This window comes from Streptococcus cuniculi (assembly GCF_001921845.1).
Lineage (GTDB): Bacteria > Bacillota > Bacilli > Lactobacillales > Streptococcaceae > Streptococcus > Streptococcus cuniculi.
The window spans coordinates 1-115,343 of sequence record NZ_MSJM01000004.1 but is presented as its reverse complement, the minus strand read 5'-3'; the positions used below and the strand labels follow the sequence as shown (position 1 = coordinate 115,343).

Below are 115,343 nucleotides of genomic sequence, written 5' to 3'. Positions count from 1 at the left end.
AAGAACTACTTAGACTGTCTAAGCGTAGGCAAGCTGTTCTGGACGAAATGGTGACATTCGCTCAGCCATTACCAGAATATGAGATTCTGCTCTCTATTCCTGGAATAGCGGAAACCACTGCGACAAGTATCATTGGCGAACTCGGTGATATTCGCCGCTTTCAGTCTGCCAATCAAATCAACGCCTTTATTGGGATTGATCTCAGACACTATGAATCTGGGAACTTTTTAGCCAAGGAGCACATTACTAAGCGTGGCAATCCTTACGCTAGAAAGATTCTTTTCAAGTGTATTCACAACATTGCTTCTGCTAGTCACACTAAGCCGTGTCATATCGCTGACTTCTATGAGAAACGAAAAAGACAATCGCAAGGGACTTCAACTAAGCCACATACGATTGCCTCCATGCATCGTCTCATCAGAACGATACATTACATTACCTCATTACGCATAATAAACTTTACGATTATACTTCAACCAAAAATCAGTAAAGTCGTTTATGCCTTATTATTGTAACACCTTATCAGAAATTTTCAAAATGAGGTGTTGTTTTAGTGTACACTTTTTTCATTCTAAACGATCTAAAAATAGTCAGTAGACACCATAAATCTACTAACTATTTAAAAAATATTTCCAAAAACCATTGATAGACTTGACAAATGGTAGAAAAAGAATTTTTTTGAAACTGAAAAAAGGCTTAGAGCCTTTTTTATTTTTATCAAACATTCAACACCTTATCAAGGAAATCCTTGAGGCGTGGGTGTTGTGGGTTGTCAAAGATTTGCTCTGGTGTGCCGTCCTCTAAGAACTCACCGCCATCTGTAAAGATAACGCGATTGGCTACCTTGCGGGCAAATCCCATTTCGTGGGTGACAATCAGCATGGTCATCCCTTGCTCGGCCAAGTCTTTCATAACATTCAGTACATCGCCGACCATTTCAGGGTCAAGAGCCGAAGTTGGCTCGTCAAAGAGCATGATATCAGGATTCATGGCAAGAGCGCGGGCGATGGCCACACGTTGTTTCTGACCACCAGACAAGCTATCTGGCATGGCATCGCGTTTGTCTGCCAAACCGACTTTTTCCAGCAATTCCATACCAACTGTTTCAGCCTCTGCCTTATCCATCAATTTATGCTGAATTGGAGCAAAGGTGATATTGTCTAGCACGCTCATGTGCGGAAAGAGATTGAAGTGCTGAAACACCATTCCGACATTGGAGCGGAAGGTATCAAGGTCGGTCTTTGGATCGGTTAAATCAAAGCCATCCACCGTTACCTGACCGCTTGTAATCGTCTCAAGCAGGTTCATAGTGCGCAAGAAGGTGGACTTACCAGAACCAGATGGGCCGATGATACAGACCACATCCCCTTCGTAAAATTTAGCTGTAATGCCTTTTAAGACTTCGTTATCGCCGTAAGACTTGTGTAAGTCATGGACGTTGATTTTTAATTGAGCCATTAGTTGCCTCCTTTTTCAAGTTTCCGTGCAAGACGTGTCAAGAGTGTAATGACAATCAAATAGATAATCGCAAGGATTGCATACATTCGGAAAGATTGATAGTTCCGTGCGATGATGATTTTACCAGCTTGGAACAATTCCACCAAACCGATCGCAGAGATAATCGTTGTGTCTTTCAAAGTGATGACAAATTGGTTGATGAAGTTTGGTAACATCAATTTTGCGGCCTGTGGCAAGATAATCTTGCGCATGGTCGTACCGTAGGAAATTCCCAAACTACGAGACGCCTCCATTTGTCCGACAGGAACAGCCTGAATACCTCCACGCACAATCTCGGCGATATAAGCACCTGAGTTGAGGGAGAGGGCAATGGTACCTGCGACAAAGTCGTTGATTGGGGATTGCTGACCTGTCATCGATTCAATCAAGTTTGGAATGCCCCAGAAGATGAAGGCTGCGACAATCATCAATGGAATACCGCGAACCACATCGACAAAGACAGAAGCAATGACGCGAAGTGTCTTGAATGGGCTAACCGCAAACATTCCAAAGATAATACCGATGACGATAGCGATAGCAAAAGAAAGTAGAGCTAAACCGATGGTAATCCCAAGACCAGATAGCAGCTGGCCGTAGTTGTTTTGAAGCAAGCCCCAGATGGTGGACTCATCTACTGTTGAAGCAGCAGAAGCGTCGGTGTTTTCACTATCATTGAAATACTTGTTCATAATCTCATCGTATTTGCCAGATTTGACCAATTCAGCAAGACCATTGTTGAACATCTCGATTAATTCTGGGTTGCTACCTTTTTTCACAGCAAATCCAAGAGTACCTGTTGCAATTCCTTCGATTGGTGTTTCAAAATCGCGTCCTTGTTGAATGGCATAAAGAAGCACGGCTTCGTCATCCATAAGCGCATCGATAGAACCAGAATTTAAGCTATCATACATAGTAGATGCTTCGTCAAAGGCTTTCAGCGTATAGCCATACTTGGCTGCATTTTCTTCTAAGTAAGTGTAAGAAGAAGTACCATTTTTAGCGCCGACTGTTTTACCAGAAAGATCTTCGTAGCGCGCGATGTTGCTACCTTTTTTGATTGCAAGGCGAATGCTTGATGTATAGTAAGCATCAGAGAAATCAAAGATTTTTTTACGAGCATCTGTGATGGTCATTCCGGCAATAACCCCGTCAGCTTGCCCAGCTTGAACTGCGTTGAGGGCGGCATCAAAACCAGGATTTTGAATGGTTACGGTAAATCCTTGTTGCTCGGCAATTGCCTTGATTAATTCGATGTCAATTCCTGTGTATTTTCCATCTTTTCCTTGGTATTCAAATGGAGCAAAAGAGGAGTCAGATACGATGGTATAAGAAGATTTTACAGGGGTTGCAAGTGCACCGGCTGTTCCAGTAAGGCTAAGAAGCGATCCGTAATCAGATGTGTCTTCTTTGCTAGCAGCTGATTGGCCACCGAGCCATTTTTTCACGATACGATCGTAGCTACCATCTTTTTTCATCGCAGCAAGCGCCTTGTTGAAATCGTCCACGAGGTATTCATAGTGACTGCCTTTTTTGACCGAAAATCCAAATGAACCAATCGCTTCACCCTTCATATTGATGGTCAAGTCTTGGCCTTTTTGAATCGCGTATTGAATGACCGCTTCATCGTCCATGACGGCATCAACAGCACCAGCAGACAAGCTATTGTACATGGTATCGCCCGTATCAAAGGTTTTAATGCTATAGCCATATTCGCTCTTATGTTCGTTAAGGAAGTTCTGTGCAGCCGTTCCGTTTTTGACCCCGACTGTTTTTCCTTTTAACTGAGCGTAGTCAGATACAGGATTTTTTTTGGTTGTTGCGATGACGATTTTGGTATCGAAATAAGGGTCTGAGAAAGTAAAGACTTTTTTGCGAGCCTCGGTAATAGTAGTACCTGCCATGAGGGCATCGGCTTGACCTGATTGAACCGCATTGACCGCTGCATCAAATCCAGGGAAACTTTGGCTGACAGTCCAGTTGGAACGTTTGGCCACTTCGTTGATAATATCTACATCAAGTCCTTTATAGACTTGGTCTGAGTCTTTAAACTCAAAAGGTGCATAGGTCGAATCAAAGACAATATCGACTGTATCGTCGGCTTTGACTGGTGAAAATAGGAAGAATAGTGGCAGAAGAGCTGCCAATGTAAACCATTTTTTCTTCATTTCAATTCTCCTTCATTAAAAATAACGATGAGGAAATCCATGAAAAGTCATTTTCATTATGTTTTCCCTCTTCGTTTCTAAAACATAATGGATAGTATACCATAAATAGGTTAGATTTGCAAAGGTGTATGTCAGAAGATGTAACATCTGTATGTTTTATATGGTTTTTGATTGAATATTCGAGCAAAAATCGGTACAATAAAATGACTAATCCATGAAAGGGAGAAATAAGATGGAACAAAACAGGATGTTTGCAGCTATAAGGATACATTCGGATAAAAAGTTAAATTGGCTATACGCTTTTCTTTTACCGTTTATCGTGCAATTGGTCTTAGATATTGGCTTTATAGTCGCAGGATATGTTGGCTATATCGCACAGGATTTTTCGATAGCAGATTTCGTTTACAGCCTTTTCTATGTGCTGGATCCCGTGTTCTTGAAGTTGTTACCTTTTTCAGGTGCCTTTATCCTCATTTTGCTCTGGGTGCGAGTTGTGGAAAAAAGGCCGATTTCGGGTCTGGGTTTCTACAAGAAACATGCGCTTAAAGAGCTGTTGAAAGGTCTGGGAGTTGGCATACTGCTGATTAGTGCAGTTGTGGCAGCGCAATGCTTGACAGGGGCTATCGAGCTGACAGCGACCTATTTCTCAGGTTTGAATTTCCTAAACTTTCTCTTGATTTTTCCTCTCTGGTTTCTCCAAAGTGCAACCGAAGAATTGTCCACTCGTGGCTGGCTCTTTCCAGGTGTGGCACGCAGGACCTCTCTCCCTATCGGAATTTTAGTGTCCAGCGTACTGTTTTCCCTGCTTCATTTGGGCAATAATGCCATTAGTTGGATTTCCTTGTTAAATATCGCCCTCTTTGGGCTCTTTGCCTGTCTGTATGTCTTAAAAACAGACAATATCTGGGGAGTATCAGCCGTACATGCTGCTTGGAATTGCTTCCAGGGAACAGTTTTTGGAATCAATGTTAGTGGAATCAGCGTTTCCTACTCCTTGATGGGCTTTTCTCCAACGTCAGCTCCAGATTATCTATCTGGTGGTGAATTCGGATCAGAAGGCAGTATCTTCGCTTCTATTGTACTAGCAATCGGTTGTGCTTATCTAGCTTGGGCATTGCATCAAAAAAGAGCCTCATAGGCTCTTTTTTCAGAACGTAGATAAACCCGATTTCCGATTTAAACAAGTTTAAAAGCCCTGCTAATTGAAATTCGATTTCCGATTTTCGTAAGCAGAGCGAGCATTAGATACTTTTCTTAGGTGGCGCGGACGAATTTTTTCTTCAATCGAACACGAGCCTCATAGGCTTTTTCAGATGCACATTTTCCAAACCAGTCATTCAGTGCCATTTATGATAAAATAGAAAAGCGAGGTATAGTATGATTGATAGAAGAACCGATAATCAGTTTAAATTAGTATCAAAGTATCAGCCGTCTGGTGACCAGCCCGATGCGATTGAAACATTGGTGGACAATATCGAAGGGGGCGAAAAAGCCCAGATTTTGCTTGGGGCAACAGGAACAGGTAAGACCTACACCATGAGCCAAGTCATTGCTCGGGTCAATAAGCCTACCCTTGTCATCGCCCACAACAAGACGCTAGCAGGTCAGCTCTACGGAGAGTTCAAGGAATTTTTCCCTGAAAATGCGGTGGAATATTTTGTGTCCTACTACGATTACTACCAGCCAGAGGCCTATGTGCCGTCGAGCGATACCTACATTGAAAAGGATAGCTCGGTCAATGATGAGATTGATAAGCTCCGCCACTCTGCGACATCGGCTCTCCTAGAGCGCAATGATGTGATTGTGGTAGCATCTGTCTCTTGTATCTACGGTCTGGGTTCGCCCAAAGAATACGCTGATAGCGTGGTCAGCTTGCGGCCGGGACTTGAGATTTCACGCGACAAACTGCTCAATGATCTCGTCGATATTCAGTTTGAGCGCAATGACATCGATTTCCAGCGGGGGCGTTTTCGTGTTCGCGGTGATGTGGTGGAAATTTTCCCAGCCAGCCGTGATGAGCATGCCTTTCGAGTGGAGTTTTTTGGAGATGAAATTGATCGGATTCGAGAAATCGAAGCTCTGACAGGGCAGGTCTTGGGAGAAGTAGATCATTTAGCGATTTTCCCAGCCACGCACTTTGTGACCAGCGATGATTACATGGAAACAGCCATCAGCAAGATTCAGGCAGAATTGGCAGACCAGCTGACCCTATTTGAACAAGAAGGCAAGCTCCTCGAAGCCCAACGCCTCAAACAACGGACCGAGTACGATATTGAAATGCTGCGGGAAATGGGCTACACCAACGGGGTCGAAAATTACTCCCGTCACATGGACGGTCGTAGCGAGGGTGAGCCACCTTATACCCTGCTGGACTTTTTCCCGGATGATTTCCTGATCATGATTGATGAAAGTCACATGACCATGGGGCAGATTAAGGGCATGTACAATGGCGACCGTTCGCGCAAGGAAATGCTGGTTAATTACGGCTTCCGCTTGCCGAGCGCCTTGGATAATCGTCCCCTGCGCCGTGAGGAATTTGAAAGCCACGTGCACCAGATTGTCTATGTTTCTGCAACACCAGGGGATTATGAAATGGAGCAGACCGATACCATTGTCGAGCAAATCATTCGTCCGACAGGCCTCCTAGACCCTGAAGTCGAAGTCCGCCCCACTATGGGACAAATGGACGATTTGCTAGGTGAGATTAACGCGCGGGTGGAAAAGGGCGAGCGGACTTTTATCACCACGCTGACCAAGAAAATGGCGGAAGATTTGACCGACTACCTCAAAGAAATGGGGGTCAAGGTCAAGTACATGCACAGCGATATTAAGACCTTGGAGCGGACCGAGATTATTCGTGACCTCCGCTTGGGCGTCTTTGATGTCCTCATCGGAATCAACCTCCTGCGGGAGGGGATTGACGTGCCAGAGGTCAGTCTGGTCGCTATTCTTGACGCTGATAAGGAAGGTTTTCTCCGCAATGAGAGAGGCTTGATTCAGACCATTGGACGGGCAGCCCGCAACAGCGAGGGGCATGTGATTATGTATGCGGATAAAATCACCGATTCTATGCAGCGGGCCATGGATGAAACTGCCCGCCGTCGCCAGATTCAGATGGAATACAATGAAAAACACGGCATTATTCCACAGACCATCAAGAAAGAAATCCGCGACTTGATTAGTGTGACGAAGAGCGTTATGCCTGATAAGGAAGAAACCGTGGACATCGAAAGCCTCAACAAGCAAGAGCGCCGCGACATGGTGAAGAAGCTGGAAGGTCAAATGCAAGAAGCCGCAGGCCTCCTAGACTTCGAACTCGCAGCCCAAATCCGCGACATGATTTTGGAAATCAAGGCCTTGGATTAGACAAGTGGTGGAAGAGCCAAACAGCGATTCTAACCATGGCTCTCTGCTAGTGCTCCCACCCCTTTTTAAAAATAGATTGGGAGTGGAAAAAACAATCTGTTCAAATCCGTCTGCTATCGATAGATAGGGCGGATTTTTTGATAACAAAGACTGTCTTTCAGACATAAAAAAAGTGAGCTTGTCAAGTGATGCGAAGGCTGCATCCATTGAACAGGCTCAACTTTAATGATTCATTTAAAAGCTGAAAGGCACAGTTTTTATGGCAGTTCTAAAGAGGATATTATTGCAGGAGGCTCCTATTGATACCATACGATGTCTTGTCCATCTTGCGAAACGATCTCTATTTTTGGATGTTCAGGAAGACTTTCAGTAGGAAGTGTAGCGACATATCCATCATCGGTTTTTTCCATATCGTATACCTCCTCATCGAGCGTTAGCCACACATATTGGTGAGAGGCATCAGTTTTCCAGCTTATCTTAGTGAGGGCTTCTCCTTTGTCAATACTCAATTGATTGGCCGGTAAAGTTTGTTTCGTTGTAGAGGACCCAGTATGATGGATAGAGGAAAGTACAGGATTGAAATCCAATTGCTTCATCTTATCATACTGAAAGTAGGTGTTTGAAAAGGTATATTCAGCCACTTCAAAGATGACCATATCAGGCTTGAAAATATTGTAATAATAAGGGAAATTTAAAATATTTTGATAGTCATGAACAGAGATATATTCACCCAAAGCGTTGGCTAAATATTTATGCCCGAAGTTATTCATATAGCTTCCTTGGAACATGAGCACCTTCGGTGTTTCTTTGTTCATTTTAGAGCGATTTTGATAGTAACCAAAGGTATGGTAGGTTGGGTCTAATTGTAATTCATCTTTGAATAGATCGGTTTTAGCGCTTGTAATATCTCCAGTAGGGACTTGGATAACAGGAACCTCTTCGTGGATTGGAAACTGAGATACGGGTAAAGAGACTTCTAACCGACTAGACACATCAAGTTGTTCGAGTTGATTTAATTGCACGTTAGGGAAGTCATGTTTCACCTCTGATAAAATAGCATTCGTTCCATAAAAAGCGCCTAAATCGTTCCAGTGGTTGGCGTCATATTTTTGGTTAAAAACAACCTTACCTTCTTGTGTCTCTGCGCGAAGAGTGACGGTATTATCCAGATAGCGAACCTTGCGCTTATCAAGAGCGGCAAGGAATTTTTCTACCCAATCCCGATCGTAGTGAATACCAGCAGGGATATGTTCTGTTAATACAGCAGGTTTTGCTGGATTTAAGACAAACAAGAAAGGAATGTCTCGCTCATTGCAGTAGTCCTGTACGGCCTTAATCATGTCTGCAAATGTCTCATGATAATCAGAATACTGGTAGGTAGGTGTTGTAAGACCAGAACCAAAGACATACCCATCTTTTCCATATAGGTAACTAGGGTGGACCATCTTCTGAAACAAACGATCGTTTAAGAGAGTATAGCCCAGAATCATTTCATCGCGAAAGCCAATTCGGTCATTCACATAGTTTTCAATATTATCTGTTAAATCTGCCTCGCTATCTCCCGATACTTCTTTTGAAAATGGATTTTCCATTAACATGCGATTGTCAATTTCAGAGGAAATATGAGGTGCAAAACGAAAAGTGGCAACGGGAATGAGTATCATCATTGAAAATGCAGCTATTGTAAGAACTTTAATAATTTTCATCAATCTCTCCGTTTCTATTAATATTGGAAATAGATAAATGGACTATAGGTCGAATTAACCATAAACAAGATTGCTACGATAAAAATGACCAATAAGATGATCTCTTGCATCAAGTAACCAATAGTGGTAGAAGTTACATTGTAGTACCACTGTTTCATTCTCTGAGATCCTAGTAAGGTCGCTCCGATGATGCCAATCAAAGAGAGTGAGATGATTTTTACATCATAATAGTATTGCCAGTTGTAGGCTATCGGCTGGTTAGTCCCTTTGCCCAGAACTGCATGTAATACGATGGAAATATCAGAAAGTTTTTGGAATCGGAATAATTGCCAAGATAGCAAGACAACTCCCATTGTAATGATGTATTTGACAATCGTCGGCGTTTTTTTGTAGAAATCTTTATCGTGAATAATGCGCTCAGTCACAACAAATAGTGCATTGATGCCACCCCAAAGAATATAGTTGAACCCTGCACCATGCCAAATCCCGGTTAAAGCAAAGACAACGATTAAATTACGTAAAGTTTGTCGCTGCCCTTTACGACTTCCACCTAGGGAAATATAGATGTATTCTCTAAACCAAGTCCCTAAGGAAATGTGCCAACGTCTCCAAAATTCAGAAATAGAGGTAGAACGATATGGGAAATTGAAATTTTCTTTGAATTCAAATCCCAAAATTTTGGCAAGACCAATGGCAATATCTGAATAGCCTGAAAAATCATAATAAATTTGTAACATATAGAGTACAAGTGTTCCAAGTGCCGTCACTTGATCCATGGCGGAGATTGAAATTTGAGCCAAACAAGCACCAAAGGTATCTGCTAGAATCACTTTTTTGGCAAAACCAACCATTATACGATTGATACCGTCTGTAGCCAAGGTTAGAGATACCGTGTTTTTTCCAATCTGTCTCTGAAAATCTTTCCATAAAATAATGGGACCTGAAATCACTTTTGGAAAAAAGGAAAGATAAAGAAGGCAATCAAGGAAATTACCTGCTGTCGCCTGTCCTCGATAAATATCTGTCAAATAGGAAATGCTAGAAAAGGTGATGAAAGATATTCCGAGAGGAGTGAGTAAGGATTTAGGAGGAATATGGTCTCCAAACAACAGATTCCAACACTGAATCAAAAAATTGGAATAATTATAGTAAATTAAAGCAAAAGTCGTAAGGAATATCCCAATCCATAGCGGTAAGAGTGCCAAATAGAAGCGCTTTTGACTAATGGAAGATTGATAAATGTTTAGATAGTATCCTTTCGCTCTTGCCTTCTCAATCCATAAAGCAATGAGATAGACAACAGCGATATAAAATAAAAATCGAAACACATTATCAAATGAAGACCACATATAAAAGAAGAGACTACATCCTATTAGAAATAGATTTCGTATGTATATATGCTTCTTTCCAAACAGATTACGAACACTTCTGAGAGAGGTTAGCCCATTGATGATGGTATAGCCCAACACAGAAAGCGGGAAAAAGATAAATAAAAATATTTGCGTTGTAAACAACATAGATAAGCCTCGATCATTCGGATAATTGATGTTAAATACACTCTTGTCAAAAACAAGAATGTACCCATACTCTGTTTATTATGACAGTTCTACCCCTAGATGTCAAGTATACTAAGGAGTAGATAACAGGCTTGCTACATAGGAAAATAGGAAGGGAATAGCTACATCACCCCACCCCTTTCGAAAAATAGGTTGGGAGTGGAAAAAAATCTTAAAATATGATAAAATACCAATGGTTTCAATATCTAGTCAGGGGAATGCCCTGCTTTAGCATATGAACGGAAGCAAGATTATGGTATACTCATACTAGTGAGATACTATTTTGGAGGTTTAAAAATGGAACGACGTTCGAGAAGAACAACAAAACAAAAAGAAAAACAACAGGGCGGGAAACTGAGCATTCTCAATCGCGTTTTAGCGGTTATTTTTACGATAATGGCAGGCCTCATCATCTTTGCGATTTATCGCTATAACATGCTGGCGTTCCGCAATCTCAATATTATCGCAACCGCTGTTTTAGCCCTTGTGGTGTTGTTGTTTGGATTCTTAGTCTTCAAAAAGAAAGCACCGCGCTTTACGCTGACCTTCCTCATCTTGTCTATTTTAGTGAGTGGGGCGACCCTGTTTGCCATCCGAGAAGTGACGAGTTTTTCAGATAAGCTCAATTCAACAGCTTCATATTCAGAATATGAAATGAGTGTCATTGTCTTAGCAGATAGCGACATCAAAGATATCAGTCAAGTGACAAATGTCTTGGCGCCGACTGGAACTGATGCTGAAAACATTACCAGATTGACAGAAAGTCTTCAGAAAGAACGGCAAATTTCTCTGACAGTAGATGCTGCTCCATCCTATTTATCAGCCTATCAATCCTTGATGAATGGCGAAGCAACGGCCATCATTTTAAACAGTGTGTTTGAAAATATCATCGCCGATTATGATGCATCAAAAATCAAAAAGCTCTATACCTTTAAAATTAGCAAAAAGGTTGAAAGCGTCCAAGGTACTGAGATTAGTGGAGATGCTTTCAATATCTACGTCAGCGGTATCGACACCTACGGACCAATTTCTTCTGTGTCTCGTTCAGATGTCAATATTATCATGACGGTCAATCGCAAAACGAAGAAAGTATTATTGACCACCACTCCGCGTGACGCCTATGTTCCAATCGCTGATGGCGGAAATGACCAAAACGACAAATTGACCCACGCAGGTATCTATGGCGTCGAAGCATCGATTCACACACTTGAAAATCTCTATGATATTAAGACCAACTATTATGTTCGTCTCAACTTTACCTCGTTCTTAAAACTCATTGATGTGGTGGGAGGAGTCAATGTTACGAATGATCAAGAATTTACAGGATACGATGGAACATTCTTCCCAGTAGGAGAGGTTCATCTTAATTCTAATCAAGCCTTGGAATTTGTCCGTGAGCGTTACTCTCTCCAAGGTGGGGATAATGACCGCGGTAAGAACCAAGAAAAAGTCATTGCAGGCTTGATTAACAAATTAAGTTCACCAGCTGTCTTGAAAAACTACAATGAGATTCTTAGTGGATTAGAAGATTCGATTCAAACAAACATGAGTCTTGAAACAATGATGACCTTAATCAACGGTCAATTAGAATCTGGTGGTAGCTATAGTGTTACATCACAAGCCTTAACTGGAACAGGTGTGATGGGCTTACCATCTTATGCCATGCCTGACGCAACCCTCTATATGATGGAAGTGAATCAAGAGAGTTTGAATGCTGCAAAAGCAGCGATCCAAGATGTGATGGCTGGAAAATAAGACAGAATCAGCTAGTGACTGGCTAAACGAAGTCGTTTGACCAGATAAAGGAGACTATCTAGTTCAACTTTCCTTACTATAGGGAAAGTTGAACTCATATAGTTACGAATAAATATAAAGAGAAGTGAATGGCGTTTTGAAAATGATTTTAGAACAATTCACGAAGTAATTACAGGAGGCTTGTCAGGAAGTGGGCCTCAGAGGCTACAAAAGGAGCCTCAAACTGTAAAGGGGGAATACAAATTGACACGTGGGCAAAAACGCTTTATTTTAATAATGGTAGATGCCCTAATTATCTATATGAGTGGCTTTGTTACTCAGTTTTTCTTAGATAATTACATCGATCTATCTTTACAGCGAATGTTGATTTTCTTGACTGCGATTTGGTTGGTTTATTTGGTGTGTGGCTATGCGACACATGTCTATTCCATCTTAAATCGATTCACAGATTACGTCGCACTTTGGCAAATGGCAAAAAACCTCTTGTTGAGTTATGCTATTTCAGTTGTCGTTATCTTCAGTCAGAAAATTGTCTTTAGTTATCGCTTTATTTTACTGAGCTACATTTTCTCCCTATTACTCATTGGGGCATCACGACTCATTTGGCGAATGACCTATGAATTTAAGGATGTTGATTTGCTAGGTCGGAAATCTGCAAAGGCGAAGAGGACACTAGTCGTGGGAGCAGGACAGGGGGCTGATTTATTCTTAAAAACAGCCATACGTTCTTTCAAAGATATTGATGTTATCGGAATTGTTGACAAGGATCCTGTCAAGTGGCAAACCCTCTTACACGGTGTGCGAGTGCTAGGATCAGAGGAACAAATTCCAGAGGTTGTCAAAAACTATGAAATTGACCAAATTGTAATTGCTATCCCATCTCTGAATCCAGAAGAATACGCACGAGTGTATGATATTTGTAAAAAAACAAGGGCAAAGGTCTATTCGATTCCTAGACAGGAAGATATTCTTTCCGGTCAGGTGAGTGTCAGTAAGTTACGCGAAATTGATATTGTTGACTTACTGGGACGTCAAGAAGTCGAATTGGATCAGTCCAGCCTTTATTCCAACATTCAGGGCAAAACCATTCTAGTAACCGGAGCAGGAGGATCAATTGGATCAGAACTATGTCGCCAGTTGATTCGCTTTTCACCTGCCAAAATGTTGCTGCTAGGACACGGAGAAAATTCGATTTACCTCATTCACAAAGAATTGTCGATGAGCTATCGCAATAATATTGAAATTATTCCAATCATTGCAGACATTCAAGATAGAGAGCGGATTTTTCAAATCATGGCTCAATACCATCCAGACAGGGTCTATCATGCAGCAGCCCATAAGCACGTACCGCTGATGGAATATAATCCAACAGAAGCAGTGAAAAACAATATCTACGGAACCAAGAATGTGGCAGAAGCAGCCAAAGAATATGGTGTCGAAAAATTTGTCATGATTTCAACGGACAAGGCTGTAAATCCTCCGAATATCATGGGGGCAACCAAGCGTGTGGCAGAAATGATTGTCACGAGCCTAAACGAAGCTGGCAAAACCCGCTTTGCGGCGGTTCGATTTGGAAATGTATTGGGAAGTCGTGGTAGTGTCGTTCCCCTCTTTAAGGAGCAAATTGCCAAAGGCGGTCCAGTTACAGTGACCGATTTTCGCATGACCCGCTTTTTCATGACTATTCCAGAGGCTAGCCGCTTGGTGATCCAGGCAGGAGCCCTGATGAATGGCGGAGAAATTTTCATTTTAGACATGGGAGAACCGGTTAAAATTCTCGACTTGGCTAAAAAGATTATTTCTCTTAGCGGGTATTCAGAAGAAGAAATTGGAATTGTGGAGAGCGGTATTCGACCAGGGGAGAAGCTATATGAAGAGCTTCTTGCAACGAAAGAACGCACGACAGACCAAATCTATGATAAGATTTTTGTAGGACGTGTAACCTATAAAAAACCAGAAGAAATCGAAGAATTTATTAGCACTTTGTTGGACTACGATCCTGAGACACTCAAAGACAAATTGCTAGAGTTCGCGAAACAGGAGTAAGAATGATCAATGAAATGTTGATGGGCAGTGAAGAGAATGAAGTACTGACGCCTTATCGCACGATTCTTGCGAGTAAAAAAGTTGATTTAGCTTGTAAATACGTATTTGATAAGGTCATGGCTCTTCTCCTAGTGATTCTATTTTCCCCCCTATTATTATTTTTTGCTATCTGGATTAAAATCGATAGTGCAGGCCCTGTTTTCTATCGTCAGGAACGAATCACCCAGTATGGAAGAAAATTTAGAATCTATAAATTTCGAACCATGGTGGCAGACGCTGATAAAAAAGGGAGTTTAGTGACAGTAGGAAATGACAGCCGTATCACACGAGTAGGCGCATTGATCCGCAAGTATCGCTTAGATGAAATTCCACAGCTCTTTAATGTCTTGGCTGGTGATATGAGTTTTGTAGGCGTAAGACCTGAAGTAGAAAAATATACAAAAGAATATACAGATGAGATGAAAGCAACGCTACTGTTACCAGCAGGGATTACCTCGCCAGCTAGCATTGCCTATAAAGATGAAGATGTGCTGATGGAAACATACATCGGACGTGGGATGACCGCAGATGAAGCCTACGTGCAGAAAGTATTACCCGATAAGATGACCTATAACCTCGACTACATCCGCTCCTTTTCCTTTTGGAATGATATTCGGATTATGTTTCAAACAGTCATCAAAGTAGTAAAGTGAGAGAAACAATGAAAAAGAGAAATATACCCTTTTCTCCTCCAGATATTACAGAGGAAGAAATTGCAGAGGTTGTCGATGCCTTAAAATCAGGCTGGATTACGACAGGCCCTAAAACCAAACAATTTGAACAAGAATTGTCAGACTATACTGGAACAAACAGAACAGTCTGCCTCAATTCAGCGACGGCAGGATTGGAGCTTGTCCTCCGCGTATTGGGAGTTGGCCCTGGAGACGAGGTCATCGTTCCAGCCATGACCTATACGGCATCTTGTAGTGTGATTGAGCATGTTGGTGCAAGACCTGTCATTGTAGACATTCAGGCGAATCATTTTGAAATGGATTATGATGCGGTAGAACGCGCCATCACGAGCCGAACCAAGGTCATCATTCCTGTTGAGTTAGCAGGAATACCATGTGACCACAATCGGATTCTCGAGATAGTAGAGAAACATCGCTCAACCTTTGTAGCAGCATCGCCCCTCCAAGAAGTATTTGGCCGAATTGTGGTCTTATCAGACAGCGCCCATGCCTTTGGAGCTTCCTATAAGGGACAAAAGATTGGAAATGTCGCAGATTTTACGGCCTTTTCTTTCCATGCGGTTAAAAATTTGACAACAGCAGAAGGGGGAGCCGTTACTTGGAAAGCTCATCCAAACCTAGATGATGAAGACTTGTATCGTCAATTTCAAATCTTCTCACTTCATGGACAAACCAAAGATGCTTTGGCAAAAACCAAGTTGGGAGCATGGGAATATGATATTGTGATTCCAGGATTTAAATGCAATATGACAGATATCATGGCTTCCATTGGACTAGCTCAACTGAAGCGCTATGAAGGATTGCTAGAGCGCCGGGCAGAAATTGTTGCAGCCTACAATCAATCATTTGAGGGAACAAGAATTCAGCCCTTACAGCATTTCCATGCTGATTACGTATCCTCTATGCACTTGTATATTACGCATATTGAGGGAGTTACGCTAGCAGAACGGAATCAAATCATTGAGAAAATGGCAGAAGCTGGCATTGCCTGCAATGTTCACTATAAACCTCTGCCCCTCTTAACCGCCTATGCCAATATGGGGTTTGACATCCAAGATTATCCAAATGCTTACCGTTATTTTGAACACACGCTCACCCTACCACTCCATACACAGCTTAGTGACGAGGATGTGGTGTATATCATTGAAAATGTAAAAGAAATTGTAGCGAGTGTGAAAGGAACAATATGATAGGGGAGAAGCAGATACCGATTGTCAGTGTCATTGTACCTATTTTAAATGAAGAAAAGTATATTAGTTCGTTTCTAGAATCACTTGAACAACAAGACTATGCCGCTGAAAATATGGAAATATTTTTAGTAGATGGTCAGTCTACAGATCGTACTCGTTCGCTGATAGAAGACTTTCAAGCGTCGAGCATTCTAAATATTACGCTGATAGATAACCCTGATAAAATTCAATCTAGTGCGATGAACTTGGGGATTAAGCATAGTGTCGGAAAATATATTATTCGATTGGATGCTCATACCATCTATGAGAGTAATTATATTCGTTCATGTGTTGAACTATTAGATACGAGAGATGTTGCTAATGTTGGTTTTTATCTGGTGACACGTGGGAAAGGAAAAGTTGGCGGTAGCATTGCTAAAGCCCTATCTTCTCCCTTTGGCGTTGGCAGTTCACAATTTCGCATTAGTAGAGAGGAAATAGATACGGACACAGTACCATTTGGAGCTTTCCGCCGTGACATTTTTCAAGAAGTTGGCCTGTTTAACGAATATCTAGCCTGTAATGAAGATAACGATATCAATAGTAGAATTCGTAGTAAGGGCTATAAAATTCTCTTGTCTAATAAAAGCTTTGCTTCTTACTTTTGTAGAGACACCCTCACCTCTTTAGGAAAAATGGCGATAAGAAATGGGAAGTGGAATGTTTATTCTCTCTACTATTCTCATCAAAGTATGAGTATTAAATACTTTATCCCTTTTTTCTTTGTAGCAGCATTAGTGGGAAGTGCTTTGCTTAGCACGGTATTTCCATTTATGGGAATGATGTTTGCCCTAGTGTTGTTATCGTATATGAGTGTGAATAGTTATTTTTCAAGTAAATTAGCAGATAATGGTGCTGAATTTTTCCGTTTACTCATGATATTTTTTACATTTCACTTTTGTTATGGAGTTGGTAGTATGATTGGAATTGTTGGATATATAGAAAAAGTGATCCGAAAACAACCTAAATTTAAGGCCCTCGAAATAATCGGGGGGGGGGTCAAATACCTAGATAGATTCTATTCTATTTTGCCTATCTCAGGGCTAGTAATACGCAATGAGGTGGTCATATAATGGTAGAATCACTTTCGGTATTACTCTCTCTCTACATAAAAGAAAACCCTCGCTATTTGCAGGACTGTTTTGAGAGTTTATTGAATCAAACAGTCCCTGCAGCAGAATGGGTGATTGTGGAAGATGGCCCACTGTCACAAGAACTGTATCAGGTATTGGATACCTATCAGGAGCGATACCCAGGGCTCATCAAGCGAGTGCCTTTGGAGAAAAATGTCGGTCTAGGACTAGCACTCCGGGAAGGAATGTTGCATTGTAGCCATGAATTGGTTGCTCGAATGGATACAGATGATATTGCACGTCCAGAACGATTTGAGAAGCAATTGGCATGTTTTGAGAAAGACCCAGCATTAGATATCTGTGGCAGTCATATTTTGGAATTTGATACAGATCCGCAACATCCAAATGCGGTTCGGAAAGTTCCGCTAGTGCATGAGGATATTGTGCGCTATCAGAAAAGTCGGAGTGCCTTTAATCATGTAACAGTTATGTTTAAAAAAAGCAGTGTCTTGAGAGCAGGAAACTATGAAGATGCACCCTTGATGGAAGATGATATGCTTTGGGTCAGAATGTTACTGTCAGGCGCTAAAGGGATGAATATTGATGAGTATTTAGTGGATGTCCGCACAGGTGCCGGCATGATTGAAAGACGCGGTGGGATTGCCTATTTGAAAAAATACTGCGACGGCCGTAGAAAGATTTTAGAAACAGGATTTATTAGTCGATTTGAATATTATAAAACTGTTGTTATTCAAGCAGTTGTAGCACTAGTGCCCAATAGCATTCGTTTTCTGATTTTTACAAAGTTATTGCGTAATAAACAGGAATTATCAGAGCTACAAAGCAGGTAAAGCATGTAACACTAGAATAATATAATTAATATTATATATAAAAAATGAAATCATAAAAATAGTAGAGAATGTAAGAAGGTATCAGTAAATAATGGTAGAACTAAAGCTAAAGGAAGTACAGAGAGTTGCTCTTGACTTACTAATTGAATTTGATAAGATTTGTAAAGAAAATTCTTTTCGTTATTCATTAGGGGGAGGGACGCTTTTAGGAGCTATCCGCCATGGTGGTTTTATTCCGTGGGATGATGATATTGATATTATGATGCCTCGCGTTGATTATGAAAAATTTTTAGAATATTGCCATCATGATAATTGTGGGTTTGATTGTTTATCATTGAATTATACAGAAAATTATTTTGATTTATTTACTAGAATTAGTGATAGAAGAACATATCTTGTCGATGACTCACGTGAGATAGATTATAAGATGGGAGTCAGCATTGATATTTTTCCAATTGATGGTTTAGGTAATAATGATTCTATCGCTTTAAGAAACTTTAATAAGGGACGCTTTAAAAGAGAATTATTAGTTGCTTCAAAATGGAAAAAGTATTTTAGAAGTGAAACAAGATCGATTCTATTTGAGCCAGTGCGTATGTTGCTCTTTTTAATGAGTAGATTTGTGAATAAGCAGAAGTTATGCCAGTCAGTAGATGCAACTTGTCAACTAAATGACTTTGAGACATCTCACTTTGCAGGCTGTATTAGTGGGGTCTATCGTGAGAAGGAGATTATGTTAGCTTCTACGTTTAAGAACTACCAAACTATTCAATTTGAAGGATATGATTTCGACATCATTTTGGACTATGATGCCTACTTGACTAAACATTATGGGAACTATATGCAGCTACCCCCTATAGAACAGCAAGTTTCGCACCATAGGGCACAATACTACTGGAGATAATACATGAATAAACCCAAAGTTGCCATTATCATGAGTACCTATAATGGCGAAAACTATTTAAGAGAACAAATAGATAGTTTATTGCAACAAGAAGGAGTTGAGGTAAGCATTTTTGTTAGAGATGATTGTTCTCAAGATACAACGTTAGAGATATTAGAGTCTTATGCGGATAGTCTTATTTTTGTAAAGAATGATGGGCTTAATCTTGGAGTTGGCAATAGTTTTATGGAAGCGTTATATCAGGCTGGAATAGATTATGATTATTATGCTTTTTGTGATCAAGATGATATATGGTTACCAGAAAAATTATTTGAGGCTATAAAAACTATAGATAATATAGAAACACAAAAACCAATGTTATATTGCTCAAATCAAACTTTAGTTGATCAAGAGGCACGTGTTATTGGACTGAGACATCAACAGTTGATAAATGTAAGTAGCCTTCAAATTTTAACGAATAATCTAGTAACAGGCTGTACTATGGTGTGGAATAAACCACTTCAGACTGCTTTAATTGCTAAGGAACGTAGACCGTCGAGCGATTTATTAAACGTTAGGATTCATGATGTTTGGGTTGCCATGGTTGCTAGTCTTATCGGCGAAATAATATATGACACGGATGCCTTTATTTATTATCGACAACATGAAAATAATGTAGTAGGGGTCAAAAAAGAAAATATCTATATTAATTGGTGTAAAAAGTTACGCAATAAGTCAAAAAGAAATGGCAGAAGTCTATTAGCGACGGAATTAATTGAGAAATTTGAAGATATGATGGAGAGCACGATTCTATCAGATTTAAAAATATTAAGTGGCTACCAACGGGACTTCTCATCTAAAGTGGCTTTGATAAGAAATAGTCGTTTATTTTCCTTATCTAATGAGTCTAAATGGGCAATCAGATTAAAAATTATCTTCAATCTGATTTAGAACGCATATATTTGAATAAAATTTTAGGTTGTAAGGAGAATTATGATTTATCTATTATTATTAGTATCCTTTGTTTTGCTAGGAATCGATTTTTATAAGTGGAGAAGCTTGATAAGGCCGAACATTATTTTTTTGTTATCGTTTATTTTAGCCTCGAGCATTATGATGGTTAATCAGAAAAACTGGGATGTAGTTTTGAGTAATCGTTTCATGATTTATACTTTGACAGCTATCTTGTCTTTTTATATAGGAACTCTCGTCATAGATTATTTTAATGTAAGAAAGAAGTCTCTTGTTATATCGGAAAGTTCTAAGGATGGTAGCTTATTTATCATGGCTAGTCCTAGTAAGTTGTTATTTTGGATAGCTATAATTGCTATGATATTCTATGTCCTTCTTATTTTTAGAGGAATTCAGTTATCAACGGATTTTAGCTTTATGCTACGTCAAATTTATGATAGAAACGTTGAGCATAGCGGTTCAAATACTTTCATTGTTAATCAGTTAGTGAAAATTTTAACAGCTATTGCAAATATTAGTTTTTTTCAATTTTTATTGGATAAATATGTAGTAAAAACAGGTAAAAGTCAGTTGACTCATTTTGTTGTTATTATTATATTTTTATTAATGGCTGCTATCTCAACTGATCGCAACATACTATTACGTTTCTTTATTTATTGTGTTGTGCTTTGGATACTGTTTTTTACAGCTACTAATAAGGGAAAAATAACTCGAGCTCATTTCAGACTACTGGCAAAATTGGCATTTTATGTAGTATTGGCTGTAGGTATTTTTTATATCTTTGGTAAATTAAAAGGCTATAAATCAGATTTTAGCCGTGCTATCAGTCTCTATGGTGGATCAGGTCTGTATAATTTCAATCTTTATCTTAATGAGTCACCGCCAATAGATTATAAATTTGGATTGGTAACTTTTCGTTCATTTTTGGGTGTCTTAGGAAGATTGGGAATAGAAAGTTTAGTGCATAAAGGTTCTGTTTTTTCTGAATTTATTATCTATACATCTAAAACAGGCTTTGTTTATGAATCAAATATCTACTCAGCAATGCGTCCTTTTGTAGAGGACTTTGGTTATTTTGGAATGGTAATCTTTCCATTTATTATGGGCTTGTTCTTTGAGACACTGTATTCATGGACTCGAAAAAGTCAGTATATGTTTTCATGGATTTTCTATGCTCTAACTATTTATCCATTAGCCTACTTCACTATTTTAGAGCAATTTTTTAATAGATTTCATTTAGGGTCGCTTTATGAAATTGGATGGGTAGCTATTTTTTATTGGTACATTCGAAGAATAAGAGTATATTTGAAGGAGGAGATAAATGAAGGGAAGTAATTCAGTAGTCATTTTTGCTGGTGGAACCGGTACAAGAATGAAGATAACAACGAAACCGAAACAATTTCTCGAGTTGCACGGAAAACCTATTATTATTCATACGATTGAGCATTTTGAAAATCATCCGAAGATTGATAATATTATTGTTGTCTGTGTAGAGGGGTGGCATGATTATTTACGAAGTTTATTAGTTAAATATCAAATATCAAAAGTTAGAGAAATTGTATCAGGTGGTAGAACCGGGCAATTGTCAATCTTTAATGGTTTAGAGGCTGTTCAAAAATTAGTAAAAAGTGATGATGATGTTGTGTTAATCCATGATGGAGTTCGTCCTCTTATAGATGCGGACATTATTAGTAAAAACATCGAAAGTGTCCGAAAGTATGGTGCAACTGTTACTGTTAAGCCTGTTATTGAAACCGTAATACAAGTTGATGAAAATAGTTCGATTACGAATGTTGTTGATCGAGATAGTTGCCAAACAGCAGTAGCTCCTCAAACTTTTTATTTTAAAGACATTTTTCGATTGCATTTAAAAGCCCAGCAAGATAATCTATTTAATATGACGGATTCAGCGACATTGGTGCGACATTATGGTATGAAATTACATACAGTAATGGGAGGAGCAGAGAATATTAAAATTACAACACCTTCCGATTTCTATATTTTTAAGGCTATTTATGATTCTAGAGAAAATGAACAGGTATTTGGATAAAAATGTTTGATAAATATGTAGTTACAGAGATAGAGGCACTAGTGTCTGAAAATAAAGAGCTTTTTGAGCATTTGCATACGAAGAAAATATTTATAACAGGTGCTACAGGGTTGATTGGTTCACAGATCGTCCTTGCGTTATTAACTGCAAATAAGAAGTATAATTTGAATATAGGTATTACTATATTAGTTCGGTCATTATTGAAAGCTAAATCTATTTTTGGTGATGATATCGCTGAGCTTCAGGTAGTAGAAGGAGATGTTAGAGATAGAATTGAAGTTGCAGACTCTATTGATTACATTATTCATGGAGCAAGCATAACTAATTCCTTGGATTTTGTCCAAAAGCCAGTGGATACTATTTTTACAGTGGTCGATGGCACTCGTAATATGTTAGAGTTGGCTAAAGTAAAAAGTATTACGGGTTTTGTATTACTATCTTCACTGGAAGTCTATGGTTCCTTTAATGGTCAAAAAGATGTTTCAGAGGATGATTTTGGATATTTAAATCCTGCCAATGCTCGTAGTAGCTATTCGGAGGGAAAGCGTTTAGCTGAAAGTTTGAGTATATCCTATGCGACGCAATATCATTTGCCTGTGAAAGTTGCTAGACTGTGCCAGACTTTTGGACCTGGGGTGAACTATGAAGATAACCGAGTATTTGCACAGTTTGCACGTTCAGTAATTGAAAAAAAAGATATTGTATTGCACACAGCTGGAAGCACAGAGAGAAACTATTGTTCTATTAAGGACGCAATTACTGGTATACTATACGTATTGATTTTAGGTCAAAGTGAAGAAGCGTATAATGTGGCAAACGAAGATACTCTTATTTCAATTAAAGATATGGCAGAATTAGTAACCTCCTTGGATGAGTCATCAGCTACAAAAGTAGTATTTGATTTCCAAGATATTAATAAGTTTGGTTATAATCCTGAGGTAAAATTGAAATTGCTGACTAAAAAGTTAGAAAATCTGGGTTGGAAACCCACTGTTGATTTACCTACTATTTTTACTGGGTTGATTCAATCTATGAGACACGGTCGAGTGACGCAAAATGAATAATAAAATAAAAAAAATATTAGTCAATTCTGGCTATGCAATATTTTCCAATTTGCTAAGTATGCTAGTCTCAACTTTGGTTATTTTAGTGTTGCCAAAGTTGATAGGAGTAGAAAGCTATGGCTACTGGCAGCTATACTTGTTTTATGTGAGTTATGTCGGATTCTTTCATCTTGGCTGGATTGATGGCATATATTTAAAGTATGGTGGATCACATTTTGAAGAGTTAGATAAAAAGAAATTTTATTCTCAGTTTGTAATGTATGTTCTTTTTCAATCTACTATAGCTATTTTAATTTTTATTTATGGTTTCATTGTTACCAATAACGAGAAAAAATTCATTTTCGGACAACTAGGGATTACATTACTATTAACTAATTTACGCTTTTTCATAATTTATATCTTACAAACAACTAACCGAATCAAGGAAAGTTCGGCAATCATAATTTTAGATAGGGTTTTATATGCAATTCTATTGATAAGCATTATCTTAGTAGATATAAAAGATTATCGAGTTATGATCTATGTAGATGTCAGTGCGAGATTTATTTCATTATTATATGGTCTCTATTTATGCCGTTCTATTTTATTAAAAAAATTATCTTATTTTAAACTAGACTGTGTTGAGATTTTTGATAATATTAGGGTAGGAAGTAATCTAATGCTATCTAATGTAGCTAGTCTTCTTATTATTGGAACAGTACGCTTAGGGATTGAGAGGCAGTGGGATATTGCAACTTTTGGTAAAGTATCGTTAACATTAAGTATTTCTAATCTTATGATGATCTTTATTAATGCGGTCGGTATTGTAATTTTTCCCATGTTAAAACGTTTGGATCGTCGAAAGTTGCCATTATTATATGAAAGTTTACGAAATATACTAATGCCCATTATTTTAGGAATTTTAATTCTTTACTATCCATTAAGGTTAGTATTAGGGTATTGGATTCCTCAGTATATTGATAGTGTAAAGTACATGGTTCTTATTTTTCCGATGGCTATTTATGAAAGTAAAATGTCCTTACTTATCAATACATATTTAAAAGCACTACGGATGGAAAGATACATTCTTAAAATTAATGTTCAAACAGTTATCTTAAGCTTGTGTTTAACACTTTTTACTGCTTTTGTATTAAAGAATTTAGATTTAGCCATAGTCAGTATAGTGATTTTATTGGCTTTTAGATGTGTTTTGGCAGAAGGTGCAGTTGCAAGAGAGTTGGAGATAGATGTCAAAAAAGACATGTATTTTGAAGTGATATTAACCATGATATTTATTTTGTCAGGTTGGTTCTTATCACCTATGATGGCAATTATGTCATATATCGTTTTTTATGGAGTATACTTACTTATAAAAAGAGATGCATTTTATAATACAATTAAGAATTTTAAACAGATTCTATCATAGTATCTTTTCTTAAGATTGTTGCATCTGATCTTTCAACCTCCTTTAAAACTGTCTTTAAATGGGAGATTTAATCCACAAAAAAATCGTGCTTCTAACAAAGAAACACGATTTTTTACTTGTTCATCCATGCAAAGGTATGGTATAATAATCTAGTAGAAAAGTGAGACGGTGGCTCCTTATTCTGAAAGGTAGGTGATGTCTATGGACAGTTCATCAAAATCTAACGGAAAGGAGGGGCTAATTTTTGACAGCATTTGAAGTGGTGGAAGTTCTATTCATGTTCGGTAGTTTTACTATCAGCTTGATAGGCTTGTGCTATAAAATCTTCAAAGACAAATCAAAAAAATAACCGTCAATACTTTGGCCAGTAGCGGTTATTTTTAATAGCTAAAACGAGCCACCGTCTTAAACGGTTCTACGTGGGAGTTGGATTGCCGTCCAACTCCTTTTCTATTATCATTATACCATTTTACATGGATAATGCAAGTAGGTACTTTCTTAAAAAATGATGTATCTTTTACTTGTTCATCCATGCAAAGGTATGATATAATAGTCCAGTAGAAAAGTGAGACGGTGGCTCCTTGTTCTGAAAGGTAGGTGAGGCCTATGGGCAAATCATCAAAATCTAACGGAAAGGAGGGGCTAATTTTTGACAGCATTTGAAGTGGTGGAAGTTCTATTCATGTTCGGTAGTTTTACTATCAGCTTGATAGGCTTGTGCTATAAAATCTTCAAAGACAAATCAAAAAAATAACCGTCCCAACTTTGGCAAGTTAACGGTTATTTTTTAACTAAAACGAGCCACCGTCTTAAACGGTTCTACATGGGAGTTGAGTTGCTGCTCAACTCCTTTTCTATTATCATTATACCATTTTACATGGAGAATGCAAGTAGGTACTTTCTTAAAAAATGATGTATCTTTTACTTGTTCATCCATGCAAAGGTATGATATAATAATCCAGTAGAAAAGTGAGACGGTGGCTACAAATTTTGAAAGGGGTGGTGCTTATGAATGTAAGTACAGAAATCCACTTAGAAAGGAGTAGCATCTTGTCAGTTGCAGAGGCATTGCAAGTTATGTTAGGATTTGGTGGATTTACCATCAGTTTATTAACACTTGTAGTTGCTTTAATCCTGCTTCGAGATAAAAAATAATCCCGTCTTGAAACTTTTGGTGAAGTAGGACGAGATTAAATCGTTAAACTGAGCCACCGTCTTAAACGGTTCTACGTGGGAGTTGGATTGCAGTCCAGCTCCTTTTCTGTTGTCATTATACCATGTTTTTTGATGGTTGGCAAGGGAGATGGTAGAAAAAGGTTACGGTATGCTTTTGCATTAGGGAGAATAGCACTGTGTAGGGTGCGGGAAGCGCGCTTTAGTTGTCTGCGGTGAGGTCTTTGGCGCGCTGTTCGATGAAGGTTGCGAGTTCTTTCTTGAGGGTGTCTTGTGCGTCGGGAGTGAGTTGGTAGGTGTCGATGGCGGTGCGGAAGGCTTGTTCGGCTTCGGTGAGGAGGGTGCTAGAGTGTTGCTTGAGTTCGGACTTGCCGAGGAGGTAGTCGGTTGAAACGTCAAAATAATGGGCGAGTTTTTCTAAACTGTCGCTTGTGGGCTTGCGGAGACCTTTTTCCCACTGGGCATAACTTTGCGGGCTTGTCTTGAAATAATCCGCGATTTCACGCTGGGTGAGACCAGCTTTGAGGCGTAAATCTTTTAGTCGTTTTGTAAACATCGGTTTTCTTTCTAAAAAATATAAAATATTGAGGCAAATGTATTGACAAGGTAATCAAATGATTATATAATAGGCGTATAATCAGTTGATTACACAAAAAATAGATGTCTATGTTTTTGCTTACCTGATAACGGTTCCATGGGGATAGGAAGTTGGCAATAGATATAATAAAGAAATCAACCTCTTGATTTTTTTGTTATACCTATTGAAGAGTAGGTATAAAATGTACATCTCTTTCTGCGGATAGCTCCCATTTACTACCAAACTTTTTCGCATATACTTGCAGAGTGATCATCCAAATCCCTAAATCAGTTGCAAATATGTAAGGAATACAGTTCACAATCCTTCCCTTTCAAAAAAACACAGTATTGGGAGGTATCCGAGAAGAGAAGTAGCATTTCCGGAATCTGGCAACAAGCAAAAAGTGCGTCAGACAACCGGGGGTGATTGGCTGACCAACACACAATAATTAGTGGTATTCTTATTGTATCGTGTTACTGCCTAAAAGTCAAGGTAGACGAGAGTTTCGGTACTCTTGCCTATCTATCTTTGAAATGGGGGTTTGTATCAGGCCTCTATTTTTTATCACGAAAAGAAAGGTGGAATGTAGTTGTTTGGAAAATAAGGACCTAGGAGATGGGTCCGAGGATGGTTTATCATTCGTTCAAAATCAAGAAAAAAGGAGAAAAGAATGTTTTTTAAACGACAGGAACGATTTTCAATAAGAAAGTTTAAAGTCGGGGTATTTTCAGTCTTTTTGGGTGCCCTGATTGTTGGTACGCCAACGGCTTTAGCTGAAGAACCTGAAACAGTAGCTTCAAGCGTTGCAGAGACGGTGGTCAGTGAACCAGCAGGAACAGATGGTCTTGCAGCTCCTGAAACCGCAATTTCAACTGTTACAGAGACCGCTGCAAGTGTAGAAGCGAGCGCTCCAGAAAATCTTGTGGCTCCTGAAACCGTAGCTTCAGCAGTTACAGAGACAGCTACTAGTGAACAGGCTAGCAGCCAAGAGAGCCCTGCAAGTTCAGAAACACCAGTGGCAGATGCGTCAGAAACAAAGCCAGAAGCGACATCAGCAGATGTGGCAGTTCAGCCCGCTGACAAAACAGCCCTACAAGCAGAAGTGGAGCGCCTAGCGCATGTCGCAGAAGAAGACCGCTATGTCTATGCGACGACCAAGGCAGACTATGATAAAGCCCTTGAAGCAGCTAAGGCCTTACTAAAAAATGACCGTGCCACTCAAGAGGAAGTGGATCAGGCTTTGAAAGCCTTGCAGGCAGCAGATAAGGCCTTAAACGGTGTGAAGCCAGTAGCACCAAGTGAAGTAAGAGCAGAAAAGCCAGCTGAAGCGAAAGCTGAAACAGCAAGTGAAGAACAGGTAGCGCCAGAAGCTACGGTTGCTGTAGCACAACCAGAAGAAAAACCAGCTGAAAAAGTAGCAACTGCACCAGTATTTGTGCCAGTAATGCCACAACAAGTTGTGGTAGCAGACATTACCATGCTGACAGACTATGACCGTGAGCGCATTGCGAGACGTGTCTTGAAAGCCAACCCTCAACTGACCGCAGATGTCGTCTTTGTCGGTCCTGATGGTACTGTGACCATTCGTTATCAAGGAGCGACTTACGAGATTGAAGCCAGCAAGACCGTGCGGGCGGCACAAAAATTCCCTGAAGGGACAGGGTTCCGACTTGTTGAGCGGCAGTCAGATGGCTCTTTTAAGGCTCTTAACAGTAGTGGGCTTATCCTAAGAAATGAGAAAATTGAAAATGTGGACAAGTCAGTCGTCTACACCCAACAGATTCTGACCGATGCTAGAACTGGTAAGAAAACGGTTGTGTGGGATATCCAGTATAACCTTGCAAATGAGCCATGGACTGCTAGACCCTTTATCTACTTTGCGATACCGTCAGGGGTAACGGTCAACTCGATTGAAAAATATGATGCTGGTGTTGAAGTGAATCATCAGTGGAAGCCAGAATGGAGTGTTGATTCGACTGGTTTTCATACTGGGATTTCTCGTTTTGTAGGTTCAAGAGCAAACGGGGGATTTGATAATTTATGGGATACTCGTGTAGCGCGTGGTGACGATACTGGATTTAAAGACTTTCTAAATACCAACCTAAGAAATCAGATGAATGAAGTGTATGCTTCTTGGGAAAATCCTGGAAGGGCTGCGTATCGTATGGTTGTGACTGGAGAAATTGCTCCCAATGTTAGGGGAGACCTACCATTCTTGGCAGGGATGACATTATCTGGTGAACGGAATCCATATAACCGGATTGCAGGAAGTACAAGAGCAATTAAGGTAGAGGACAAAGATAAGTACCAACCAACCGTAACTAAGGTTACCAAGCCAGAAACAAGCCCAGTGACCGCTGATGACGTGAAAAACGCAGTCGGCACACCAAGGGGCGCTCGTATTACCAACAAGCGTGTTACAGGCAACCTTCCAACCACAGTCGGCACTGGCACTGTTCCAGTCGAAGTGACCTATGGTGATGGCAGTAAGGAAACCGTCAACGTTCCAGTTGAGATTACTCGTGTCGCAGATAAAGACAAGTACCAACCAACCGTAACTAAGGTTACCAAACCAGAAACTACACCAATCACCGCGACCGATGTAACCAACGCCGTTGCAGCTCCAAATGGTGCAACGATTACCAACAAGCGTGTTACAGGTAACATTCCAACGGCAGTCGGTTCAGGAACAGTTCCAGTTGAAGTGACCTACGCAGACGGCAGTAAGGAAACGGTTAATGTACCAGTCGAAGTCACCCGTGTAGCGGATAAGGACAAGTATCAGCCAACCGTGACTAAGGTTACCAAACCAGAAACAAGCCCTGTGACAGCTGACGATGTGACCAACGCCGTTACAGCTCCAGATGGTGCTACTATCACTGATAAAGTGGTTAAAGGTGATATTCCAACAACTGTCGGTACTCACCCTGTTCCAGTTGAAGTGACCTACGCAGACGGCAGTAAGGAAACGGTTAATGTACCAGTCGAAGTCACTCGTGTAGCGGACAAGGACAAGTACAATCCAACCGCTCCAACCACTCCAATAGAGAAGAAAGAGGGCGAGTTGACCGAAGCTGACGTCACAGGTGCAGTAGAGAACAAGGGTGACGGAACTGTTACGTTGAAAGATGGTGCAGAACTTCCAACCACACCGGGTACGTATACTGTCCCAGTAGTGGTGACCTACCCAGACCATTCAACAGATGAGCTTGAGGTTCCTGTTACAATCATTCATGACGCAGACAAAGATACTGACGGCGATGGCGTGTCAGATGACCAAGAAATCGCAGACGGTACTGATCCAAATAACGTAGATAGCGATAATGATGGTGTAAATGACGGCGATGAAAAAGCAGATGGTACTGATCCATTGAATCCAGATTCAGATAACGATGGTGTGTCTGATGGTGATGAAAAAGCAGACGGTACCAACCCATTGAATGGCGATTCAGATAACGACGGTGTTTCTGATAGTGATGAAAAAGCTGACGGTACTGATCCAAATAGCGCAGATAGCGACAATGATGGTGTGTCTGACGGTGATGAAAAAACTGATGGCACAGACCCATTGAACCCAGATTCAGACAATGATGGCGTATCAGACAGCGATGAAAAAGCAGATGGTACTAACCCATTGAGCCCAGATTCAGACAATGATGGTGTATCAGACAGCGATGAAAAAGCAGATGGTACTAACCCATTGAATCCAGATTCAGATAATGACGGTGTATCAGATGGCGTTGAGAAAACCGATGGTACCAACCCATTGAGCCCAGATTCAGACAATGATGGCGTATCAGACAGCGATGAAAAAGCAGATGGTACTAACCCATTGAATCCAGATTCAGATAATGACGGTGTATCAGATGGCGTTGAGAAAACCGATGGTACCAACCCATTGAATGGCGATTCAGATAATGACGGTGTATCAGACAGCGATGAAAAAGCAGATGGTACCAACCCATTGAACCCAGATTCAGATAATGATGGTGTATCAGATGGCGTTGAGAAAACCGATGGTACCAACCCATTGAACCCAGATTCAGATAATGACGGTGTATCAGATGGCGTTGAGAAAACCGATGGTACTAACCCATTGAATCCAGATTCAGATAATGATGGTTTGTCAGATGGCAAGGAAAAAGAACTTGGTACCAATCCAAATAGCGCCGATACTGATGAAGATGGCGTGAACGATGGCGAAGAAGTGTCTAAGGGAACTGATCCAAAAGATCCAGCTTCTAAACCAGTTGAAACACCTAAGGATACAGACGGCGATGGCGTGTCAGATGACCAAGAAATCGCAGACGGTACTGATCCAAATAACGCAGACAGCGATAATGATGGTGTAAATGACGGCGATGAAAAAGCAGATGGAACCGACCCATTGAATCCAGATTCAGATAATGATGGTTTGTCAGATGGCAAGGAAAAAGAACTTGGTACCAATCCAAATAGCGCCGATACTGATGAAGATGGTGTGAACGATGGTGAGGAAGTATCTAAGGGTACCGATCCAAAAGATCCAGCTTCTAAACCAGTTGAAACACCTAAGGATACTGACGGCGATGGTGTGTCTGATGACCAAGAAATCGCAGACGGTACTGATCCAAATAACGCAGACAGCGATAATGATGGTGTAAATGACGGCGATGAAAAAGCAGATGGAACCGACCCATTGAACCCAGATTCAGACAATGATGGTTTGTCAGATGGCAAAGAAAAAGAACTTGGTACCAATCCAAATAGCGCCGATACTGATGAAGACGGCGTGAACGATGGTGAAGAAGTCAAGAAAGGCACAGATCCAACTGTTGCGACTAGCAAGCCAAACCACGAAATTGGAACTGGCATTGAAACCCCAGACAAGCCAGTCTTGAACCTTGATGAGGACGCAGACAATGATGGTCTCACAAATGGTGAAGAGCTTGAAAAAGGTACTGACCTCAACACCCCAGATACAGACGGCGACGGTGTAACTGATGGTGAGGAAGTATCTAAGGGTACTGATCCAACTGTTTCTACAAGCACTCCACACCACGAAATTGGAACTGGCATTGAAACGCCAGACAAACCAGTCTTGAACCTTGATGAGGACGCAGACGGTGACGGTCTCACAAACGGTGAAGAGCTTGAAAAAGGTACTGACCTCAATAACCCAGACACAGACGGCGACGGTGTAACTGACGGCGAAGAAGTATCTAAGGGAAGTGATCCAACTGTTGCGACTAGCAAGCCGAACCATGAAATTGGTACAGGCATTGAAACGCCAGACAAACCAGTCTTGAACCTCGATGAAGATTCAGATAATGACGGTCTCACAAATGGTGAGGAACTTGAAAAAGGTACCGACCTCAACAACCCAGACACAGACGGCGACGGTGTGAACGATGGAGAGGAAGTCAAGAAAGGCACAGACCCAACTGTTTCTACAAGCACTCCGCACCATGAAGTGGGTACAGGTACAGAAACCCCAGACAAACCAGTCTTGAACCTTGATGAGGATGCAGATGGTGACGGTCTCACAAATGGTGAGGAACTTGAAATAGGAATTGGCATTGGCAACCCAGATAAGCCAGTCTTGAACCTTGATGAGGATGCAGATGGTGACGGTCTCACAAATGGTGAGGAACTTGAAAAAGGTACCGACCTTAACAACCCAGATACAGACGGCGACGGTGTAACTGATGGTGAGGAAGTATCTAAGGGTACTGATCCAAAAGCAGCGACTAGCACTCCACATCATGAAGTAGGAATTGGTATTGGCAACCCAGACAAACCAGTCTTGAACCTCGATGAAGATTCAGATAATGACGGTCTCACAAATGGTGAAGAACTTGAAAAAGGTACAGACCTCAACAACCCAGACACCGACGGCGACGGTGTAACTGATGGTGAGGAAGTATCTAAGGGTACTGATCCAAAAGCAGCAACAAGCACTCCACATCATGAAGTAGGAATTGGCATTGGCAACCTAGATAAACCAGTCTTGAACCTCGATGAAGATTCAGACAACGATGGTGTAACCAACGGCGAAGAGCTTGAAAACGGTACTGACATCAATAACCCAGATTCAGATGGTGATGGTCTATCAGACGGTGATGAAAAAGAATTAAACACTGATCCGTTGAAACCAGACACAGATGGTGACGGCTTGTCAGATGGTGATGAAAAAGCAATCAACACTGATCCGTTGAAATCAGATACTGATGGCGATGGTGTAAGTGATGGTCAAGAAAAAGCTGATGGTACTGATCCAGGTCGTCATGATACCGATGGTGATGGTGTGTCAGACGGTGATGAGAAGAAAGCTGGTACTGATGCTACAGACCCATCAAGCAAACCGCACCACGAAGTAGGAATTGGTATCGAAACCCCAGATAAACCAGTCTTGAACCTCGATGAAGATTCAGACAACGATGGTGTAACCAACGGCGAAGAGCTTGAAAACGGTACTGACATCAATAACCCAGATTCAGATGGTGATGGTCTATCAGACGGTGACGAAAAAGAATTGAACACTGATCCATTGAAATCAGATACTGATGGCGATGGCTTGTCAGATGGCGATGAAAAAGCAATCAACACTGATCCGTTGAAATCAGATACTGATGGAGATGGTGTAAGTGATGGTCAAGAAAAAGCTGATGGTACTGATCCAGGTCGTCATGATACAGATGGAGATGGTGTGTCAGACGGTGATGAGAAGAAAGCTGGTACTGATGCTAAAGACCCATCAAGCAAACCGCATCACGAAGTAGGAATTGGTATCGAAACCCCAGACAAACCAGTCTTGAACCTCGATGAAGATTCAGACAATGATGGCCTCACAAACCGTGAAGAGCTTGAACTTGGTACTGACATCAATAATCCTGATACTGACAATGATGGTGTTACGGATGGTGAAGAAGTAGCTAAGAAGACTGATCCGAAAGACGCTTCAAGCAAACCATCTGCTACAAATGGTGACGATTCAGGTCAAAACAAGGGTGATGATCAGCATAGTGGCTCTAACGGTAGCGACCAGAACGGCGGCTCTAACGGTAGTGACCAGAAAGGTGGCTCTAACGGTAGCGACCAGAAAGGTGGCTCTAACGGTAGCGACCAGAAAGGTGGCTCTAAAGGTAGTGACCAGAAAGGTGGCTCTAACGGTAGTGACCAGAACGGCGGCTCTAAAGGCGGCGACCAGAACGGCGGCTCTAAAGGTGGCGACCAGAAAGGTGGCTCTAACGGTGGTGACCACAAAGGCGACCCTAAAGGCGGCGACCACAAAGGCGACCCTAAAGGTGGCAAGAATGCTGGTGGTCAGGCTGGTTCAATCCAAGTCCACGCTAATCCAGCTAGAATGCACAAGCAGTTACCAAGAACTGGTAGTGAGCAAGATAAGGCAATGCCATACGGTTTAGGAGTATTAGGCCTATTAGGACTAGCTGCTGCCTCACGCAAAACCAAAAAAGATGAGGAATAAGAAAAACGAATGAAGACGTAGGGAGTACGAGGAATGTCGATAGGGTCAGACAAGTCATTCCTCGACCTACCTATCCATTCAAACGGATGTGGCAATCCCAGCCCTTCCTTATGAATCATCTCAACAAGAAATCCTTACTGGCAATCGTCAGTAGGGATTTTTGTATGCTGAGAAAAAAGAGTTCAGCCAGCTTCAAATAGCAGAGCGCTTCAGTGTGTTTCAGTAACCAGCATCAAGATAGGGAAGAACTTGCATTTTCTAAGATTTTATAGTATCATAGTTCCAATCAAAATGGTATGATATAAGCTGTTCAAGGAGGTATTCTGATGCTGACCATTACCCCAATGCTAACGGATGACGAAAAAGAAGGAAAAGCCTATGTTCACTGGAAAGCCTGGACAGAATCCTATTCCCATTTACTGCCCGAACATTTCTGGAAAGACTATACCTTGGAACGCTGTCGCAAATGGGCTTTTGATTATCCAAAAGATGTCTTTGTCGCAAAAATAGAGGATAAAATTGTCGGCTTTGTTTGCTGTGCAGCCTCCCTTCAGGAAGATTTGGAAGATGCAGGAGAAATTTATGCCATCTATGTTTTGGAAGAATACTACGGCCAGCAAATCGGCTACCGCTTGATGGAGTTTGCCTTGGAGCAACTGAAAAATTTCCCGCAAGTAGCCCTCTGGGTGCTAGACGGCAATGAACGGGCCATCCGCTTCTACGAGCGGGTTGGATTTCGCTTTGATGGAGCCACCAAGATTGTCCGTCTCGGCAAGGAAATGATTGAAAAAAGAATGATTTATAGACCCTAAGGAGAAAGTATGTCCCGCAAGGAACTGGTCACCCTGACCAATATGTGTTTGATTGAAGATACTGAAGGCCGCGTCGTCGTCCAGCGCAGAGACCCCAAACGCTACCGCTGGTCAGGTCTTGCATTCCCAGGTGGACATGTCGAAGCGCATGAGAATTTTCATGATGCCGTTGTCCGAGAAGTTCAGGAAGAAACAGGCTTGACCATTGAACATCCCCAGCTTGTTGGGCTCAAACATTGGCCAGATAAGGAGGGGCACCGCTACATCGTCTTTCTATACAAGGCGACAACCTTTTCAGGTCAGCTCCAATCGAGCGATGAGGGCGAAGTGTTTTGGCTTCCAAAATCAGACCTGCCACAGATGGAGCTAGCCTACGACCTTCTTGAAGTGTTGAAAGTCATGGATGATCCGACCCTTTCGGAATTCTTTTATCGGAAAAAAGATGAAGAGGGCGAATGGGATAAGCATTTTCGATAAAAAGGCAGAAGACTTGGCAGAAATGCTGGGTCTTTTTGAGTGTTTTTGTATTTTTTTACAAAAAAATGAATAAAAATGCAATAAAACAGTTGACAAGTGCATAAAAATACCTTACAATAGGATTATCTTTTGAAAAGAGGAGAAAAAAGATGAAAATGATTGCGAAAGTCCGATGATGCTCTTGCAAGACGGACGTAATGATAGCAAACAGAAGTGAATACCAACAATAGAAAAAGAGGAAGAAATATGAAATTGAAAAAAATGATGACAGCAGTAGTAGCCCTTGCAGCAGGCTTGACCTTGGCGGCGTGTGGTACAGGTGGTAAGGATGCGGCAAAAGCGCCCTTGGACAAGATTAAAGAAAAAGGGACCTTGGTCGTTGCGACTAGTCCTGACTATGCACCTTTTGAATTCCAGACCTTGGTAGATGGCAAGAACAAGGTTGTCGGTGCAGACATTTTAATGGCAGAGAAAATTGCTGAAAAATTAGGTGTCAAGCTAGAAGTATCTTCGATGAGTTTTGACAATGTCTTAAACAGTGTCCAAAATGGCAAGGCGGATATTGCGATTGCAGGGCTTTCTGTATCAGAAGATCGGATGAAAGTCTTTGACTTCTCAGATGCTTACTACCATGTTCAAGACGTCTTGTTGGTCAAAAAAGATGGAGCAAGTAGCTATACTTCTACTGATAGCCTAGCTGGGAAAAAAGTAGCAGTTCAAAAAGGAACCACTCAAGAAGTCTATGCCAAAGAGAATTTGAAAGATGCGAGCATTATCTCTTTGACCCAAATGGGCGAAGCCATCAATGAGTTGAAATCTGGTCAGGTCGATGCGGTCTTGCTCGATTCGCCAGTAGCCTTGGGCTATACTTCTCAAAATAAAGACCTTGCAGTAGCAGATATCAAGTTCCCAGAGACAGATGCCAATACAAAAGCGATTGTCATGCCAAAAGACAGCGGTAGCTTGAAAGAAGAAATCGATAAAATCGTCAACGAATTGGTTGAATCAGGTGAATACGAAAACTACTTGAAAGAAGTAGCAAAATATACAGCCGTTGAATAGAATGAAACCCCAATCCACGTTTCGTGGATTGGGGTTTTAGATTAAAGAAAAAGTTCTTTTATGCTACTTTTCTTAGGTGGTGCGGACGGTAGCGACTTCCTGCGGAATTCCATACCTAAATTTTGAGCCCAAGGTCTCAAAATTTCCGAGTAGCGTCATGACGCTACTTTTACCACAGCGAAAAGTATCTGATGAGGCTCGCTTCGCTCGCGAAAATCGAAAAATCGAATGGTAAGTTAGCAGGGCATTTGAACTTGTTTTAATAGAGCTTGGGTTTATCTGTTAAATCTTCCACCTCAATGGCTTATTTCAATCCTTTTTGACGTGTTCAGGATTGGTTCGTTCGAGGTAATAGGTCGTGAGGCGCGGTATGGTAATGCGGGCGCCGTTTTCGTCTGCTGTAATTGTAAAATCTTCTGTTGGAATGGCATTGGAAGAAAAGACCAGTTTGTATTCAGCACCTTCTGGTACATCAAGCGGTAGGTCATAGACTTCTTGGTCGTTGAAATTATTGACCACGAGAATTTCTTCCTCATCACTATAACGGCAGAAGGCGTAGCAATTGGCTTCTTCTGAAATTTTGGCCCATTTAAAGCCTTTTTCGTGGGCTTGATAGTCGTATTTCCAGAAGGCATCGTGCGTACGGTAGAAGTTGGTGAGCGACTTCATCATCTGGGCAAAGGATTGGTGGATGGGGAAATCCAGCAGATTCCAGTCCATTTGCGTGTACTCGTGCCATTCTCTGATATGCCCCCATTCATTTCCCATGAAGAGGAGTTTTTTGCCGGGATGGGCAAAGAAATAGCTGTAATAGGCACGCGCTAAGTGGAATTTGTCCTCATAATCGCCATTCATCTTATTGACAATGGAGAGCTTGCCGTGGACGACTTCGTCATGTGAGAGCGGGAGAATAAACTGCTCGCTCGGATTGTAGTACATACCAAAGGTGATTTCATTGGAATGGTGCTTGCGGTAGATGGACGGGCGTTCCATGTGTTTGAGGGTGTCGTTCATCCAGCCCAAGTCCCACTTCATGTCAAATCCAAGTCCGCCATCTTCTAGCGCATGGGTCACCTTAGGATAGCTAGACGAATCTTCAGCAATCATCACCACACCCTTAAATTCAGTATGGATTAGCGCATTGACCCGCTTGATAAAGTCGATCGCTGTATGGTTGAGCTTGTCTTCTTCGGTCTCTCCCCGCCAATAAAGGAGGTAGGACAGCGCATCAACACGAATACCGTCAAAATGAAATTCCTGCAACCAATACTTGATATTGGAGAGGAGGAAGGAGCGGGTCACACCTTTTCCGAGGTCGAAATTGGCTGTCCCCCACTGTTGATTTTCTCGGTCGCCCTCAATCTCGTATTCATAGAGCCAGCTGCCATCAAATTGATAGAGTCCGTGGGCGTCCTTACAGAAGTGGAGTGGTACCCAGTCCAGAATGACCCCGATTCCTGCTTGGTGACATTGGTCGATGAGGTATTTCAATTCATCAGGCTTGCCATAGCGACTGGTCGGGCTATAGTAGCCGGTCACTTGGTAGCCCCAAGAAGCATCGAGCGGGTGCTCGGTAATCGGCAGGAGTTCGATATGGGTAAACTGGTGTTCCTTGACATAGTCGATGAGGAGCGGTGCGATTTCCTTATAGGAATAAAAGCTATCAGCCGTATCTTCTCCAGTTCCTTTTTGCAGCCATGAGCCCAAGTGGACTTCGTAGACAGAAAATGGCGCTTCCTTGAAATCGTAATGGACCCGATTGTACATCCAACCCTCATCTTTGAACTTGTAGCGGGCATTGTAGGTGGTTGAGGCGGTATTAGGACGAATCTGGCTAAAGAAGGCATAGGGATCCGCCTTATACAGTTCTCGACCGTCATGGGTCACGATGAGGTACTTGTAGTCCTCAAGTGATTTCAGTCCCTCAACATAGAGCTGAAAGACCCCGTCTTGTTCAAGCTGCATGGGGTGGTTTTTTTGCCAGCCATTAAAATTGCCCACCAGAAAAACAGTCTGGGCATTGGGGGCAAAGACACGAAACTCGGTACCAAGGATTTTATTGCGCTCCTTGATGATGTGGGCTCCCATTTTTTCATAAAGACTGGTATGTTCACCAGTATGTAAATAATATAAATCAAGATCTGTGAAGGTCATACATCCTCCTTCTCTAAAAGGCGGGAAGCACTTGGTGCTTTCCCGCTTTTGGTATTGGTTTGTCAATCTGTCTCTTTCAACATCAACTGACCAGTATTAGTAGGTGATTTCGTTGTAGAGATCAATATAGCGCTTCGCCGAAGCTGTCCAGCTGACATCTGCTGTCATGGCTTGGCGAATCAATTGCTGCCAATCTTCTGGGCGGTTATAGTAGGTATCAAGGGCCAAATCATAGACTTGTTTCATATTGTAGGCATCCTTGCCCCAGAAGCTAAAGCCGCATCCTTCCTTGGTGACGATGTTGTAAGGAGGCACAGTGTCGCGCAGTCCCCCTGTTTCCCGCACAAGCGGAAGAGTACCGTAGTGCATGGAAATCAGCTGACTGATGCCACATGGCTCAAACATGGACGGCATGAGAAAGAGATCACTAGCCGCATAAATCTGATGTGCCAAGGGCTCATTGTAACCTTGGTAGAAAGCAAATTTATCTGGGTGGGCATGCTTGAAGTAGTGGAAGGCATTTTCGATGTCTGTTTCCCCATTTCCTAGAATGACAAATTGGACATGGGCCTGCAAGAGCTGGTTGAGGACCTCGGTCAAGAGATAGAAGCCTTTTTGCCAGGTCAAGCGCGACACGATTCCAACGAGCATCACATGTTCATCCTGTGCCAGACCAAACTGGGCTTGGAGAGCCAGTTTATTGGCTTTCTTTTGCTGGATGGTCTCAAGAGAGTAGGGCTGTACTAGATGGTCATCTGTCTGGCTATTCCACGTGTCGTAATCGATACCGTTGACAATACCGAACAGGTCATGACGGCGCAATTCTAAGACATGTTCCATGTGTTCGCCAAATTCTTCGGTCAGAATTTCCTGTGCATAGGTTTCAGAGACCGTTGTCACCTTGTCAGCGTAGAGGATGCCCAGTTTCATAAAGCTGATACAGTCATCATGGAAGCGTGCAATTCCGTCTACATAGTAGCTATAGTCCATTCCCAAGGCAGACCAGAGGGCTTGCTTGTTGAAAATCCCTTGGAAAGCGAGATTGTGAATGGTAAAGACATGCTTGATGGTGCGAAATTCCTCGCGGTAGCTATAAAAGGTTCGGCATAGGAAAGGAATCGCAGCTGTATGCCAGTCATGGGTATGAATGACATCAGGGAAGTAGTGCAGGGCTTCTAACAAACGGCAGGTTGCATGCTGGAAGAAGCCAAATCGCATGGCATCGTCATCGTAGCCGTACAAGTCCTTGCGTTCAAAGTAGTCGCGGTGTTCGATGAAGTAGAAGGTCACTCCGTCTACGACCTGTTGGTAGACATTGGCCATGGACTGAATATCCCCTGCTCGCACATCAAAGCTGGACACATAGTCAAAATCAGCATGATTGTTGACAGCGATTTTTAAGTAGAGGGGAAGCACCACCCGCACATCCATTCCCTGCTTCACTAGTTCTTTGGGCAGGGAGCCGATAACATCTGCCAAGCCTCCAGTTTTAATAAAGGGAAGCCCTTCTGAGGCGACAAAGAGAACAGATTTTTTGGACATAGTTCCTCCTAAATAACTTGATAGGCTTTCAAATAGGCAGGTGCAGCAGCACTTCCTTTAATGTCAACCGGGTGCGCAATCGTAGTTGCTTTATCGATAATGGCATTTTCAATGTTGGCTCCGCTCTTAATGGTCACGCCGTTTAAGATGATGGAATTTTTAATGACCACACCTTCTTCGATGACCACATCCCGGTCAATGACCGAATTTTCCACCTGACCATTGATGGTGCCGCCGTTTGAGATGAGGCTGCGTTTGACTTCAGCAAGCGGTCCGTAAAGACATGGCGAGCTGTCGCTGGTCTGCGTATGAATCGGCCAGTTGCTCTTGAAGAGAAGTTTGCGGGTATCTGGGTCAATCAAGTCAAGCTGGGTTTGGAAATAGGCTTCAACCGTATTGATGCAGGCAACAAAATCGCGGTGGGCATAGCCGACAATGCGGTATTGGTCGACCACATCACGCAAGATATCTTTGAGCCAGTAGAGGGCAGAAACCTTGTTGGCCCGCTTAATCAACTCAAGGAAGACAGTCCGTTTCATGAAGTAGGCTTCAAGAGAGACAGGGCGATTCTTGTATTTACCGTGGTTTTCTTCAAACTCCACAATGCGTTTGTCATCGCCAAATTTGAGTGTCTGGCAGCCGATAAAGTTTTCTTTAGCATTGGTGACATTTTTGTACAAGACGGTGATGTCTGCCTTGGTTTCCAAATGTTCATCCAATACTTTGGAATAATCTTGGCTATAGATGAAGTAGGACGGTGCAATCAAGACATATTCTTTGTGTGAATTTTCAATATAGTGAATATTGTCTGAAAAGGCCTTGATGTCGTGCTGGTAAATGGAGTTTGGGTCTGTGACGCTGTTTAACAGGCGTAATTTGCCACGTTTGCTGTTGATATTGTAGTGTTTACCTGTTCCGACGTGCTGGATGGTAGAGCGCATTTTAGCAGGCATATAGACTTGGAAATCACTGATACCAGAATTGGACATGTTGGAAAGGACAAAGTCAATCAAGCGGTAGCGTCCTAAAAATCCGAAGGCTTGAATCCCACGATGATCCATGACATCTCCAAAGTGAACATTATTTCCTTCAATATTTACAATTCCTAATGTATTTCTTAGCATGGTAATCCTTTCTTACTTGCTTACGTTTTTATCGATTAAGAGGATGGCATCAGCAGTTCCTGCTAATTTTGTTCCTTCTGCAATCTTCACGTTTTCTGCAACAATTACATAATCCAACTGCACATTATCGCCAATGACAGCTCCTGGAAGCAGGACAGAATTTTTCACGGAAGCACCGCGGTTGACCACGACATCTGTCGAGACAACAGAATGTTCAACGCTGCCCTCGATAATCGCACCTTTGTCGATATAGGCACTACGGACGGTCGCATGGCTACCGATGACTTGGGCAGGAGAGCCAGAGTCTTCAGAGTAAATGCGCCAAGATGAATCAGACAGGTCTAGATCATCTGCATGGTCAATCAAGTCCATGTTGGATTCCCAAAGGCTATTGACTGTTCCCACGTCCTTCCAGTAGCCTCTAAATGGGTGAGCGTAGAGACGTTTGCCATCTGCGAGGTATTTCGGAATGATGTCATGTCCAAAGTCATGGGATGAGGTATCTAACTTATCGTCTTCAAGGAGATATTTCCGTAAGGTTTTCCAAGTGAAGATGTAAATCCCCATCGAAGCCAGGTTGCTCTTTGGTTTTGCTGGTTTTTCTTCAAATTCTTCGATGCGGTAGTCGCTATCCGTGTTCATGATACCAAAGCGGGATGCTTCTTTCATCGGTACTTCGATAACGGCAATCGTTGCATCGGCCTCATTTTGAATATGGGTGTCCAGCAACTTATCGTAGTTCATCTTGTAGATGTGGTCACCCGATAAGATGAGGACATATTCTGGGTCATGGAGGTCGACAAAGTCGATATTTTGGGTGATAGCGTCAGCCGTTCCTTTATAGAGACCGAATCCTTCAATTTTTTCACTTGGAGGAAGCACAAAGACACCTGAACCTTGCACATCCAAGCCCCAACGCTGTGACTGGGCAACGTAAGAATTGAGTAGGACAGGCTCGTACTGGGTCAAAACACCAACAATGTCAATCCCTGAGTTTGCACAGTTACTAAGTGGAAAGTCGATAATGCGGTATTTTCCACCGAATGCAACAGCAGGTTTTGCAACCTTTTTGGTCAACCCTTCCAAGCGTGTTCCACGTCCGCCAGCAAGAATCATTGCTAATAATTTATTTTGTGCCAAAATAGATCACTCCTTATATATATGATAGAACTATTATAGCATAAATAAAAACATAATGGAAGCGTTTTCCGAAAGAAAAATTGATTGACTTTCACTTTTTCTTGCACTACGCTTTCACTATGTTTAAAAAGGTTTTTTGCAACTGGTTTCTGCCTAGCTAGCATCAAATTTGACTTCATCTAGCAGGTAGTTGATAAATTTTTCCCCCATTTCAGAGAGAATGGTTTTTTCGTGCTGGATATAGACCAACTCAATCTCATCATCGTAGTCCAGCGGAATTGACACGATATTGTCTCCGTTTAAGTTGGAATTCAAAATCCCTGTGGCAATGGTGTAGCCATTTAGTCCGATCAGGAGATTAAAGAGGGTGGCGCGGTCGGACACGACGATTGATTTTTTGTGGTGTTCCTGTGAGAGAATCTCCTCTGAAAAATAGAAGGAGTTGTGAATCCCTTGTTCATAGCTTAGATAGGGAAAATCAGCCAAGTCATCTAATGTAATCAATGACTTTTGAGCTAGAGGGTTGGTCTTACTGACAAAGACATGGGGTCTTGCCGTAAAGAGGTGGGTGTGGCTCAAGCGGTGGTCATCGAGCATCTTGAGCAGGACATCGCGGTTAAAATTGTTGAGAAAGAGGACGCCGATTTCAGAGCGGAAGTTCTTGACGTCATCGATGATTTCCCAAGTCCGTGTTTCCCGCAGGAAGAGCTCGTAATCTTCCATGTCAGTCTCCTTTAGGAGAGACACAAAGGCGTTGACGACAAAGGCGTAGTGCTGGGAAGACACGCTAAAGAGCTGGCGCTTGGCACCGGGATTTTTATAGCGTTCTTCCAGAAGTTCCGTTTGCTCAACGACCTGACGGGCATAGGAGAGAAATTCCATCCCGTCTCTGGTGAGCGTAATGCCCTTGGGATTGCGGTAGAAAATCTCAATGCCCATCTCTTTTTCCAAATCACGGACGGCATTTGATAAGCTAGGCTGGGTGATGAACAACTGCTTGGCAGCTTCATTCATACTGCCTGTTTCAGCAATTTTAATAATGTAGTGTAATTGTTGGATTCTCATATTTCTATTGTATCATGATTTGACAAAAAAAGGCGAAAAATGTATAATGCAGAATAACAAAACCTTTAATTGAGTCCAGAGAGGCAAAAAAGGCGAAATCAGATATTAAGCACCTATATTTATAAGCGAAGTCATTTTAATCGGGAGCTTATAAATACAGGTTCTAAGAGGCTAGGCGATTTTAGGCTATCTGGCACCCTGCTGTCATCAGCTATGACAGGCGTGTCGGACAAGGAGGGATTGCTGGAGCGCTCGTTCTTTTCGTGTAACCTTGCCTGTGGCAGGGTTATTTTTTGTAGGAGGAAGCATGATTTTAAAAGAAATGATGACCGTTGTGCGCCAAGACTGTTTAGCTCCCAACATCTTTTCACTCGTCCTCAAAGGAGAGATGGTGGCGGAGATGAAGCCGGGTCAATTCGTCCATCTGAAAGTGCCAGACAAGTCCATGGTCTTGCGCAGGCCGATTTCGATTTCTGAAATAGATGTCAAAAAGCGTGAGGCTCGCTTGATTTACCGTGTGGAAGGTCAGGGAACTGCTGTCTTTTCTAAGCTCCAAGCAGGAGACGAAATCGATGTCATGGGTCCCCTCGGCAATGGCTTTCCGCTCGCACATGTAGAGGCCAATCAGACCATTCTCATCATCGGTGGCGGCATCGGCGTTCCTCCCTTGGTGGAGCTTGCAAAACAAGCCCATCAGCGCGGTGCGAGGGTCGTGTCTGTGATTGGTTTTGCCGACCGTCAGGCAGTCATCTTAGAAGACGAATTAAAACGCTACGGAGAAGTCTTTGTCACAACGGATAACGGTACCTATGGACAAAAAGGCTACGTGTCAACGGTGGTGGATCAACTGTCCCAGTCTTTTGATGCGATTTATGCCTGCGGGGCGCCTGCCATGATGACCTATGTGGATGAGCGGTTTGAACATCACCCGCATGCCTACCTATCGCTAGAAGCCCGTATGGCCTGTGGCATGGGTGCCTGCTATGCCTGTGTTGTCCGTCCCAAAGGCGGTAAAGAGCATGAAAATCAGCGTGTCTGCAAGGAAGGCCCCGTCTTTGCGACAGGTAGCCTTGTACTATGAGAAAGGAGTATGAGATGACAGCAGATCGCCTAAGGGTCTCCTTGCCGGGACTTGACTTGAAAAATCCCATTATTCCAGCTTCAGGTTGCTTTGGCTTTGGGCAGGAATACGCCGATTATTTTGACTTGAATCGTCTGGGGTCGATTATGATTAAGGCGACGACCCAGCATCCACGATTTGGCAATCCAACGCCTCGTGTGGCAGAAACACCGTCTGGTATGCTCAATGCCATCGGCTTGCAGAACCCTGGTGTGGATGCGGTGCTGGCAGAGAAATTGCCGTGGTTGGAACAGCATTTCCCAGATTTGCCCATCATTGCCAATGTCGCTGGCTTTTCCAATGAAGAATACGCCTACGTGGCAGGGAAAATTTCCCAAGCTAAAAATGTCCATGCGATTGAACTCAATATTTCCTGTCCCAATGTCGACCATGGCAATCACGGTCTCTTGATTGGTCAGGTGCCCGAATTGGCCTATGAGGCGGTCCGAGCAGCAGTCGAGACATCAAGTGTCCCAGTCTATGTCAAATTGACACCGAGCGTGGCAGACATTACTCTTCTTGCCAAGGCGGCAGAAGATGCAGGAGCGAGTGGCTTGACCATGATCAATACCTTGGTCGGCATGCGCTTCAATCTGAAAAATCGCCAACCGATTATCGCAAATGGCACAGGTGGCATGTCAGGTCCTGCGGTCTTTCCAGTTGCGCTCAAATTGATTCGTCAAGTGGCGCAGGCAACCGACTTGCCCATCATCGGTATGGGTGGGATTGACTCGGCAGAAAAGGCCCTCGAGATGATGATTGCAGGCGCGTCAGCCATCGGTGTTGGTACAGCCAATTTCACCGATCCATTTGCCTGTCCGACCATTATTGATGATTTGCCAAAGGTGATGGATAAATACGGCATTGCGACTTTGGAAGACCTGCGGAGGGATATTCGACAGGAATTGCGTTCTTAGCAGGGTAGCAGTTGACAATCGTCAGATAAATGAGTAAAATAGGGATAAGAAAATTGGAATAACGGATTAACCCCTTTAACTAAGTCCAGAGAGGCTAGAAAGGTGTTCATGGTAAAAGTAGGGATTAGCCCTTCTTTTCGTGCAACCTTGTCTAGTTAGGCAAGGTTATTTTTTGTAGAAAGGAACCATTGAATGAGAGAAGAACGACCAGTCATTGCACTTGATTTTCCTAATTTTGAGCAAGTCAAGGATTTTCTAGCGCTTTTTCCAAGCGATGAGCGCTTGTATGTCAAGGTTGGCATGGAATTGTATTATGCTGTCGGGCCTGAAATGCTCGCCTATATCAAGCGTTTGGGGCATAGCATTTTCCTAGATTTGAAACTGCATGATATTCCAAATACGGTGGAGTCCGCCATGCGGGTCTTGGCAGATTTTGGAGTGGATATGACCAACGTCCACGCAGCAGGTGGTGTGGAGATGATGAAGGCTGCCAAACGCGGCTTGGGAGATAGCGCCAAGCTCATTGCGGTCACCCAGCTGACGTCTACCTCGGAAGAGCAGATGCGAGACTACCAAAACATTCAAAGTAGTCTGAAAGAGTCTGTGTTGCACTATGCGCAAAAAACCTATGAAGCGGGTTTGGACGGTGTTGTCTGCTCTGCCCAAGAAGCCGCAGCCATCAAACAAGTGACTTCTGATGACTTTATCTGCTTGACACCGGGTATTCGTCCGCAAGGCGCTGCGGCAGGTGACCAGAAACGTGTCGTCAGCCCCGCAGATGCTTACCGAATTGGAAGCGACTATATTGTCGTAGGTCGTCCTATCACGCAGGCAACAGACCCTGTAGCGGCTTACAGAGAAATTTACAAAGAGTGGAATCAACTATAGTGAATTGAATAAAGGTTAGGACATCGTTAAGTCGCTTTTACTCGTCAAAAATCAAAACCTGACGTCGTTAACTCACCTTGCTGAACTTCAGTTCTAGCTACGATTTCGTTGCCTAGTCAGATTTTGATTTTTATAGAGTATTGATGAACGCTAGTTCTATCTGTAGCTATCCACTATATACTATTTGTCAACTATTATCACAAAAGAATAAAAGGAGTACCAGATGACATTATCAAGAGAAATTGCAGCACACTTGCTCGATATTAAGGCGGTCTATCTTCAGCCAGAAGAACCCTTCACATGGGCTTCAGGAATTAAATCACCGATTTATACAGACAACCGTATTACGCTTTCTTATCCAGATACGCGTACCTTGATTGAAGACGGCTTTGTGGAGAAAATCAAAGAGTCTTTCCCAGAAGTGGAAGTGATTGCAGGAACTGCAACCGCAGGAATTCCCCACGGTGCGATTATTGCAGACCGCATGAATTTGCCCTTTGCCTATATCCGTAGTAAGCCTAAAGACCATGGGGCTGGGAATCAGGTAGAAGGTCGCATTGTCAAGGGACAAAAGATGGTCGTGATTGAAGATTTGATTTCGACAGGTGGCTCTGTGCTAGATGCAGTGGCAGCAGCAGAACGTGAGGGCGCAGATGTCTTAGGCGTGGTGGCCATTTTCACCTACGAATTGCCAAAGGCAGATGCCAACTTTGAACAGGCTGGTGTGAAATTGGTAACCTTGTCAAATTACAGCGAACTCATCAAGGTGGCCAAAGTTCAAGGCTATATCAATGCAGATGGCTTGACCTTGTTGAAGAAGTTTAAAGAAAACCAAGAAACGTGGCAGGACTAGGCTAGTCTTGCGAAAAAGAGTGAGGAACAAGCAGCGAGCGAGGCTTCCCCTCTTTTTTTGTAAGAATAGAAATCTTTTGGCGAACATGCTATAATAGGCTGTATGTATCAGTTGTTTTTTAAGTTTATCCAAAAAAGCATGTGGCTGATTACCCTGTTTTGGTTGGTGGTAGTTGCCCAGGAATTAGGACATTTTCCAAGACTGTTTCTCTATAGCTTAGCCATCGTGCTTGTCTTGCTCGTGCAGCAGAAAGAGGCGCTTGTAAAGGCCTACCGGTTTGCGATGGCGCATAAGAAGGGGCTGGTCTTTATAGCGATAGTCTTTCAACTCGTGGTGATTGTATCAGCCAACTTACTAGTCAGACGGGATGCAGCTGTGGTCATTACAGGGGCTTTAGAGATGATAGGGGAAGAGTCTATTTCCAACTATCTGACACGTAATCCCAATAATCTGCCCGTGTTCTTGTATGCGCGCAGCCTCTATCATCTATTCGGCTTTTCAGCGCTCTGGGTCTTGCAGCTTCTGGGAATGATGTATATCAATGGAACAGCCTATATCCTCTACCGAACAGGGCGTGACTTTTTCAGTCAGCAGGTGGCAGACAGTCTATTTAGCCTCTATCTTTGCTTGCTAGGCTTTTCGCCCTATGTCATTCAGACCTATACAGACATCACCTCGCTTCCGTTTTTAGCAGGACAGTTGTACTTGATGGTCGCCTTGCTCAAAGAAGAGCAGAAAGCCAATCAACGTCTCTGCTTGCTCGGCTTGGTTACTGCGATTGCAACCGTCTTTCGACCAACAGCGCTAATCATTGTCATTGCCTTTGCGATGGTCTTGTTTTTGAAAGGAAAATGGAAGAAGTTTGTCCATTATATGGCAGTCTTTGTTGCTAGTTTTGGCTTGGTGTTTGCTGGGTTAACGGTTGCCATCTATCATCAGCAAGAAGTCACGATTGTCCGCGATGAGACCTTGGCAAAGAGCCTGACGACCTTTATCAATCTGGGCTTGACCTATTCAGGAACAGACCAAGAAGATATGAAAGAAGGCCTATTGCTCTATGTCGAACCCGACAAGCGTGAGGAGTATAACAATGGCATGTTTGCCACAGAAAATGAACTCAAGGAAATCAAGCGCAGACTAAGAAGCTATACAGCGCTGACATTTGCCCAGCATCTCGAATACAAGTTAGCGCAGACCTTGTACGATGGCTCTCTCAACTGGCTTTACCGAGAGCCTGAAGATGAAAAAACGCCACTCGTTTCCCCGCTCTATGCCTATACAGAAAAGAACGCATTTGCTGAGGCGGTTCGTCAAACGATTATCCAGTATGATGGGAAATATTATCATTATTATCAAGTGGTTAAGCAGGTTGTCTGGTTGCTTGTAGCGGTCGGATTATTTGCAGCGGTTAGACGCTATCGTGCAGATGACACGCTGAATTTTTTAAGCCTTGCCATCTTTGGCGGTCTCCTATTCCTCATGATTTTTGAGGGAGGAAAGACCCGCTATCTCCTGCAATTTTTCCCGCAAATCTTGCTCCTATCAAGCCTTGGCTTAGTAACGATTTACCAAAAGGAAAGGAAACTATGATTTCAGTCATCGTCCCTTGCTTCAATGAAGAAGAAGCAATCCCCCTCTTTTATCAGGAAATGGAAAAGATTCGTGAGCAGATGGAGGAAACCTTTGAATACCTCTTCATCAACGACGGCTCAAAGGATAGGACCTTGGAGGTCTTACGAAACTTGGCCAGTCAAGATGAGGCGGTTCAGTATCTCTCTTTTTCTCGGAATTTCGGTAAAGAAGCAGCCCTCTACGCAGGCCTCAAAGAAGCTAGTGGGGATTTAGTAACGGTCATGGATGTGGACTTGCAAGATCCGCCTGAAATGCTCATCGAAATGAAGGCCATGTTAGAAATCAATGCGGACTTGGACTGTGTGGGAACGCGCCGGGTGACCAGAGATGGGGAGCCTCCCATTCGGAGCTTCTTTGCAACCCTCTTTTACAAAGTGATGAATAAGATTAGTCAGGTTGAAGTGGTCGATGGTGCGCGTGATTTTCGCTTGATGCGCCGTCACATGGTCGATGGTATCCTAGAAGTTTCCGAGTACAATCGCTTTTCAAAGGGCATCTTTGCTTGGGTGGGCTTTGAGACAGAATACCTCCCCTATGAAAATGTCGAGCGTGTGGCTGGTGAAACTAGCTGGTCTTTCTGGAAACTCTTGTCCTACTCGATTGAAGGAATCATCAACTTTTCAGAAGTTCCACTCAATATCGCCTCTTATTTGGGATTTTTGACCTTCCTCTTATCTCTCTTGATGATGGTAGTGATTGTCATTAAAACCCTTGTTTTTGGGGATCCAACCATCGGCTGGCCCTCCACCATTTGTATCATTTTATTCCTAGGTGGCTTGCAGTTGATGACCATCGGAATTTTAGGAAAATATGTGTCCAAGGTATTCCTAGAGACCAAGAAACGTCCGATTTATCTCGTGAAAGAAAAAAGTAAGAAGAAGGTGGACTAATGGAACATTCAGCTTGGCATGATTTGATAAAACAAGAGCTCCCGCAGGGCTATTTTGGAAAAATCAATCAATTTTTGGATTATGTATATGGACGAGGTGTGGTCTATCCTCCGAGAGAAAAGGTCTTTAACGCCATTCAGACTACAGCTTTGGAAGATGTGAAGGTGGTCATTTTGGGACAAGACCCCTATCATGGCCCCAAGCAGGCGCAGGGCTTGAGTTTCTCTGTGCCAAATGACTTGCCCGCACCACCGTCTCTGCAAAATATTTTGAAAGAATTGGCAGATGATGTGGGTGAAAAAACGCAACACGATTTGACCCCGTGGGCAGAACAAGGAGTTTTGCTATTAAATGCAAGTCTAACTGTCCCTGCTGGACAGGCCAATGGTCATGCGGGACAAATCTGGGAACCCTTTACGGATGCCATTATCAAGGTGGTCAATCAGAAAGAAAGCCCTGTTGTCTTTATTCTCTGGGGCTCCTATGCCCGCAAGAAAAAGGCCTTGGTGACCAATCCTCACCATTTGGTGATTGAGTCTGCTCATCCAAGCCCTTTGTCTGCCTACCGTGGATTTTTTGGCAGTAGACCCTTTTCACGTACCAATCATTTTTTAGAAAGCAAGGGGCTAGACCCCATTAACTGGCTCTTGTAGGAGAAAACATGGTAAAATTAGCAACGATTTGTTATTTGGACAATGGAAAAGAATTGCTCTTGTTGCACCGCAATAAAAAAGAACATGATGTCCACGCCGGCAAGTGGATTGGCGTGGGTGGCAAGTTAGAGGCAGGTGAGACACCGCAGGAATGCGCGGTGCGCGAAATCCTTGAAGAAACAGGCCTACGCGCAAAGCCAGTCTTGAAAGGCATTATCACCTTTCCAGAATTTACGCCAGACCATGACTGGTATACTTATGTCTTTACGGCAACAGAGTTTGAGGGAGACCTTATTGACTGTGCCGAAGGCACACTTGAGTGGGTGCCTTACGAAGAAGTGCTATCAAAGCCCACTTGGGAGGGGGACCACACCTTTGTCTCCTGGCTCTTAGAAGGCAAGCCCTTCTTTTCTGCCAAGTTTAGCTATAAGGGTGATGAGCTGGTGGACAGCCACGTGGATTTTTATGAATAAGGAGAAGAAGATGTTACTTATCCAAAACGGTCGGGTCATGGACCCCAAAACAGGTTTTGATCAGGTCTGCGATGTCTTGGTTGAGGGCCAGAAAATCGTTCAGATTGCAGACAAGATTGAAGTGCAAGCTGACCAAGTCATCGATGCGACAGGCATGGTGGTGGCACCTGGTCTGATTGATATTCATGTGCATTTTAGAGAGCCAGGTCAGACACATAAGGAAGATATTCACACAGGGGCGCTTTCGGCAGCAGCTGGCGGCTTTACCCGAGTGGTCATGATGGCCAATACCAGTCCAACCATTTCCACAGTTGAAACCTTGGAGGAAGTCTTGGCGTCTGCTAGACGCGAGGATATTCATATCCACTCGGTTGCAACGATTACAGAGAATTTTGACGGCCAACATCTGACGGAGTTTAAACAGTTATTGGCGGCGGGAGCCGTTGGTTTTTCAGATGATGGAATCCCTTTGACCAGCAGTAAAGTGGTACGAGAAGCCATGGAAGAAGCCAAGAAATTAGGGACCTTCATCAGTCTCCACGAAGAAGATCCAGAGTTAAATGGTATTCTGGGGCTTAATGAAGAGATTGCCCGCAAGCATTTTCACGTCTGCGGTGCGACAGGTCTTGCCGAATATAGCATGGTGGCGCGTGATGTCATGATTGCCTATGCGACTAAGGCGCACGTTCATATCCAGCATTTGTCCAAGGAAGAAAGTGTAAAGGTGGTGGAATTTGCCCAGCAATTAGGTGCGCAGGTCACAGCAGAAGTAGCACCGCAGCATTTTTCAAAGACGGAAAATCTGCTCCTGACCCAAGGCAGCAATGCCAAGATGAACCCGCCTTTGCGCCTTGAATCTGACCGCTTAGCAGTCATCGAGGGCTTGAAATCAGGTGTCATTTCCGTTATTGCCACGGACCACGCTCCTCATCATCAGGACGAGAAAAATGTCGCAGATATTACGCAGGCACCGTCTGGCATGACCGGCCTTGAAACATCGCTCTCACTCGGCTTGACCTATCTGGTGGCTGCAGGGCATTTGACATTGATGGAGTTATTGGAAAAAATGACCCTCAATCCAGCTCAATTGTACCAGTTTGACGCGGGCTACCTAGCAGAAAACGGTCCAGCAGACATCACGATTTTCGCACCAGACGAGGAGCGAACCGTCGCGCCTGATTTTCTATCGAAGGCTAGCAATTCTCCATTTGTCGGTGAAAGACTAAAAGGACAGGTTCATTATACGATTTGCGATGGCAGGGTTGTGTATCAGGCATAATAAAAAAGCTAAGGAAGTGCTTCCTTAGCTTTTTGCATGTTGTTTCGTAAGATTTAATCCCCATGGGACTAGGTTCTCCTCTTTTTTAAGAATCCGCTCGATATTTTCCTTATGGCGGACAATGACAAAGCTCCCTAAGAAGAGGACAACAAGGGTAAAGACGAGGTCGTAGCCATCAATGAGAAAGCCAATACTTGGAAATAGCAGAGCTCCCAGCATGCCTAGGATAGCACCGATAACGCTTGAAAGGGACACCATAGAGGTCATGTACAACGTGACTGCAAAAATCACGATGAGGTAGAGGCAAAATAGTGGGGCAAATCCCATGAGCATACCAGCTGATGTCGCAACCGCCTTACCGCCCTTGAATTGGGCAAAGATAGGAAAAGTATGCCCCAGTACAGCAACCAAGCCAAATACGACAGGTGATAGCCCTTCAGCATGAAGCCAAATCGGTAGCAAGACCGCCAAGGTACCTTTTAAAAAGTCCACTATAAACACCGCAATACCAGCTTGTTTTCCCAAAACGCGGAAAGTATTGGTCGTTCCGATATTGCCAGAGCCGTATTCTCGGATATTTTTATGGAAAAAAACGTGGCCAATCCACAAGCCAGACGGGATAGATCCCAGCAAATAAGCAATCAATAAAAGTATCATCGTTTTCATCATATCCCCATTATACCATGAAATCGCTCCATTACCTATTTCAGTGCCCAAAATATCTGGAGGAAAATGTGACAGCGGAAAAAGGTCACCATTTGCAAAAATAGCAAAAAACCTGTAAGATAGTAAGGATGAACAACACAGGAGGTTCCTTGTGGCAAAAAAGGAAATCAACATTAACAATTACAATGACGACGCGATTCAGGTCTTAGAAGGGCTGGACGCGGTTCGCAAACGTCCCGGAATGTATATCGGCTCGACCGACGGGGCAGGACTCCATCATTTGGTCTGGGAAATCGTAGACAATGCAGTCGATGAAGCCCTATCAGGATTTGGAGATCGCATTGATGTCACCATTCATAAGGACGGCAGTCTTAGTGTTGCTGACCACGGACGGGGAATGCCAGTCGGCATGCACGCGATGGGGATTCCAACGGTAGAAGTCATTTTCACCGTGCTTCACGCTGGAGGAAAATTCGGCCAAGGTGGCTACAAGACTTCAGGGGGGCTGCACGGGGTAGGTTCTTCCGTCGTAAATGCCCTCTCTAGCTGGTTGGAAGTGGAAATTACCCGTGATGGAGCTGTCTATCGTCAGCGTTTTGAAAATGGTGGCAAACCTGTCACAGGTCTTGATAAGGTCGGAACGGCTCCCAAGTCAAAATCGGGAACCAAGGTTCGCTTCATGCCAGATGCTAGCATTTTTTCAACGACCGATTTCAAGTACAATACTATTGCCGAGCGCTTGAACGAATCAGCCTTTCTCTTAAAGCAAGTGACCCTGACCCTGCTAGATGAGCGGACAGGCGAAGAAAGCCAGTTCCACTATGAAAATGGTGTCCAGGACTTTGTCAGCTATCTGAATGAAGACAAGGAAACCTTGACCCCAGTCCTGTATTTTGACGGGGAAGAGGGAGGATTTCAGGTCGAAGTGGCCCTCCAGTACAATGACGGTTATTCAGACAATATCCTGTCTTTTGTCAACAATGTCCGCACCAAGGACGGAGGAACGCATGAGACGGGGCTTAAAACCGCTATTACCAAGGCTATGAATGACTATGCCAGAAAGACTGGTCTGCTCAAAGAAAAAGACAAAAATTTGGAAGGTTCAGACTACCGCGAGGGTCTGGCTGCCGTCTTGTCTATCTTGGTGCCAGAGGAGCATTTGCAGTTTGAAGGCCAGACCAAGGACAAGTTGGGAAGTCCTCTGGCTCGTCCAGCAGTAGATAGCATTGTGTCGGACAAGTTGACCTTCTTCCTTTTGGAAAATGGCGAATTAGCCTCCAACCTCATTCGTAAGGCGATTCGCGCAAGAGACGCAAGAGAAGCCGCGCGAAAGGCCCGCGATGAAAGCCGCAATGGCAAGAAAAACAAGAAAGACAAGGGACTTTTATCAGGGAAATTAACCCCTGCCCAGTCTAAGAATGCAGCAAAAAATGAACTCTATCTGGTCGAGGGAGATTCAGCCGGTGGCTCTGCCAAACAAGGACGGGACCGCAAATTCCAAGCGATTTTACCCCTACGAGGAAAGGTCATCAATACCGCCAAGGCGAAAATGGCTGACATTCTCAAAAATGAAGAAATCAACACCATGATTTATACAATCGGTGCAGGTGTCGGCTCTGACTTTAATCTGGAAGATGCCAATTACGATAAGATTATCATCATGACCGATGCGGATACCGATGGTGCCCACATTCAGACCCTTCTTCTGACCTTCTTTTACCGCTATATGCGCCCGCTAGTCGAGGCGGGTAAGGTCTATATCGCCTTACCACCGCTTTACAAGATGAGTAGGGGCAAGGGCAAGCAGGAAAAAATTGCCTACGCTTGGTCAGACAATGAACTTGAGCAACTCCGCAAGGACTTTGGCAAGGGAGCGAGCTTACAGCGCTACAAAGGACTTGGAGAAATGAACGCAGACCAACTCTGGGAAACGACCATGAACCCTGACACCCGTACCTTGATTCGTGTGACCATTGAAGACCTCGCCCGTGCCGAACGCCGTGTGTCCGTCCTCATGGGCGACAAGGTCGAACCCCGCCGCAAGTGGATTGAGGACAATGTCAAGTTTACCTTGGAAGAAAGTGGAGTGTTTTAACAGAGCACCTTATCAACTTGAATGACAAAAAAATATTATTTCAGTCGTTCAAGTGTCGCCTTCAATTTGTAATGTGAGCCTGTAAAAGACACATCAGAAAGTGAGCTATTATGGTTTTAGAAAATAAACTAGGGATTGAGCAGTCAGCGCAATTAGCAGAGGCTGAAGAAAGAATCAGTAAGAAACAGGCGGCTCTTTTATTTGAAACAGGTCGATTATTTGAAATAGAAATTGGAACTTTTAAGGGGCTAGCAGCTATTCACTCGGCCTTGTTTTCAGAGATTTATGAGTTTGCAGGTAAAATCCGGGATGTCAATATTGCCAAGGATAATTTCCAATTTGCACCTCGGATTTTCCTCGAGCAATCCTTGGCTTACATTGATCAACTTCCTCATGACACATTTGATGAAATTGTGGATAAGTATGCCGATATGAATATTGCCCATCCTTTTCGTGAAGGCAATGGTCGAAGTATGCGCATCTGGTTAGATTGTATGTTGCGTGAAAAACTGGGAAAAATCGTAGATTGGAATCTGATTGATAAGGATGAGTATTTTAACGCTATGATTCGTAGCCATGTTTCGACAGGTGAACTCAAATACCTGCTTCTGAACGCTCTTACCGATAACCTTAGTCAGGCTAGTTTTTTCAAGGGAGTAGATGCGTCTTATTATTATGAAGGCTACACTCTGTACAAGACAGAAAAATTATAACCAAAGAATAAGGATTCTATCCTATTAGTACTAAGAAATAGAGAAAGGAGTAGTTTAGTTATTTTTAATAACTGAACTTGGGCTAGGAGCTGTGCAAAAAAGATAGTTTCTCCTAGAACTTGAGGTTCTTCGTCAAAACTTCTATTTTTACTTTGCTCGCTTAACGCCCGTAGTATCTTATTTTTAATAACTGAACTTGGGCTACGAGCTGTGCAAAAAAGATAGTTTCTCCTAGAACTTGAGGTTCTTCGTCAAAACTCCTATTTTTGCTTTGCTCGCTTAACGCCCATAGTATCTTATGAGTACAATTCAAAACATGTCCCTTGAGGACATTATGGGAGAGCGCTTTGGGCGCTACTCCAAATACATCATTCAGGAGCGGGCATTGCCAGACATTCGTGACGGCTTGAAGCCCGTGCAGCGGCGGATTCTTTATTCCATGAATAAGGATGGCAACACCTTTGATAAATCCTATCGAAAATCCGCCAAGTCTGTCGGAAATATCATGGGGAATTTCCACCCGCACGGGGATTCGTCTATTTACGATGCCATGGTCCGCATGAGTCAGGACTGGAAAAACCGTGAGATTTTGGTGGAAATGCACGGAAATAACGGTTCCATGGATGGGGACCCGCCTGCGGCCATGCGGTATACCGAGGCACGCTTGTCTGAAATGGCAGGCTTCTTGCTGGAGGACATCGAAAAGAACACCGTTCCCTTTGCTTGGAACTTTGACGATACGGAAAAAGAGCCGACTGTGCTGCCTGCTGCCTTTCCAAACCTCTTGGTCAATGGGGCGACAGGGATTTCTGCTGGATATGCGACGGACATTCCGCCCCACAATCTTTCAGAAGTCATCGATGCCGTGATTTATATGATTGATCATCCGTCTGCCAAGGTGGAAAAGCTGATGGAATTCTTGCCGGGACCTGATTTCCCGACAGGAGCCATTATTCAAGGGCGCGATGAAATCAAAAAAGCCTATGAGACTGGAAAAGGGCGCGTCGTTGTACGGTCTAAGACCGAAATTGAGCAGCTAAAAGGTGGCAAAGAGCAAATCGTTGTCACAGAAATTCCTTATGAAATCAACAAGTCCGTCCTTGTCAAAAAGATTGACGATGTGCGGGTCAGTAACAAGGTAGCTGGCATTGCTGAAGTCCGTGACGAGTCAGACCGGACTGGCTTGCGGATCACCATTGAGCTGAAAAAGGATGCCAATCGTGACTTAATCTTGAACTACCTGTTCAAATACACCGATTTACAGGTCAACTATAATTTCAATATGGTGGCGATTGACCATTTTACGCCACGTCAGGTTGGGATTGTGCCGATTTTGACCAGCTACATTGCCCACCGAAAAGAAGTCATCTTAGCCCGTAGTCGCTTTGACAAGGAAAAGGCAGAGCGGCGCTTACATATTGTCGAGGGCTTGATTCGGGTGATTTCGATTCTGGACGAGGTCATTGCCCTCATCCGCGCCAGCGAAAACAAGGCCGATGCCAAGGAAAATCTCAAGGTCAGCTATAACTTTACCGAGGAACAAGCAGAAGCCATCGTGACCTTGCAACTCTACCGCTTGACCAATACGGACGTTGTGGTTCTAGAGGAAGAAGAAGCAGAGCTTCGCGAGAAGATTGCCTACCTAGCAGCCATTATCGGAGATGAGCGTACCATGTACAACCTCATGAAAAAAGAACTCCGTGAGGTGAAAAAGAAATTTGGCAATCCGCGTCTTAGTGAATTGCAGGATACAGCAAAAACGATTGAAATCGATACAGCCAGCCTTGTGGTTGAAGAAGAGACCTACGTCAGCATCACCAAAGCAGGCTATATCAAACGCACCAGTCCACGTTCCTTTGCAGCGTCAACGGTGGAAGAAATCGGCAAGCGTGACGATGACCGTCTGATGTTTGTGAGTGTAGCTAAGACAACCCAGCAGCTCTTGATGTTCACGAGTCTGGGCAATGTCATCTATCGGCCTGTCCATGAATTATCCGACATCAAGTGGAAAGAAATTGGAGAACACCTTAGCCAGACCATTTCCAACTTTGAAGTCCGAGAAGAAATCATCTATGCTGAATTGGTTGAAAATTTTGACACAGGCGTCTATATTGCTGCGACGAAAATGGGGCAAATCAAGCGGGTTGAGCGTAGCGAATTTAGCCCTTGGCGGACCTACAAGTCCAAGTCGCTCAAATTTGCCAAATTGAAAAATGACGATGACCAAGTGGTCTTGGTCGCACCAGTCCAGCTAGAAGATGTCATGGTTATCACGAAGAATGGTTACGCTCTGCGCTTTAACAGCGAGGAAGTGCCTGTCGTTGGTGCCAAGGCAGCTGGTGTCAAGGCCATTAACCTCAAAGGTGACGATACCGTGGCAGCGAGCTTCCTTGTGTCAAGCAAGGCCTTCTATCTCTTGACCCAGCGTGGAGCGCTGAAAAAAGTAGCAGTCGATGAGATTCCAGCAACCAGCCGTGCCAACCGTGGCTTGCAGGTTCTGCGTGAATTGAAGGCCAAACCGCACCGTGTCTTTGTCGCAGGAATCGTCCGAGGCGAAGCGATTGATTTTGACTTGTTCCACCAAGGAGAAAGTGTGGAAGAAAGCCAAATCTTGCGAGTGGTGTCCACAACTGGTCAGGTGTATGAAATGAACCTGTCAGAGCTGTCCTTCTCTGAACGCACCAGCAACGGCAGCTTTATCTCTGATACCATTTCAGATGAAGAAGTCAACGATGCCTATCTTATATAAAAATCAGCCTTGTGCTGATTTTTCGTTAGATTAAATTATCTGAAAATTGAAAATAATACTTGAAAATCTTGAAAAAAGGTGTACAATAGTAAGCACAGAGTTAGAACCTGTATTCACAGATCAGCAACTCTATTCAGGGCTTGTTTTTCGCTACTCATCCTTGCTTTTTTTCGAAATACAGTCAGTATTCCTTCAAAAAAACGCCTTGATTATCGTAAAATAAGCTCCCGATTAGAATGACTTCGCTTATGAATACAGGTTCTTAAAAAGGAGAAATCTATGACCGTATCACTTGACTGGGAAAACCTCGGATTTTCCTATATGAAATTACCCTATCGTTATCTTGCAACCTATAAAGACGGAAAATGGCAGGAAGGCGGTCTGACAGAAGATGCAACTCTTCACCTGTCAGAGTCCTCGCCAGCCCTTCATTACGGCCAACAAGCCTTTGAAGGCTTAAAAGCCTACCGCACCAAGGACGGCTCTATCCAACTTTTTCGTCCAGACCAAAATGCAGAACGTTTGCAACGGACAGCTGACCGCCTCTTGATGCCGCAGGTGCCAACGGACATGTTTGTGGAGGCTTGTAAGGCGGTGGCGCGTGCTAATAGCGATTATGTACCTCCTTACGGAACAGGCGGGACACTCTATCTTCGTCCGCTTTTGATTGGGGTTGGGGATATTATCGGTGTCAAGCCAGCTGATGAATACATCTTCACCATTTTTGCCATGCCGGTTGGGAATTATTTCAAGGGGGGACTTGCTCCGACCAATTTCCTGATTCAAGATCAGTATGACCGCGCCGCACCGCATGGCACAGGTGCAGCCAAGGTCGGCGGAAACTATGCCGCTTCCCTGTTACCGGGTCAATACGCCAAAAAACAAGGCTTTTCAGATGTGATTTATCTGGATCCAGCGACCCACACTAAGATTGAGGAGGTCGGCTCTGCCAACTTCTTTGGCATTACTAAAAACAATGAATTTGTCACCCCCATCAGCCCGTCTATCTTGCCGTCTATTACCAAGTATTCGCTATTGTACTTGGCGGACCATCGCTTGGGGATGAAAGCTATTGAGCGGGAAGTCTTGGTCGATGATTTGGCAGAATTTGTCGAAGCAGGAGCCTGCGGAACAGCTGCTGTCATCTCGCCAATCGGTGGTGTCCAACATGGGGATGATTTCCATGTCTTTTACAGCGAAACAGAAGTTGGACCCGTGACTCGTAAGCTCTACGAGGAATTGACAGGCATCCAATTTGGGGATATTGAAGCGCCAGAAGGCTGGATTGTAAAAGTAGATGAAAACTAGGGCTTGTACTTGCAAGCTCTATTCTTTTCGTGTAAAATGGAGAAAGTGAGGTTTGATATGAGTAAAAAAGATAAAAAAATTGAAATCCAACTGGCAGAAAGTAGTGTCCAAGTCAACGGAGAGACATTTCCGGGCTACACCCTAACGATTGGGAAAAAGGTCATTGGTGAAATTGCAGAACTGGCAGAACATCATTTTGCGGTAGTAAAAAATGGAAATACAGAGAGTTTTTATAAAAAGCTCGAAAAAGCTGTCGGAAATGTCATTGAAAATTACAATTTGCACCATTAACCTCTTGTAATAGTCACTATTTTATGATAGAATAGTGACTGTTAGTGCTAAAGGGAGAGATAGCGAAGAGGCTAAACGCGGCGGACTGTAAATCCGCTCCTTCGGGTTCGGGGGTTCGAATCCCTCTCTCTCCATATCTAAGATACGAGTGCGTTAAAAATCGCGTATGAAAGTAGGAAATTGATGTAGTGCCTTTGGACACAAATCAATTTACACCTAAAGGTAGCCACATCTGTAATCTGGTTAACACTGGAACAGTTGCGTCTCTTTTTCACTAGGGATTTAGCACGAGTTCAATTAGATAAGATTTAATATTGGGGTATAGCCAAGCGGTAAGGCAAGGGACTTTGACTCCCTCATGCGTTGGTTCGAATCCAGCTACCCCAGTCAAGGTATTAGGAATTGTTCCTAATTCGTCAAAGATGCTCTTTTGTTAGTCCTTGCGTGTGCCTTAATAAAATATATTTTATGTTGAGTCGAGAGACTTGATTGTCGGAGGTTTTTTTATAATGAACGAATTTGAAGATTTGTTGAACAGTGTAAGTGAAGTTGCACCTGGTGATGTGGTAACTGCAGAAGTATTGACAGTAGATGCTGGTCAAGCGAATGTAGCTATTTCTGGAACTGGTGTTGAAGGTGTCCTAACTCTCCGTGAGTTGACAAACGACCGTGAAGCTGACATCAACGAACTTGTTAAAGTTGGTGAAACGCTTGAATTGCTTGTACTTCGCCAAGTGGTTGGTAAAGATACAGACACTGTTACTTATCTTGTATCTAAAAAACGTTTGGAAGCACGCAAAGCATGGGACAAACTTGTTGGACGTGAAGATGAAGTAGTGACTGTTAAAGCAACTCGCGCAGTAAAAGGCGGACTTTCAGTTGAATTTGAAGGTTTGCGTGGATTTATCCCAGCTTCAATGATTGATACTCGCTTTACTCGTAACACTGAACGTTTTGTAGGTCAAGAATTTGATGCGAAAATCAAAGAAGTGGATCCAGCGGAAAACCGTTTCATCTTATCACGCCGTGACGTGGTAGAAGAAGTGGCTGCTGCAGCTCGTCAAGAAGTATTTAGCAAATTGGCTGTTGGTGAAAACGTAACAGGTAAAGTTGCTCGTATCACAAGTTTCGGTGCCTTCATCGACCTTGGTGGTGTAGACGGACTTGTTCACTTGACTGAATTGTCACATGAGCGCAACGTATCACCTAAATCAGTTGTAACTGTTGGTGAAGAAGTTGAAGTGAAAGTTCTTGCGATTGACGAAGAAGAAGGTCGTGTATCACTTTCATTGAAAGCGACAACACCTGGACCATGGGATGGCGTTGAGCAAAAACTTGCTGCTGGTGATGTCATCGAAGGTAAAGTAAAACGCTTGACTGATTTCGGTGCATTCGTAGAAGTATTGCCAGGAATTGACGGACTTGTACACATCTCACAAATTTCACACAAACGTGTTGAAAATCCAAAAGATGCACTTACAGTTGGTCAAGATGTAACTGTTAAAGTTCTTGAAGTAAATGCTGCTGATGAGCGTGTATCACTTTCTATCAAAGCCTTGGAAGAGCGTCCAGCTGCAGCTGAAGGCGAAGAGAAAGCTGAAAAACGTGAATCACGTCCACGTCGTCCAAAACGTCAAGAAAAACGTGATTTCGAACTTCCAGAAACTCAAACTGGATTCTCAATGGCTGATCTTTTCGGTGACATTGAGTTGTAATGTTGAATGACTTGCGAAAAGCAAGTCTTTCTCTTGCCGTCCTTAGTGTAATGGATATCACGTAAGATTCCGGTTCTTGAGATGGGGGTTCGATTCCCTCAGGACGGATGATTGAACATGGAAAGCCTTGGAACTCAAGGCTTTTTGGCTTATGTAGGAGAAAAAGGAGAAGTATGCTACATTTCGAAAACGACTATAATAAGGGAGCACACCCAGCGATTTTGGAGGCTCTAGTAGAAACCAACGGTGAGGGTTTATCTGGTTATGGGACGGATTTCTATAGCAGTCGTGCAGCAACGAAAATCCGCGAGGCGACTAATTGTCCCCAAGCAGACATCACTTTTTTAACAGGCGGTACTCAAACCAATCAAGTGGTGATTGATGCGATGCTGGCTTCCTACGAGGGAGTGATTGCGGCAGATACAGGCCATATTGCAACTCATGAGGCTGGTGCGATTGAATTTTCTGGTCATAAGGTCTTGACCTTGCCACACCAAGAGGGGAAAATTGCAGCGGCTGCCGTCCGCCAGTTGTTAGAGGATTTTTACGCTGATGGCAATCATGAGCACATGGTCTTCCCAGGAATGGTCTACATCTCCCATCCGACAGAATACGGCACGCTGTACAGTAAGCAAGAGTTACTTGAGTTGGCAAAGGTTTGTAGAGACTATCAGATTCCACTCTTTTTAGACGGTGCCCGTTTAGGATATGGTCTTGCGGCGCGTTCGACGGATCTGGATTTGCCAAGCATTGCAGCCTTAACAGATGTTTTTTACATCGGCGGAACCAAGATGGGCGCACTCATGGGAGAAGCAGTCGTTTTCACCAAGTCCAATCAACCCAAGCATTTTACGACCATTGTCAAGCAGCATGGGGCACTTTTAGCCAAAGGACGTTTGACAGGAGTTCAGTTTGATCGCTTCTTCACCGATGATTTGTATCTACAACTGGGGGCGCATGCGATAGAAATGGCAGAGAAATTGATTGCCTTGCTGGAAGAAAAAGGCTACCGTTTTTATCTCAAATCTCCTACCAATCAGCAATTTTTGCTGGTGACAGCAGAAGAGTTGGAAAAATTGGATAGAGCAGGCGTATGCTATGGTTTTTGGGAAAAGTATGATGAGACCTATACCATTATCCGCCTCGCAACCAGTTGGTCGACCAGTCAGGCAGATATGGATGCCTTGGCTCAAGTCTTGTAGGATTGATAGCGAAAAGCTCTGTCATCACAGAGTTTTTTCTATCTCTCAAGCCCTAAAATTTGGTATAATGGAAAGATAGATGAAAAGAGGATTGAGATGATTTATTTAGACAATGCGGCGACAACTCGCCCCTATCCTGAAGCTCTTGCGACCTATACAGAAGTCGCGACCAAGATTTGGGGAAATCCCTCAAGTCTACACAATCTCGGCAGTCAAGCAACCCGAATCTTGCAGGCTTCGCGCAAGCAAATTGCGGATTTATTGGGAGTTGCGCCACAAGAAATTTTTTTCACATCTGGTGGGACTGAAGGGGACAACTGGGTCATCAAGGGTCTTGCCTTTGAAAAGGCACCATTTGGCAAGCATATCATCGTATCAAGCATCGAACATCCTGCGGTCAAGGAGTCAGCGCTTTGGCTGACCACACAAGGGTTCGAAGTGGACTTTGCCCCAGTGGACAAAGAGGGCTTTGTCGATGTTAAGAAATTAGCAGCTTTACTGCGACCTGATACAGTCTTGGTATCCGTCATGGCGGTCAATAATGAGATTGGTTCTATCCAGCCTATTCAAGCCATTTCGGAGTTGTTGAAAGACAAGCCAACCATCTCCTTTCATGTGGACGCTGTGCAAGCGCTGGCTAAAATTCCGACAGCGGAATATCTGACGGATCGTGTGGATTTTGCGACCTTTTCCAGTCATAAATTTCATGGCGTTCGGGGTGTTGGTTTTGCCTATATTAAAACAGGCAAGAAAATCACCCCTCTCTTAACAGGTGGCGGTCAGGAAACGGACAAACGCTCGACTACTGAAAATCTAGCAGGAATTGCAGCGACCGCTAAGGCACTTCGGATGGCGATGGAGCGCCAAGAAGAGTTTGAAAGGAAAACCAGCCAGATGAAGCAGGTCTTGCTTCAAGGCTTGGCAGCTTATAAGGACATTACCATCTTTTCAGGTCAAGACCAGTTTGCGCCCCATATCTTGACCTTTGGCTTAAAAGGTGTTCGAGGTGAAGTCTTGGTCCATGCCTTTGAGGAGTACGACATCTATGTCTCAACGACTTCGGCTTGTTCTTCCAAGGCAGGAAAACCAGCAGGAACGCTACTCTCCATGGGTGTCCAGCCTCAATTAGCGACCACCGCTATCCGCATGAGTTTGGACTTGGAAAATGATATGAGCCAAATCGAGCAGGTATTGACCACCTTTAAGGTCATCTATGAACAAACCCAAAAAGTAAGATAGAAAGAGAAATCATGCAGTATTCAGAAATTATGATTCGCTACGGAGAATTGTCCACCAAGGGCAAGAACCGCATGCGTTTTATCAACAAACTTCGAAATAACATTCAAGACGTCCTGTCGATTTACCCAGCGGTGAAAGTCATGGCAGACCGCGATCGGGCCCATGTTTACCTCCACGGGACAGACTATAAACCTGTCGCTGAAAGTCTCAAACAGATTTTTGGTATTCAAAATTTTTCGCCATCTTATAAGATTGAAAAATCCGTGCCAGCCTTGATTGCTGCGGTGCAAGAAATCATGACTGACATCTACCAAGAGGGTATGACCTTCAAGGTGTCCAGCAAGCGCAGCGACCATGACTTTGAACTGGATAGCCGTGAGCTCAATCAGACCTTGGGAAATGCGGTTTTTGAGGCAATTCCAACGATTCAAGCCAAGATGAAGGCACCAGACATTGAGTTGCGAGTGGAAATTCGCTCCGAAGCAGCCTATATTTCCTACGAGACCATTCGTGGGGCAGGAGGGCTGCCTGTGGGAACCTCTGGCAAGGGCATGCTCATGCTGTCTGGAGGGATTGATTCACCAGTAGCGGGCTATCTCGCTCTTAAACGTGGCGTAGATATTGAGGCGGTGCATTTTGCCAGTCCTCCTTATACGAGCCCCGGTGCGCTCAAAAAAGCGCAAGATTTGACACGGAAATTGACCAAGTTCGGTGGCAATATCCAGTTTATCGAAGTTCCATTTACCGAAATCCAAGAAGAAATCAAGGCCAAGGCGCCTGAAGCCTATCTGATGACTCTGACCCGTCGTTTTATGATGCGGATTACCGACCGTATTCGTGAAGAACGTGGGGGCTTGGTCATCATCAACGGTGAAAGTCTCGGTCAGGTAGCTAGCCAGACCTTGGAAAGTATGCAGGCCATTAACGCTGTGACCAATACGCCTGTCATCCGTCCAGTCGTGACCATGGACAAGCTGGAGATCATTGAGATTGCAGAGAAAATCGACACCTTTGAAATTTCCATCCAGCCTTTTGAAGATTGTTGTACGATTTTTGCGCCAGACCGTCCAAAGACCAATCCCAAGATTAAAAATGTCGAGCAGTACGAAAGCCGACTGGATGTCGAAGGACTGGTGGAGCGGGCCGTTCGTGGCATTATGGTGACCGAAATCACCCCACAAGCAGAACAAGACGAAGTGGATGACTTGATTCAAGATTTGTTGTAGGAAGCAATCAATCGACAAAGAGATGCGAGTATAAAAATAATGACGCTTATCTGATTTTTTGAATGTAAATACTTGTCAAATCCGAGTAAGAGTGATAGAATAAGAATGTTGACTATGCACAGCCTGTGCAACCGCTCGATCATCGTTTAAGAGGTTTGTCCCACGATGCTAGGCGAGTCTTCACAAAAAACTCGGGAGAAGTCCCATATTATCATAGGAGGTGCATAATGAGCACATACGCAATCATTAAAACTGGCGGAAAACAAGTTAAAGTTGAAGTTGGTCAAGCAATCTACGTTGAAAAATTGAACGTTGAAGCTGGTCAAGACGTTACATTTAACGAAGTTGTTCTTGTTGGTGGTGAAAAGACTGTTGTCGGAACTCCACTTGTAGCAGGTGCTACTGTTGTTGGAACTGTTGAAAAACAAGGAAAACAAAAGAAAGTTGTTACTTTCAAATACAAACCTAAAAAAGGTAGCCACCGTAAACAAGGTCATCGTCAACCTTATACAAAAGTTGTGATCAACGCTATCAACGCTTAATTGTAGTAGCGTCAAACAACACTCATCACAGAATAATTGGAGGAATAACATTATGTTAAACTTGAATCTTGCTAACTTGCAACTATTCGCCCACAAAAAAGGTGGAGGTTCAACGTCAAACGGTCGTGACTCTCAAGCAAAACGTCTTGGAGCAAAAGCTGCTGACGGTCAAACTGTATCAGGTGGTTCAATTCTTTACCGCCAACGTGGTACAAAAATCTATCCAGGAGCTAACGTAGGCCGTGGGGGAGATGACACACTTTACGCTAAAGTAGAAGGCGTAGTACGTTTCGAACGTAAAGGACGCGATAAAAAACAAGTATCTGTTTACCCAATCGCGAAATAATAAGGAACACCTTATTCCTAGCTTTATACGAGCTTACCTAAGAACTTGCCTTCTGGCAGGTTCTTTTTTTTTCAGGAGGACGATATGAGGATTACGAAAAAGAATTGTTTATCAGATGAAGAAATGAAGCAGGTCTTGGACTTGCTAGAGACCTGTCATAAATATGATGGAACAGCTAGTATCCCTTATTTGGCGAATGACTATAATGCTGATCCCGATATGCCTTGCATCTTTCTAGCCTATGAAGAAGAGGCATTATTGGGCTGCCTCTATGTCTATGCGGACGAACGAGAGGATGTAAGTGTATCGCTCTTTGTCTTGCCGTCAGCTAGAAAACAGGGAATTGCAAGGGCCTTGGAAACAGCATTTATCCAAGTTGCCAAAGAGTATCAACTATCAGGAATTTCCTATGAGACAGAGCGAGTCTTTATCGAGAAAAATCCATGGTTGCTATCTCACTTTAACTTGGTCGAAGAAGACTGTACAGAACTGTGGTTACGGCGAGAGCGAAAGCCCTATGAGCTGAAGAGTCGTGATGACTGTAAAGTCGTCTTAGCTGAAAAGGAGATGATTGGAGCCGTTACCAAGGTTCAAGCTGAAGCCTTTCAGAAGAGCATTGACCATAGTGAGCAATATGCACGTGCCAGCCTTGAAGGAGACGACACCTTGTTATATGTATTGACGAAAGACAAGGAAGTCCTTGCTTCGGTCACAATCGATATGGCATCTGATTATAACCATATTTTTGGCTTGGGAGTAGCACCTGTTTATCAAGGACAGGGACTGGGGAGTTACTTAATGAAACAGGTCATTTGTCAGTTGCTTTCTCAAAATGATAAAGCATTTCAGATTGTCGTTGACAAAGAAAACATAGTAGCTACCACTCTGTATCGCAAACTCGGCTTCACAGATGTCACAGAGGTCGTCTACCTGACTGCTAAGACATAGAACCGCATACAGCAGAGCAAAAGAAAAAGCCTCTTTGTGGGCTATCAATAAACAAATCATGTTGATGAAAAGATTTTTGGTTTTGATTAGAAATGAGATTCATTAGCTTCTTAGACCTTGCACAAGATAGCAAGCTATGCTATAATAAAGTCAAGGGAAGACAAGTAAGTTGAACTACTCACTTGTCTAAGGTTTTAGAAGAAGAGTTTGGCAATGTCTAGGGCTGTTCTGATTAAGTTAGTAATTCCCGTTACTAACTCAATTAGCTCTGATATGTCAAGCTCTTTTCTTCTATGCTTGTCTCTACGACTTTGCATAACCCACCCCCTTTCTACCCTTGACGTGAAGGGGGATTTCCAAGCTGGTTTAACAGCTTGTTAGTATAGTATACATTATTATGTGTGTTTTTACAATTGTTTTTATGTGTTTCAGCATCTTATACCTTGCACAAAGTGGCAGGCTTATGCTATAATAATGTCAAGGGAAGCAAGTAGACGAACGCCTACTTGCTATGAGGTTAAAGCTGGAATAATTCTAGGATTACCTTGATAAGTGTTGCGATTGCAGTCGCTAACTTAACGAAGGCTAGAATATTCGAGCTTTTTTCGTTGTCCCGTTTTCGTTTCAACTCCTCACCCCCTTTCTACCCTTGACATGAAGGGGGATTTCCAAGCTGGTTTAGTAGCTTGTTAGTATAGTATACATTATTATGTGTGTTTTTGCAATTGTTTTTATGTATTTTAGCATCTTGTACCTTGCACAAAGTGGCAGGCTTATGCTATAATAATGTCAAGGGAGCAAGTAGACGAACGCCTACTTGCTATGAGGTTAAAGCTGGAATAATTCTAGGATTACCTTGATAAGTGTTGCGATTGCAGTCGCTAACTTAACGAAGGCTAGAATATTCGAGCTTTTTTCGTTGTCCCGTTTTCGTTTCAACTCCTCACCCCCTTTCTACCCTTGACATGAAGGGGGATTTCCAAGCTGGTTTAACAGCTTGCTAAAATAGTATACCTTAATTTACTTGTTTTTGCAAGTATTTTTTACTTTATCGTTTCAGGAAATTGTTATCTTGGAATGATGGAGATTTTTCCTTTTTTTTAATGGTTCAAAGCATACACATTAAATTTTGGTCAAACTCATTTTTTATTGTATAATAGAGATAGGAATATGGTTTAAAATGAAAGGCATTTCTCATGAACAAATTATTCAATATCATCCTTGGCTTAGGTTTTCTATTGATACTTGGTGCGGGGATTTATCAGCTGGTAGGGCCAATTCTCCCTCCCCTATCTACCAGAGACAAGCAAATCGCCTATCTCAAAGAGCATGAGCAGGAAATGACAGACTATGTAAAATCCCAGAATCCGAAAGTGGAAAGTGTTCAATGGGACTGGGACAGCGTGATTGTGGAAGAAATTCAACCAGATGCAGGTGGTATTCCTATTGGTAAAAAATATAATCAGTTGGATATTAAGGGGAAATTCAACAATATTAATGATTCAAAATTTACTGTAAGTTTTGAGGTGGATAAGAAAAAAAGTCTTCCATATATCAATACAGTAAATATAACACAAGATTTGCGCATACTAAAAAATGGAGGCTGGGATTTATATGAGTAATTTACAACGTTTTACTCTGCGACATGCTAAAAGGAGTTTTTCATGAACAAATTATTCAATATCATCCTCGGTCTAGGTTTTCTATTGATACTTGGTGCGGGGATTTATCAGTTGATAGGGCCAAGCCTTCCTCCCATATCTACCAGAGATAAACAAATCGCCTATCTCAAAGAGCATGAGCAGGAAATGACAGACTATGTAAAATCCCAGAATCCGAAAGTGGAAAGTGTTCAATGGGACTGGGAGAGCATTGAACAGAGAGAAATCCAACCAAATGCAGGAGGCATCCCAACAGGAAAGAAATATAAAGAAGTAACTATCAAAGGGGTGTTTAACAATATTGAGCGTTCTAATTTCCGAGTAGGATTAAAAGTCTCTCCAACTACTGGTTATCCAGAAATGGAAAACATCTACCTAAAGAGCCCGTTTAGAGTGGGAGGAAGGCTGTATGAGTAATTTACAACGTTTACCCCTGCGACATGCTAAAAGGAGTTTTTCATGAACAAATTATTCAATATCATCCTCGGTCTAGGTTTTCTATTGATTCTTGGTGCGGGAATTTATCAGTTGATAGGGCCAAGCCTGCCTCCCATATCTACCAGAGATAAACAAATCGCCTATCTCAAAGAGCATGAGCAAGAGATTATTGATTTTGTCAAATCCAAAAATGGTAAGGTTGAATCTGTCCAAATAGACTGGCAAAGTCTGAAAATTACCTCAATGGGGAATGGTACACCAAAAGGATTGGGTTATAATCTATCATTGAGCGGAGGATTTAATGGTTTAGAGAGTTCTTATTTTACGGTTGACTTTTATTTGAAAAATAAAAATGATTTACCTGATATAGAAATGATTGATATGTTAAATCCTTTACGGATACTTAGAGGGGAGATATTAGATACATATGAGTAATCTACGAAGATTGGTAAGGGGCATTTTTCAACGCCGCTTGGTAGCTTCGGAAAAGTGCTAGGATGTAGGGAATAAAACCATGACAAAGAAAACGCTCTTTAACGCCAGTTTTGAAGAAAGTTTGAATTTGGAAGATGACCAAGCGTCTAGCGAATTTATAGAGAAAAATTTGGCGGAGACACAGGAGAAAGAAAAGTATCGAGGAACATTTAAATCCTATGTATGGCTGGTCTTCTTGACGATTTTATGTATATTTGGACCTAATTGGCTTTTATATAAGGGAAGTCACTATATTTTCGGGCATACTGAAACGAATCTCCTGCAACCAGCCACCTATAACTTTTTACCTGGGTGGCTATTCCTTACCTTAGGTACTAGTTGGCTCATCATCATTCTGATTGGTAAAAAGTTTTACCAACAGTTTATATTGATTTATAGAGGACAATTTCACTTATTTGTGACCTACTTTTTATGGCTGCTGATTGAATGGAATTTATTTTGCTTAACAGCCTTCTATACGACTCTTGGATTTTTGGGAGTGAGCTCTTTTTTCCTTGCGAACGTTTATATTGGGTATCTCATTATAAAAAGTAGAAGTAAGGACCTTCTAAACCTTATGTATAGGAAAGTTGGAGAAGCAAGGCAAAAAAGAAATGCTGTGTTTGGAAAGAGTGTCAATCGTCTCATGAGCCTTTTAGGTCTACTATCATTATTTTGGTTTTGCATAAAATCTTTTATCCACTTTAAGATGGAAGTAGAGAGTTGGTTAGCGATTCTGGTCTTTCTGATCTTTTGGTTCTTTGTCAATAGCGCCATGATATTGTACGAAAGTTATGTCGTCCTCCCTTTTATGCTACGGGGCTTCTATCGATTGAAATACCCCGAAGAATACCGCGAGTGGGAAGGCAAGAGCCTAGAAGAGTGGTACGGTAAAAAATATTTGAAAAAGCACAAGGAACGATTGGACAATGATACAGACTAAAAAATCACTATTTAAGGCCAGTTTTGAAGAAAGTTTGAATCTGGAAGATGACGGGTTTAGAAAGCTACAGCAGGAGCAACATGATAAGACGGCGAAGTATTTTACAAGAGGAAGACCGACCCGTTGGTTTAGGATTCGAAGTGTTATTGCAGCCCTCATTGTTCCTATTGGATTTAATGTTCTTCTACTTGCTCTTGCAGTGATACTTCATGAAAGTGAGACGTTAAGAATACCGATAGCCAAGCAAAGTCTGTTGACAGTAAATGTTTACCTGCTGCTTCTTCTCACCTGGTTGTTATTTGTCTTGCTTGGGAAGTTGTTTGTTAAGCGCTCTTATCTTTTCCCCTATCGCTATCAATTTCATGCTTTTATGAGTTTGAATTGGTTCTTAGTAGAGACGGACTTATTGTTTACTGATTTTATGTTGCCTGCCTTATCGTGGTGGGGAGTTCTTGCTATCTATAGTTGGCTTGGAATTATTGGTTATTGGATGTGTAGTAATCGGCTCAGATTTCTTAGAAAACTGATGTATAATAGCGATGATTCACCCAGTTGGAGTGATAAACTTGCGAAATTCGTCTCCACATATGGTGTGGGGATATTAGGGATTGGCATCATTATCAAGTTCATTCTGAATTTAGGAAATATCGAATTTTCAACCTCTATGAAAGCGATTGGTTTGTTACTAGTGTGGATAGTCGCTAATGTATTTGTAATGGCTGTAGTTGTTTTTGTAGGCTTTCCTTATTTCCTTCAAGCCTACTACAAATGGACATACCCCGAAGAATATCGCGAGTGGGAAAGTAAGAGCCTAGAAGAGTGGTACGGTAAGAAATATTTGAAGAAGCACAAGGAACGATTGGACAATGACACAGACTAAAAAATCACTATTTAAGGCCAGTTTTGAAGAAAGTTTGAATCTGCAAGATGACGGGTTTTTACAGTTTCAGAAAAAAGATGTATACAATAAACTAGTGAACTATTTTAAAAATGGGAAGCCTTCATTTGGAATAAGAATTCAAAGTTTCATCCTTACCATTCTATTTCCTGTAGGATTAAACTTCATGGTCTATGTTTGTTCAAGGTCCTTACATGATGCACATCCGAAAGAATTGGCACATCCTGTGTCTCAACATCCTATACTAACAGTTGAAGTGTATCTCATTTGCTTATTGATTTGGTTACTAGTGGTATTCGTCGGTAAGTTCGTTAGACGGGCTTATCTGTTGCCATATCGTTATCATTTTCATGCTTGTACATTTCTTATTTGGCTCGTTGTAGAGTTTAATTTATTAGCGATTGATCTCTCCTTGCCTGCCTTATCTTTTTGGGGGATTGTGGCTATCTTTGGTTTGATGTTCATCTTAGCATGTAGAATGTTTGCTGGCAGAGTGAGAGTGCTCAAGAACCTCATGTATGGAACAGATTTTTCACCTAATGTTGGTCATAAAATGGCCAGCAAGATAGCTGTTTACGGGATGGGAATTTTAGGGTTAGGGGTTATTATCCGAATCCTATTATCTGTTTTTTCTATAAAGTTGTCAGACACTATGACCCTTTTAGGTCTTTTCCTAACTTGGATGATTCTTAGTTTAGCGTTAATTGCTATGATTATTTATATGGAGTTTCCATTCTTTTTACAAGCCTACTACAAATGGACATACCCCGAAGAATACCGCGAGTGGGAAGGCAAGAGCCTAGAAGAGTGGTACGGTAAGAAATATTTGAAAAAGCACAAGGACTTATACCAGACGGATAAAGTGGAGGAAAAGGGTCATGTCTAAACAGTTGAAACGAATCGGGCTGATGGTGCTTGTCCTCGGGATTGGCATAGGAAAGAATGCCTGTTAACAAAATCAGCTTTAGCTGGTTTTTTATGTGCTTTCCATCAGGAATTTGTACGACTTGTGATATCCCATTTGCCATGGATTATGGTATAATAAAGAAGATTTTACAAAGGAAGTGGCAGAATGAATATTCAACAATTACGCTATGTTGTGGCGATTGCAAATAGCGGAACCTTTCGAGAAGCAGCAGAAAAAATGTTTGTATCGCAGCCTAGCTTGTCCATTTCTGTACGTGATTTGGAAAAAGAATTGGGCTTCAAGATTTTTAGCCGAACCAGCTCTGGAACTTTCTTGACCAGGCGTGGAATGGAGTTTTATGACAAGGCTCAAAGTTTGGTCAAGGGATTTGATAGTTTTGAACATTTATATTTGCAGGCAGATGATGGCGAAGTCGAATTTTCGATTTCTAGTCAGCACTATGACTTTCTGCCTCCCCTCATCACAGAATTTTCGCAGCAATTTCCAGAATATCCCAAGTTTCGCTTGTTTGAATCAACCACCGTGCAGATTTTAGACGAAGTAGCACAGGGCCATAGTGAGCTGGGAATCATCTACCTCAACAACCGCAATACCAAGGGCATCATGCAAAAGCTGGATAAATTACGCTTGGAAGTGGTGGACTTGATTCCCTTTCAGACCCATATCTACATTCGCAAAGGACATCCCTTGGCGCAAAAATCCGAGATTGAATTAGCGGATTTGGCGGGCTTACCAACGGTGCGTTTCACGCAGGAAAAAGATGAGTATCTCTATTACTCTGAGAATTTCTTTGATACATCGGATTCTTCTGTGACCTTTGACGTCACAGACCGCGCAACCCTAAACGGGATTTTAGAGCGGACAGACGCCTATGCGACGGGGTCAGGTTTCTTAGACAGCGAAAGTGTGCACGGGATTACCGTCATTCCATTTAAGGAAGGAAAGGGCAATCGCATGGTCTACGTCAAGCGAGAAGATAACGAGTTGAGCCAGTGTGCGCAAGACTTTATTCAAGTGATGGAAGGCTATTTTGCCAAGAAGAAAGGATAGTATGAGAAAAATTGGATTTCCACTCGGGATAGTGGGCTTGATTATCTTGGATCAATGGGTCAAGGCGTGGACAGTGGCCAATGTCGCCCTAAATGAACAGCGGGCCTTTATCCCCAAGTTGGTCAATATCTATTACCTGCGCAATTACGGAGCAGCCTACTCCATTCTCCAAAACCAGCAGTGGTTCTTTATCGTTGTGACGGTCCTTGTGATGACGGCTGCCATTTGGTATTTTATCAAGCATCTCAAGGGAAGTTTATGGCTTTTGACTAGCTTGTCGCTCGTGATTGCAGGGGGACTGGGAAATTTTATCGATCGGATTCGTCTGGGCTATGTAGTCGACATGTTTCATCTTGATTTTATTGATTTTCCTGTCTTTAATGTCGCAGACATGTGTCTGACCGTAGGAGTTGCTGCTCTGTTTATTTGTATCATGAAAGAAGAGAAAAATGGAAGTAAGAGTTGAAACAGGCGGTCTTCGCCTCGATAAGGCCTTGGCGGATTTGACCCCTCTATCGCGCTCGGTCGCAAATGAGCAGATAAAGGCTGGCTTGGTGCTGGTCAATGGTCAGGTCAAAAAAGCTAAATATACCGTGCAGGCTGGGGATTGTATCCAGTATGAACTGCCAGAAGTAGCAGAAGTCGACTATGTGGCAGAAGACATTCCACTTGAGATTGTGTATGAGGATGCAGATGTCGCGGTTGTCAATAAGCCGCAGGGCATGGTGGTGCATCCATCTGCGGGTCATACCTCGGGGACTCTGGTCAATGCCCTCTTGTATCATGTCAAGGATTTGTCAGGGATTAACGGTGTGATGCGCCCGGGAATCGTTCATCGGATCGATAAGGATACATCAGGTCTGTTGATGGTTGCAAAACACGATGAAGCCCATCAGAAACTGGCAGAAGAATTAAAAGCCAAGAAATCCCTGCGCAAATACACGGCAATTGTCCATGGCAATCTGCCCAATGACCGCGGTGTGATTGAAGCGCCTATCGGACGGTCTGAAAAGGACCGCAAGAAGCAGGCTGTCACCGCAAAGGGCAAGGAAGCCTTGACACGTTTTCAGGTCTTGGAGCGCTTCGGAGACTATACCTTGGTCGAATTGACCCTTGAAACAGGGCGGACACATCAGATTCGTGTCCACATGGCCTATATCGGTCACCCAGTAGCAGGCGATGAGGTCTATGGACCGCGCAAGACTTTAAAAGGTGATGGTCAATTTTTACATGCCAAGACGCTCGGCTTTACCCACCCACGGACAGGAGAGGTTGTGACCTTTACGGCAGAAGCGCCAGCTATTTTCCGTGAGACCTTGGAGAAGCTGAGAAAAACGAATACTCTATAAACATCAACATCTCATTTTCGCGAGTGGAGCGAGCCTCATCAGGAAGTCGCTACCGTCCGCGCCACCTAAGAAAAGTAGCACAGCTGATTTTTAACGAGTATAGCTTGCTCAATTTGCACTAGCATGCTATACTAGGTAGGTTAATAAAAGAAGAGGAGTTATCATGGAAACTTTACCAAATTGTCCAAAATGCCAATCAGAATATGTCTATGAAGACGGAGTTTTGCTCATCTGTCCAGAATGCGCCTACGAATGGAATCCAGCAGAGGTAGTGGAAGAAGAGGGCGTTGTAGCCATTGATGCTAACGGCAATCGTTTGGCAGACGGCGATACCGTCACCCTCATTAAAGACTTGAAAGTCAAGGGGGCACCCAAAGACCTCAAACAAGGTACTCGTGTCAAAAACATTCGTATCGTGGAAGGTGACCACAACATCGATTGTAAGATTGATGGATTTGGTGCGATGAAATTAAAATCAGAATTTGTAAAGAAAATCTAAACGAACAGATTTTTGCAAGAATTGGGAGTAGGGGACATTCGAATCCTCGCTCCCTCTTATTCTTTTAGGAGGAATACATTGAAACGTCAAAGTAATTATTTTTATTCACGCTGCTTGCTAGCAGTATTAGCCATTATCGGAACAACGCTTGAGATTGTAAAGCATGGGATTGGGATGTTGCTCTACTATACAGTGCAGTCCAATCTCTTGGTTTCGCTTTTTGCGACTTATATGGTCTATGCTCTCTATCAGGGGAAAGACTTGCAAAGTCGAGGGTTTCTGCGCTTGAAAGCAGCCGTTACCATGTCAATCATGATTACCTGCGTGATTTACCACTTCATGTTGGCGCCTCTAGCGACTGATTTTTGGCGGGTGGAAAATCTCCTCTGCCACTACATCGTGCCCCTTTATTTCCTTCTGGATACCTTATTCATCGATCGGCAACGGCAGTACAAGTGGTTCGACCCTATCTGGTGGACGGCTCTGCCCGTTGCCTACCTAGCGTTTGCGCTTGTCAATGGTCTAATCATTAAGCTACCGATTCCAGATGCCAAAGACAGTCCCTTTGCCTATTTCTTTTTAAATGTGCCCAAATACGGCTGGCAGTATGTCCTAACCTATGCCGCAACAATTTTTGTCGCATATCTGCTGTCAGGTTATGGCTTGTTACTTGTCAAATCAATCAAATTCCCACGCTTTTCGAGCAAGCGCCAGACGGCTTAAGGCAGTCAGATACTTTCATAAAAACAAAATCCTCCCTAATTCTAACATGCTAGGGAGGATTTTCTAACATCATAGTGTTAGAATATACAAAAATTCTGAATATTCTTGTATAAAAATACAGACAAACGTTATTTTTTATGATAAAATACTACAACAGACATGGATATCATGGTCTGACACTAAAGAAATGCTTGAGGTAGGTTTTTATGAAAAAGACTAGTAAATTAGCTTCGTTAGCCGCAGTGACACTCTTGTCCGCATCTGTATTAGCAGCCTGTGGGGCAAATGGCTCTAAGAGTTCATCATCGGCTGAGCAAACAAATTTGGCATTCCCAGGAGAAGTTACCAACGATGGAACCGCCATCAAAGGTGGAGAGTTTAAATATGCTCTTGTAGCCGCATCGGCTTCTACAGGACTATTGATTGACGAATTGGTCAACACAACCGTTGATGAAGCGTTCAGTTTGTTGGTCGATGAGTCAATGTTTGGTTGGGATGGCGATCGTAAACTCGATGATTCAGGCCTTGCTAAGGTTGACTTTGACTTGAAAGAGAAGAAGATTACCGTCACCTTAAACGGTAAAGATTACAAGTGGTCAGATGGTCAGCCATTTACGATTGATGACTATATTTTCACCATTGAAAAAATGGCAGATAAGGGCTACACTGGTGTGCGTTTCGATGACCGATTTAAAAACATCGTTGGAATGGATGACTTTGTAGCAGGTAAAGCAGACAGCATTTCAGGTATTGAAAAGATTGATGATTATTCAGTTGTCTTGCATGTTAAGGAAATGACTCCTTCTATGATGTATGCAGGTGGAGATGTTCCAGCTTATGTGATGCCAAAGCACATCTTTAAGGATATTCCAGTAGCGGACTGGGAAAAGAGCGAGTACGCGCGTGCAACGACAAAATTTGTCGGCCTAGGAGCATTCAAAATTAAAGATGTCGTCAATGGTGAGTCTGTCACCTTTGTACCAAATGAATACTACTTTGATGGCAAACCTAAAATTGATAGCTTGAAGATGGACATTGTGTCGCCAGATACCATCGTATCAGAGATGAAAGCTGGTCACTATGACTATGCAGAAATGCCAACGGATCAATTGGATAGCTTCAAAGAAGCATCAAACTTTAAGGTGCTTGGAACCTTGGCCTCTGTTTATGAATACCTATCCTTCAACCTTGGAAAATATGACAAGGATGCAGGAAAGAATGTCATGAATCCTGATGCCAAGATGAATGATGTCAACTTGCGTCAAGCGATGGGATATGCCCTTGATACCAAGACCGCAGGTGAGAAACTCTACAATGGTTTGTACCACCCAGCGACCTCGCTCATCATCTCATTCTTCGGTGATTTGCATGACGCAGACTTAAAAGGGTACAGCTATGATCCTGATAAGGCCAATAAATTACTCGATGAAGCAGGCTACAAGGATGTGGACGGAGATGGTATCCGTGAAGATAAGAATGGCAAGCCATTCAAGATTAGCCTAGCGGCTCGTAAACGGACGGAAGCTAATGAAGCCCTTATCCAACAATACCTTGCTTGGTGGAAGGAAGTCGGCTTGAATGTAGAGCTATACACAGGACGTACCATGGAGTTGAACTCTTTCTATGACACGATTGAAGCCAACGATGCCAACATCGATGCCTACCTAGCAGGTTGGTCAACTGGGTATGATCCAAACCCAACAGGTCTATGGGGACCAGAAGCTCAGTTCAACTACTCACGTTTTGTATCGGATGAAAATACTAAATTGCTCAAAGCGCTTAGTTCAAAAGAGTCATTCGATGAGAAGAAAAATCTTGAAAATTACAAGAAATGGCAAGAAAATGCTGAGAAAGAAGCCTTTGCGATTCCATTGTTTGAATCTGAGAAGTTGATTGCGGTCAACAACCGTGTCAAATACTTTGATACCAAGTATGGTTCAGCTTCCAAAGCACAATGGAACAAAATTGAGTTGACTGCCGATACAGGTGCAGCAGAGAAATAAGGTGCGAGATAAGGATTGGACAATAGTGCCAGTCCTTATTTTTTGATGCCAATTAAAGGAGAGAAATCAAAATGTGACACCCGTGCACACCACCTAATACTCTATAAAAATCAAAATCTGACTAGCTTTCACAATTGAGAATTGTGAAAGGCTGGAGATAAGGCTAGCCTTGCTAGCCTCCTCGAAACCGCAGGTAGAACTGAGGTTAGCTGAGGATTATTACATAATCCTTATTTCCAACCTTCAACAGTCCACCGGACTGTTGAAGCAAGGTGAGTTAACGACGTCAGAATTTGATTTTTGACGAGTATAAGAAAATAGCAAAATGGAACATAGGTACTAGGATGGTCATTTTCGATATAGTATTTGTCTTTTGAGAAAAATTCTGGTATACTAGTAGCAATAAATCCTTTAAGGACTGTTCCGTGAAACAGGCAAGGAGTACAGTTAAAAACAGGTTGGATGAAACGTTCCGAGATAGGTCTTCATCGGTCTTGAGCCGCAGGTTATACTGCCATTAGGCAAGGCGTAAGATGGATGCATGCTACAGGGTTCGGGTTATCACGCCCCTTATTTTCTGGAATCTCCTTGTGTCAAGGAGATTTTTTTGTGCCATTGGGCAAGAAAGGGGTTACTCATGAAAACCAAAGAAATAGTTGATGATATGACCATGAAACGCGCCATCACGCGGATTACCTATGAGATTATCGAGCGCAATAAAAATTTGGACAATATCGTCTTAGCAGGGATTAAGACGCGCGGGGTTTATATCGCAAAGCGCATCCAAGAGCGGTTGAAACAGCTAGAAGGAATTGAAGTGCCACTCGGTGAACTTGATACCAAACCTTTCCGTGATGACATGAAAGTTGAAGAAGACACGACTGTGATGACAGCAGATGTCAATGACCGTGATGTCATTTTGGTCGATGATGTCCTCTATACAGGGCGCACCATTCGGGCGGCAATTGATAATATCGTCTCTCTTGGTCGTCCTGCACGAGTGAGCCTTGCAGTTCTGGTTGACCGAGGACACCGTGAGTTGCCGATTCGGGCGGATTATGTCGGAAAAAACATTCCGACCAGCCGGACGGAAGAAATCATTGTACACATGGTCGAATCAGACGGAAATGATTCGGTCTTGTTGCTCGATACAAATGAGGCAAAATAAGAGGTAGAGTGAGATGGCAATCATCGATGGAAAGGTGTCACTCCCGCATGTAGTGACCATGGAAAGTCTGTCAAGTCAAGAAGTGATGGGGCTGATTCAGCGCGGTTTGGCGTTTAAAAAGGGAGAGGCAAGGGCGGCTATTTCGCAAGAGGCCTATGTATCAAATCTTTTCTTTGAAGACTCGACAAGGACTCATAAGTCTTTTGAAATGGCGGAATTGCGCTTGGGCCTCAACATGATTGATTTTGATGCCAAGACCAGTTCGGTCAATAAGGGGGAGACCCTCTATGACACGATTTTGACCATGAGTGCCTTGGGCGTGGACATCTGTGTCATCAGGCATTCAGAAGTGGACTATTATCAGGCACTCATCGACAGCCCAACCATTACGGCATCGATTGTCAATGGGGGTGATGGTTCGGGGCAGCACCCTAGTCAGTCCTTGTTGGATTTGATGACCATTTATGAAGAATTTGGCCACTTTGAGGGCTTGAAGATTATGATTGCAGGGGATTTGACCCACTCACGAGTCGCCAAGTCCAATATGCAGATTTTGAAACGCTTGGGAGCGACCTTGTTCTTTGCAGGACCTCGCGAATGGTATGCGGAAGAATTTGATGCCTACGGTCAGCATGTTTCACTCGATGAGATTGTCGAGCAGGCAGATGTCTTGATGTTCTTGCGCGTGCAGCATGAGCGCCATGACGGCAATGAAAGTTTTTCAAAAGAAGACTATCACCGCTTGTACGGCTTGACGCAAGAACGCTATGAGCGTATGAAAGCATCCGCCATCATCATGCACCCAGCTCCGGTCAATCGGGATGTGGAAATTGCAGACGCCTTGGTCGAAGCACCCAAATCACGCATTGTCCGCCAGATGCAAAATGGGGTATTTGTCAGAATGGCGATTTTAGAGGCGGTATTACATGCAAGAGCCAACCAGTAATAACTAACAACGTTAACAGGCTCCAGAGAGAGCAGACGAGGAGGAAAACGATGGCAACAAGATTGTTAATTTTAGAAGATGGAACGATTTTCGAGGGCGAAGCCTTCGGAGCAGATATTGATGTGACGGGAGAGATTGTCTTTAATACAGGGATGACAGGCTACCAAGAGTCCATTACAGACCAGTCCTACAACGGGCAGATTTTGACGTTCACCTATCCCTTGGTGGGAAATTACGGGGTCAATCGGGACGATTATGAGTCTATTACTCCGACCTGTAAGGGGGTTGTCGTTCGTGAATGGGCACGGCGTGCTAGCAACTGGCGCAATCAATTGACCTTGGATGAGTTTTTAAAAGCCAAGAAAATTCCGGGAATTGCAGGGATTGACACGCGTGCGCTCACCAAGATTATCCGTCAGCATGGAACCATGAGAGCGACCTTGGCAGACAAGGGGGACTCGGTCGAGCACCTGTCCGATCAATTGCGAGCAACGGTATTGCCAACCAATAATATCGCACAAGTTTCAACCAAAACAGCCTATCCTGCACCAGGAATTGGACGCAATATCGTCTTGGTGGACTTTGGTCTCAAACATTCGATTTTGCGGGAATTGTCAAAGCGGGACTGCAACATTACCGTAGTGCCATTTGATACGACCGCTGAGGAGATTTTGAACCTCTCTCCAGACGGTGTCATGCTATCGAACGGCCCTGGTGATCCAGATGATGTACCAGAAGCCTTGGAGATGATTCGTGGCATTCAAGGGAAAATCCCGATTTTTGGAATCTGTATGGGACATCAGTTGTTGGCCAAGGCCAATGGAGCAAGCACCTACAAGATGAAATTTGGTCACCGTGGCTTTAACCATGCCGTGCGGGAAATTGCAACGGGGCGTGTCGATTTCACCTCCCAAAACCACGGCTTTGCGGTGTCTCGTGAGGACTTGCCAGACTGTCTGATGATTACCCATGAAGAAATCAACGACAAATCGGTCGAAGGTGTTCGCCACCGTTATCAACCAGCCTTTTCTGTTCAATTCCACCCAGATGCGGCACCTGGACCACATGATGCCAGCTACTTATTTGATGATTTCATGGAATTGATCGATGCCTTTCAAGCAGAGACAGGTAAGAAATAACATATTTAATGGCAGCCAGAGAGCTGACGAATAGAAAGGAGAAGATACAGGTTCGACTTAGCAAATTGCGTTAGAAACGACTGAAGTTGCTGAATCGAACACGCCTACGAGACTACGTAAAAAGATAAAGTTCGTCTAGACGCTCATGCGTCTGCGCCGACTTTCCTATTTTCCTTTGTCTCGCTTGACGGCGTTTGTATCATACATTATGCCAAAACGTAGTGATATTAAGAAGATTATGGTGATTGGGTCTGGTCCGATTATTATTGGTCAGGCGGCTGAGTTTGATTATGCGGGGACGCAGGCTTGTCTTGCTTTGAAGGAAGAAGGCTATAGCGTTGTCTTGGTCAATTCAAATCCAGCGACGATTATGACGGATAAGGAAATTGCAGACAAGGTCTACATTGAGCCGATTACTTTTGAATTTGTGTCTCGGATTTTACGAAAAGAAAGACCCGATGCCCTTTTGCCAACGCTCGGTGGTCAGACAGGGCTGAATATGGCCATGGAATTGTCCAAAGCAGGCATCTTGGACGAGCTAGGAGTGGAACTCCTCGGTACTAAATTGTCGGCCATTGACCAAGCAGAAGACCGTGATTTGTTCAAGCAATTGATGGAAGATTTGGGGCAACCAATCCCTGAATCGGAGATTGTCAATACCGTCGAAGAAGCCATCGCCTTTGCTAGCACTATCGGCTATCCAGTCATTGTCCGTCCTGCCTTTACCCTCGGGGGAACAGGTGGCGGTATGTGTGCCAATGAAGAAGAACTCCGTGAAATTGCGGAAAACGGTTTGAAATTGTCTCCTGTGACCCAGTGTTTGATTGAGCGGTCGATTGCAGGTTTTAAGGAAATCGAATACGAAGTGATGCGCGATAGTGCAGACAATGCCCTTGTCGTGTGTAACATGGAAAACTTTGACCCTGTGGGGATTCATACGGGAGATTCCATCGTATTTGCCCCCACTCAAACCCTATCAGACATTGAAAACCAAATGCTGCGCGATGCCAGCTTGAGCATTATCCGTGCTCTTAAGATTGAAGGGGGCTGTAATGTCCAGTTGGCCCTTGATCCACATAGCTTCAAATACTATGTCATCGAGGTCAATCCGCGTGTGTCTCGCTCATCTGCCCTTGCTTCAAAAGCGACAGGGTACCCGATTGCCAAACTCGCTGCCAAGATTGCGGTTGGCTTGACCTTAGATGAGATGATAAACCCTGTGACAGGCTCTACCTATGCCATGTTTGAGCCTGCGTTGGATTATGTGGTCGCCAAAATCCCACGTTTCCCATTTGATAAATTTGAAAAGGGTGAGCGCCGTTTGGGGACCCAGATGAAGGCAACTGGTGAGGTCATGGCGATTGGGCGCACCATTGAAGAAAGTCTCTTGAAAGCCTGCCGTTCGCTTGAAATCGGTGTCTACCACAACGAAATGAAAGAATTGGTAGAGGTGACCGATGATGTGCTGATTGAAAAGATTGTTAAGGCACAAGATGACCGTCTCTTCTATGTTTCTGAAGCACTGCGCCGCGGCTTTACCGTTGAAGAAATTGCCAATCTGACCAAAATTGATGTCTTTTTCTTGGATAAACTGCTCCATATCATCGAGCTAGAAGCAGTATTAGCAACCAATGTCGGAAATGCAGATGTTCTGAAAACGGCCAAGCAAAATGGATTTGCAGACCGCAAGATTGCCGAATTGTGGCAGCAAAGCCCAGAGCAAGTCCGCCAGTTCCGTTTGGAACAGGGGATTGTTCCAGTTTATAAGATGGTCGATACCTGTGCGGCTGAATTTGAAAGTGCAACACCCTATTTCTACTCGACCTATGAGTGGGAAAATGAGTCCATTCGTTCAGAGAGAGAATCCGTCCTCGTCTTGGGGTCAGGTCCGATTCGGATTGGTCAAGGGGTCGAGTTTGACTATGCGACAGTTCATTCGGTGAAAGCCATTCAGGCAGCAGGCTATGAAGCCATTATCATGAACTCAAATCCAGAGACAGTATCGACTGATTTCTCTGTGTCAGACAAGCTCTATTTTGAGCCTCTAACGTTTGAAGATGTCATGAACGTGATAGAGTTAGAGCAGCCGATCGGTGTCATTGTCCAGTTCGGTGGACAGACTGCGATTAACTTGGCAGAGCCATTGTCCAAGGCAGGTGTGCGGATTATCGGTACCCAAGTAGCAGACTTGGACCGTGCAGAAGACCGTGATTTGTTTGAAAAGGCCTTGAAAGACCTTGGGATTCCACAACCACCGGGGCAAACCGCGACCAACGAGGAAGAAGCCGTAGCAGCAGCCCGCAAGATTGGCTTTCCTGTTCTGGTGCGTCCGTCCTATGTCCTTGGTGGCCGCGCTATGGAAATCGTTGAAAATGAGACGGATTTACGCAGCTACATGCGGACAGCTGTGAAAGCAAGCCCTGAACACCCTGTTCTTGTCGATTCTTACATTGTCGGACGGGAGTGCGAGGTGGATGCCATTTCTGATGGTAAAGATGTCCTCATTCCGGGGATTATGGAGCATATCGAACGTGCAGGTGTCCACTCTGGAGACTCGATGGCGGTATATCCTCCGCAGACCTTATCCGCAGATATTCAAGCGACGATTGCCGACTATACCAAGCGTTTGGCGATTGGGCTCAACTGTATCGGAATGATGAATATTCAATTTGTCATCAAGGACGAAACAGTCTATGTTATCGAGGTCAATCCGCGTGCCAGCCGTACCGTGCCATTCTTGTCGAAAGTAACCGATGTCCCAATGGCGCAGGTGGCAACCAAGCTCATCTTGGGTCAAACCTTGGAAGACTTGGGCTATGCTGATGGCTTGTATCCAGAGTCCGCCAATGTTCACGTGAAAGCCCCTGTCTTCTCCTTTACCAAGCTCGCAAAAGTCGATAGCCTATTAGGTCCTGAAATGAAATCGACTGGTGAGGTCATGGGAACAGATACAACCCTTGAAAAAGCCCTCTACAAGGCCTTTGAAGCCAGTCATTTCCACTTGGAAGAATATGGAAATGTCGTCTTTACCATCGCTGATGAGACGAAAGAAGAAGCACTCGGTCTTGCAAAACGCTTTGAAGCGATTGGCTATGGTATCTTTGCCACAGAAGGTACGAGCGCATTCTTCAGGGAAAATGGGGTCGAATCCATCGCTGTCAATAAACTGGGCGAAGGAGAAGACAATGATATTCCTAGCCTTGTCCGTAAGGGACAGGTTCAGGCCATTATCAATACGGTCGGAACCAAACGTGTGGCAGAAGGAGACGGACAAATCATTCGGAGCTCTGCTATTGAAACAGGCACACCGCTCTTTACAGCCCTTGATACAGCAGATGCCATGCTACAAGTGCTCGAAAGCCGCAGCTTTACGACAAATGCGATTTAGGATGAGCCAACAGCTATTGTTTCTTGGTCAGTGACTAGTTGTGTCCGCTCATCAACTGTGTTGGTATCTACTGGATTGATAGAGGAAGCGAACGAAGTGAGCCTAAAGCTGGTTGTTTCGCCGTAGTGGAATTCTTAGCAATAACTATTTTTCTGTTGCTAAGAACGTCACTTTTGAGATTTAGGCTCAAAAGTGAGCATTTCGTGAAGAAGGCTGCTTGCGTCCGCACTACCTAAAAAACAATCAAAAAGGGAAGTATGGATACTGAATAACCAACGATACAAGATGATTTCGACAGAAATCATCTTTTTTGCTATACTAGCAGTATGAAATGGATTGTTACAACAAGTCTCGGTATGAATGAAGAACTAGTAGCGCGTGCAAAAGCTCTTGCCCAATCTTTTGGTGTGCCCTATGTGGAGCGCAGGAAAGATGCAGTCAAGAAATTACAAGAGCGCTACGGTCATGTCTTGGTCCTCTATCAGGATAAACTGGTCTTTGAGCAAGTAGGAGGCGAGCGCCTCTTTTTCCACCCAGATACAGCCCTTTTACGCATCAAATCTGGGCGGGACCCCTTGCTAGAGATAATCGGAGAAGGACCCAAGACGATTTGTGACTGCACGATGGGATTAGCTTCTGACAGCATCGTCATGGCAAGCGCAGGTCATCAGGTGACTGCGGTCGAATCGTCTCGCCTGATTGCCTTTATTGTCAGCCGGGGGTTGCAGGAGTTGGATACGGGAAATGAGGCAGTCAACTCCGCCATGCGCTCGATTAAGGTCGTCGAAATGGATAGCCTCTCCTTTTTACGCCAGCAACCCAGTCAGTCCTTTAACGTGCTTTATTTTGACCCCATGTTTTCTGAAACGATTCGTGAATCACAGAACTTATCAGGTCTTGCAGGACTTGCCAATCCGTCACGCTTAACAGAAGAACTTTTGGAAGAAGCCAAGCGAGTAGCCAGAGAAAAGATTATTCTCAAGGCCCATTTCAGAGATAGGATTTTTGAAGACCTCGGTTTTACGCGCCTAGTACGTCCCAATCAGAAATTCCATTATGGCATTTTAAGCAAGAACTAGGAAAGCAGGTAAGGAAATTTCAATTATTTGGAAAAAAGGGTATAATAATATATAAGAAAGGAGATTCATTATGGAATGGATTAAATTAATCGGAATTGTCATCATTGTTTTCGGCTTTGTCTTAAAATTTGATGCGATTGCGACAGTTGTTGTGGCAGGTCTTGTAACTGCCCTTGTGTCAGGAATGTCATTGATTGAGTTTCTCACCGTTTTGGGAGAAAATTTCACCTCTCAACGTGTGGTAACGATTTTCTTGTTGACACTTCCTTTGGTTGGATTGGCTGAAAAATACGGCTTGCGCCACCGCGCGATTCGGATGATGAAGTCTATCAAGTCTCTAACAGCAGGCGCTTTTTACAGCCTCTATGTCTTGCTTCGTTTGATTTGCGGTCTCTTTTCCATCCGCTTAGGGGGACATCCGCAGTTTGTTCGTCCCTTGGTTGAGCCGATGGGACAGGCAGCAGCACAGGCGAAATACGATGATTTGTCAGACGATGAGATTGAAGAATTAAAAGGCCGTGCAGCAGCCAGCGAAAACTTCGGTAACTTCTTTGGTCAAAATACCTTTTCAGGTGCAGCAGGAATCTTGCTGATTAGTGGCACCTTGACCTCCCTAGGTTACGAAGAAAACAATGCAGGACTTGCTCTTACCTCGCTGATTATCGCAGGAGTTGCCTTGGTGGTTGTTCTAATCTCCAACTACTTGTTTGATAAGAAATTGCAAAGAAAGCATCAGAAATAGGAGGAGATGATGGAAACACTTGTACCAACCTTATTAGAAATTGCCTATGTGGTCATGGGCTTGCAATTGCTCCATACAGCCTACTGTGCCTTCAAAGACGACAGTAACGAAGCACGCATTGGAACAGGCTTGTTTTGGGGAATCTTGGGAGTTATTTTTGTCGGCGGTAGCTACATTCCCCCTCTTGTTACAGGAATCTTAGTGGTTGTCCTTGCGATGCTAACCCTCTTGAAGCAGGTAAAAATCGGCAAGCTCCCAACTCTGAATGAAGAAAAAGCAGAAGAGTCGTCTCAAAAACTCGGTTTTGCCATCTTTGTTCCAGTAATTACACTAGCTGTAGTTGCCTTTTTGGTTGCAAGATTCTATCCGAAACTAAGTTCAGTTTCCGTTGGAATTGGAGCCCTTATCGCGACGATTGTTATTGTCCTAGTGACTCGTGCTAAGCCGAAAGAATTGTTGGCAGAAAATAACCGCATGATCCAATTGACCTCAACCAGCAGTATTCTGCCTCAGCTGCTCGCAGCCTTGGGTGCCATCTTTACCCTAGCAGGTGTGGGAACGGTCATTTCGGACCTCATCAGTGGTTTTGTGCCAGATGGTAGTCGATTCTTTGGTGTTGTGGCCTATGTCCTTGGAATGGTGGTTTTCACCATGATTATGGGAAATGCCTTTGCAGCCTTTACCGTGATTACAGCAGGTGTCGGCGTGCCATTCGTCTTTGCTTTGGGAGCTGATCCGATTATTGCCAGTGCCTTTGCCATGACAGCAGGTTACTGTGGTACCTTGTTGACCCCTATGGCAGCCAACTTTAACGCCTTGCCGGCAGCCCTGCTCGATATGAAAGATAAGAATGGCGTTATCAAAGTGCAGGCGCCGGTTGCCCTCATCATGATTGTCGTCCATATTGTACTAATGTATGTCTTGGCGTTTTAATCCTCTGAACCATTCGTTTTAGAAAAAGAGAAAAGGAGTATCCCCATGAAAATTCTCGTAACAGGTTTTGATCCTTTTGGCGGTGAACCCGTCAATCCAGCCCTAGAGGCTGTGAAACAGCTGCCAGCAAGCATTGCAGGTGCACAAGTCAACTGGGTAGAAGTTCCGACTGTTTTTTACAAATCCGCCCAAGTATTGGAAGAAAAAATTGCTGCCTACCAGCCAGATGTCGTACTTTGTATCGGTCAAGCAGGTGGTCGCTTTGGTCTAACACCAGAACGGGTGGCGATCAACCAAGACGATGCCCGCATTCCCGATAATGATGGCAATCAGCCAATCGATATTGCCATTCGGGAAGATGGAGAAGCTGCCTACTTCACGACCCTGCCAATCAAGGCGATGGTCGAAGCCATCAAAGCAGCAGGTCTACCAGCTTCTGTATCAAACACCGCAGGGACCTTTGTTTGCAACCACTTGATGTATCAAGCCTTGTACTTGGCAGATAAGAAATTCCCAGGCTTAAAAGCTGGATTCATGCACATTCCATTTATGACCGAGCAGGTCGTCGATAAGCCAAATACTGCTTCAATGGGGCTAGCAGACATTATCAAGGGAATCGAAGCAGCTATCGCAGCCATTGTTTCCTACCACGATAAGGAAGATGTCAAAGCCATCGGCGGAGAGACGCATTAAGTCCGTTGCTAAACGGAATCAATAAAAATCATCAGGTGTCAAGTTTTTTTCTTGACACCTTTTAAAAATCTGATATAATAGAACATGTGATAAATAGTATAGCTATTTCACCGATAAATTATAAAAGAAAAGAGATTCATAGAAAATGGCAGTAAAAATCCGTTTAACTCGTATGGGTTCTAAGAAAAAACCTTTCTACCGTATTAACGTAGCAGATTCACGTGCACCACGTGATGGACGTTTTATCGAAACAGTTGGAACTTACAACCCACTTGTTGCTGAAAACCAAGTAACATTGAAAGAAGACCGCGTTCTTGCATGGTTGGCAAACGGTGCGCAACCATCTGATACTGTTCGCAACATCCTTTCAAAAGCTGGAGTAATGCAAAAATTCCACGATTCAAAATTCTCAAAATAAAACGAATTAAGAGAGAACACTTATGGACATGATAGAAAATCTGATTATTGCAATTGTGAAACCTTTGATTTCACAGCCGGATAGCTTGACGATAAAAATCGTTGATACACCTGAATTTTTAGAATATCACTTGGACTTAGAGCAGTCTGATATTGGTCGCGTTATCGGCAGAAAAGGACGCACAATTTCTGCGATTCGGACGATTGTTTATTCTGTTCCAACAAGTGACAAAAAAGTTCGTCTTGTCATTGATGAAAAGTAAAAGGAGCGGCAAGTCCGCTCTTTTTCTTGTCTTGAGAAAATAAGGCAAAGATGGTAAAATAAAACATACTATACAGGTTTGGAGAGCACATGAATTATTTTAAAGTTGGAAAAATTGTCAATACCCAAGGTCTGCAGGGAGAAATGCGGGTCTTGTCTGTGACGGATTTTGCAGAAGAACGCTTCAAAAAGGGCAATCAGCTAGCCTTGTTTGATTCCAAAGATCGGTTTGTCATGAATGTGGAAATTGCCAGTCACCGCAAGGTCAAAAACTTTGATATTATCAAGTTCAAGGGCATGTATCATATCAATGATATTGAGAAATACCGCGATTATACCCTCAAGGTAGCCGAAGAAGACTTGGCAGATTTGGACGAGGGAGAGTTCTACTACCATGAAATCATCGGCCTTGAAGTCTATGAAGGTGAGGCCTTGCTTGGAACCATCAAGGAGATTTTGCAGCCAGGGGCCAATGATGTCTGGGTGGTCAAACGCAAAGGCAAGCGGGATTTGCTCTTGCCTTACATTCCGCCTGTGGTCCTTGAGGTTGATGTAGCAGCTGGTCGGGTCCAAGTAGAGATTCCAGAAGGATTAGACGATGAAGATTGATATTTTGACCCTCTTTCCAGAAATGTTTGCCCCCCTTGAGCATTCGATTGTGGGGAAAGCGCGGGAGAAGGGCTTGTTAGAGATTCAGTACCATAATTTTCGTGAACATGCGGAGAAATCCCGCCATGTTGATGATGAGCCATACGGGGGTGGTCAAGGGATGCTCTTGCGGGCGCAGCCGATTTTTGATGCTTATGATCAGATTGAAAAAGAGGCACCTCGTGTCATCTTGCTAGACCCTGCTGGTAAACGGTTTGACCAAGCCTATGCGGAGGAGTTGGCGCAGGAAGACCACTTGATTTTCATCTGTGGTCATTATGAAGGCTATGATGAGCGAATCAAGACCTTGGTGACAGATGAGATTTCGCTCGGTGATTATGTCCTGACAGGTGGGGAACTGGCTGCCATGACCATGGTGGATGCGACTGTACGCTTGATTCCAGAAGTGATTGGTAAGGAAGCGAGCCACACGGATGACAGTTTTTCATCGGGCTTGTTGGAATATCCCCAATACACGCGTCCCTATGATTTTCGTGGTATGGTCGTGCCTGATGTCCTCATGAGTGGCCACCATGAAAATATCCGCAAGTGGCGCTTGTATGAGAGCTTGAAAAAGACCTTTGAGCGCAGACCAGACTTGCTCGAACACTACGAACTTTCAGAAGAAGAAGCAAAAATGTTGGAAGACATAGCAGGACAGTCCCCTTTATGATGCTTGTTCAGCCTGATTGTACAGAATCAGATGAAATGATGGAGAAAATAAACTAAAAGGCTGGAAAAATGTTTCCTGCCTTTTTTTTGCTGTTCAGTAATGAGTTTTTAAGTGTTTCCTAGAGTGATGGAATTGAAAATTATTTCCTATATTTTTACTTATTTTCTATAGCTTTTTTAGGAAAAATACAGTATAATATTAGTAAAAGAAATGAGGAATGACAGATGGGAAATTGGCAGCAATGTGACCATAGTAGTAATCGCCAATTTTCAATAAACATCTCATGATATAGGAACAAGCAAGCCAGTTGAAGAGGGATAGTCGCTGGTCATTCTGATGATTGTTTACAACCTACCCACCCCCCTGCTTGCTAGGCTACAACACCCTCAACAGAATAAAGATAGAAATGGATACGAGTCATGCTGCACAACAGAGCATTCAGATGATGATTTAAGAGATAGATGAGGACATCTCATTGAGATGTTTTTTTGTTTTTCTTATAAGATGGAGATAATCATCAAAAACTAAAAGGAGGAATTACGATGAAATACGGTTATATTCGAGTATCCACCCGTGACCAAAACATTGACCGTCAATTATCGGCCATGCTGTCAGAAGGAATAGAAGAGAAATATTTATATATCGATCAGTCCTCGGGCAAGAATTTCAACCGCAGAGCCTATAAACAGATGCTCGCAGTGCTGATGCCAGGAGATGAACTCGTCATTAAATCGATTGACCGCTTGGGGCGAAACTACGATGAAATCATCAAGCAGTGGAACTACCTCGTCAAGGAAAAAAAGGTCGATATAGTCGTGCTGGACTTTCCCTTGCTCAATACCAATCTAAAAATTGATACGATTACTGGGAAGTTTATTTCAGATCTTTGCTTGCAGGTCTTGTCCTATGTTGCACAAGTGGAGCGAGAAAATATCAAGAAGAGGCAGCTAGAAGGGATTGTGGAGGCGAAAAAGAAAGGCATCAAATTCGGAAGACCCAATAAAACCTGCCCCAAAGAGTTTCCAGAAATCATCAAACGCTGGAAACGCCAGGAAATCACCGTCCAAGAAGTGGCCAATCAATTCAAGGTCTCAAAATCAACCGTCTATCGCTGGTTAAAAAACAAGGTAGAGTAGCTCTCATGAAAAAAATAGAAAAAATATGACAAATAACAGTTCCAAAAACTAGGATTTTTGAGACTACTATTTATCATATTTTTTTAGTCTATATCGGCTTATCCCTATCTTTTCTATCCCTTAGAAAACTTGATAGAATAAGGAATACACATTTTTATAAGTCATCTACAACCATTATATCATAAAATTTTCAAAAATCCTACCTTTTGAAAGAGGGAAAACACGCTTGGAATGCACTGTTAGGGCATCAAATATCGAAAAATGAGAGAGTAACTCTGGATGACCAAGCTACTCTTAATCGAAACTAGGCAGGTGATGATAGTGAACAAATAAGAAGGATTCATCGCAGATGAATCAAGCGTTTCAAACTGTGAAGAGTAGGAGGAAGTAAAACAGGGACACAGAAGGATGTGAGGGATGAAGCACTTAAAGACTCTTTATGAAAGTCGCTCCTTTAACTGTAAAAAATGTGGCCGTTCAGTTGTCACCGTGCAGGGAGTCTTAGATCGGCGAACAGTATTTTGTAGTAGTCTCTGCAGCCGCCGTTACTGGAGACATTCCGAGCGACGAAAAAAGAAATAGATGTACGACCCCAGAACCATGCTAGTTGCACGATATGACTGGGGATAATGAAAGGGTGAAAGATTTGAAGAATAAAAAAGGGCTAATGATGCTATTAGCGATGTTATTAGCGGTACTGGGGATCGGAAGCAGTCCCCTAACTGCTCAGGCCGAAGAACTGACCAATGCGATAACAGATATCAGTATATGGGATGTCGGAGGAGTAGAGATGCCAAAGGATGCTGCTGGCACGACGAAACTCGTTAAAAATGCCAATTATCGTTTTGAGGTCGGCTTTGACCTATCACAGTATGATGGAAAATTAGGAGATGGAGACACCTTTACCTTTACGATACCAGAGCCGATTACCGCTCCAAATGGGAGCTTTGATCTAGTAGATAAGGAACTAGGGCTCGCATTTGCTACTGCGACAACGGTATCAAATGGTACTGGAAAGGGCGCTACCGTAACGGTTGCTCTTAAAAATTCAGAAGAGTATTTCCAAAAGAAAGGTGGCTCTCAAGTCCAAGGGGTAAAAGGGAAATTTTACATACCATTTAATGTGCCAGAGCTCCTCGATCGCCATGTAGTAGACTACAGGGAGGACGAGACGCAGGGGAAACTCTCCCATACCATATCTGTCATAGAACCTCCTGTCAGAGACTTTACCTACTTGATTGGAAATGAGAATTTTACTAAGGCGGGCGGTGGAATTAGCTACGCTCCTTGGCAATCAGCAATTCTTGATAAGAGCGGGGAGCATCGGCATCCATGGGCTGTACGCGTCAATACGAATCAATCAACCTATGAGAGCATCAGTATTAATGATTCAATCCCAGCTGATTCCTCACCGATGCAATACATTCCAGAAACATTAGAGATTTTAGCAGGCTATTATGATTCTAGGACGCTACAAATAGCAGATTCCCCTCAAAAATTAGAAGTTGGAAAAGATTATACAGTAGAGTATAATAGCTCTTATACGAGTATGATTATTAACATTTTAAATCCTTCGACAAGAATGGCTAAAAATGGCAAGCCTGCTGCTTATCGGATTATGTATTCGACCACTTCTCCGGAAGATGGCACAACAGTTGTCAACGAAGCCTCTATGACAGGGGATAACCAGCCGGTTGCCGTGGGGCGAAAAGAAAATTCTGAGAAGTTGGTAGCTCGAGTAGATCGTCCTTCAAAGGTGACAACTGGTGGAAGTATTGAATTAGAAGTTGGTTATCGCATTTCCCTATACAAGGTTGATAGTGAGACCAACAACCGTTTAAGTGGCGCAACATTTGCCATTACGACACCAACTGGTAGGACCGAATCTGTCACAACAAACGAACAAGGGGTTGCTCAATCAAAAGTCTATTCAGAGGATGAGATAAAAGCAGGTACATTTACCATTGTTGAGACGAAAGCACCGCTTGGTTACGTCTTAGATAACACCCCTATCGAGGTGAAAGTGACGGCTAGCGGTATTGTGCGTACCATCAAAAATACCAGAGAAAAGCTCTCTATCCCCGTGAGGAAAGTCTGGGAAGATGCAAACAACCAAGATGGCAAGCGTCCCGAATCTGTTACCATTCAACTGCTTGCAAACGGTGAGGAAGTGGACGACAAGACATTGACTCTAAGCGCAGAAAATGATTGGCAAGCAGACTTTGAAAATCTGAACAAGTATGACGATCAGGGGCAAGCGATTGCCTACACGATACGAGAAGTTGGTTCGTTGAACGGCTATCAGTCAAGGATTACAGGAAATAAAACCGATGGTTTCACCGTAACCAACAGCTATTCCCCTGAAATGATAGATGTGACTGTTCAAAAGAAATGGGAAGACAGCGATAATCAAGATGGAAAACGCCCCAATGAGATTACCGTCCACCTTCTTGCGAATGGTGAACAGGTAGATAGCCACACGATTCAAGCAGCTACAGATGGCAACTGGACAACCACCTTTACCAACAAACCGAAATACGCCAACGGCCAAGTGATTCGTTATACGGTCGAAGAAGTGGCAGTAAAAGACTATACTACGAAGATTGATGATTTTACTATCGTTAATAGCTATACGCCGAAAGAGATTAGTTATCAAGTAACCAAGAAGTGGGCAGATAGTGGAAACCAAGACGGCAAGCGCCCAAGCTCAATTACGGTGCAGTTGTACAAGTCTGTTGCAGGTAGTGAGCCAGTCGCTATCACAGGAAAAACACTGACTTTGACTGCTGCAGACCAAACAGATACCGATATCTGGGTGGGTAGTTTCACCGATCTTCCACAGTTTGAAAAAGGTCAAGAAATTAGCTACTCCGTCCGCGAAGACGATGCGACCTTGGCGATGCTGGCAGAAATCGGCTACGTTGCCAAAGTAGATGGTCAAGTCATCACCAATTCTCATACGCCAGAGATGATTCGCCTAACTGGTACAAAGGTATGGGATGATGGCAATAACCAAGATGGGAAACGTCCTACGAACATTGTCGTCGTAGTGAAAGATGGTCAAGGAACGGAAGTGGATCGCATTACTGTCACACCAGATGAAAAGGGACAGTGGTCATTCACATCAAAAGAGCTTCCAAAATACGCCAATGGAAAAGCAATTTCTTATAGTGTAGAAGAGATTGTAACGGCCGAATACAGCGCAAGCATTACAGCAGACGGGACACATTATACGATTACTAACAGCTACACACCACAGAAAACCAGTATCAAAGGGTCTAAGGTGTGGAATGACGGCAATAATCAAGATGGGATTCGCCCGACTAGTATTACCGTACACTTATTTGCGAATGGCGTAGATACAGGGAAAACCGCGACTGCATCTGAAGCTACAGGCTGGCACTATAGCTTTGACGATGTTGACCAGTATAAGGATGGTCAGTTAATCCAGTATACTGTCACGGAAGACGCGGTACCAGGCTATACGACGCAGATTGATGGCACCCTGATTACCAATAGTCATGTTCCAAAGGAAGACCCTAAGAAACCAGGGGAGCCTAAGGAGCCAAAAGACTCCAAAGACCCCAAAACTCCAAAGGAACCAAAGGCTGACACCCCGTCGTCTCAGGCTCCTCTCCCAGCGATGACAAAGAAAGTCTTACCAAAAACGAACAGTACCACAAGTCTAGGACTGATTGTCGTTGGTATGACCCTGCTCGCAGGAATTAGCTTTTACTTGATGAAGAAAAAAGGCAAGTAGAAGGATGTGAGGTTTCTCTTGAGGCTGGGCCCATGCCCAGCCTTTTTTAGCTCCAAAGATTATATCAACAGTCAGGGAAGTGACTGTTGATACCCGAGCCTAGAAATGAGAAAGCGAGGACAGTCAGGGGATTAAAAAATCGAGAGCGAGGATAAACAAGTAGAGTATTGTAACCCGAGCCTAGAAATAGGAAAGCGAGGACAGTCAGGGGATTATTTTAACCCGAGCTTAAAAAATCGAGAGCGAGGACAAGCAAGTAGAGTATTGTAACCCGAGCCTAGAAATAAAGGAGTGAGGCCAATCGATTTCTGTCCCACTCCCTTTTTTCTATTTTTAATAAAATTCTTGACAGAGAAGAAATAGAATGGTATATTATTAACTAGTTTACAAACCGGTTAAGTATTTGACTGGCTTTATTGTTACCTATATAGATAACCAGTTAATAATCAGTAAAGGAGTTATTCATGAAAAGGAATAAGAATATCTTTGGCTTGACCTTGTTGAGCTTCCTTGTCTGTCTAGGACTGATGGGGTGCGGTCAGCAAACAGGACAAAAGGAACAAGGGCTGAAGATTGTCACCAGTTTTTACCCGATCTATTCCATGGTTAAGGAAATTGCAGGAGAAGTCAATGATGTACGGATGATTCAGTCGCGCAATGGCATCCATTCTTTTGAGCCTTCTGCAAACGATGTGGCGGCCATTTATGATGCAGATGTCTTTGTTTATCATTCCAGAACCCTAGAATCTTGGGCGGGAACGCTCGATCCGAATTTGCAAAAATCAACCGTCAAGGTGATTGAAGCCTCACAAGGGATGAGTTTAGATAAGGTAGCAGGGTTAGAGGATATGGAGGCAGGTGAAGGGATTGATGAAAAGACCCTCTACGATCCCCATACTTGGCTCGACCCTGAAAAAGTCGCAGAAGAAGCACACATCATTGCCCAGCAATTATCTGATGTCGATCCAGAGCACAAGGAGCTCTACCAAAAAAATGCGGATAGGCTTAGTCGGGATGCGCAAGCCTTGACCAAGAAATACCAGCCAATTTTTAAACAGGCAGGGCAAAAGACCTTTGTGACCCAGCATACAGCCTTTTCCTATCTGGCAAAGCGATTCGGCTTAGAGCAATTAGGGATTGCAGGGATTTCGCCAGAACAGGAGCCAAGTCCGCGGCAATTGGCTGAAATTGAGGAATTTGTGAAGCGTTACAAGGTACGAACAGTTTTTGTTGAAAGCAATGCCTCTTCAAAGGTAGCTGAAACCCTCGTGACATCCACAGGTGTCGAATTGAAAACCTTGAATCCCCTAGAGGCAGATCCAGAAAATGATCAGTCCTATTTGGAAAATTTAGAAGAAAATATTGCCATATTAGCAAAGGAATTAACAAAATGAAACAAAAATATATCATTGGAAGTGTTGCGGTGCTTGCCCTTAGTCTTTGCAGTTACGAACTAGGACGGCATCAAGCAGCAGAAAAAACAACAAGCAACCGAGTTGCCTATGTGCAGCAAGCTAATACGTCTGCCGAAGAAGAACCAGCAACAGTCGAGGAATTGACACCTGAACAGGTGAGTGCCAAAGAAAATATTTCGGCTGAACAAATTGTCATTAAAATTACCGATCAAGGCTATGTCACCTCTCATGGAGACCATTTCCATTACTATAATGGGAAAGTGCCGTATGATGCCATCATTAGTGAAGAGCTAATCATGAATGATCCAGCTTATCAATTGCAGGAGACGGATATTGTCAACGAAGTAAAAGATGGTTATATCATTAAAGTGAACGGGAGTTATTATCTGTATCTAAAAAATAAGGAAAATCCTACAAATGTGCGAAGCAAAGATGTCATTGCTCAACAGCGACATCAGCATCGTCAAGCGCAAAATAAAGCCAATCGACCAGTGACAGGAGCAGTCGCTACTGCAAAACAACAGGGACGTTATACGACCGATGATGGCTATGTCTTTCATCCGAGTGATATTGTTGAGGATACGGGCGATGCCTATATTGTGCCGCACGGCAATCATTTCCATTATATTCCAAAGAGTGATTTGTCGCCAGATGAATTGCGTGCTGCTCAGGCTTATTGGAATCGTCGGAACCAAGCGAATGGGAATGCTCCTAAAGCTACTCCAAGACCAAATGCACCAATCCATGTCAGTCAGGTTCCTCATTCTCCAGTAGGGCAGCCAGCAAACCCAGCGCGTCCAACTCCAAAACAGCCAGACCGGCCAAGTGGTCCAGCTACGCCGATTGCGCAGCCAGTTCAGCCCGTTGAAGAAGAAATTGTTCGGTTGTTGAAGGAATTGTATGCTCTTCCTTTGAGCCAGCGCTATGTGGAAGAAGATGGTTTGGTATTTGATCCTGTACAGATTACCAATCGTACCGATCGGGGTGTAGTTGTTCCTCATGGAAATCACTATCATTTTATTCCCTATAGCAAGCTATCTGCTCTTGAACAGAAGATTGCTAAGATGATTCCAATTGGTCGTACCTTCCCAGGTCTAACCGATCCCAAGGGGGTAGGGATTGCAAGTCCTCAAAAACCTGCTACACCGACCAAGCCAACCAAACCTACGAAACCTGTTCAACCACCGCATTCAACAACACCAGAGAAACCCATCTCTGACCAACCTAAGCCACCTAGCACAGGACCAACCACAGGGCAAGCTAGCTTGTTAGCACCTAAAAAAGATGTCAGTCCTGCCTATCAAGAGTTTTACCAAGCTGCTTATCAGTTAATCTCATCAGCTGCGCGTGTTTTAGAGGTATCAAAAGCCGAAAAAACAGCCTATGATGGCCTCAATCAATTGATTAAGGAATTAAATGGAGAGCCGACTGACAAAGTAAGGCTAACGCGGGCCATTCTTGCAGAAATTGCGAGCGTTCAATATCCAGAAAGGGTCGGAAAACCAAATTCACAGATTAAATATACCGCTCAAGAACTCCAAGTGGCAAAACGAGCAGGTATGTATACAACATCAGACGGCTATATCTTTGATGCGAAAGATATTATCAGTGATGAGGGAGAAGGCTATCTAGCACCGCACATGGACCACAGCCACTATATTCCAAAGACAGATTTGTCTGAAAAAGAGCAGGAAGAAGCGCGCCGCTATGTCGCAGAAGCTGGTTTAGCAGATAAAAAAGAAGAACCAGCAAGTCCAACGACAGGTGAAAAAGCGATCGATATTTACAATCGGGTAACGGCAGAAAAGCTCATTCCTGTAGAGAAAATGCCCTATCATTCAGCCTATGTGGTAGATTTTAGAAATGGACAGATGATTATTCCTCACTATGACCATTACCACAATATTCCACTTTCTTGGTTTGATAATGGAGATTTTGAAGCGCCAGAAGGCTATACCTTGGAGCAATTCCTTGCGACTGTCAAATACTATGTGCTACACCCTGAAGACCGTCCGCAATCTGACGATGGATTTGGCAGCGCTAGCGACCATGGTAAGGTGTTAGAGGAAGCCCCAGAGGAGAAACCTGCGACATCAGAGACAGAAGAGGAGGACAATACCTCTGAAGCGCCAGAAGAAGTGGACGAGTATAAACTTGCTATGATAAAACTGGCCAAGGAATTTGGTATGAATGCAGATGATTTTGAGAACAAGCTAGTAGCGATTGTTCTGAAATACAGGGTATCGATAGAGAATTTTAGCTATCAGCCTGAACAAAAGACCGTATCTCTAGTCACTAAATCGGGTCGGAACGTCACAATTTCATTGGAAACGATGGCAGAAGTACCCGTAAGTGAATAAAAAGTAAGTATGAGGGTGGACACAGGTTCCAGCCTTTTCTACTTGAAATTAGCCTGCCCTATCTGTCTATTCCCAAGTTTTTTCCATGGGGGATTGATTTTTATTCATTCTGTGATATAATAGTGTATAATTATACAAAATAATAAGTATAATTATAACAAATGACAGAAGGGATGAAATAGATGGTTGAGTTTAGAAGAGAATTAGAGAGTTGGGAACCCTATAAGCTGGAGCGAATTGCGACCTACGATTTGGCAAATAATGAGAACCGTTTTATCGATTGGACCGAATTGTTGCAAGGTCTGAAAGACACGATTCACGTCAGCGATTTGATGTACTATGGTGATAATTGCTACCGTGAGGTGATGGAGAAATACGCTGCCTATATTGGGGTGGATGCTAAAAAGATGACGGCAGGAGTGGGGTCTGACTTTCTCATTCACATGATTGTGACCACATTTCTGGAAAAAGAAGATGTCTTTTTGACGGTGGATCCAGACTTTTTCATGTATCAGTTCTACAATCAACTCCATGATTCTCATTTCGAGGCCTATCCCTTGGAGTGGAAAGAAGGAAGCCTGCACTTGTCGGCTGAAAAGTTCTTGGACTATGCCCAGCAAGTAAAGGCCAAGGTAATCATGCTCTCCAATCCCAACAATCCCTCTTCCGTTGCTTTTGACAAACAGGAGATAGAAAAGATTGTGCAGGGATTTGACGGTTTAGTCATCCTAGACGAAGCCTATATTGAATTTTCAGATTCCCCAAGTTTTGTCCAGTCTGTTGAGACCTACGACAATCTCATCGTTCTTCGGACCCTTTCAAAAGCCTTTGGCCTAGCAGGATTGAGACTAGGATTTGCAGTCGCGTGTGAGCGGTTGATTTATGAGTTGGACAAGGCTATTCCCCCTTTTAGCGTCTCGAATGTCGTTGCGAAAATCGGATCAGCCGCCCTTGATTATCAAGCAAATGTAGCCGCAGTTATCAAGGATATCAATGAGACCAAACAAGACTGTCAAGCCTTTTTGAATGGTCTTGCGCAATGTCATTGTCTGCCAAGTCAGACTAATTTTGTCACCTTTACTTTTCCAGGAGCAGAGCAGTTTTACCATGAGGCGCTTGCCAATCAGTTTGATTTTAAATACTATTCTGACGGCATCCTAGCAGGTTATATCCGCATGACCATTGGCCGACCAGAAGAGATGGAGATGGTGAAAGAATTGATTAGAAAAACAGCTAGTAAATAGCTGTTTTATATTTTTTTGAAAGATTTTGATAGAAAATGATTGACAATGGAAGAAAATCGTGTATAATGATTCTTGTAAACGATTGCAGGAGGTGGAAATCATTCTCAAATCAGAACGTAAACAAGTCATTTTAGACACGATAAAAGAACAGCAATTTGTCCGATTAGAAGACTTGGTCGACTTGCTTCACTCTTCTGAATCAACGGTTAGACGTGATTTGGATGAATTGGAATTAGCAGGGAAACTCCGCCGTGTGCATGGCGGGGCTGAAAGTCTTCCAAATTTACAGGAAGAAGAGTCGATTGTTCAAAAATCTGTCAAAAACGTTCAAGAAAAACGGCAAATCGCTCAAAAAGCAGCCAGCTTTGTAGAGGACGGCGATGTGGTTTTCCTCGATGCAGGAACGACGACGGAGCTGATGATTGATTATTTGTCAGCAGAGAGACTGACCATTGTCACCAATTCGGTTCACCATGCTGTCAAACTGGTGGATAAGGGGCTTTATACCATTATCATCGGTGGTAAGGTCAAGGGCTCAACGGATGCTTCCATTGGGGCAGTTGCTTTGGAGCAGATTCGTCAGCTGCATTTCACGAAAGCCTTTCTTGGCATGAATGGGGTCGATACGAATGACTATACGACGCCAGACGTAGAAGAGGCAGCCATTAAGCGGACGGTATTGCACAATGCGAGTCAGGCGTATGTGCTGGTCGATCCGTCCAAACTCGGTCACATCTCTTTTACAAAAGTAGCAGAAATTAGGCAGGCAGATTTGATTTGTCTAGCTACCGACAGCAATCTGATGACAACTATAAAGAAAAAAACGAGGGTAATTGAAGTATGATTTATACAGTCACCTTAAACCCTGCGATTGACTATATTGTACGTCTCACACATATCGAATCAGGCGCGGTCAATCGTATGGACAGCAGCGATACTTTTGCTGGTGGTAAGGGAATCAATGTCAGCCGGATTTTACAACGGCTTGGTTATGCCAGTACAGCGACCGGCTTTGTCGGTGGATTTACGGGAGAATTTATCAAAGATGGTCTAGTAGCAGAAGCGATTGGCACACAGTTTGTCCAAGTGGACCAAGATACCCGTATCAATGTCAAAATCAAGGCGGACCAAGAAACGGAAATCAACGGTCTAGGTCCAGTCGTGACCGATGAGCAGTTGGCAGAGTTGGAAGATATTTTGTCACATGTAACAGCAGATGATACCGTAGTCTTTGCCGGTTCAGCTCCCGCTAGTTTGGGCAATCAGGTCTATAATCGCTTGATTCCGCTGGCAAAACAAGCAGGTGCAGAAGTGGTCTGCGATTTTGAAGGTCAAACCTTGCTCGATTCCTTGGCACATGAGCCTCTCTTGGTTAAACCAAATAATCATGAACTCGAAGCGATTTTCGGTGTGACGTTTGATTCGCGCGAGGACATCGTGCGTTACGCCAAGGAAATTCTTGTCAAAGGGGCTAAGAATGTCATCGTATCCATGGCGGGAGACGGAGCCCTCCTTGTGACAGGAGAGGCGACCTATTTTGCTAAACCGATTAAGGGAACGGTAAAAAATTCAGTCGGAGCAGGTGATTCCATGGTTGCTGGTTTTACAGGCGAATACACCAAGTCGCACAATCCGATTGAAGCCCTCAAATGGGGAGTGGCTTGCGGTACGGCGACAGCCTTTTCAGATGATTTAGCAAGTATTGATTTTATTCGGGAAATGTATGAAAAAGTGGAGGTAGAAACCCTATGAAAATTCAAGATGTCTTGAAACAGGACGTGATGTTGCTGGATTTACAAGCAACGACAAAAGAAGCTGTGATTGATGAAATGATTACAAGCCTCGCTGAACACGGTGTAATCAGTGATGCTACAGCCTTTAAGACAGGTATTATGAACCGTGAAGCACAGACAACAACAGGTCTGGGTGACGGAATTGCCATGCCTCATAGTAAAAATGCAGCGGTCAAAGAGGCTACGGTTCTCTTTGCAAAATCAAACAAGGGTGTGGACTACGAAAGTTTAGACGGTCAACCAACCGACCTGTTCTTTATGATTGCTGCACCAGAAGGTGCCAATGATACGCACTTGGCTGCTCTTGCGGAATTGTCTAAATACTTGATGAAACCAGGCTTTGCAGACAAGCTCCGTCAGGTTTCCTCACCAGCTGATGTGATTTCAGTCTTTGATGAGGCTGAAGCAGCTGAACAGGCAAGCGCTAGCGTAACAGAGCCTGTAACCCCGTCGGCTGATAAAGACTTCATCGTTGCGGTTACAGCTTGTACGACAGGAATCGCTCATACCTATATGGCAGAAGAAGCGCTTAAAAAACAAGCAGCTGAAATGGGTGTGGACATCAAGGTAGAAACCAACGGTGCATCAGGTGTCGGCAATAAATTGACAGCAGACGACATCAAACGTGCCAAGGGAGTTATCATCGCAGCAGATAAGGCGGTTGAGATGGCCCGTTTCAATGGCAAGCCACTCGTATCTCGTCCCGTTGCTGATGGTATCAAAAAGACAGAAGAACTCATCAATATCGTGGTAAAGGGTGAAGCAAGTCCTTATCAAGCCAAAGAGGGAGCTAATGTGGAAGATGCGGTTGAGACCTTGAGTCTTGGCAAGGCCTTCTACAAGCACTTGATGAGCGGTGTGTCACAAATGTTACCATTTGTCATTGGTGGTGGTATCTTGATTGCCCTTGCCTTTTTGATTGATAATGTTCTAGGTGTGACCCAAGATAGTCTCTCTAGCCTTGGTTCTTACAATGAATTAGCATCGATGTTCATGCAGATTGGTAGCGCAGCCTTCGGCTTCATGTTGCCTCTTCTTGCAGGCTACATTGCTTACTCTATTGCTGAAAAACCAGGTTTGATTGCCGGTTTCGTGGCTGGTGCAATCGCAAAAGACGGTCTTGCCTATGGAAAAATTCCATTTGGTGCAGCGACATCTGAAATTCCAGCAGCTGTATCATCTGGTTTCTTAGGTGCGCTTGTCGGTGGTTTCTTAGCCGGTGCGGTGATTATCGGACTACGAAAAGTCTTAGCACATCTACCAAAATCCCTTGAAGGAATCAAATCAATCCTCCTCTTGCCACTGCTTGGTGCGATGATTACGGGATTTGTGATGTTCTTTGTCAATATCCCAATGGCCGCTATCAATACAGGCATGAATGATTTTCTAAGTGGACTAGAAGGAAGCTCTGCTATTCTCTTGGGACTTGTCCTTGGAGGCATGATGGCAGTGGACATGGGTGGTCCAGTCAATAAGGCAGCCTATGTCTTTGGAACAGGAACGCTTGCAGCGACCGTTGCAAATGGTGGTTCTGTCGCTATGGCAGCGGTTATGGCAGGTGGTATGGTACCTCCTCTTGCAGTCTTTGTTGCGACCCTCTTGTTCAAGGATAAATTCACCAAAGAAGAACGCAATTCAGGCTTGACCAATATTGTCATGGGACTATCCTTCATCACGGAGGGAGCGATTCCATTTGGTGCAGCTGACCCCGCACGTGCCATTCCAAGTTTTGTCGCAGGTTCAGCCCTTACAGGAGCTTTAGTCGGTTTGTCTGGTATCAAGTTAATGGCGCCACACGGTGGAATCTTCGTCATTGCCCTTACCAGCAGTCCGCTCCTTTACCTCGTCTTTGTCCTCATCGGAGCAGTCGTATCAGGAGTCCTATTTGGTGCATTGCGCAAGGCGAAATAAGTCTATAAGGGAGTGAGACAAAAGTCCAACCCTAAATATAAAAGCGAACAAAACTAGTTTTCTGCCCCTCGGAATTCTATCTTGTTCGTTTTTTATGTCTAATTTATTAACTTGAAGAATGGATGATAAAGAATTTTAAAAATCAAAATCTATTTAAACAAGTTCAAAAGCTCTGCTAACTCACCATTTGATTTGCCGATTTTCGCGAGCGGAGCTAGCCTCATCAGATACTTTTCGCTGTGGTAAAAGGAGGGAGAGGGGCAAAAATCGTGATTTCGCAGAAATCGATTATCCTCGCTCCTTTGTTTCTGGGCTCGGGCTAAAATAATCCACTGGATTATTTTACTCCGCAGGAAGTCGCTACCGTCCGCACCACCTAAGAAAAGTAGCACCAAAGAACTTTTTCTTCAATCTGAACCTTATCCTTGATAAGGTTTTTTCTCTCTTTCACAAAAAATATGGTATAATATTCGTATTACCATTTTGAGGAGAATAATATGAACGTAATTCGTGATAAAGCGCTAGTCAATCAGTATCACTTTGATGCCCGCAACAGAGAATGGGAAGAAAAAAATGGGGTACCTACTACTAGATTAACCGTCGATTTTCAATTGATTGAACGAAATACTCAAGAGAATAAAACCTCAATTGTGGTCATCTTGCGTTTTATGATTGTCTTGGATTACTTTGTGATTTCAGGAGCCATGAGCCAAGGTGTGCATATTTTAGAACAGTTGGTCCAAGAAGTTGATGAATTTAGCGAAGAGGACAAACGATTTTTAGTCAATCCGCTCTTGGACATCTTGCAACGTTTAACCTATGAAGTAACAGAAATTGCCCTGGATGCCCCGGGTGTGAATTTGGAGATTTAGAATGAAATTAGCAGTCATTACAGACTCATCAGCTGTGCTACAGGATGCCGCACAAAATGAGCATCTGTTTGTATTAACGATTCCTGTCACGATTGGCAATACGACCTATATCGAGGGAAAAGATTTAAGTGTTGAAGAATTTTACCAGAAAATGGCAGCAGAAGCAGAGTTGCCAAAGACCAGCCAGCCAAGCCTGTCAGAGCTAGAAGAAACGCTAGCTCGTTTACAAAAAGAAGGCTATACGCATGTGATTGGACTTTTCTTGTCGTCTGGTATTTCTGGCTTTTATCAAAATATCCAGTATCTCAAGGATGAATTTGACGGGATGACCGTTGCCTTTCCGGATAGCAAGATTACTTCAGCGCCTCTTGGTATGATGGTGGAGACAATCTTTAAACGTTATGAAGCTGGTGTGCCGTTTGAGGAAATCTTGGATAAGCTAGAACAAGAGATTGCAGGGACTAAAGCCTTTATCATGGTTGATGATCTGGATCATTTGGTCAAGGGAGGGCGTCTTTCCAATGGAGCTGCGCTCTTAGGAAACTTGCTTAGTATCAAGCCGATGTTGTACTTTACAGACGAAGGTAAGATTGAGGTCTATGAGAAGGTTCGTACCGAGAAAAAAGCAGTCAAACGTTTATTAGAAATCTTGCAAGAAGAGACCAAGAATGGCTCTTATCAGATTGCCGTGATTCATGCCAATGCACCACAAAAAGCGGAAGAATTTAAAGAATTATTACAGGAAAATGGTATCGATTGGCACTTGCCGATTGTATCCTTTGGCTCGGTCATTGGTACGCACTTGGGTGAAGGGGCGATTGCCTTTGGTATTTCACCGATTATTGACTAGGAGTAGTGGATGACAATTCAAGTAATTATCGCAGGTTTTAAGGGAAGAATGGGCTCGACTGCCCTCAACATGGTCAAAGAGGACAAGAACTTGGCGCTTGCTGCCTTGCTTGATCCGTTTGCGACAGAAACAGAGATTGACGGTGTGCCTGTTTTTACCTCAAAAGAAGAATTGATTGGTTTTTCAGCGGATGTTTGGGTCGACTTTACAACGCCAGCCTTCGCCTATGAACATACCAAGTTCGCTTTGGAAAATGGCTTTGCACCTGTTGTGGGAACAACAGGCTTTACCCCAGAAGAAATCGAAGAATTGATTGCCTTGTCTGCCGAGAAGAAAATCGGAGGCTTGATTGCCCCAAACTTTGCCATTGGAGCCATTTTACTCATGCAATTTGCAGCACAGGCAGCCAAGTATTTCCCAAATCTAGAAATCATTGAGCTTCATCATGACAAGAAAAAAGATGCGCCGAGCGGAACAGCGATTAAGACAGCAGAGTTGATTTCGCAGGTTCGAGCGCGTCAGCAGCAGGGTCTAGCAGATGAGGAAGAGTTGATTGCAGGTGCACGTGGTGCAGACTTTGACGGCATGCGGATTCACTCGGTTCGTTTACCCGGCTTAGTTGCGCATCAAGAAGTCATTTTCGGAGCGCAGGGTGAGGGCTTGACCATTCGCCATGATTCGTATGACCGCAGCTCCTTTATGGGCGGTGTGAATTTAGGAATAAAAGAAGTAGTCAAACGAGAACATCTCGTTTATGGTTTGGAACAGTTATTATGAGATTACACAATCTGCCTTCTGAATTTCAGGAGGCTTTGCCGATTTTAGAGAAAATAAAACAAGCAGGCTTTGAGGCGTATTTTGTCGGAGGTTCGGTGCGAGATGCGATTTTAGGACGGCCCATTCACGATGTAGACATTGCCTCATCAAGTTATCCAGAAGAGACAAAGGCCATTTTTCCACGCACGATTGACGTGGGAATTGAGCATGGGACCGTATTGGTCTTAGAAGACCATGGCGAGTATGAAATCACGACTTTTCGGACAGAGGATGTCTATGTCGACTACCGTCGTCCAAGTCAGGTGGCTTTTGTGCGCTCTTTGGAAGAGGACCTGAAACGCCGTGATTTTACGGTCAATGCCTTTGCCTTGGATGAAGAAGCCCGGATTATTGATAAGTTTGACGGCTTGCGGGATTTAGAAACCAAGACCCTGCGGGCAGTCGGCACTGCGACCGAGCGTTTTAACGAAGACGCTTTGCGGATTATGCGTGGTTTCCGATTTGCGGCAAGCCTTGAGTTTAGCATCGAAGAAGCGACATTTGAGGCCATGAAAGAAACGGCTCCGCTCTTAGAGAAGATTTCAGTTGAACGCATTTTCATCGAATTTGATAAACTTTTACTAGCAAAAGGCTGGCGCAGGGGAATGGAAGCCTTAATTGCTTCAAAAGCCTACGATTATCTGCCTGATCTGAAGAGGAAAGAGGAGCAGTTAACAGCCTTTCTTGCGTCTCTTACAGAAGATTTTGTCTTTCAGACATCTGAACAGGCTTGGGCCATGCTCATCGTTTATCTGGAGATGAAAGATGCCAAATCTTTCCTTAAGCACTGGAAAACCAGCAATGATTTTCAGCGGACGGTGATAAAGCTAGTAGAGATTTACCACTTGCGCAAGCAACATTCTGTGACCAAGCAGACCTGCTATCGTTACGGTAAGGAGTTGCTCTATCTAGTGGAAGAGGTGAGACAGGCTCAAGGACTGGCTGTTGAGTACGGACTGATTGATGCGATTGATGAGGCTTTGACCATTCATGATAAGCACGAAATTGTGGTCAAAGGAGGAGATGTCATGGCAGCCTTTCAATTGAAGCCAGGACCGCTTCTTGGACGCTTGTTAAATGCGGTCGAAGCTGCGATTGTCGAGGGAGATTTGGTCAATGAGGTTGCGCCAATCATGGCCTTTCTAAAGGAGAAGATAGAGAATGAGTGATTTTATCGTTGAAAAATTATCCAAGTCGGTGGGAGACAAGACCGTCTTTTCAGATATCTCCTTTATCATTCATCCCTACGACCGCATCGGGATTATCGGAGTCAATGGAACGGGGAAAACAACGCTACTGGATGTTTTGTCTGGTCAGCTAGGCTTTGACGGCGATGTCTCGCCTTTTCGGACGAAAAATGACTATAAGATGGCCTATTTGACCCAAGAACCTGAGTTTGAGGATGATCAGACGATTTTAGATACGGTTTTGTCATCAGATTTGCGGGAAATTCAGCTCATTCGCCAGTATGAACACCTCGTTGCAGATTATAGCGAGGAAAACCAAGCAAGATTAGAGAAAATCATGGCAGAAATGGATGCGCTAAATGCTTGGGAAATTGAGCATCAGATTAAGACTGTTTTGTCAAAACTTGGCTTGAACGATACCAACCAACGTGTGGGAGACTTGTCAGGTGGCTTACGACGCCGGGTGCAGTTGGCACAAGTCCTATTAGGAGATGATGATTTGTTGCTTCTTGATGAGCCGACCAACCACCTCGATATTGAGACGATTGAGTGGCTGACGACTTTCTTGAAACAGGCTAAAAAGACAGTCCTTTTCATTACCCATGACCGTTATTTCTTGGATAATGTGGCAACCCGTATTTTTGAACTAGACCGTGCTAGCCTAACCGAGTATCAAGGGAATTATCAGGACTATGTCCGCTTGAAAGCAGAGCAGGACGAGCGTGATGCAGCTTTGCGCCATAAAAAAGAGCAGTTGTATAAGCAGGAATTGGACTGGATGCGCAGGCAGCCACAGGCTCGGGCGACCAAGCAACAGGCGCGGATTAATCGCTTCCATGATTTGAAATCGGACTTGGCTCACAAGAATGATGACAGCAATCTGGAAATCAATTTTGAAACCAGCCGTATCGGAAAAAAAGTCATCGAGTTCAAGCAGGTGGATTTTGCCTATCCGACTAAGACGATTTTAAGCAACTTTGATTTGTTGGTTCAAAACAAAGATAGAATCGGGATTGTCGGTGACAACGGAAGAGGCAAGTCTACGCTCCTCAATCTGATTGCAGGTCAAATACAGCCTACAGGCGGTCAATTGATTGTAGGAGAGACCATTCGTGTCGGCTATTTCTCCCAGCAAATTCAAGGATTGGATGAAAATAAGCGGGTCATCAACTTCCTTCAAGAAGTAGCAGAAGAAGCCGAAACCAGCTCGGGTATGGTCTCGATTGCAGAACTCTTGGAGCAGTTTCTCTTTCCACGCAACACCCACGGCACACAAATTCAAAAGCTATCGGGCGGTGAGAAAAAACGGCTCTACCTCTTGAAAATCTTGTTAGAACGACCGAATGTCTTATTACTTGACGAGCCGACCAATGACCTTGACATTGCGACCTTGACCGTCTTGGAGCATTTTCTCCAAGGCTTTGCAGGTCCTGTCATCACGGTCAGCCACGATCGTTATTTCTTAGATAAGGTCGCAACCAAAATCTTAGCCTTTGAAGAGGAGGGCGTTCGGACCTTCTTTGGAAATTATACGGATTATCTGGATGAAAAAGCCTTTCTAGCTTCTGCGGCAGCAACTGCAACGACTTCTGCCAAAGAAAAGCAGGAAAAGGTGCGTGACAAACAAAAACGCATGTCCTACTTTGAAAAGCAGGAATGGGCGACCATTGAAGAGGATATTGCTACTCTAGAAGAAAGCATAGCAGAAATCGAGGCAGCCATGCAGACCTGCGGTAGTGATTTTACACGACTATCAGACTTGCAAAAGGAATTAGATGCGCAAAACGAAGCCCTGCTTGAAAAATACGAACGCTATGAGTACCTCAGCGAATTGAGTGAAGGCTAGCGTGATAGGAGACAAGTTGATATGAAAATCATCATGATAGCCTATATGGGGATTTATCTGATTGTGACTTTGCTAGCTGCAGCTTACAGCTATTTCAAGACCAAGCGGATGAACCGCCTCTGCCTTTTTCTGACCCTAGGAGCTTGTTTGCTTTTGCTTGTGACCTTGATTTCCTACAGTCAAGGCTACGATCCCTTGCAAATGGTAGGATTTGCTCTAGGATTCACCCTGATTTCCAGCCTCTTTCTTTACAATGGGACGAGAGAAGGGGCACAGTTTGTCTACACCTTCTTGTTTAGCGCAGGTCGTTTTCTACTTCATTTACAATTTTTGATTTTGCTATATATTTTTCGGTAAAATGTAGTGCAAACCTTTGCAATGTGATATAATAAGGCGAAGAATTATTTTATAAGGAGTATCTTATGGCAAAGAAAATTATTGGTATTGACCTTGGTGGCACCTCTGTGAAATTTGCGATTTTGACAGATCAAGGCGATATTCAAGAAAAATGGTCCATTAAGACCAATATTTTGGACGAAGGTAGCCATATCGTGCCAGACATCATCGACAGTATCCAACATCATTTTGAGACACACCAGTTGATAAAAGATGATTTCCTAGGTATCGGTATGGGCTCTCCAGGTGTAGTCGATAGCAAGGCAGGAACGGTTATCGGAGCTTACAACCTTAACTGGAAGACCTTACAGCCGATTAAAGAACAGGTTGAATCAGCGATTGGCTTGCCATTTTTCATCGACAATGATGCCAACGTAGCAGCCCTAGGTGAGCAGTGGGTTGGCGCAGGAAGCAACAATCCTGACGTTGTCTTTATGACCCTTGGAACAGGTGTCGGTGGCGGTGTGATTGCAGACGGCAACCTCATTCACGGTTTTGGTGGTGCAGGTGGCGAACTTGGTCACATCACGGTTGACTTTGAAGACCCAATTGCTTGTACCTGTGGTAAAAAAGGCTGTTTGGAAACCGTTGCGTCAGCGACTGGAATTGTCAACTTGACTCGCCGCTATGCGGATACCTACGCAGGCGATGCAGAATTGAAAAAACGCATTGACGATGGTCAAGATGTGACTGCAAAAGATGTCTTTGATCTTGCAAAAGAAGGAGATGACCTTGCCCTTATTGTCTACCGCAATTTCTGCCGTTACTTGGGGACAGCGTGTGCCAATATCGCAGCAGTTTTGAACCCTGCCTACATCGTCCTTGGTGGTGGTGTTTCAGCAGCAGGTGATTTCTTGCTAGAAGGGGTCAATGAAGTCTACCTTCAAAATTCCTTCCCACAAATTGCCCAAACGACCAAACTTGCCTTAGCGACTCTGGGAAATGATGCAGGTGTCCTTGGTGCCGCATCGCTTGTCTTGAAATAGAGATTAAAGAAAACGAATAGGAGGTTGGGATTTTGTCCCTGCCTCTTTTTCTATCCACCGAGATACTAGAAAAAGGACAAAACGTTAGAGAAGTGATATACTAGATTCATGACAAAAGCAGATATCATTTTTAAAGAAAATATCCAAAAAATCATGAACGAAGGTGTCTTTTCAGAAAATGCTCGCCCTCGTTATAAGGACGGAAACGTCGCCAATTCCAAGTACATTACAGGCTCTTTTGCCGAGTATGACTTATCAAAGGGCGAGTTTCCCATTACCACCCTGCGTCCGATTCCCATCAAGTCAGCCATTAAGGAAGTCTGCTGGATTTACCAAGACCAGACCAACGATTTGAACGTCTTAAACGAAAAATATGGCGTGACCTACTGGAACGACTGGGAAGTGGGAGAAACAGGAACGATTGGGAAGCGCTACGGTGCGGTGGTCAAAAAACACCAGATTATCGACAAAATTCTCCAGCAACTAGCGGACAATCCATGGAACCGTCGCAATATCATCTCGCTCTGGGATTATGAGGCTTTTGAGGAGACAGAAGGTCTCTTGCCTTGTGCCTTTCAGACCATGTTTGATGTCAGACGCGTAGATGGTGAGATATATCTGGATGCGACCCTGACCCAGCGCAGCAATGACATGCTGGTTGCTCATCACATCAATGCCATGCAGTATGTGGCACTGCAGATGATGATTGCCAAGCACTTTGGCTGGAAGGTTGGGAAGTTCTTCTATTTTATTAACAACCTGCACATCTATGACAACCAATTTGAACAGGCAAACGAATTACTCAACCGCACTCCGAGTGATTGCCAGCCACGTTTGATTTTGAATGTACCAGACGGAACCAATTTCTATGACATCAAGCCAGAAGATTTTGAATTAGTGGACTATGATCCAGTGAAACCACAACTGAAGTTTGATTTAGCGATTTAATGGGGAATACCAATTAATGGGGAATACCAACAATAGAATAGTAAGTTATGAATACAGGTTCTAAATCAGGGTACTAGGTCATGCCTAGTCTCTGCATTTTTTGTCGAATTTTGATAGAATATAGTCAAGTTAAAATAAAAAAGGAAGAGGCAATGACAAAGAAGATTTCAGCCATTTGGGCACAGGATGAACAAGGTTTGATTGGTAAAGAAGGAGGTCTTCCTTGGTCATTGAAAGCTGATTTAGAGCATTTTAAGCAGACGACAACCGGTCATGCCATGGTCATGGGGCGTATCACCTTTGACGGTATGGGCAAGCGCGCTCTTCCAAACCGTATCTCGATTATCCTGACGCACGATGTGGATTATCAAGTCGAGCATGAACGTGTCCTCGTGATGCATAGCGTTGAAGAGGTGTTGGACTGGTATGAGAAACAGGACAAAAATCTTTACGTGATTGGCGGAGGACAGATTTTCACAGCTTTTGAAGCCTATACAGATGAGCTTGTAAAGACGGATATTCATGCTGGCTTTGAAGGAGATACTTATTTTCCAACGACCTTTGATTGGTCTGTATTTGAGGAAGTCGGCGCGACACGATACGAGCGAGATGCAGAAAATCCAGTTGATTTCACCGTGAGAATATTTGAAAGAAAAGAGAACTAATCATGCAGAAAAGTTTATTTGGTTTATTTACTGCGATTTTATGCGGTATCTGTGTGCTTTGCTCCATTCAGGCTTTCCAAAAAAAGCGGTACGGGCTAGCCACCCTCTTTCTCTTAAATGCAGTGACCAATTTAGTGAATAGTATTCATGCCTTTTATGGCGTATTATTTTAGATAGGGATAGGATAGAAAAAGAATGCCAAAACATCATCACCAAGTAGAGCTTATTTACTGCTCATTTTGTGGAAAGAATCAAGAAGAAGTAAAGAAAATCATCGCAGGAAATAATGTCTTTATCTGCAATGAATGTGTGGAGTTAGCCCAAGAAATTATTCGTGAGGAATTGGCAGAAGAAGTCTTGACAGACCTAGCTGACACACCAAAACCGCAAGAGTTGCTTACCATTTTGAACCACTATGTCATCGGACAAGACCGTGCCAAACGTGCCTTGGCAGTAGCGGTTTACAACCATTACAAACGGATTAATTTCCAAGATAGCCGCGAAGAAAATGATGTGGATTTACAAAAATCAAACATCCTTATGATTGGCCCGACTGGTTCTGGTAAGACCTTTCTGGCTCAGACCTTGGCTAAGAGTTTAAATGTTCCATTTGCCATTGCGGACGCGACAGCCTTGACGGAAGCAGGTTATGTGGGAGAAGATGTTGAAAATATCCTCTTAAAACTACTTCAGGCAGCTGATTTTAATATTGACCGTGCAGAGCGCGGCATCATCTACGTCGATGAAATTGATAAAATCGCGAAAAAAGGCGAAAATGTCTCCATTACGCGTGATGTTTCAGGAGAAGGGGTGCAGCAGGCTCTACTAAAAATCATTGAGGGAACGGTAGCTAGTGTACCACCACAGGGTGGTCGCAAGCATCCGCAACAGGAAATGATTCAACTCGATACGAAAAATATCCTCTTTATCGTAGGAGGAGCCTTTGATGGGATTGAAGAAATTGTCAAACAGCGGATGGGAGAAAAAATCATCGGTTTTGGTCACAATAACCGTGCCATTGATGAGAAAGAATCCTATATGCAGCACATCATCGCAGACGATATTCAAAAATTTGGTATTATTCCAGAGTTGATTGGGCGTTTACCTGTCTTTGCAGCCCTTGACCAGTTGACGACAGAAGACTTGATTCGCATTTTGACAGAACCGAAAAATGCTCTTGTCAAGCAGTATCAAACCCTGCTTTCTTACGACGGCGTAGAATTGGATTTTGATCAGGAAGCGCTTGAAGAAATCGCCAAACGGGCAATTGAGCGCAAGACAGGAGCACGCGGATTGCGCTCCATCATTGAAGAAACCATGCTCGATGTCATGTTTGAAGTACCGAGCCAAGATGAAGTGAAGCGCGTGCGGATTACCAAGGAAGCAGTAGATGGCAAGGCACAACCAATCTTAGAGACGGCATAAGGAGAGCAGATGGAAATCAATACAAACAATGCAACAATCCTTTTAAGTGCGGTTTCAAAGGCCCAATATCCTCAAGATGACATGCCAGAAATTGCGCTGGCTGGACGATCCAATGTTGGGAAATCTTCTTTCATCAACACCCTACTTGGACGGAAAAACCTTGCGCGGACTTCCAGCAAGCCCGGTAAGACCCAGCAGTTAAATTTCTATAATATTGACGATAAGATTCGCTTTGTCGATGTGCCTGGGTATGGCTATGCCAAGGTCTCAAAGACGGAGCGGGCCAAATGGGGCAAGATGATTGAAGAATACCTGACCAGCCGTGAAAATCTTCGGGCCGTTGTGAGTTTGGTCGATATGCGCCATGAACCGTCTGCTGACGATGTTCAAATGTACGAGTTCTTAAAATATTATGACATTCCCGTTATCGTTGTGGCGACAAAGGCAGACAAGATTCCACGAGGCAAGTGGAACAAGCACGAATCCATGATTAAGAAAAAATTGGACTTTGATAAAAACGACCAGTTTGTCGTCTTTTCATCTGAAACCAGACATGGATTTGATCAGGCTTGGGACAGTATTTTGAGTGAAATTTAGAAAAATGTAGCGAGACATCTACATTTTTTCTTATTTTTGAGTAAAAACTCTTGCAAATCAAAAGAAAGTATGATAGTATGAATAAGGTTTGAAAAAACTGACCTAAGACAGTAGGGGAGTTCAACTCATAAACATCCTACCGAGGCACAAAACGGATAGAAACGTATTTGTACTTTCGTGTCTAGGTTTGGCGCGTTTTTTTATTGAAACAAGCTCGAACCCAAAATAATAACGGAGGTAAAACACTAATGAGTGAAGCTATTATCGCTAAAAAAGCAGAATTAGTTGATCAAGTTGCTGAAAAGATGAAAGCTGCAGCATCTATCGTAGTTGTGGATGCGCGTGGTTTGACTGTTGAGCAAGATACTGTTCTTCGTCGTGATCTTCGTGGAAGCGAAGTTGAGTACAAAGTGATTAAAAACTCAATCTTGCGTCGTGCAGCTGAAAAAGCTGGTCTTGAAGAACTTGCATCAATTTTTGTTGGACCATCTGCGATCGCATTTTCAAACGAAGATGTTATTGCACCAGCAAAAATCTTGAACGACTTTGCTAAAACTGCTGAAGCCCTTGAAATCAAAGGTGGTGCAATCGAAGGTAAAGTTTCTTCAAAAGAAGAAATCCAAGCTCTTGCGGCATTGCCAAACAGAGAAGGTATGCTTTCTATGCTCTTATCTGTACTTCAAGCGCCAGTTCGCAACGTTGCATACGCTGTCAAAGCTGTTGCAGAAAGCAAAGAAGAAGCTGCTTAAGGCAGCAACAAGTAGCCTAGTGCTACAACCATCTATTATTTATTAAAAAACAAAACTATTTGGAGGAAATTACAATGGCATTGAACATTGAAAACATTATTGCTGAAATTAAAGAAGCTTCAATCCTTGAGCTTAACGATCTTGTAAAAGCGATCGAAGAAGAATTTGGTGTAACTGCGGCTGCTCCTGTAGCGGTTGCTGCAGCTGGTGCTGCTGACGCTGGTGCTGCTAAAGATTCATTCGACGTTGAATTGACATCTGCTGGCGACAAAAAAGTTGGCGTTATCAAAGTTGTACGTGAAATCACAGGTCTTGGTCTTAAAGAAGCAAAAGAACTTGTTGATGGAGCACCTGCAGTGGTTAAAGAAGGCGTTGCAACTGCAGAAGCTGAAGAAATCAAAGCTAAATTGGAAGAAGCTGGAGCTTCAGTTACTCTTAAATAATCTATTTAAAGTAAATAATAAAAACCGAGGATTCCTCGGTTTTTTGTGTGCCATAATTTTATGGTCAAAATCTGGAAAATAGGGCACTTTGTCAATTGTAGTGGGTGACATATAACTAAACACGAGAGGAGACGAACTTGGTCTTCTCTTTTTTGATGTTCAAAGCGAGGAAAATGCGTTTTTTAAAGTTGTCAAAGTTCCT

99 protein-coding genes, 3 tRNA genes, 1 pseudogene and 2 other annotated features (1 of these 105 running past the window's edge) are annotated in these 115,343 nt (G+C 43.3%); of the genes and pseudogenes, 92 read left to right on the top strand and 11 right to left on the bottom strand.

Translation table 11 applies throughout. From position 1 onward, the window contains the following. A pseudogene (locus tag BU202_RS05345) lies at positions 1-490 on the top strand (IS110 family RNA-guided transposase) (it extends 718 nt beyond the left edge of the window). Between the two features lie 227 nt (positions 491-717). On the opposite strand, the gene BU202_RS05340 reads toward BU202_RS05345, so the two are convergent. Together BU202_RS05340 and BU202_RS05335 are read right to left on the bottom strand one after the other, a co-directional pair. Next, positions 718-1,458, bottom strand: coding sequence for an amino acid ABC transporter ATP-binding protein (locus BU202_RS05340; RefSeq protein WP_075104765.1), 741 nt, complete (start codon positions 1,456-1,458; stop codon positions 718-720). Continuing rightward, complete coding sequence (locus BU202_RS05335) at positions 1,458-3,662, bottom strand: ABC transporter substrate-binding protein/permease (RefSeq protein ID WP_075104764.1); 2,205 nt, start codon at positions 3,660-3,662, stop codon at positions 1,458-1,460. The genes BU202_RS05340 and BU202_RS05335 overlap by 1 nt, the downstream gene beginning before the upstream one ends. 232 nt (positions 3,663-3,894) lie before the next feature. Between BU202_RS05335 and BU202_RS05330 the strand changes: the two genes are divergently transcribed. After that, the gene (locus BU202_RS05330; RefSeq protein ID WP_075104763.1) at positions 3,895-4,800 is read left to right on the top strand and encodes a CPBP family intramembrane glutamic endopeptidase; all 906 of its coding nucleotides are present in this window, start codon (positions 3,895-3,897) and stop codon (positions 4,798-4,800) included. A gap of 239 nt (positions 4,801-5,039) precedes the next feature. Beyond that, the gene (uvrB, locus tag BU202_RS05325) at positions 5,040-7,028 is read left to right on the top strand and encodes an excinuclease ABC subunit UvrB (RefSeq protein WP_075104762.1); all 1,989 of its coding nucleotides are present in this window, start codon (positions 5,040-5,042) and stop codon (positions 7,026-7,028) included. A gap of 296 nt (positions 7,029-7,324) precedes the next feature. Here uvrB and BU202_RS05320 read toward each other — a convergent pair whose 3' ends face one another. Both BU202_RS05320 and BU202_RS05315 read right to left on the bottom strand, forming a co-directional pair. Beyond that, complete coding sequence (locus tag BU202_RS05320; RefSeq protein WP_075104761.1) at positions 7,325-8,734, bottom strand: alginate O-acetyltransferase AlgX-related protein; 1,410 nt, start codon at positions 8,732-8,734, stop codon at positions 7,325-7,327. 17 nt (positions 8,735-8,751) lie between these two features. After that, on the bottom strand, positions 8,752-10,083 hold the full coding sequence (locus BU202_RS05315) for an MBOAT family O-acyltransferase (RefSeq protein ID WP_244149026.1): 1,332 nt from the start codon (positions 10,081-10,083) through the stop codon (positions 8,752-8,754). A 504-nt stretch (positions 10,084-10,587) separates the two neighbouring features. On the opposite strand from BU202_RS05315, the gene cpsA reads away from it, so the two are divergent. From cpsA to BU202_RS05250, 15 genes are all read left to right on the top strand, one after another. Next, a complete protein-coding gene (cpsA, locus tag BU202_RS05310; RefSeq protein ID WP_075104759.1) occupies positions 10,588-12,045 on the top strand; it encodes an LCP family glycopolymer transferase CpsA in 1,458 nt (485 codons plus the stop codon). Positions 12,046-12,288: 243 nt separating this feature from the next. Next, complete coding sequence (locus BU202_RS05305) at positions 12,289-14,091, top strand: polysaccharide biosynthesis protein (RefSeq protein ID WP_075104758.1); 1,803 nt, start codon at positions 12,289-12,291, stop codon at positions 14,089-14,091. 2 nt (positions 14,092-14,093) lie between these two features. After that, positions 14,094-14,783: a sugar transferase gene (locus BU202_RS05300; protein ID WP_075104757.1), complete on the top strand. Its 690-nt coding sequence runs from the start codon at positions 14,094-14,096 to the stop codon at positions 14,781-14,783. 8 nt (positions 14,784-14,791) lie between these two features. Then, a complete protein-coding gene (locus BU202_RS05295; RefSeq protein ID WP_075104756.1) occupies positions 14,792-16,012 on the top strand; it encodes a DegT/DnrJ/EryC1/StrS family aminotransferase in 1,221 nt (406 codons plus the stop codon). Next, the gene (locus BU202_RS05290) at positions 16,009-17,124 is read left to right on the top strand and encodes a glycosyltransferase family 2 protein (protein WP_075104755.1); all 1,116 of its coding nucleotides are present in this window, start codon (positions 16,009-16,011) and stop codon (positions 17,122-17,124) included. The genes BU202_RS05295 and BU202_RS05290 overlap by 4 nt, the downstream gene beginning before the upstream one ends. Further along, positions 17,124-17,975: a glycosyltransferase gene (locus tag BU202_RS05285; RefSeq protein ID WP_075104754.1), complete on the top strand. Its 852-nt coding sequence runs from the start codon at positions 17,124-17,126 to the stop codon at positions 17,973-17,975. The genes BU202_RS05290 and BU202_RS05285 overlap by 1 nt, the downstream gene beginning before the upstream one ends. Positions 17,976-18,066: 91 nt before the next feature. Then, positions 18,067-18,879, top strand: a complete 813-nt coding sequence (locus tag BU202_RS05280; protein WP_075104753.1) for a LicD family protein — start codon at positions 18,067-18,069, stop codon at positions 18,877-18,879. Positions 18,880-18,882: 3 nt separating this feature from the next. Next, complete coding sequence (locus BU202_RS05275; protein ID WP_075104752.1) at positions 18,883-19,809, top strand: glycosyltransferase family 2 protein; 927 nt, start codon at positions 18,883-18,885, stop codon at positions 19,807-19,809. Positions 19,810-19,851: 42 nt separating this feature from the next. Then, entirely contained in the window at positions 19,852-21,165 is a 1,314-nt protein-coding gene (locus BU202_RS05270) for an O-antigen polymerase (RefSeq protein WP_075104751.1), read from the top strand. Continuing rightward, positions 21,152-21,880 (top strand): 2-C-methyl-D-erythritol 4-phosphate cytidylyltransferase, encoded by a 729-nt coding sequence (gene ispD, locus BU202_RS05265; RefSeq protein WP_075104750.1) that lies wholly within the window; start codon positions 21,152-21,154, stop codon positions 21,878-21,880. Before BU202_RS05270 ends, ispD begins: the two co-directional genes overlap by 14 nt. Before the next feature lie 2 nt (positions 21,881-21,882). After that, positions 21,883-22,944 (top strand): NAD-dependent epimerase/dehydratase family protein, encoded by a 1,062-nt coding sequence (locus BU202_RS05260; RefSeq protein ID WP_075104749.1) that lies wholly within the window; start codon positions 21,883-21,885, stop codon positions 22,942-22,944. Beyond that, positions 22,937-24,349: an MATE family efflux transporter gene (locus BU202_RS05255; RefSeq protein ID WP_075104748.1), complete on the top strand. Its 1,413-nt coding sequence runs from the start codon at positions 22,937-22,939 to the stop codon at positions 24,347-24,349. Before BU202_RS05260 ends, BU202_RS05255 begins: the two co-directional genes overlap by 8 nt. 277 nt (positions 24,350-24,626) lie before the next feature. After that, entirely contained in the window at positions 24,627-24,698 is a 72-nt protein-coding gene (locus BU202_RS10740) for a putative holin-like toxin (protein WP_341860430.1), read from the top strand. Between the two features lie 333 nt (positions 24,699-25,031). Next, positions 25,032-25,103, top strand: coding sequence for a putative holin-like toxin (locus tag BU202_RS10735; RefSeq protein WP_341860430.1), 72 nt, complete (start codon positions 25,032-25,034; stop codon positions 25,101-25,103). A gap of 254 nt (positions 25,104-25,357) precedes the next feature. Next, positions 25,358-25,504, top strand: a complete 147-nt coding sequence (locus BU202_RS05250) for a putative holin-like toxin (RefSeq protein WP_083605757.1) — start codon at positions 25,358-25,360, stop codon at positions 25,502-25,504. A 220-nt stretch (positions 25,505-25,724) separates the two neighbouring features. Here the strand turns inward: BU202_RS05250 and BU202_RS05245 are convergent, their stop codons facing one another. Continuing rightward, positions 25,725-26,078, bottom strand: a complete 354-nt coding sequence (locus BU202_RS05245) for a helix-turn-helix domain-containing protein (protein ID WP_075104747.1) — start codon at positions 26,076-26,078, stop codon at positions 25,725-25,727. Between the two features lie 691 nt (positions 26,079-26,769). Here BU202_RS05245 and BU202_RS05240 point away from each other — a divergent pair. The 4 genes from BU202_RS05240 (at position 26,770) to BU202_RS05225 (ending at position 35,918) form a co-directional block, all read left to right on the top strand. Continuing rightward, on the top strand, positions 26,770-33,567 hold the full coding sequence (locus BU202_RS05240; RefSeq protein WP_075104746.1) for a Rib/alpha-like domain-containing protein: 6,798 nt from the start codon (positions 26,770-26,772) through the stop codon (positions 33,565-33,567). A gap of 326 nt (positions 33,568-33,893) precedes the next feature. Continuing rightward, positions 33,894-34,379 (top strand): GNAT family N-acetyltransferase, encoded by a 486-nt coding sequence (locus BU202_RS05235; RefSeq protein WP_244149022.1) that lies wholly within the window; start codon positions 33,894-33,896, stop codon positions 34,377-34,379. A gap of 9 nt (positions 34,380-34,388) precedes the next feature. Then, on the top strand, positions 34,389-34,856 hold the full coding sequence (locus BU202_RS05230; RefSeq protein ID WP_075104744.1) for an 8-oxo-dGTP diphosphatase: 468 nt from the start codon (positions 34,389-34,391) through the stop codon (positions 34,854-34,856). Between the two features lie 246 nt (positions 34,857-35,102). After that, the gene (locus BU202_RS05225) at positions 35,103-35,918 is read left to right on the top strand and encodes a transporter substrate-binding domain-containing protein (protein WP_167364743.1); all 816 of its coding nucleotides are present in this window, start codon (positions 35,103-35,105) and stop codon (positions 35,916-35,918) included. A 309-nt stretch (positions 35,919-36,227) separates the two neighbouring features. Here BU202_RS05225 and glgB read toward each other — a convergent pair whose 3' ends face one another. The 5 genes from glgB to BU202_RS05200 form a co-directional block, all read right to left on the bottom strand. Then, positions 36,228-38,072, bottom strand: a complete 1,845-nt coding sequence (gene glgB / locus BU202_RS05220; protein WP_075104743.1) for a 1,4-alpha-glucan branching protein GlgB — start codon at positions 38,070-38,072, stop codon at positions 36,228-36,230. Positions 38,073-38,168: 96 nt separating this feature from the next. After that, positions 38,169-39,614 carry a glycogen synthase GlgA gene (gene glgA, locus BU202_RS05215; protein ID WP_075104742.1) on the bottom strand — a complete coding sequence of 482 codons (1,446 nt, stop codon included), beginning with the start codon at positions 39,612-39,614 and terminating at the stop codon, positions 38,169-38,171. A gap of 8 nt (positions 39,615-39,622) precedes the next feature. Further along, positions 39,623-40,738, bottom strand: coding sequence for a glucose-1-phosphate adenylyltransferase subunit GlgD (glgD, locus tag BU202_RS05210; RefSeq protein ID WP_075104741.1), 1,116 nt, complete (start codon positions 40,736-40,738; stop codon positions 39,623-39,625). A gap of 12 nt (positions 40,739-40,750) precedes the next feature. Continuing rightward, positions 40,751-41,878 (bottom strand): glucose-1-phosphate adenylyltransferase, encoded by a 1,128-nt coding sequence (locus BU202_RS05205; RefSeq protein WP_075104740.1) that lies wholly within the window; start codon positions 41,876-41,878, stop codon positions 40,751-40,753. Positions 41,879-42,031: 153 nt separating this feature from the next. Next, positions 42,032-42,943: a LysR family transcriptional regulator gene (locus BU202_RS05200; protein WP_075104739.1), complete on the bottom strand. Its 912-nt coding sequence runs from the start codon at positions 42,941-42,943 to the stop codon at positions 42,032-42,034. A gap of 307 nt (positions 42,944-43,250) precedes the next feature. Between BU202_RS05200 and BU202_RS05195 the strand changes: the two genes are divergently transcribed. The 9 genes from BU202_RS05195 (at position 43,251) to BU202_RS05155 (ending at position 51,648) form a co-directional block, all read left to right on the top strand. Next, positions 43,251-44,024: a dihydroorotate dehydrogenase electron transfer subunit gene (locus BU202_RS05195; RefSeq protein ID WP_075104738.1), complete on the top strand. Its 774-nt coding sequence runs from the start codon at positions 43,251-43,253 to the stop codon at positions 44,022-44,024. 14 nt (positions 44,025-44,038) lie between these two features. Then, entirely contained in the window at positions 44,039-44,980 is a 942-nt protein-coding gene (locus BU202_RS05190; RefSeq protein WP_075104737.1) for a dihydroorotate dehydrogenase, read from the top strand. 192 nt (positions 44,981-45,172) lie between these two features. Then, positions 45,173-45,868 (top strand): orotidine-5'-phosphate decarboxylase, encoded by a 696-nt coding sequence (pyrF, locus tag BU202_RS05185; RefSeq protein ID WP_075104736.1) that lies wholly within the window; start codon positions 45,173-45,175, stop codon positions 45,866-45,868. Between the two features lie 223 nt (positions 45,869-46,091). Then, a complete protein-coding gene (pyrE, locus tag BU202_RS05180) occupies positions 46,092-46,721 on the top strand; it encodes an orotate phosphoribosyltransferase (protein WP_075104735.1) in 630 nt (209 codons plus the stop codon). Positions 46,722-46,823: 102 nt separating this feature from the next. Then, positions 46,824-48,311, top strand: coding sequence for a glycosyltransferase family 39 protein (locus tag BU202_RS05175; RefSeq protein WP_075104734.1), 1,488 nt, complete (start codon positions 46,824-46,826; stop codon positions 48,309-48,311). Further along, positions 48,308-49,243, top strand: coding sequence for a glycosyltransferase family 2 protein (locus BU202_RS05170; RefSeq protein WP_075104733.1), 936 nt, complete (start codon positions 48,308-48,310; stop codon positions 49,241-49,243). The genes BU202_RS05175 and BU202_RS05170 overlap by 4 nt, the downstream gene beginning before the upstream one ends. Further along, positions 49,243-49,896 (top strand): uracil-DNA glycosylase, encoded by a 654-nt coding sequence (locus BU202_RS05165; protein WP_075104732.1) that lies wholly within the window; start codon positions 49,243-49,245, stop codon positions 49,894-49,896. Before BU202_RS05170 ends, BU202_RS05165 begins: the two co-directional genes overlap by 1 nt. An 8-nt stretch (positions 49,897-49,904) precedes the next feature. Then, entirely contained in the window at positions 49,905-50,369 is a 465-nt protein-coding gene (locus BU202_RS05160; protein WP_075104731.1) for an NUDIX hydrolase, read from the top strand. A gap of 10 nt (positions 50,370-50,379) precedes the next feature. Further along, complete coding sequence (locus tag BU202_RS05155) at positions 50,380-51,648, top strand: dihydroorotase (protein WP_075104730.1); 1,269 nt, start codon at positions 50,380-50,382, stop codon at positions 51,646-51,648. A 24-nt stretch (positions 51,649-51,672) separates the two neighbouring features. Here the strand turns inward: BU202_RS05155 and plsY are convergent, their stop codons facing one another. Further along, positions 51,673-52,317, bottom strand: a complete 645-nt coding sequence (plsY, locus tag BU202_RS05150) for a glycerol-3-phosphate 1-O-acyltransferase PlsY (protein ID WP_075104729.1) — start codon at positions 52,315-52,317, stop codon at positions 51,673-51,675. Positions 52,318-52,465: 148 nt separating this feature from the next. Here plsY and parE point away from each other — a divergent pair, with 148 nt between their 5' ends. From parE to rplL, 61 genes are all read left to right on the top strand, one after another. Then, positions 52,466-54,409, top strand: a complete 1,944-nt coding sequence (gene parE, locus BU202_RS05145) for a DNA topoisomerase IV subunit B (RefSeq protein ID WP_075104728.1) — start codon at positions 52,466-52,468, stop codon at positions 54,407-54,409. Positions 54,410-54,519: 110 nt separating this feature from the next. Further along, the gene (gene fic / locus BU202_RS05140; RefSeq protein WP_075104727.1) at positions 54,520-55,122 is read left to right on the top strand and encodes a protein adenylyltransferase Fic; all 603 of its coding nucleotides are present in this window, start codon (positions 54,520-54,522) and stop codon (positions 55,120-55,122) included. A 298-nt stretch (positions 55,123-55,420) separates the two neighbouring features. Then, positions 55,421-57,871, top strand: coding sequence for a DNA topoisomerase IV subunit A (parC, locus tag BU202_RS05135; RefSeq protein WP_075104726.1), 2,451 nt, complete (start codon positions 55,421-55,423; stop codon positions 57,869-57,871). Between the two features lie 279 nt (positions 57,872-58,150). Beyond that, positions 58,151-59,179, top strand: coding sequence for a branched-chain amino acid aminotransferase (locus tag BU202_RS05130; RefSeq protein ID WP_075104725.1), 1,029 nt, complete (start codon positions 58,151-58,153; stop codon positions 59,177-59,179). A gap of 57 nt (positions 59,180-59,236) precedes the next feature. After that, positions 59,237-59,470 (top strand): DUF2969 domain-containing protein, encoded by a 234-nt coding sequence (locus tag BU202_RS05125; RefSeq protein ID WP_075104724.1) that lies wholly within the window; start codon positions 59,237-59,239, stop codon positions 59,468-59,470. A 53-nt stretch (positions 59,471-59,523) separates the two neighbouring features. After that, positions 59,524-59,604, top strand: a tRNA-Tyr gene (locus tag BU202_RS05120). A 181-nt stretch (positions 59,605-59,785) separates the two neighbouring features. Then, positions 59,786-59,857, top strand: a tRNA-Gln gene (locus tag BU202_RS05115). A 122-nt stretch (positions 59,858-59,979) separates the two neighbouring features. Next, the gene (gene rpsA / locus BU202_RS05110) at positions 59,980-61,185 is read left to right on the top strand and encodes a 30S ribosomal protein S1 (protein ID WP_075104723.1); all 1,206 of its coding nucleotides are present in this window, start codon (positions 59,980-59,982) and stop codon (positions 61,183-61,185) included. Between the two features lie 36 nt (positions 61,186-61,221). After that, positions 61,222-61,293: transfer RNA gene (locus BU202_RS05105), tRNA-Arg, on the top strand. Positions 61,294-61,358: 65 nt separating this feature from the next. Next, entirely contained in the window at positions 61,359-62,387 is a 1,029-nt protein-coding gene (locus tag BU202_RS05100; protein WP_075104722.1) for a threonine aldolase family protein, read from the top strand. A gap of 96 nt (positions 62,388-62,483) precedes the next feature. Beyond that, on the top strand, positions 62,484-63,626 hold the full coding sequence (locus BU202_RS05095; protein WP_075104721.1) for a cysteine desulfurase family protein: 1,143 nt from the start codon (positions 62,484-62,486) through the stop codon (positions 63,624-63,626). A gap of 11 nt (positions 63,627-63,637) precedes the next feature. Continuing rightward, positions 63,638-64,852, top strand: a complete 1,215-nt coding sequence (thiI, locus tag BU202_RS05090) for a tRNA uracil 4-sulfurtransferase ThiI (protein WP_075104720.1) — start codon at positions 63,638-63,640, stop codon at positions 64,850-64,852. A 119-nt stretch (positions 64,853-64,971) separates the two neighbouring features. Beyond that, positions 64,972-65,042: a sequence feature (ribosomal protein L21 leader region), on the top strand. A 37-nt stretch (positions 65,043-65,079) separates the two neighbouring features. Beyond that, the gene (rplU, locus tag BU202_RS05085) at positions 65,080-65,394 is read left to right on the top strand and encodes a 50S ribosomal protein L21 (protein WP_008808969.1); all 315 of its coding nucleotides are present in this window, start codon (positions 65,080-65,082) and stop codon (positions 65,392-65,394) included. Positions 65,395-65,446: 52 nt separating this feature from the next. Continuing rightward, on the top strand, positions 65,447-65,740 hold the full coding sequence (gene rpmA, locus BU202_RS05080) for a 50S ribosomal protein L27 (protein WP_067089616.1): 294 nt from the start codon (positions 65,447-65,449) through the stop codon (positions 65,738-65,740). An 84-nt stretch (positions 65,741-65,824) separates the two neighbouring features. Beyond that, a complete protein-coding gene (locus BU202_RS05075; protein WP_075104719.1) occupies positions 65,825-66,688 on the top strand; it encodes a GNAT family N-acetyltransferase in 864 nt (287 codons plus the stop codon). Positions 66,689-67,884: 1,196 nt separating this feature from the next. Further along, a complete protein-coding gene (locus BU202_RS05070; protein ID WP_075104718.1) occupies positions 67,885-68,310 on the top strand; it encodes a hypothetical protein in 426 nt (141 codons plus the stop codon). Positions 68,311-68,352: 42 nt separating this feature from the next. Then, the gene (locus BU202_RS05065) at positions 68,353-68,766 is read left to right on the top strand and encodes a hypothetical protein (protein ID WP_075104717.1); all 414 of its coding nucleotides are present in this window, start codon (positions 68,353-68,355) and stop codon (positions 68,764-68,766) included. A 42-nt stretch (positions 68,767-68,808) separates the two neighbouring features. After that, positions 68,809-69,222 carry a hypothetical protein gene (locus BU202_RS05060; protein WP_075104716.1) on the top strand — a complete coding sequence of 138 codons (414 nt, stop codon included), beginning with the start codon at positions 68,809-68,811 and terminating at the stop codon, positions 69,220-69,222. A gap of 79 nt (positions 69,223-69,301) precedes the next feature. Beyond that, positions 69,302-70,204, top strand: a complete 903-nt coding sequence (locus BU202_RS05055; RefSeq protein ID WP_075104715.1) for a hypothetical protein — start codon at positions 69,302-69,304, stop codon at positions 70,202-70,204. Then, entirely contained in the window at positions 70,191-71,084 is an 894-nt protein-coding gene (locus tag BU202_RS05050; protein WP_075104714.1) for a hypothetical protein, read from the top strand. The genes BU202_RS05055 and BU202_RS05050 overlap by 14 nt, the downstream gene beginning before the upstream one ends. Further along, a complete protein-coding gene (locus BU202_RS05045) occupies positions 71,071-71,988 on the top strand; it encodes a hypothetical protein (protein WP_075104713.1) in 918 nt (305 codons plus the stop codon). The genes BU202_RS05050 and BU202_RS05045 overlap by 14 nt, the downstream gene beginning before the upstream one ends. A 186-nt stretch (positions 71,989-72,174) precedes the next feature. Beyond that, a complete protein-coding gene (locus BU202_RS05040) occupies positions 72,175-73,080 on the top strand; it encodes a LysR family transcriptional regulator (protein ID WP_075104712.1) in 906 nt (301 codons plus the stop codon). 1 nt (position 73,081) lies between these two features. Next, entirely contained in the window at positions 73,082-73,546 is a 465-nt protein-coding gene (gene lspA, locus BU202_RS05035; protein WP_075104711.1) for a signal peptidase II, read from the top strand. Next, on the top strand, positions 73,530-74,429 hold the full coding sequence (locus tag BU202_RS05030) for an RluA family pseudouridine synthase (protein WP_075104710.1): 900 nt from the start codon (positions 73,530-73,532) through the stop codon (positions 74,427-74,429). Before lspA ends, BU202_RS05030 begins: the two co-directional genes overlap by 17 nt. Before the next feature lie 163 nt (positions 74,430-74,592). Next, positions 74,593-74,928 (top strand): zinc ribbon domain-containing protein YjdM, encoded by a 336-nt coding sequence (locus tag BU202_RS05025; RefSeq protein ID WP_075104709.1) that lies wholly within the window; start codon positions 74,593-74,595, stop codon positions 74,926-74,928. A gap of 78 nt (positions 74,929-75,006) precedes the next feature. Next, a complete protein-coding gene (locus tag BU202_RS05020; RefSeq protein WP_075104708.1) occupies positions 75,007-75,651 on the top strand; it encodes a Pr6Pr family membrane protein in 645 nt (214 codons plus the stop codon). A 206-nt stretch (positions 75,652-75,857) separates the two neighbouring features. Next, positions 75,858-77,654: an oligopeptide ABC transporter substrate-binding protein gene (locus BU202_RS05015; protein ID WP_075104707.1), complete on the top strand. Its 1,797-nt coding sequence runs from the start codon at positions 75,858-75,860 to the stop codon at positions 77,652-77,654. Between the two features lie 637 nt (positions 77,655-78,291). Then, positions 78,292-78,822 carry a bifunctional pyr operon transcriptional regulator/uracil phosphoribosyltransferase PyrR gene (pyrR, locus tag BU202_RS05010; protein WP_075104706.1) on the top strand — a complete coding sequence of 177 codons (531 nt, stop codon included), beginning with the start codon at positions 78,292-78,294 and terminating at the stop codon, positions 78,820-78,822. Positions 78,823-78,835: 13 nt separating this feature from the next. Then, positions 78,836-79,768 (top strand): aspartate carbamoyltransferase catalytic subunit, encoded by a 933-nt coding sequence (locus tag BU202_RS05005; RefSeq protein WP_075104705.1) that lies wholly within the window; start codon positions 78,836-78,838, stop codon positions 79,766-79,768. A 50-nt stretch (positions 79,769-79,818) separates the two neighbouring features. Then, positions 79,819-80,907, top strand: coding sequence for a carbamoyl phosphate synthase small subunit (locus BU202_RS05000; protein ID WP_075104704.1), 1,089 nt, complete (start codon positions 79,819-79,821; stop codon positions 80,905-80,907). 208 nt (positions 80,908-81,115) lie between these two features. Further along, a complete protein-coding gene (gene carB, locus BU202_RS04995; RefSeq protein ID WP_075104888.1) occupies positions 81,116-84,295 on the top strand; it encodes a carbamoyl-phosphate synthase large subunit in 3,180 nt (1,059 codons plus the stop codon). A gap of 326 nt (positions 84,296-84,621) precedes the next feature. Continuing rightward, on the top strand, positions 84,622-85,374 hold the full coding sequence (locus BU202_RS04990; RefSeq protein WP_075104703.1) for a class I SAM-dependent methyltransferase: 753 nt from the start codon (positions 84,622-84,624) through the stop codon (positions 85,372-85,374). Positions 85,375-85,444: 70 nt separating this feature from the next. Then, positions 85,445-86,116, top strand: coding sequence for a DUF969 domain-containing protein (locus BU202_RS04985; RefSeq protein ID WP_075104702.1), 672 nt, complete (start codon positions 85,445-85,447; stop codon positions 86,114-86,116). A 9-nt stretch (positions 86,117-86,125) separates the two neighbouring features. Beyond that, on the top strand, positions 86,126-87,049 hold the full coding sequence (locus BU202_RS04980) for a DUF979 domain-containing protein (protein WP_075104701.1): 924 nt from the start codon (positions 86,126-86,128) through the stop codon (positions 87,047-87,049). A gap of 45 nt (positions 87,050-87,094) precedes the next feature. Beyond that, entirely contained in the window at positions 87,095-87,742 is a 648-nt protein-coding gene (pcp, locus tag BU202_RS04975) for a pyroglutamyl-peptidase I (RefSeq protein ID WP_075104700.1), read from the top strand. 145 nt (positions 87,743-87,887) lie between these two features. Continuing rightward, complete coding sequence (rpsP, locus tag BU202_RS04970) at positions 87,888-88,160, top strand: 30S ribosomal protein S16 (RefSeq protein WP_075104699.1); 273 nt, start codon at positions 87,888-87,890, stop codon at positions 88,158-88,160. 22 nt (positions 88,161-88,182) lie between these two features. Then, positions 88,183-88,422: a KH domain-containing protein gene (locus BU202_RS04965; protein ID WP_067089824.1), complete on the top strand. Its 240-nt coding sequence runs from the start codon at positions 88,183-88,185 to the stop codon at positions 88,420-88,422. An 89-nt stretch (positions 88,423-88,511) separates the two neighbouring features. After that, on the top strand, positions 88,512-89,030 hold the full coding sequence (gene rimM, locus BU202_RS04960) for a ribosome maturation factor RimM (protein ID WP_075104698.1): 519 nt from the start codon (positions 88,512-88,514) through the stop codon (positions 89,028-89,030). Then, positions 89,020-89,742, top strand: a complete 723-nt coding sequence (gene trmD / locus BU202_RS04955) for a tRNA (guanosine(37)-N1)-methyltransferase TrmD (protein WP_075104697.1) — start codon at positions 89,020-89,022, stop codon at positions 89,740-89,742. The genes rimM and trmD overlap by 11 nt, the downstream gene beginning before the upstream one ends. Before the next feature lie 542 nt (positions 89,743-90,284). Next, positions 90,285-90,878 (top strand): recombinase family protein, encoded by a 594-nt coding sequence (locus BU202_RS04950; protein ID WP_075104696.1) that lies wholly within the window; start codon positions 90,285-90,287, stop codon positions 90,876-90,878. A gap of 646 nt (positions 90,879-91,524) precedes the next feature. Further along, positions 91,525-94,638: a Cna B-type domain-containing protein gene (locus BU202_RS04945; RefSeq protein WP_244149021.1), complete on the top strand. Its 3,114-nt coding sequence runs from the start codon at positions 91,525-91,527 to the stop codon at positions 94,636-94,638. A gap of 527 nt (positions 94,639-95,165) precedes the next feature. Then, positions 95,166-96,032, top strand: a complete 867-nt coding sequence (locus tag BU202_RS04940; protein WP_425274622.1) for a metal ABC transporter solute-binding protein, Zn/Mn family — start codon at positions 95,166-95,168, stop codon at positions 96,030-96,032. After that, entirely contained in the window at positions 96,029-98,413 is a 2,385-nt protein-coding gene (locus BU202_RS04935) for a pneumococcal-type histidine triad protein (RefSeq protein ID WP_075104693.1), read from the top strand. Before BU202_RS04940 ends, BU202_RS04935 begins: the two co-directional genes overlap by 4 nt. A gap of 182 nt (positions 98,414-98,595) precedes the next feature. Next, positions 98,596-99,657 (top strand): aminotransferase class I/II-fold pyridoxal phosphate-dependent enzyme, encoded by a 1,062-nt coding sequence (locus BU202_RS04930; protein WP_075104692.1) that lies wholly within the window; start codon positions 98,596-98,598, stop codon positions 99,655-99,657. Between the two features lie 91 nt (positions 99,658-99,748). After that, complete coding sequence (locus BU202_RS04925) at positions 99,749-100,501, top strand: DeoR/GlpR family DNA-binding transcription regulator (RefSeq protein WP_208604250.1); 753 nt, start codon at positions 99,749-99,751, stop codon at positions 100,499-100,501. Then, positions 100,498-101,409 (top strand): 1-phosphofructokinase, encoded by a 912-nt coding sequence (gene pfkB / locus BU202_RS04920; RefSeq protein ID WP_075104691.1) that lies wholly within the window; start codon positions 100,498-100,500, stop codon positions 101,407-101,409. The genes BU202_RS04925 and pfkB overlap by 4 nt, the downstream gene beginning before the upstream one ends. After that, entirely contained in the window at positions 101,406-103,361 is a 1,956-nt protein-coding gene (locus BU202_RS04915) for a PTS fructose transporter subunit IIABC (protein WP_075104690.1), read from the top strand. Before pfkB ends, BU202_RS04915 begins: the two co-directional genes overlap by 4 nt. 497 nt (positions 103,362-103,858) lie before the next feature. Continuing rightward, on the top strand, positions 103,859-104,233 hold the full coding sequence (locus BU202_RS04905; RefSeq protein WP_075104688.1) for a DUF1149 family protein: 375 nt from the start codon (positions 103,859-103,861) through the stop codon (positions 104,231-104,233). A gap of 1 nt (position 104,234) precedes the next feature. Next, on the top strand, positions 104,235-105,083 hold the full coding sequence (locus BU202_RS04900; protein WP_075104687.1) for a DegV family protein: 849 nt from the start codon (positions 104,235-104,237) through the stop codon (positions 105,081-105,083). Between the two features lie 9 nt (positions 105,084-105,092). Beyond that, positions 105,093-105,860, top strand: coding sequence for a 4-hydroxy-tetrahydrodipicolinate reductase (gene dapB, locus BU202_RS04895; protein ID WP_075104686.1), 768 nt, complete (start codon positions 105,093-105,095; stop codon positions 105,858-105,860). Beyond that, positions 105,857-107,068 carry a CCA tRNA nucleotidyltransferase gene (locus BU202_RS04890; RefSeq protein ID WP_075104685.1) on the top strand — a complete coding sequence of 404 codons (1,212 nt, stop codon included), beginning with the start codon at positions 105,857-105,859 and terminating at the stop codon, positions 107,066-107,068. Before dapB ends, BU202_RS04890 begins: the two co-directional genes overlap by 4 nt. Beyond that, complete coding sequence (locus BU202_RS04885) at positions 107,061-108,932, top strand: ABC-F family ATP-binding cassette domain-containing protein (RefSeq protein WP_075104684.1); 1,872 nt, start codon at positions 107,061-107,063, stop codon at positions 108,930-108,932. Before BU202_RS04890 ends, BU202_RS04885 begins: the two co-directional genes overlap by 8 nt. A gap of 21 nt (positions 108,933-108,953) precedes the next feature. Continuing rightward, positions 108,954-109,289, top strand: coding sequence for a hypothetical protein (locus BU202_RS04880; RefSeq protein WP_075104683.1), 336 nt, complete (start codon positions 108,954-108,956; stop codon positions 109,287-109,289). Positions 109,290-109,354: 65 nt separating this feature from the next. Next, positions 109,355-110,314, top strand: a complete 960-nt coding sequence (locus BU202_RS04875; RefSeq protein WP_075104682.1) for an ROK family glucokinase — start codon at positions 109,355-109,357, stop codon at positions 110,312-110,314. A gap of 108 nt (positions 110,315-110,422) precedes the next feature. Beyond that, entirely contained in the window at positions 110,423-111,262 is an 840-nt protein-coding gene (locus BU202_RS04870; RefSeq protein WP_075104681.1) for a thymidylate synthase, read from the top strand. A 152-nt stretch (positions 111,263-111,414) separates the two neighbouring features. Beyond that, positions 111,415-111,927, top strand: a complete 513-nt coding sequence (locus BU202_RS04865) for a dihydrofolate reductase (protein ID WP_075104680.1) — start codon at positions 111,415-111,417, stop codon at positions 111,925-111,927. 2 nt (positions 111,928-111,929) lie between these two features. Next, positions 111,930-112,100: a hypothetical protein gene (locus tag BU202_RS10370; protein WP_089503441.1), complete on the top strand. Its 171-nt coding sequence runs from the start codon at positions 111,930-111,932 to the stop codon at positions 112,098-112,100. A 22-nt stretch (positions 112,101-112,122) separates the two neighbouring features. After that, entirely contained in the window at positions 112,123-113,352 is a 1,230-nt protein-coding gene (gene clpX / locus BU202_RS04860; RefSeq protein WP_075104679.1) for an ATP-dependent Clp protease ATP-binding subunit ClpX, read from the top strand. A gap of 9 nt (positions 113,353-113,361) precedes the next feature. Continuing rightward, entirely contained in the window at positions 113,362-113,949 is a 588-nt protein-coding gene (yihA, locus tag BU202_RS04855; RefSeq protein ID WP_075104678.1) for a ribosome biogenesis GTP-binding protein YihA/YsxC, read from the top strand. 83 nt (positions 113,950-114,032) lie between these two features. Next, positions 114,033-114,160 (top strand) — a sequence feature (ribosomal protein L10 leader region). A gap of 37 nt (positions 114,161-114,197) precedes the next feature. Continuing rightward, positions 114,198-114,698, top strand: coding sequence for a 50S ribosomal protein L10 (gene rplJ, locus BU202_RS04850; protein ID WP_075104677.1), 501 nt, complete (start codon positions 114,198-114,200; stop codon positions 114,696-114,698). Between the two features lie 74 nt (positions 114,699-114,772). After that, positions 114,773-115,141 carry a 50S ribosomal protein L7/L12 gene (gene rplL, locus BU202_RS04845; protein WP_061564003.1) on the top strand — a complete coding sequence of 123 codons (369 nt, stop codon included), beginning with the start codon at positions 114,773-114,775 and terminating at the stop codon, positions 115,139-115,141. Positions 115,142-115,343 lie beyond the last annotated feature (202 nt).

Excerpts from the sequence above, each read along its gene's own strand:
- BU202_RS05295 (WP_075104756.1), top strand. The coding sequence starts at position 14,792 with ATGAAAAAGAGAAATATACCCTTTTCTCCTCCAGATATTACAGAGGAA.
- pyrR (WP_075104706.1), top strand. The coding sequence starts at position 78,292 with ATGAAAACCAAAGAAATAGTTGATGATATGACCATGAAACGCGCCATC.
- clpX (WP_075104679.1), top strand. The coding sequence starts at position 112,123 with ATGCCAAAACATCATCACCAAGTAGAGCTTATTTACTGCTCATTTTGT.
- BU202_RS05270 (WP_075104751.1), top strand. The coding sequence starts at position 19,852 with ATGATTTATCTATTATTATTAGTATCCTTTGTTTTGCTAGGAATCGAT.
- rplJ (WP_075104677.1), top strand. The coding sequence starts at position 114,198 with ATGAGTGAAGCTATTATCGCTAAAAAAGCAGAATTAGTTGATCAAGTT.
- BU202_RS04980 (WP_075104701.1), top strand. The coding sequence starts at position 86,126 with ATGGAAACACTTGTACCAACCTTATTAGAAATTGCCTATGTGGTCATG.
- rplL (WP_061564003.1), top strand. The coding sequence starts at position 114,773 with ATGGCATTGAACATTGAAAACATTATTGCTGAAATTAAAGAAGCTTCA.
- BU202_RS05065 (WP_075104717.1), top strand. The coding sequence starts at position 68,353 with ATGAACAAATTATTCAATATCATCCTCGGTCTAGGTTTTCTATTGATA.
- glgB (WP_075104743.1), bottom strand. The coding sequence starts at position 38,072 with ATGACCTTCACAGATCTTGATTTATATTATTTACATACTGGTGAACAT.
- yihA (WP_075104678.1), top strand. The coding sequence starts at position 113,362 with ATGGAAATCAATACAAACAATGCAACAATCCTTTTAAGTGCGGTTTCA.
- BU202_RS04950 (WP_075104696.1), top strand. The coding sequence starts at position 90,285 with ATGAAATACGGTTATATTCGAGTATCCACCCGTGACCAAAACATTGAC.
- BU202_RS05285 (WP_075104754.1), top strand. The coding sequence starts at position 17,124 with ATGGTAGAATCACTTTCGGTATTACTCTCTCTCTACATAAAAGAAAAC.
- BU202_RS05030 (WP_075104710.1), top strand. The coding sequence starts at position 73,530 with ATGGAAGTAAGAGTTGAAACAGGCGGTCTTCGCCTCGATAAGGCCTTG.
- BU202_RS05330 (WP_075104763.1), top strand. The coding sequence starts at position 3,895 with ATGGAACAAAACAGGATGTTTGCAGCTATAAGGATACATTCGGATAAA.
- BU202_RS05315 (WP_244149026.1), bottom strand. The coding sequence starts at position 10,083 with ATGTGGTCTTCATTTGATAATGTGTTTCGATTTTTATTTTATATCGCT.
- BU202_RS05155 (WP_075104730.1), top strand. The coding sequence starts at position 50,380 with ATGTTACTTATCCAAAACGGTCGGGTCATGGACCCCAAAACAGGTTTT.
- dapB (WP_075104686.1), top strand. The coding sequence starts at position 105,093 with ATGACAATTCAAGTAATTATCGCAGGTTTTAAGGGAAGAATGGGCTCG.
- glgA (WP_075104742.1), bottom strand. The coding sequence starts at position 39,614 with ATGTCCAAAAAATCTGTTCTCTTTGTCGCCTCAGAAGGGCTTCCCTTT.
- BU202_RS05070 (WP_075104718.1), top strand. The coding sequence starts at position 67,885 with ATGAACAAATTATTCAATATCATCCTTGGCTTAGGTTTTCTATTGATA.
- BU202_RS05300 (WP_075104757.1), top strand. The coding sequence starts at position 14,094 with ATGATCAATGAAATGTTGATGGGCAGTGAAGAGAATGAAGTACTGACG.
- BU202_RS05050 (WP_075104714.1), top strand. The coding sequence starts at position 70,191 with ATGATACAGACTAAAAAATCACTATTTAAGGCCAGTTTTGAAGAAAGT.
- BU202_RS04990 (WP_075104703.1), top strand. The coding sequence starts at position 84,622 with ATGAAATGGATTGTTACAACAAGTCTCGGTATGAATGAAGAACTAGTA.
- BU202_RS05320 (WP_075104761.1), bottom strand. The coding sequence starts at position 8,734 with ATGAAAATTATTAAAGTTCTTACAATAGCTGCATTTTCAATGATGATA.
- BU202_RS05190 (WP_075104737.1), top strand. The coding sequence starts at position 44,039 with ATGACAGCAGATCGCCTAAGGGTCTCCTTGCCGGGACTTGACTTGAAA.
- BU202_RS05245 (WP_075104747.1), bottom strand. The coding sequence starts at position 26,078 with ATGTTTACAAAACGACTAAAAGATTTACGCCTCAAAGCTGGTCTCACC.
- glgD (WP_075104741.1), bottom strand. The coding sequence starts at position 40,738 with ATGCTAAGAAATACATTAGGAATTGTAAATATTGAAGGAAATAATGTT.
- BU202_RS05040 (WP_075104712.1), top strand. The coding sequence starts at position 72,175 with ATGAATATTCAACAATTACGCTATGTTGTGGCGATTGCAAATAGCGGA.
- BU202_RS04905 (WP_075104688.1), top strand. The coding sequence starts at position 103,859 with ATGAACGTAATTCGTGATAAAGCGCTAGTCAATCAGTATCACTTTGAT.
- BU202_RS04865 (WP_075104680.1), top strand. The coding sequence starts at position 111,415 with ATGACAAAGAAGATTTCAGCCATTTGGGCACAGGATGAACAAGGTTTG.
- BU202_RS05170 (WP_075104733.1), top strand. The coding sequence starts at position 48,308 with ATGATTTCAGTCATCGTCCCTTGCTTCAATGAAGAAGAAGCAATCCCC.
- trmD (WP_075104697.1), top strand. The coding sequence starts at position 89,020 with ATGAAGATTGATATTTTGACCCTCTTTCCAGAAATGTTTGCCCCCCTT.
- BU202_RS05025 (WP_075104709.1), top strand. The coding sequence starts at position 74,593 with ATGGAAACTTTACCAAATTGTCCAAAATGCCAATCAGAATATGTCTAT.
- BU202_RS05005 (WP_075104705.1), top strand. The coding sequence starts at position 78,836 with ATGGCAATCATCGATGGAAAGGTGTCACTCCCGCATGTAGTGACCATG.
- BU202_RS05290 (WP_075104755.1), top strand. The coding sequence starts at position 16,009 with ATGATAGGGGAGAAGCAGATACCGATTGTCAGTGTCATTGTACCTATT.
- BU202_RS04965 (WP_067089824.1), top strand. The coding sequence starts at position 88,183 with ATGGACATGATAGAAAATCTGATTATTGCAATTGTGAAACCTTTGATT.
- BU202_RS05125 (WP_075104724.1), top strand. The coding sequence starts at position 59,237 with ATGAGTAAAAAAGATAAAAAAATTGAAATCCAACTGGCAGAAAGTAGT.
- BU202_RS05335 (WP_075104764.1), bottom strand. The coding sequence starts at position 3,662 with ATGAAGAAAAAATGGTTTACATTGGCAGCTCTTCTGCCACTATTCTTC.
- BU202_RS05280 (WP_075104753.1), top strand. The coding sequence starts at position 18,067 with ATGGTAGAACTAAAGCTAAAGGAAGTACAGAGAGTTGCTCTTGACTTA.
- BU202_RS05340 (WP_075104765.1), bottom strand. The coding sequence starts at position 1,458 with ATGGCTCAATTAAAAATCAACGTCCATGACTTACACAAGTCTTACGGC.
- uvrB (WP_075104762.1), top strand. The coding sequence starts at position 5,040 with ATGATTGATAGAAGAACCGATAATCAGTTTAAATTAGTATCAAAGTAT.
- BU202_RS05045 (WP_075104713.1), top strand. The coding sequence starts at position 71,071 with ATGACACAGACTAAAAAATCACTATTTAAGGCCAGTTTTGAAGAAAGT.
- BU202_RS04875 (WP_075104682.1), top strand. The coding sequence starts at position 109,355 with ATGGCAAAGAAAATTATTGGTATTGACCTTGGTGGCACCTCTGTGAAA.
- BU202_RS05130 (WP_075104725.1), top strand. The coding sequence starts at position 58,151 with ATGACCGTATCACTTGACTGGGAAAACCTCGGATTTTCCTATATGAAA.
- BU202_RS05160 (WP_075104731.1), top strand. The coding sequence starts at position 49,905 with ATGGTAAAATTAGCAACGATTTGTTATTTGGACAATGGAAAAGAATTG.
- BU202_RS05175 (WP_075104734.1), top strand. The coding sequence starts at position 46,824 with ATGTATCAGTTGTTTTTTAAGTTTATCCAAAAAAGCATGTGGCTGATT.
- BU202_RS05095 (WP_075104721.1), top strand. The coding sequence starts at position 62,484 with ATGATTTATTTAGACAATGCGGCGACAACTCGCCCCTATCCTGAAGCT.
- BU202_RS05055 (WP_075104715.1), top strand. The coding sequence starts at position 69,302 with ATGACAAAGAAAACGCTCTTTAACGCCAGTTTTGAAGAAAGTTTGAAT.
- fic (WP_075104727.1), top strand. The coding sequence starts at position 54,520 with ATGGTTTTAGAAAATAAACTAGGGATTGAGCAGTCAGCGCAATTAGCA.
- BU202_RS05060 (WP_075104716.1), top strand. The coding sequence starts at position 68,809 with ATGAACAAATTATTCAATATCATCCTCGGTCTAGGTTTTCTATTGATT.
- BU202_RS05255 (WP_075104748.1), top strand. The coding sequence starts at position 22,937 with ATGAATAATAAAATAAAAAAAATATTAGTCAATTCTGGCTATGCAATA.
- BU202_RS04885 (WP_075104684.1), top strand. The coding sequence starts at position 107,061 with ATGAGTGATTTTATCGTTGAAAAATTATCCAAGTCGGTGGGAGACAAG.
- BU202_RS05165 (WP_075104732.1), top strand. The coding sequence starts at position 49,243 with ATGGAACATTCAGCTTGGCATGATTTGATAAAACAAGAGCTCCCGCAG.
- plsY (WP_075104729.1), bottom strand. The coding sequence starts at position 52,317 with ATGATGAAAACGATGATACTTTTATTGATTGCTTATTTGCTGGGATCT.
- BU202_RS04900 (WP_075104687.1), top strand. The coding sequence starts at position 104,235 with ATGAAATTAGCAGTCATTACAGACTCATCAGCTGTGCTACAGGATGCC.
- rpsP (WP_075104699.1), top strand. The coding sequence starts at position 87,888 with ATGGCAGTAAAAATCCGTTTAACTCGTATGGGTTCTAAGAAAAAACCT.
- pcp (WP_075104700.1), top strand. The coding sequence starts at position 87,095 with ATGAAAATTCTCGTAACAGGTTTTGATCCTTTTGGCGGTGAACCCGTC.
- BU202_RS05195 (WP_075104738.1), top strand. The coding sequence starts at position 43,251 with ATGATTTTAAAAGAAATGATGACCGTTGTGCGCCAAGACTGTTTAGCT.
- BU202_RS05260 (WP_075104749.1), top strand. The coding sequence starts at position 21,883 with ATGTTTGATAAATATGTAGTTACAGAGATAGAGGCACTAGTGTCTGAA.
- pyrF (WP_075104736.1), top strand. The coding sequence starts at position 45,173 with ATGAGAGAAGAACGACCAGTCATTGCACTTGATTTTCCTAATTTTGAG.
- BU202_RS05225 (WP_167364743.1), top strand. The coding sequence starts at position 35,103 with ATGAAATTGAAAAAAATGATGACAGCAGTAGTAGCCCTTGCAGCAGGC.
- rimM (WP_075104698.1), top strand. The coding sequence starts at position 88,512 with ATGAATTATTTTAAAGTTGGAAAAATTGTCAATACCCAAGGTCTGCAG.
- parC (WP_075104726.1), top strand. The coding sequence starts at position 55,421 with ATGAGTACAATTCAAAACATGTCCCTTGAGGACATTATGGGAGAGCGC.
- rpmA (WP_067089616.1), top strand. The coding sequence starts at position 65,447 with ATGTTAAACTTGAATCTTGCTAACTTGCAACTATTCGCCCACAAAAAA.
- lspA (WP_075104711.1), top strand. The coding sequence starts at position 73,082 with ATGAGAAAAATTGGATTTCCACTCGGGATAGTGGGCTTGATTATCTTG.
- rplU (WP_008808969.1), top strand. The coding sequence starts at position 65,080 with ATGAGCACATACGCAATCATTAAAACTGGCGGAAAACAAGTTAAAGTT.
- thiI (WP_075104720.1), top strand. The coding sequence starts at position 63,638 with ATGCAGTATTCAGAAATTATGATTCGCTACGGAGAATTGTCCACCAAG.
- BU202_RS05000 (WP_075104704.1), top strand. The coding sequence starts at position 79,819 with ATGGCAACAAGATTGTTAATTTTAGAAGATGGAACGATTTTCGAGGGC.
- BU202_RS04985 (WP_075104702.1), top strand. The coding sequence starts at position 85,445 with ATGGAATGGATTAAATTAATCGGAATTGTCATCATTGTTTTCGGCTTT.
- BU202_RS10370 (WP_089503441.1), top strand. The coding sequence starts at position 111,930 with ATGCAGAAAAGTTTATTTGGTTTATTTACTGCGATTTTATGCGGTATC.
- BU202_RS05015 (WP_075104707.1), top strand. The coding sequence starts at position 75,858 with ATGAAAAAGACTAGTAAATTAGCTTCGTTAGCCGCAGTGACACTCTTG.
- BU202_RS04880 (WP_075104683.1), top strand. The coding sequence starts at position 108,954 with ATGAAAATCATCATGATAGCCTATATGGGGATTTATCTGATTGTGACT.
- rpsA (WP_075104723.1), top strand. The coding sequence starts at position 59,980 with ATGAACGAATTTGAAGATTTGTTGAACAGTGTAAGTGAAGTTGCACCT.
- carB (WP_075104888.1), top strand. The coding sequence starts at position 81,116 with ATGCCAAAACGTAGTGATATTAAGAAGATTATGGTGATTGGGTCTGGT.
- pfkB (WP_075104691.1), top strand. The coding sequence starts at position 100,498 with ATGATTTATACAGTCACCTTAAACCCTGCGATTGACTATATTGTACGT.
- BU202_RS04940 (WP_425274622.1), top strand. The coding sequence starts at position 95,166 with ATGGGGTGCGGTCAGCAAACAGGACAAAAGGAACAAGGGCTGAAGATT.
- BU202_RS05100 (WP_075104722.1), top strand. The coding sequence starts at position 61,359 with ATGCTACATTTCGAAAACGACTATAATAAGGGAGCACACCCAGCGATT.
- BU202_RS05075 (WP_075104719.1), top strand. The coding sequence starts at position 65,825 with ATGAGGATTACGAAAAAGAATTGTTTATCAGATGAAGAAATGAAGCAG.
- ispD (WP_075104750.1), top strand. The coding sequence starts at position 21,152 with ATGAAGGGAAGTAATTCAGTAGTCATTTTTGCTGGTGGAACCGGTACA.
- BU202_RS04870 (WP_075104681.1), top strand. The coding sequence starts at position 110,423 with ATGACAAAAGCAGATATCATTTTTAAAGAAAATATCCAAAAAATCATG.
- BU202_RS05230 (WP_075104744.1), top strand. The coding sequence starts at position 34,389 with ATGTCCCGCAAGGAACTGGTCACCCTGACCAATATGTGTTTGATTGAA.
- BU202_RS04935 (WP_075104693.1), top strand. The coding sequence starts at position 96,029 with ATGAAACAAAAATATATCATTGGAAGTGTTGCGGTGCTTGCCCTTAGT.
- BU202_RS04890 (WP_075104685.1), top strand. The coding sequence starts at position 105,857 with ATGAGATTACACAATCTGCCTTCTGAATTTCAGGAGGCTTTGCCGATT.
- BU202_RS05240 (WP_075104746.1), top strand. The coding sequence starts at position 26,770 with ATGTTTTTTAAACGACAGGAACGATTTTCAATAAGAAAGTTTAAAGTC.
- BU202_RS04915 (WP_075104690.1), top strand. The coding sequence starts at position 101,406 with ATGAAAATTCAAGATGTCTTGAAACAGGACGTGATGTTGCTGGATTTA.
- BU202_RS05250 (WP_083605757.1), top strand. The coding sequence starts at position 25,358 with ATGAATGTAAGTACAGAAATCCACTTAGAAAGGAGTAGCATCTTGTCA.
- BU202_RS05275 (WP_075104752.1), top strand. The coding sequence starts at position 18,883 with ATGAATAAACCCAAAGTTGCCATTATCATGAGTACCTATAATGGCGAA.
- cpsA (WP_075104759.1), top strand. The coding sequence starts at position 10,588 with ATGGAACGACGTTCGAGAAGAACAACAAAACAAAAAGAAAAACAACAG.
- BU202_RS05235 (WP_244149022.1), top strand. The coding sequence starts at position 33,894 with ATGCTGACCATTACCCCAATGCTAACGGATGACGAAAAAGAAGGAAAA.
- BU202_RS04930 (WP_075104692.1), top strand. The coding sequence starts at position 98,596 with ATGGTTGAGTTTAGAAGAGAATTAGAGAGTTGGGAACCCTATAAGCTG.
- BU202_RS05200 (WP_075104739.1), bottom strand. The coding sequence starts at position 42,943 with ATGAGAATCCAACAATTACACTACATTATTAAAATTGCTGAAACAGGC.
- pyrE (WP_075104735.1), top strand. The coding sequence starts at position 46,092 with ATGACATTATCAAGAGAAATTGCAGCACACTTGCTCGATATTAAGGCG.